The 115,343-nt window shown below is 58.7% G+C and carries 104 protein-coding genes (2 of these 104 only partly in view); 55 read left to right on the top strand and 49 right to left on the bottom strand.

The window, feature by feature from the left end:
• Both arsB and arsH read right to left on the bottom strand, forming a co-directional pair.
• Positions 1-281 carry the 5' portion of an ACR3 family arsenite efflux transporter gene (gene arsB, locus GJU83_RS07900; protein ID WP_069182195.1) on the bottom strand. 790 nt of this gene lie to the left of the window's left edge, so only the first 281 of its 1,071 coding nucleotides appear in the window; the start codon lies at positions 279-281; the stop codon falls past the left edge of the window.
• Between the two features lie 10 nt (positions 282-291).
• A complete protein-coding gene (gene arsH / locus GJU83_RS07895) occupies positions 292-1,014 on the bottom strand; it encodes an arsenical resistance protein ArsH (protein ID WP_069182194.1) in 723 nt (240 codons plus the stop codon).
• 91 nt (positions 1,015-1,105) lie between these two features.
• Here arsH and GJU83_RS07890 point away from each other — a divergent pair, with 91 nt between their 5' ends.
• Genes GJU83_RS07890 through GJU83_RS07875 form a run of 4 tightly spaced genes read left to right on the top strand, consistent with a single transcriptional unit; the run spans position 1,106 to position 4,959 of the window.
• Positions 1,106-1,870 (top strand): metalloregulator ArsR/SmtB family transcription factor, encoded by a 765-nt coding sequence (locus GJU83_RS07890; protein ID WP_069182193.1) that lies wholly within the window; start codon positions 1,106-1,108, stop codon positions 1,868-1,870.
• A 46-nt stretch (positions 1,871-1,916) separates the two neighbouring features.
• Positions 1,917-2,921: an ArsJ-associated glyceraldehyde-3-phosphate dehydrogenase gene (locus tag GJU83_RS07885; protein ID WP_069182192.1), complete on the top strand. Its 1,005-nt coding sequence runs from the start codon at positions 1,917-1,919 to the stop codon at positions 2,919-2,921.
• Between the two features lies 1 nt (position 2,922).
• The gene (gene arsJ, locus GJU83_RS07880; RefSeq protein ID WP_069182191.1) at positions 2,923-4,116 is read left to right on the top strand and encodes an organoarsenical effux MFS transporter ArsJ; all 1,194 of its coding nucleotides are present in this window, start codon (positions 2,923-2,925) and stop codon (positions 4,114-4,116) included.
• A 27-nt stretch (positions 4,117-4,143) separates the two neighbouring features.
• On the top strand, positions 4,144-4,959 hold the full coding sequence (locus tag GJU83_RS07875) for a formate/nitrite transporter family protein (RefSeq protein WP_069182190.1): 816 nt from the start codon (positions 4,144-4,146) through the stop codon (positions 4,957-4,959).
• Positions 4,960-5,043: 84 nt separating this feature from the next.
• Here GJU83_RS07875 and GJU83_RS07870 read toward each other — a convergent pair whose 3' ends face one another.
• On the bottom strand, positions 5,044-5,670 hold the full coding sequence (locus GJU83_RS07870; protein WP_153634017.1) for a hypothetical protein: 627 nt from the start codon (positions 5,668-5,670) through the stop codon (positions 5,044-5,046).
• A 96-nt stretch (positions 5,671-5,766) separates the two neighbouring features.
• Here GJU83_RS07870 and GJU83_RS07865 point away from each other — a divergent pair, with 96 nt between their 5' ends.
• The 6 genes from GJU83_RS07865 (at position 5,767) to GJU83_RS07840 (ending at position 14,264) form a co-directional block, all read left to right on the top strand.
• Positions 5,767-6,375: an ABC transporter ATP-binding protein gene (locus GJU83_RS07865; RefSeq protein WP_153634016.1), complete on the top strand. Its 609-nt coding sequence runs from the start codon at positions 5,767-5,769 to the stop codon at positions 6,373-6,375.
• A complete protein-coding gene (locus GJU83_RS07860; protein ID WP_153634015.1) occupies positions 6,362-7,159 on the top strand; it encodes an ABC transporter permease in 798 nt (265 codons plus the stop codon). Before GJU83_RS07865 ends, GJU83_RS07860 begins: the two co-directional genes overlap by 14 nt.
• A 98-nt stretch (positions 7,160-7,257) precedes the next feature.
• Complete coding sequence (locus GJU83_RS07855) at positions 7,258-8,442, top strand: MFS transporter (protein WP_153634014.1); 1,185 nt, start codon at positions 7,258-7,260, stop codon at positions 8,440-8,442.
• Positions 8,443-8,453: 11 nt separating this feature from the next.
• Positions 8,454-9,560, top strand: a complete 1,107-nt coding sequence (locus tag GJU83_RS07850; protein WP_153634013.1) for a tRNA-queuosine alpha-mannosyltransferase domain-containing protein — start codon at positions 8,454-8,456, stop codon at positions 9,558-9,560.
• A gap of 125 nt (positions 9,561-9,685) precedes the next feature.
• A complete protein-coding gene (nifJ, locus tag GJU83_RS07845; protein WP_153634012.1) occupies positions 9,686-13,279 on the top strand; it encodes a pyruvate:ferredoxin (flavodoxin) oxidoreductase in 3,594 nt (1,197 codons plus the stop codon).
• Positions 13,272-14,264, top strand: a complete 993-nt coding sequence (locus GJU83_RS07840; RefSeq protein WP_069182184.1) for a dihydroorotate dehydrogenase-like protein — start codon at positions 13,272-13,274, stop codon at positions 14,262-14,264. Before nifJ ends, GJU83_RS07840 begins: the two co-directional genes overlap by 8 nt.
• Positions 14,265-14,268: 4 nt before the next feature.
• On the opposite strand, the gene GJU83_RS07835 is transcribed toward GJU83_RS07840, so the two are convergent.
• A complete protein-coding gene (locus GJU83_RS07835; protein WP_069182183.1) occupies positions 14,269-14,673 on the bottom strand; it encodes an acyl-CoA thioesterase in 405 nt (134 codons plus the stop codon).
• A 197-nt stretch (positions 14,674-14,870) separates the two neighbouring features.
• Between GJU83_RS07835 and GJU83_RS07830 the strand changes: the two genes are divergently transcribed.
• From GJU83_RS07830 to phoU, 5 genes are all read left to right on the top strand, one after another.
• Positions 14,871-15,911, top strand: a complete 1,041-nt coding sequence (locus GJU83_RS07830) for a substrate-binding domain-containing protein (protein ID WP_370686074.1) — start codon at positions 14,871-14,873, stop codon at positions 15,909-15,911.
• 137 nt (positions 15,912-16,048) lie between these two features.
• A complete protein-coding gene (pstC, locus tag GJU83_RS07825; RefSeq protein ID WP_069182181.1) occupies positions 16,049-17,437 on the top strand; it encodes a phosphate ABC transporter permease subunit PstC in 1,389 nt (462 codons plus the stop codon).
• On the top strand, positions 17,430-18,704 hold the full coding sequence (gene pstA, locus GJU83_RS07820; protein WP_069182180.1) for a phosphate ABC transporter permease PstA: 1,275 nt from the start codon (positions 17,430-17,432) through the stop codon (positions 18,702-18,704). The genes pstC and pstA overlap by 8 nt, the downstream gene beginning before the upstream one ends.
• A gap of 11 nt (positions 18,705-18,715) precedes the next feature.
• Positions 18,716-19,603: a phosphate ABC transporter ATP-binding protein PstB gene (gene pstB / locus GJU83_RS07815; RefSeq protein WP_069182179.1), complete on the top strand. Its 888-nt coding sequence runs from the start codon at positions 18,716-18,718 to the stop codon at positions 19,601-19,603.
• Positions 19,604-19,636: 33 nt separating this feature from the next.
• Positions 19,637-20,359 (top strand): phosphate signaling complex protein PhoU, encoded by a 723-nt coding sequence (gene phoU / locus GJU83_RS07810; protein WP_069182178.1) that lies wholly within the window; start codon positions 19,637-19,639, stop codon positions 20,357-20,359.
• A gap of 175 nt (positions 20,360-20,534) precedes the next feature.
• On the opposite strand, the gene GJU83_RS07805 is transcribed toward phoU, so the two are convergent.
• The 5 genes from GJU83_RS07805 to mnmH all read right to left on the bottom strand — a co-directional run bounded on the left by GJU83_RS07805 (position 20,535) and on the right by mnmH (position 25,127).
• Positions 20,535-20,900, bottom strand: coding sequence for a histidine triad nucleotide-binding protein (locus tag GJU83_RS07805; RefSeq protein ID WP_136629860.1), 366 nt, complete (start codon positions 20,898-20,900; stop codon positions 20,535-20,537).
• Positions 20,901-20,941: 41 nt separating this feature from the next.
• Positions 20,942-22,237, bottom strand: coding sequence for an FAD-dependent monooxygenase (locus GJU83_RS07800; RefSeq protein WP_153634010.1), 1,296 nt, complete (start codon positions 22,235-22,237; stop codon positions 20,942-20,944).
• Positions 22,238-22,319: 82 nt separating this feature from the next.
• Positions 22,320-22,877 carry an aminoacyl-tRNA deacylase gene (locus tag GJU83_RS07795; protein ID WP_136629862.1) on the bottom strand — a complete coding sequence of 186 codons (558 nt, stop codon included), beginning with the start codon at positions 22,875-22,877 and terminating at the stop codon, positions 22,320-22,322.
• Between the two features lie 170 nt (positions 22,878-23,047).
• Complete coding sequence (locus GJU83_RS07790) at positions 23,048-23,881, bottom strand: mechanosensitive ion channel family protein (protein WP_069182174.1); 834 nt, start codon at positions 23,879-23,881, stop codon at positions 23,048-23,050.
• 142 nt (positions 23,882-24,023) lie between these two features.
• Positions 24,024-25,127, bottom strand: coding sequence for a tRNA 2-selenouridine(34) synthase MnmH (gene mnmH, locus GJU83_RS07785; protein WP_153634009.1), 1,104 nt, complete (start codon positions 25,125-25,127; stop codon positions 24,024-24,026).
• Between the two features lie 133 nt (positions 25,128-25,260).
• Here mnmH and GJU83_RS07780 point away from each other — a divergent pair, with 133 nt between their 5' ends.
• Positions 25,261-25,923, top strand: a complete 663-nt coding sequence (locus tag GJU83_RS07780) for a class I SAM-dependent methyltransferase (protein ID WP_153634008.1) — start codon at positions 25,261-25,263, stop codon at positions 25,921-25,923.
• Between the two features lie 437 nt (positions 25,924-26,360).
• On the opposite strand, the gene GJU83_RS07775 is transcribed toward GJU83_RS07780, so the two are convergent.
• Complete coding sequence (locus tag GJU83_RS07775; protein ID WP_069182171.1) at positions 26,361-26,765, bottom strand: VanZ family protein; 405 nt, start codon at positions 26,763-26,765, stop codon at positions 26,361-26,363.
• 97 nt (positions 26,766-26,862) lie between these two features.
• Between GJU83_RS07775 and cysZ the strand changes: the two genes are divergently transcribed.
• From cysZ to GJU83_RS07745, 6 genes are all read left to right on the top strand, one after another.
• Complete coding sequence (cysZ, locus tag GJU83_RS07770) at positions 26,863-27,612, top strand: sulfate transporter CysZ (protein WP_069182806.1); 750 nt, start codon at positions 26,863-26,865, stop codon at positions 27,610-27,612.
• 16 nt (positions 27,613-27,628) lie between these two features.
• On the top strand, positions 27,629-30,490 hold the full coding sequence (gene rapA, locus GJU83_RS07765; protein WP_153634007.1) for an RNA polymerase-associated protein RapA: 2,862 nt from the start codon (positions 27,629-27,631) through the stop codon (positions 30,488-30,490).
• A 130-nt stretch (positions 30,491-30,620) separates the two neighbouring features.
• Positions 30,621-33,071 carry an acyl-CoA dehydrogenase gene (locus GJU83_RS07760; protein ID WP_153634006.1) on the top strand — a complete coding sequence of 817 codons (2,451 nt, stop codon included), beginning with the start codon at positions 30,621-30,623 and terminating at the stop codon, positions 33,069-33,071.
• Between the two features lie 17 nt (positions 33,072-33,088).
• On the top strand, positions 33,089-33,469 hold the full coding sequence (gene crcB / locus GJU83_RS07755) for a fluoride efflux transporter CrcB (RefSeq protein ID WP_069182168.1): 381 nt from the start codon (positions 33,089-33,091) through the stop codon (positions 33,467-33,469).
• A gap of 239 nt (positions 33,470-33,708) precedes the next feature.
• The gene (locus GJU83_RS07750; RefSeq protein ID WP_008172950.1) at positions 33,709-33,915 is read left to right on the top strand and encodes a cold-shock protein; all 207 of its coding nucleotides are present in this window, start codon (positions 33,709-33,711) and stop codon (positions 33,913-33,915) included.
• A gap of 171 nt (positions 33,916-34,086) precedes the next feature.
• The gene (locus tag GJU83_RS07745; protein ID WP_136629868.1) at positions 34,087-34,782 is read left to right on the top strand and encodes a lysophospholipid acyltransferase family protein; all 696 of its coding nucleotides are present in this window, start codon (positions 34,087-34,089) and stop codon (positions 34,780-34,782) included.
• 51 nt (positions 34,783-34,833) lie between these two features.
• Here GJU83_RS07745 and GJU83_RS07740 read toward each other — a convergent pair whose 3' ends face one another.
• Entirely contained in the window at positions 34,834-35,637 is an 804-nt protein-coding gene (locus GJU83_RS07740; RefSeq protein WP_174805017.1) for a dienelactone hydrolase family protein, read from the bottom strand.
• Positions 35,638-35,794: 157 nt separating this feature from the next.
• On the opposite strand from GJU83_RS07740, the gene ald reads away from it, so the two are divergent.
• The 4 genes from ald to GJU83_RS07720 all read left to right on the top strand — a co-directional run bounded on the left by ald (position 35,795) and on the right by GJU83_RS07720 (position 40,248).
• Positions 35,795-36,913 carry an alanine dehydrogenase gene (gene ald, locus GJU83_RS07735; protein ID WP_153634005.1) on the top strand — a complete coding sequence of 373 codons (1,119 nt, stop codon included), beginning with the start codon at positions 35,795-35,797 and terminating at the stop codon, positions 36,911-36,913.
• A gap of 22 nt (positions 36,914-36,935) precedes the next feature.
• Positions 36,936-37,508: a glutathione S-transferase family protein gene (locus GJU83_RS07730; protein WP_153634004.1), complete on the top strand. Its 573-nt coding sequence runs from the start codon at positions 36,936-36,938 to the stop codon at positions 37,506-37,508.
• A 179-nt stretch (positions 37,509-37,687) separates the two neighbouring features.
• Positions 37,688-38,299, top strand: coding sequence for a Yip1 family protein (locus tag GJU83_RS07725; protein ID WP_069182163.1), 612 nt, complete (start codon positions 37,688-37,690; stop codon positions 38,297-38,299).
• A gap of 215 nt (positions 38,300-38,514) precedes the next feature.
• Positions 38,515-40,248: an alkaline phosphatase D family protein gene (locus GJU83_RS07720; RefSeq protein WP_153634003.1), complete on the top strand. Its 1,734-nt coding sequence runs from the start codon at positions 38,515-38,517 to the stop codon at positions 40,246-40,248.
• Here the strand turns inward: GJU83_RS07720 and GJU83_RS07715 are convergent.
• Positions 40,229-42,646, bottom strand: coding sequence for a phosphoketolase Xfp (locus GJU83_RS07715; protein ID WP_153634002.1), 2,418 nt, complete (start codon positions 42,644-42,646; stop codon positions 40,229-40,231). The two genes, GJU83_RS07720 and GJU83_RS07715, sit on opposite strands and share 20 nt — an antisense overlap.
• A gap of 178 nt (positions 42,647-42,824) precedes the next feature.
• Here GJU83_RS07715 and ilvD point away from each other — a divergent pair, with 178 nt between their 5' ends.
• The gene (gene ilvD, locus GJU83_RS07710) at positions 42,825-44,513 is read left to right on the top strand and encodes a dihydroxy-acid dehydratase (RefSeq protein ID WP_153634001.1); all 1,689 of its coding nucleotides are present in this window, start codon (positions 42,825-42,827) and stop codon (positions 44,511-44,513) included.
• Positions 44,514-44,525: 12 nt separating this feature from the next.
• On the opposite strand, the gene GJU83_RS07705 is transcribed toward ilvD, so the two are convergent.
• Positions 44,526-47,129 (bottom strand): EAL domain-containing protein, encoded by a 2,604-nt coding sequence (locus tag GJU83_RS07705; RefSeq protein WP_153634000.1) that lies wholly within the window; start codon positions 47,127-47,129, stop codon positions 44,526-44,528.
• 226 nt (positions 47,130-47,355) lie between these two features.
• Between GJU83_RS07705 and pbpG the strand changes: the two genes are divergently transcribed.
• Positions 47,356-48,306 carry a D-alanyl-D-alanine endopeptidase gene (pbpG, locus tag GJU83_RS07700; RefSeq protein WP_153633999.1) on the top strand — a complete coding sequence of 317 codons (951 nt, stop codon included), beginning with the start codon at positions 47,356-47,358 and terminating at the stop codon, positions 48,304-48,306.
• Positions 48,307-48,325: 19 nt separating this feature from the next.
• The gene (locus tag GJU83_RS07695) at positions 48,326-48,805 is read left to right on the top strand and encodes an asparaginase domain-containing protein (RefSeq protein ID WP_136629875.1); all 480 of its coding nucleotides are present in this window, start codon (positions 48,326-48,328) and stop codon (positions 48,803-48,805) included.
• Between the two features lie 3 nt (positions 48,806-48,808).
• Here GJU83_RS07695 and GJU83_RS07690 read toward each other — a convergent pair whose 3' ends face one another.
• The 3 genes from GJU83_RS07690 to GJU83_RS07680 form a co-directional block, all read right to left on the bottom strand.
• On the bottom strand, positions 48,809-49,501 hold the full coding sequence (locus GJU83_RS07690) for a pseudouridine synthase (protein WP_153634418.1): 693 nt from the start codon (positions 49,499-49,501) through the stop codon (positions 48,809-48,811).
• A 5-nt stretch (positions 49,502-49,506) separates the two neighbouring features.
• A complete protein-coding gene (locus GJU83_RS07685; protein ID WP_153633998.1) occupies positions 49,507-50,535 on the bottom strand; it encodes a metal-dependent hydrolase in 1,029 nt (342 codons plus the stop codon).
• Between the two features lie 62 nt (positions 50,536-50,597).
• Positions 50,598-51,848: a lytic murein transglycosylase gene (locus GJU83_RS07680; protein WP_069182156.1), complete on the bottom strand. Its 1,251-nt coding sequence runs from the start codon at positions 51,846-51,848 to the stop codon at positions 50,598-50,600.
• A 226-nt stretch (positions 51,849-52,074) separates the two neighbouring features.
• On the opposite strand from GJU83_RS07680, the gene GJU83_RS07675 reads away from it, so the two are divergent.
• A complete protein-coding gene (locus GJU83_RS07675) occupies positions 52,075-52,953 on the top strand; it encodes a response regulator (protein WP_153633997.1) in 879 nt (292 codons plus the stop codon).
• On the opposite strand, the gene phoR is transcribed toward GJU83_RS07675, so the two are convergent.
• The 5 genes from phoR to GJU83_RS07650 all read right to left on the bottom strand — a co-directional run bounded on the left by phoR (position 52,950) and on the right by GJU83_RS07650 (position 57,150).
• Positions 52,950-54,269, bottom strand: coding sequence for a phosphate regulon sensor histidine kinase PhoR (phoR, locus tag GJU83_RS07670; RefSeq protein WP_069182154.1), 1,320 nt, complete (start codon positions 54,267-54,269; stop codon positions 52,950-52,952). The genes GJU83_RS07675 and phoR overlap by 4 nt on opposite strands.
• 53 nt (positions 54,270-54,322) lie before the next feature.
• On the bottom strand, positions 54,323-55,015 hold the full coding sequence (gene phoB, locus GJU83_RS07665) for a phosphate regulon transcriptional regulator PhoB (protein ID WP_069182153.1): 693 nt from the start codon (positions 55,013-55,015) through the stop codon (positions 54,323-54,325).
• Positions 55,016-55,091: 76 nt separating this feature from the next.
• A complete protein-coding gene (ubiA, locus tag GJU83_RS07660; protein ID WP_153633996.1) occupies positions 55,092-55,979 on the bottom strand; it encodes a 4-hydroxybenzoate octaprenyltransferase in 888 nt (295 codons plus the stop codon).
• Positions 55,980-56,048: 69 nt separating this feature from the next.
• Positions 56,049-56,612 (bottom strand): chorismate--pyruvate lyase family protein, encoded by a 564-nt coding sequence (locus tag GJU83_RS07655; protein ID WP_153633995.1) that lies wholly within the window; start codon positions 56,610-56,612, stop codon positions 56,049-56,051.
• On the bottom strand, positions 56,593-57,150 hold the full coding sequence (locus tag GJU83_RS07650) for a hypoxanthine-guanine phosphoribosyltransferase (protein WP_069182150.1): 558 nt from the start codon (positions 57,148-57,150) through the stop codon (positions 56,593-56,595). The genes GJU83_RS07655 and GJU83_RS07650 overlap by 20 nt, the downstream gene beginning before the upstream one ends.
• Before the next feature lie 266 nt (positions 57,151-57,416).
• Between GJU83_RS07650 and GJU83_RS07645 the strand changes: the two genes are divergently transcribed.
• From GJU83_RS07645 to GJU83_RS07635, 3 genes are all read left to right on the top strand, one after another.
• Positions 57,417-57,584, top strand: coding sequence for a rubredoxin (locus tag GJU83_RS07645; RefSeq protein ID WP_008173532.1), 168 nt, complete (start codon positions 57,417-57,419; stop codon positions 57,582-57,584).
• Positions 57,585-57,644: 60 nt separating this feature from the next.
• Positions 57,645-58,799 (top strand): NAD(P)/FAD-dependent oxidoreductase, encoded by a 1,155-nt coding sequence (locus GJU83_RS07640; protein ID WP_069182149.1) that lies wholly within the window; start codon positions 57,645-57,647, stop codon positions 58,797-58,799.
• Positions 58,800-58,932: 133 nt separating this feature from the next.
• Complete coding sequence (locus tag GJU83_RS07635) at positions 58,933-59,790, top strand: acyl-CoA thioesterase (protein WP_069182148.1); 858 nt, start codon at positions 58,933-58,935, stop codon at positions 59,788-59,790.
• 4 nt (positions 59,791-59,794) lie between these two features.
• Here GJU83_RS07635 and GJU83_RS07630 read toward each other — a convergent pair whose 3' ends face one another.
• The 3 genes from GJU83_RS07630 to GJU83_RS07620 all read right to left on the bottom strand — a co-directional run bounded on the left by GJU83_RS07630 (position 59,795) and on the right by GJU83_RS07620 (position 64,085).
• The gene (locus GJU83_RS07630) at positions 59,795-62,353 is read right to left on the bottom strand and encodes an EAL domain-containing protein (RefSeq protein ID WP_153633994.1); all 2,559 of its coding nucleotides are present in this window, start codon (positions 62,351-62,353) and stop codon (positions 59,795-59,797) included.
• Between the two features lie 102 nt (positions 62,354-62,455).
• Positions 62,456-62,902 carry a flavodoxin gene (locus tag GJU83_RS07625; protein ID WP_069182146.1) on the bottom strand — a complete coding sequence of 149 codons (447 nt, stop codon included), beginning with the start codon at positions 62,900-62,902 and terminating at the stop codon, positions 62,456-62,458.
• A 79-nt stretch (positions 62,903-62,981) separates the two neighbouring features.
• A complete protein-coding gene (locus GJU83_RS07620; protein ID WP_069182145.1) occupies positions 62,982-64,085 on the bottom strand; it encodes a GGDEF domain-containing protein in 1,104 nt (367 codons plus the stop codon).
• 208 nt (positions 64,086-64,293) lie between these two features.
• On the opposite strand from GJU83_RS07620, the gene GJU83_RS07615 reads away from it, so the two are divergent.
• Both GJU83_RS07615 and GJU83_RS07610 read left to right on the top strand, forming a co-directional pair.
• Complete coding sequence (locus GJU83_RS07615; protein ID WP_069182144.1) at positions 64,294-65,853, top strand: inorganic phosphate transporter; 1,560 nt, start codon at positions 64,294-64,296, stop codon at positions 65,851-65,853.
• Positions 65,854-65,942: 89 nt separating this feature from the next.
• Complete coding sequence (locus GJU83_RS07610; protein WP_069182143.1) at positions 65,943-66,209, top strand: hypothetical protein; 267 nt, start codon at positions 65,943-65,945, stop codon at positions 66,207-66,209.
• A gap of 252 nt (positions 66,210-66,461) precedes the next feature.
• Here GJU83_RS07610 and panP read toward each other — a convergent pair whose 3' ends face one another.
• The 4 genes from panP to GJU83_RS07590 all read right to left on the bottom strand — a co-directional run bounded on the left by panP (position 66,462) and on the right by GJU83_RS07590 (position 71,159).
• Complete coding sequence (panP, locus tag GJU83_RS07605; RefSeq protein ID WP_069182142.1) at positions 66,462-68,138, bottom strand: pyridoxal-dependent aspartate 1-decarboxylase PanP; 1,677 nt, start codon at positions 68,136-68,138, stop codon at positions 66,462-66,464.
• 189 nt (positions 68,139-68,327) lie between these two features.
• Positions 68,328-68,672 (bottom strand): DUF503 domain-containing protein, encoded by a 345-nt coding sequence (locus GJU83_RS07600; protein WP_014578525.1) that lies wholly within the window; start codon positions 68,670-68,672, stop codon positions 68,328-68,330.
• A gap of 151 nt (positions 68,673-68,823) precedes the next feature.
• A complete protein-coding gene (locus tag GJU83_RS07595; protein ID WP_153633993.1) occupies positions 68,824-70,524 on the bottom strand; it encodes an isovaleryl-CoA dehydrogenase in 1,701 nt (566 codons plus the stop codon).
• A gap of 2 nt (positions 70,525-70,526) precedes the next feature.
• Complete coding sequence (locus GJU83_RS07590; protein ID WP_136629886.1) at positions 70,527-71,159, bottom strand: TetR/AcrR family transcriptional regulator; 633 nt, start codon at positions 71,157-71,159, stop codon at positions 70,527-70,529.
• Positions 71,160-71,431: 272 nt separating this feature from the next.
• Between GJU83_RS07590 and GJU83_RS07585 the strand changes: the two genes are divergently transcribed.
• The 5 genes from GJU83_RS07585 (at position 71,432) to GJU83_RS07565 (ending at position 77,498) form a co-directional block, all read left to right on the top strand.
• Positions 71,432-71,653, top strand: a complete 222-nt coding sequence (locus tag GJU83_RS07585; RefSeq protein WP_069182139.1) for a hypothetical protein — start codon at positions 71,432-71,434, stop codon at positions 71,651-71,653.
• Between the two features lie 226 nt (positions 71,654-71,879).
• A complete protein-coding gene (locus tag GJU83_RS07580; protein WP_228715157.1) occupies positions 71,880-72,833 on the top strand; it encodes a lipase secretion chaperone in 954 nt (317 codons plus the stop codon).
• A gap of 141 nt (positions 72,834-72,974) precedes the next feature.
• Positions 72,975-73,994 (top strand): porphobilinogen synthase, encoded by a 1,020-nt coding sequence (gene hemB, locus GJU83_RS07575; protein WP_153633991.1) that lies wholly within the window; start codon positions 72,975-72,977, stop codon positions 73,992-73,994.
• Positions 73,995-74,045: 51 nt separating this feature from the next.
• Complete coding sequence (gene ppk1 / locus GJU83_RS07570) at positions 74,046-76,187, top strand: polyphosphate kinase 1 (protein WP_153633990.1); 2,142 nt, start codon at positions 74,046-74,048, stop codon at positions 76,185-76,187.
• A gap of 21 nt (positions 76,188-76,208) precedes the next feature.
• Positions 76,209-77,498, top strand: coding sequence for a DUF945 family protein (locus GJU83_RS07565; protein ID WP_153633989.1), 1,290 nt, complete (start codon positions 76,209-76,211; stop codon positions 77,496-77,498).
• A 59-nt stretch (positions 77,499-77,557) separates the two neighbouring features.
• On the opposite strand, the gene coaD is transcribed toward GJU83_RS07565, so the two are convergent.
• From coaD to GJU83_RS07545, 4 genes are all read right to left on the bottom strand, one after another.
• Complete coding sequence (gene coaD / locus GJU83_RS07560) at positions 77,558-78,034, bottom strand: pantetheine-phosphate adenylyltransferase (protein ID WP_008173494.1); 477 nt, start codon at positions 78,032-78,034, stop codon at positions 77,558-77,560.
• A gap of 257 nt (positions 78,035-78,291) precedes the next feature.
• Positions 78,292-79,881 (bottom strand): GMC family oxidoreductase, encoded by a 1,590-nt coding sequence (locus GJU83_RS07555; RefSeq protein WP_153633988.1) that lies wholly within the window; start codon positions 79,879-79,881, stop codon positions 78,292-78,294.
• 28 nt (positions 79,882-79,909) lie between these two features.
• Positions 79,910-80,548, bottom strand: a complete 639-nt coding sequence (locus GJU83_RS07550; protein ID WP_153633987.1) for a hypothetical protein — start codon at positions 80,546-80,548, stop codon at positions 79,910-79,912.
• A gap of 170 nt (positions 80,549-80,718) precedes the next feature.
• A complete protein-coding gene (locus GJU83_RS07545; protein ID WP_153633986.1) occupies positions 80,719-82,164 on the bottom strand; it encodes a coniferyl aldehyde dehydrogenase in 1,446 nt (481 codons plus the stop codon).
• 192 nt (positions 82,165-82,356) lie between these two features.
• On the opposite strand from GJU83_RS07545, the gene GJU83_RS07540 reads away from it, so the two are divergent.
• Positions 82,357-83,007 (top strand): TetR/AcrR family transcriptional regulator, encoded by a 651-nt coding sequence (locus tag GJU83_RS07540; protein WP_069182131.1) that lies wholly within the window; start codon positions 82,357-82,359, stop codon positions 83,005-83,007.
• Between the two features lie 216 nt (positions 83,008-83,223).
• Here the strand turns inward: GJU83_RS07540 and yihA are convergent, their stop codons facing one another.
• Complete coding sequence (gene yihA / locus GJU83_RS07535; protein ID WP_153633985.1) at positions 83,224-83,871, bottom strand: ribosome biogenesis GTP-binding protein YihA/YsxC; 648 nt, start codon at positions 83,869-83,871, stop codon at positions 83,224-83,226.
• A 177-nt stretch (positions 83,872-84,048) separates the two neighbouring features.
• Between yihA and GJU83_RS07530 the strand changes: the two genes are divergently transcribed.
• From GJU83_RS07530 to GJU83_RS07520, 3 genes are all read left to right on the top strand, one after another.
• A complete protein-coding gene (locus GJU83_RS07530) occupies positions 84,049-84,657 on the top strand; it encodes a c-type cytochrome (RefSeq protein WP_069182126.1) in 609 nt (202 codons plus the stop codon).
• A 143-nt stretch (positions 84,658-84,800) separates the two neighbouring features.
• A complete protein-coding gene (locus GJU83_RS07525; RefSeq protein ID WP_136631154.1) occupies positions 84,801-85,436 on the top strand; it encodes a thiol:disulfide interchange protein DsbA/DsbL in 636 nt (211 codons plus the stop codon).
• Between the two features lie 60 nt (positions 85,437-85,496).
• Positions 85,497-86,357, top strand: a complete 861-nt coding sequence (locus tag GJU83_RS07520) for an endonuclease/exonuclease/phosphatase family protein (protein WP_069182124.1) — start codon at positions 85,497-85,499, stop codon at positions 86,355-86,357.
• Between the two features lie 66 nt (positions 86,358-86,423).
• On the opposite strand, the gene rpmG is transcribed toward GJU83_RS07520, so the two are convergent.
• From rpmG to radC, 3 genes are all read right to left on the bottom strand, one after another.
• A complete protein-coding gene (gene rpmG, locus GJU83_RS07515; protein WP_008173465.1) occupies positions 86,424-86,579 on the bottom strand; it encodes a 50S ribosomal protein L33 in 156 nt (51 codons plus the stop codon).
• Between the two features lie 11 nt (positions 86,580-86,590).
• The gene (gene rpmB, locus GJU83_RS07510; RefSeq protein WP_008173462.1) at positions 86,591-86,827 is read right to left on the bottom strand and encodes a 50S ribosomal protein L28; all 237 of its coding nucleotides are present in this window, start codon (positions 86,825-86,827) and stop codon (positions 86,591-86,593) included.
• Between the two features lie 228 nt (positions 86,828-87,055).
• Positions 87,056-87,730, bottom strand: a complete 675-nt coding sequence (radC, locus tag GJU83_RS07505; RefSeq protein WP_069182123.1) for a RadC family protein — start codon at positions 87,728-87,730, stop codon at positions 87,056-87,058.
• Positions 87,731-87,917: 187 nt separating this feature from the next.
• On the opposite strand from radC, the gene coaBC reads away from it, so the two are divergent.
• The 7 genes from coaBC to argA all read left to right on the top strand — a co-directional run bounded on the left by coaBC (position 87,918) and on the right by argA (position 97,282).
• Positions 87,918-89,117 carry a bifunctional phosphopantothenoylcysteine decarboxylase/phosphopantothenate--cysteine ligase CoaBC gene (gene coaBC / locus GJU83_RS07500; RefSeq protein ID WP_069182122.1) on the top strand — a complete coding sequence of 400 codons (1,200 nt, stop codon included), beginning with the start codon at positions 87,918-87,920 and terminating at the stop codon, positions 89,115-89,117.
• Between the two features lie 41 nt (positions 89,118-89,158).
• Entirely contained in the window at positions 89,159-89,620 is a 462-nt protein-coding gene (gene dut / locus GJU83_RS07495; RefSeq protein ID WP_069182121.1) for a dUTP diphosphatase, read from the top strand.
• A gap of 95 nt (positions 89,621-89,715) precedes the next feature.
• Positions 89,716-92,358 carry a phosphomannomutase/phosphoglucomutase gene (locus GJU83_RS19165; protein ID WP_069182120.1) on the top strand — a complete coding sequence of 881 codons (2,643 nt, stop codon included), beginning with the start codon at positions 89,716-89,718 and terminating at the stop codon, positions 92,356-92,358.
• Between the two features lie 60 nt (positions 92,359-92,418).
• On the top strand, positions 92,419-93,315 hold the full coding sequence (argB, locus tag GJU83_RS07485) for an acetylglutamate kinase (RefSeq protein ID WP_069182119.1): 897 nt from the start codon (positions 92,419-92,421) through the stop codon (positions 93,313-93,315).
• Between the two features lie 24 nt (positions 93,316-93,339).
• A complete protein-coding gene (locus GJU83_RS07480) occupies positions 93,340-94,590 on the top strand; it encodes an acetylornithine deacetylase (RefSeq protein WP_069182118.1) in 1,251 nt (416 codons plus the stop codon).
• 26 nt (positions 94,591-94,616) lie between these two features.
• Entirely contained in the window at positions 94,617-95,786 is a 1,170-nt protein-coding gene (gene argE / locus GJU83_RS07475) for an acetylornithine deacetylase (protein WP_069182117.1), read from the top strand.
• Between the two features lie 188 nt (positions 95,787-95,974).
• Positions 95,975-97,282 (top strand): amino-acid N-acetyltransferase, encoded by a 1,308-nt coding sequence (gene argA, locus GJU83_RS07470; protein WP_069182116.1) that lies wholly within the window; start codon positions 95,975-95,977, stop codon positions 97,280-97,282.
• On the opposite strand, the gene GJU83_RS07465 is transcribed toward argA, so the two are convergent.
• A complete protein-coding gene (locus GJU83_RS07465) occupies positions 97,256-98,326 on the bottom strand; it encodes an aminopeptidase (protein ID WP_069182115.1) in 1,071 nt (356 codons plus the stop codon). The genes argA and GJU83_RS07465 overlap by 27 nt on opposite strands.
• A gap of 171 nt (positions 98,327-98,497) precedes the next feature.
• Here GJU83_RS07465 and GJU83_RS07460 point away from each other — a divergent pair, with 171 nt between their 5' ends.
• Both GJU83_RS07460 and GJU83_RS07455 read left to right on the top strand, forming a co-directional pair.
• Positions 98,498-102,265, top strand: a complete 3,768-nt coding sequence (locus tag GJU83_RS07460) for a DUF1631 family protein (protein WP_069182114.1) — start codon at positions 98,498-98,500, stop codon at positions 102,263-102,265.
• A gap of 18 nt (positions 102,266-102,283) precedes the next feature.
• Entirely contained in the window at positions 102,284-103,150 is an 867-nt protein-coding gene (locus GJU83_RS07455) for a phosphoribulokinase (protein WP_069182113.1), read from the top strand.
• 4 nt (positions 103,151-103,154) lie between these two features.
• Here the strand turns inward: GJU83_RS07455 and GJU83_RS07450 are convergent, their stop codons facing one another.
• The 3 genes from GJU83_RS07450 to GJU83_RS07440 all read right to left on the bottom strand — a co-directional run bounded on the left by GJU83_RS07450 (position 103,155) and on the right by GJU83_RS07440 (position 105,604).
• Positions 103,155-104,003, bottom strand: coding sequence for a pirin family protein (locus tag GJU83_RS07450; protein WP_069182112.1), 849 nt, complete (start codon positions 104,001-104,003; stop codon positions 103,155-103,157).
• A 135-nt stretch (positions 104,004-104,138) separates the two neighbouring features.
• A complete protein-coding gene (gene speD / locus GJU83_RS07445; RefSeq protein WP_069182111.1) occupies positions 104,139-104,933 on the bottom strand; it encodes an adenosylmethionine decarboxylase in 795 nt (264 codons plus the stop codon).
• Positions 104,934-105,181: 248 nt separating this feature from the next.
• On the bottom strand, positions 105,182-105,604 hold the full coding sequence (locus GJU83_RS07440; protein WP_069182110.1) for an OsmC family protein: 423 nt from the start codon (positions 105,602-105,604) through the stop codon (positions 105,182-105,184).
• A 265-nt stretch (positions 105,605-105,869) separates the two neighbouring features.
• On the opposite strand from GJU83_RS07440, the gene crp reads away from it, so the two are divergent.
• Positions 105,870-106,511 carry a cAMP-activated global transcriptional regulator CRP gene (crp, locus tag GJU83_RS07435; RefSeq protein WP_007153756.1) on the top strand — a complete coding sequence of 214 codons (642 nt, stop codon included), beginning with the start codon at positions 105,870-105,872 and terminating at the stop codon, positions 106,509-106,511.
• A 98-nt stretch (positions 106,512-106,609) separates the two neighbouring features.
• Here crp and modC read toward each other — a convergent pair whose 3' ends face one another.
• The 6 genes from modC to GJU83_RS07405 form a co-directional block, all read right to left on the bottom strand.
• Complete coding sequence (gene modC, locus GJU83_RS07430; RefSeq protein WP_069182109.1) at positions 106,610-107,692, bottom strand: molybdenum ABC transporter ATP-binding protein; 1,083 nt, start codon at positions 107,690-107,692, stop codon at positions 106,610-106,612.
• The gene (gene modB, locus GJU83_RS07425; RefSeq protein WP_069182108.1) at positions 107,689-108,369 is read right to left on the bottom strand and encodes a molybdate ABC transporter permease subunit; all 681 of its coding nucleotides are present in this window, start codon (positions 108,367-108,369) and stop codon (positions 107,689-107,691) included. Before modB ends, modC begins: the two co-directional genes overlap by 4 nt.
• Positions 108,369-109,118 carry a molybdate ABC transporter substrate-binding protein gene (gene modA / locus GJU83_RS07420; protein ID WP_228715182.1) on the bottom strand — a complete coding sequence of 250 codons (750 nt, stop codon included), beginning with the start codon at positions 109,116-109,118 and terminating at the stop codon, positions 108,369-108,371. Before modA ends, modB begins: the two co-directional genes overlap by 1 nt.
• Before the next feature lie 45 nt (positions 109,119-109,163).
• Positions 109,164-110,129, bottom strand: a complete 966-nt coding sequence (locus GJU83_RS07415) for an alpha/beta hydrolase (RefSeq protein ID WP_227514421.1) — start codon at positions 110,127-110,129, stop codon at positions 109,164-109,166.
• Complete coding sequence (locus tag GJU83_RS07410) at positions 110,089-111,075, bottom strand: sterol desaturase family protein (RefSeq protein WP_069182107.1); 987 nt, start codon at positions 111,073-111,075, stop codon at positions 110,089-110,091. The genes GJU83_RS07415 and GJU83_RS07410 overlap by 41 nt, the downstream gene beginning before the upstream one ends.
• Before the next feature lie 108 nt (positions 111,076-111,183).
• Complete coding sequence (locus GJU83_RS07405; RefSeq protein WP_069182106.1) at positions 111,184-111,930, bottom strand: glutathione S-transferase family protein; 747 nt, start codon at positions 111,928-111,930, stop codon at positions 111,184-111,186.
• 139 nt (positions 111,931-112,069) lie between these two features.
• Between GJU83_RS07405 and GJU83_RS07400 the strand changes: the two genes are divergently transcribed.
• A complete protein-coding gene (locus GJU83_RS07400) occupies positions 112,070-113,044 on the top strand; it encodes an META domain-containing protein (RefSeq protein WP_227514420.1) in 975 nt (324 codons plus the stop codon).
• On the opposite strand, the gene GJU83_RS07395 is transcribed toward GJU83_RS07400, so the two are convergent.
• The 3 genes from GJU83_RS07395 to GJU83_RS07385 form a co-directional block, all read right to left on the bottom strand.
• A complete protein-coding gene (locus GJU83_RS07395; protein WP_069182104.1) occupies positions 113,020-113,862 on the bottom strand; it encodes a substrate-binding periplasmic protein in 843 nt (280 codons plus the stop codon). The genes GJU83_RS07400 and GJU83_RS07395 overlap by 25 nt on opposite strands.
• A gap of 71 nt (positions 113,863-113,933) precedes the next feature.
• On the bottom strand, positions 113,934-114,992 hold the full coding sequence (locus GJU83_RS07390; RefSeq protein ID WP_069182103.1) for a quaternary amine ABC transporter ATP-binding protein: 1,059 nt from the start codon (positions 114,990-114,992) through the stop codon (positions 113,934-113,936).
• A gap of 10 nt (positions 114,993-115,002) precedes the next feature.
• Positions 115,003-115,343, bottom strand: partial view of an ABC transporter permease gene (locus GJU83_RS07385; RefSeq protein WP_069182102.1) — the final stretch only. 694 nt of this gene lie beyond the right edge of the window; only the last 341 of its 1,035 coding nucleotides appear in the window; its start codon lies off the right edge, out of view — the gene reads right to left on this strand; its stop codon occupies positions 115,003-115,005.

Here is a 115,343-nt window from a genome sequence, read left to right as displayed (position 1 = left end):
GTGATCGCCAGGCCCTTCGGTTCTTTGCGTACCCCAACCACCGCACTGAAATCAATCTGCGCCATCATCGGGAAAATCATCGCCCAGATCAGAATGGCGATGGGAATGGAGACCTGAGCGTATTCAAAGCGGGACAGGGTTTCCGGTACCACAGGTGCGAGCTGACCCAGCGCCACGCCGGCGATGATGGCCAGCGCTACCCACACCGACAGGTACCTGCCGAACAGATCCATGCCTTCGCCGGAGCCTTCCGCCTGAGTGATTTCGGTATTGCTGCTCATTGCCTTTTCCTCACATGGACCGCTGGTTGACGCGTTTGGAGACTTCTTCGGCACTTTCCACCCGCTCCGAATACCGGTCGGTCAGGTAGTCACTCCGGTCCCGGATCAGTAGAGTGAATTTCACCAACTCCTCCATCACATCGACGATGCGATTGTAATAGGGCGAGTGTTTCATGCGGTCGTTATCGTCGAATTCCATAAACGCCTTGGGCACCGAGGACTGGTTGGGGATGGTCACCATCCGCATCCAGCGACCCAGCACCCGCAGCTGATTAACGGCATTGAAGGACTGGGAGCCACCACAGACCTGCATTACGGCCAGGGTCTTGCCCTGGGTGGGGCGCATTCCGCCGATTGACAGCGGGATCCAGTCAATCTGGGTTTTCATGATGCCGGTCATGGCGCCGTGACGCTCTGGCGAACACCACACCATGCCTTCCGACCACTGGGCCAGATCCCGCAATTCCTGAACCTTGGGGTGGGAGGCATCTTCGGCATCGGCCAGAGGCAGCCCTCGTGGATTGAATACCCGGGTTTCTGCGCCCATAGCTTCGAGCAGTCGGGCCGCCTCTTCAACGGCCAGTCGACTGAACGAGCGTTCCCGCAGGGAGCCATACAGCAACAGAATCCGTGGTGGATTTGACGACGGCTTTGCCTTGAAGAGCTGGTCCGTTGTTGGTGCGTTGAACAATTCCGGGTCTATGTTGGGGAGGTCCTGATCCTGGGTGCTCATTTTCTTGCCGGATTCCTTTACTCGTAGAGATGTTGGATCTATTATGCATAAAAATAGATATGCATAAAGTCGAATATACGGAAAAACAGATATGAAGCGCCGAGTTTTGTTCGTCTGCACCGCCAACAGTGCCCGTTCCCTGATGGCAGAAGCCTTGCTCCGGGACATGGCCGGGGACCGGTTTGAAGTGGCCAGCGCCGGCACCGAGCCAGCCGGGCCCCACCCGATGGCTCTGCATGTGCTGGAGGAAGCCGGCATTTCTACCGAAGGGTTACATAGCAAGCAGTTGGCCGAAGTGCAGGGGCAGTACTGGGATTACGTGATCACCCTGTGCGAGAAAGCTGCGAACGAGTGCGGTACGGTCTGCCAGCCCGCTCAGCAGATTGCCTGGGATTTTGCCGATCCGGTACCGGCAAACCGCCATTCCACCTTCGCCCTCACTCTCAAGGAAATCAAAGAGCGTATTGCGCTCTTTGCACTGGTGCACCAGAAAGAAACCGGAACCAAGCCGGTCAGTTACGATCCAGTGGCGGCGTTCAAGGCACTGGCCGACGACTTCCGGCTGGCAGCGTTGTTGCTGGTCCGAAGCGAGCAACAACTCTGTGTCTGCGAGCTGACCGAGGCCTTTGAAGTAACACAGCCAAAGGTCAGTCGGCACCTGGCTATTTTGCGGGATGCTGGCCTGCTGGCAACAGAGCGTCGCGGTCAGTGGATCTACTATTCCCTGAACCCGGGGATGCCACAGTGGCTGGCCCGGGTGCTGGATGAAACTGCCAGTCATAACACTGGATTGATAGAGAGCCCGCTGGCCCGGTTGCAGGCCATGGCAGACCGCCCGTCTGTCCAATGTTTGTAACCATCACAGGATTTAATGACGGAAGACACTCTCTCAGGAGCTCATCATGAGCAAGATCAAGGTAGGCATTAACGGGTTTGGCCGCATCGGTCGTCTGGCGCTGCGGGCTGCCTGGCAGTGGCCAGACATGGAGTTTGTGGCGATCAACGACCCGGGTGCCGATGCCGCCACACTGGCTCACCTGCTCAACTTTGACAGCATCCATGGTCGCTGGAGCGAAGAAGCCACTGCGGATGGGACGGAGATTGAGATCGGCGGGAAGCGCATCCGCGTGACCCACAACAAAACCATCGGTGAAACGGACTGGTCCGGCTGTGATCTGGTGATCGAGGCCAGTGGTGTTAACAAAAAGGTCAATGTGCTGCAGGCCTACCTGGATCAGGGCGTGAAGCGCGTCGTGGTTACGGCACCGGTGAAGGAAGCTGGCGCCAAGAACATTGTGGTTGGCGTGAACGATGATATTTTCGACCCGGCCAACGACCGCATTGTGACTGCCGCTTCATGCACCACCAACTGTCTGGCGCCGGTGGTGAAGGTGATTCATGAGAAATTGGGTATCAAACACGGCTCCATCACCACCATTCACAGCCTGACCAACACCCAGACCATCATCGATGCGCCCCACAAGGACCTCCGCCGGGCACGCGCCTGCGGCAGCTCACTGATCCCCACCAGCACCGGTTCAGCAACGGCAATTATCGAGATCTTCCCGGAATTGAAAGGTCGTCTGGACGGCCATGCGGTGCGAATTCCGCTTACTAACGCTTCACTGACCGATTGTGTATTTGAAGTGGAGAAGGTCACGGATCGTGAAACCGTAAACAAACTCCTCAAAGAAGCGGCCGAAGGCGAGCTGAAAGGCATTCTGGGCTATGAAGAGCGCCCGCTGGTCTCAATTGATTACAAGACCGACCCGCGTTCGTCCATCGTCGATGCCCTGTCCACCATGGTGGTCAACGGCACCCAGGTGAAAATCTACGCCTGGTACGACAACGAATGGGGCTACGCCAACCGCACCGCAGAACTGGCGCGCAGGGTAGGTCTGGCCTGATATGACGGCGGCTATACGACAGTATCTGGTCATTACAGGTAACTACTGGGCCTTCACGCTTACTGATGGTGCCCTACGGATGCTGGTGGTACTGCATTTCCACCAGCTGGGTTACTCGCCCCTGGAAATCGCCCTGCTGTTCATCTTTTACGAGTTCTTCGGGGTGGTGACCAACCTGGTGGGCGGTTACCTGGGCGCCCGCATGGGGCTGAACCGTACCATGAACATCGGTCTGTTCCTGCAGATTGTGGCGCTGGGCATGCTGGCGGTGCCGGCGGCCATGCTCACGGTGCCCTGGGTGATGGCGGCCCAGGCGCTTTCGGGGATTGCCAAGGACTTGAACAAGATGTCCGCCAAGAGCGGCATCAAGCTGCTGGTACCGGATGAACAGCAGGGCACACTCTACAAGTGGGTGGCGATACTTACCGGCTCCAAGAACACCCTCAAGGGTGTTGGTTTCTTTCTAGGTGGTGTCCTGCTGATGGCTGCAGGCTTTACCGGCGCCGTGGTGATTATGGTGGTTGCGCTCGGGGCCGTCTGGATCGCCAGTCTGTTTCTGCTGGGGCAGGATTTGGGCAAGAGCAAATCAAAGCCCAAATTCCGCGAAATCCTGTCCAAGAGCCGAGCCATCAACGTGCTCTCGGCCGCGCGAATGTTCTTGTTCGGGGCTCGGGATGTGTGGTTTGTGGTAGCCTTACCGGTATATCTCAGCACCGCTTTTGGATGGGACCACTGGAAAGTCGGCGGCTTTATGGCCAGTTGGATTATCGGCTACGGGTTCATCCAGACTATCGCGCCGAAGATTACCGGCAACATGGAAGGTATAAAGCCTGCTGCACTATGGGCGACGGCTCTGGCGCTGATTCCCATCGCCATTGCCGGAGGCCTGATGGCGGGCTGGTCACCGCAGGTTGTGATTTTGGGTGGCTTGTTTTTGTTCGGGGTGCTGTTTGCCATCAATTCCTCCCTGCATAGCTACCTTATTGTCAGCTATGCCCGGTCCAACGGTGTTTCTCTGGATGTGGGTTTCTATTATATGTCCAACGCTGCTGGCCGTTTGCTTGGCACCATTCTGTCTGGCTGGGTTTACCAGGCCTACGGAATTGAAGCCTGTCTGTTGATATCCGGCGGGCTGGTAATAACAGCGGCGCTGCTGTCTCTGATGCTGCCGGAGAAACGTCCTGTGATTGTCTGATGGACGCGCATTTGAGGATAAGAATATATGCCAGATCACACCGATTTTGATAGCGACGAAAACGAACAGGCTGATGAGTACGAGAGCGTTCCCTCGTCGGTTATCTTCGAGGCGATCCGGAGGGAAGGTGAACACGAGCTGTCGCGTTCGACGAGTGCGCTCTGGTGGTCCGGGGTCGCGGCCGGTCTGGCGATAAGCACCTCGGTTCTGTGCAAAGGGTTTCTTGCATCCATACTGCCAGATGCCGATTGGGCCGCGGGCATCTCAAATCTTGGCTACACCGTCGGGTTCCTGATCGTGATCCTTGGCCGGATGCAGTTGTTCACCGAGAACACAATCACGCCGATACTGCCGTTGTTCCTCAAGCCAACGCGCTCGACCTTTTACCAAACCGCGCGCCTGTGGGGCATCGTCTTTGCCGCCAATCTCGTGGGGTGCATGGCGGCGGCATTAGTGCTCGTCTATGGACACATCGTGCCGGAGGCCCGTTTCGAAGGTATTCATGCCATCTCACATCATTACGCTGAGGCAACCGGCCTTGAGCATTTCGCCTGGGGCATCCCGGCGGGGTTCCTGATCGCTGCGCTGGTCTGGATTCTGCCGCGCATGGAAAGCGCAGGCGAGGTATTGATGATCGTCATAGTGACGTACATGATCGGCGTCGGCGGTATGTCGCACGTGGTTGCCGGTTCGACCGAGCTGTTCATTCTCGTCGTTAAGGGCGAACTGGGCATTGCCGCCGTGGTATTCGAGGGCATCCTGCCTGCTTTAGCCGGGAACGTCCTAGGCGGCACGGGCATTTTCGCAGCGCTCACCTACGCGCAGGTGCGTGAGGAGATTTGAGAGGCTTACACATTCGCACCGGGCGGAATCACGTACTGCGATCACCAGGCGGAACAGATAAGGACTCTTGTCATAGCGCCGGGTTTAGAAACGAATGACCAGCCCGGCGCCAGCTTCCACCTGTAAGTAGCCGCTGCTGTCGAATCTGAGTTCGCATCCCCCTGAGCAGAAGGCCGAACCCCCAGAATTCAGGGCGGTGTAAACACCGCGCAGATCCAGTCTCAGGCGCAGTTGTTCAGTCAGGAAAAACTGGTAGCCGCCGCCAATGGACAGGGCGGCCCGGTGGTGGGTTTCATATCTCGAATCGTCCGGTTCCAGACGGGTAACCCCGAAAACACCCGAGACAAAGCCGCCGTGATTCTGGCCGCCGGGGAAATACAGTCCGCCAAACTGGAGTTGGTAGATGGTCAGGTCGATGGATTCCACACCCGGAGCGAACAGGCCATTGTCCAGTCTGGCCGAAGTGGTCTGCCGCCCGAAATACAGTTCTCCCTGCTTGCCGGGATCCGGCAGATCGAAATTGAACACCAGCCCCAGGCTGGGGGTATCCCGGAAGTCGATCTGGTCTGAGGTGCTGGCCCCGGCGGTCCTGATATCCACCGAACTGCTCATCCGATACCCCGCAAAGGGCGCCAGGCTGACTTCCGCTGCGACCGGAGCGGCGATCAGTGCAGATGCCAGTGTGAACGTGACAAGAGATCGAAGCTTCATACCTACCTGGCCTGAGCGACTGTCGACTGGTTGTTGGCGGAACACTGTGTAATGGTATAGCCGTTACGAACTTGGGCGAAACCTGGTGATGCTATCTTGACAGATCTGGTGCTGGAAAATCTCAGCGTTGGCACTTTGAGTAACGTGTCGTTACGGGTGCCAGGGGGCGAGGTTGTCTGCGTATCCGGGCCTTCGGGCAGCGGCAAAAGTCGTTTGCTCAGGGCTGTGGCAGACCTGGAACCCCATGATGGCAGGATTTCTCTGGGTGATACCGCACAGCTAGACGTTCCGGCACACCAGTGGCGAAGTCGGGTTGTCATGGTTCCGGCAGACAGTCAATGGTGGTTTGATGACGTGGGTGGTCACTTTCCCGATGAGGCGAAGGCAGGATTGCCGTCAGCGCTGGGGTTTTCGCCAGAGGTCATGGGCTGGTCAGTGAGTCGGCTGTCCTCCGGAGAACGGCAGCGGCTCGCAATCTGGCGTGCTCTGGCCCTTGAACCAGAGGCTCTGCTGTTGGACGAACCTACCGCCAATCTGGACAACGACAGCACCGAAGCCCTTGAAACCTGGCTGCTTGACGAGATCCGGAGGCGGCAGATTGCTGTGCTCTGGGTTGCCCATGATCCGGCGCAGATCCATCGGGTGGCGGATGCCCACTACCGGATTCATGGCACCACGCTGGAGCGCGTCGATGGAGGTCATTGATCTCGCCTGGTGGAAGCTGGGGCTCGCGGCCCTGTTGGTTCTGGCGCTGGCCGGCACCGGGTATCTGGCTCGACTTGGCATTACCCGAAGCCTGCTGATTGCGGCCCTGCGCACGATCATTCAGCTGGCCCTGATCGGACTGGTGCTGGAGGCCCTGTTCGCGTCTTCTGCGTTCTACTGGATTGCCCTGCTGGCACTGATCATGCTCCTGGTTGCAGGCCGTGAGGTTGTCGCGCGCCAGGGACGCCGGCTTCGGGGCTGGTGGGCATTCAGTATTGGCACCGGGGCGATGTTTGTGTCGTCCTTTGCGGTTACCGTTCTGGCCCTGACTGTGGTCATCGGCCCCGAGCCCTGGTACGCCCCGCAATACGCTATTCCGCTCCTGGGCATGATGCTCGGTAACACCATGACCGGCGTCAGTCTCGCGCTGGACCGTCTGAATGAATCGGTCTGGCGGCAGCGGGCGGTTATCGAAAACCGGCTAATGCTGGGCCAAACCTCGCAGCAGGCGCTGGAGGATATCCGTCGGGACGCCATGCGCAGCGGTATGATGCCGTCCATCAACGCGATGGCCGCCGCTGGTATTGTCAGCCTACCGGGTATGATGACTGGCCAGATTCTTGCGGGTAGCCCGCCGGCGGTGGCGGTCAAATACCAGATTCTGGTGATGCTGATTATTACCGTTGGCACCGGTTTCGGTGCGCTGATGGCGGTTTCGTGGGGTGGTCGCAGACTGTTCGATGACCGGGAACGCTTGCGGCTGGATCGACTGGTGAAGTCCTGAAACAGCGGTCCCAACCTCAACAAGACACCAAAGTAGCATGGGCGAGGCCAGCCCCTCGAGGCTAGGCTTGGTCCATCGCGTGGAAGAAGACAACAACAATGATCGACCTGCTACGACGCTATCCCCTCCCTGTGATTGTCCTGGCCCAGCTTTTTGGCACCTCGCTCTGGTTCAGTATCAACGGTGTCTGGCTGTCGCTGTCCGCGGAACTGGGCCTGTCGGAAACCGATCTGGGACGGCTGACGCTGGCGGTGCAGGCCGGGTTTATCGCCGGTACCCTGACCATTGCAGTGACCGGTCTGGCTGACCGGTTCGGCGCCAGTCGTATCTTTGCGCTGTCGAGTCTGGTTGGTGCACTGGTTAATGGAGGATTTATTTTCGCGGCCGGTGCACCGCCGCTCGATTTTCTTCTGCGGTTTGCCACGGGTCTGTGTCTGGCTGGAATCTACCCGCTGGGCATGAAAATGGTAATCGCCTGGACCCCGAAATACGCCGGCGCCGCCCTGGCCTGGCTAGTGGGCATGCTCACCCTCGGCACGGCCTTGCCACACCTGATGCGAGGAGCAACTCTGGGCATGCCCTGGGAGTGGCCGTTGATGGCCGCCTCCTGCCTTGCGGTGGCTGGGGGCCTTCTGGTGTATGTGTTGGGGGAGGGCCCGCACTTGCCCAAAAGCAGCGGGCGTTTGCCTCTGAGCCAGGGGCTGGCGGCGCTGCGTATCCCCAGATTCCGGTCCGTGGCCGGAGGTTACTTCGGCCATATGTGGGAGCTCTACGCATTCTGGACACTCACGCCGCTGCTCATCGGTCGGGAGCTGCAGCGATTAGGTCAGAGTGACGCGCTCATTCCCTGGTTGTCGTTTGCCGTTATCGGGATTGGCGCGGCGGGCTGCGTCGGTGGCGGCAGGCTCAGTCGCACCCTGGGCAGCGAGTGGGTAGCCCGCCGAGCACTGATGATTTCCGGTGCTTTCTGTCTTGTGTATCCCTGGCTGAATGGGCTCTCGCCGGTCGTTTTGATGGTGTTGCTGATTGTCTGGGGTATTGCCGTAGTGGCAGATTCCCCCCAGTTTTCCGCGCTGGCTTCTGCAGCGGCACCCAGGGAATCGGTGGGCTCCTCGCTGGCGGTGATGAATGCGGTCGGGTTTGGGCTGACCCTGCCGGCCATCTGGCTGACCAGTGGCTTATGGGGGCAGCTGGATGTCTGGGTGGTTCTGCTTCTGTTCCCGGGGCCGGTGCTTGGGTTGTGGTCACTGTCCAGGGCCCGGCCTGAGGTTCAGCCCGGCTAATGGTTGTGAGCATGACGAAGTCCGAGAAACCTGGCCCACTGGTTCTTTTGCTGTCCGGCTACGATGCCGCCAGTCACCGCCGCTGGCGCGAGCACCTGGAGGCCCTGTTACCCGAGTTCCATTGGCACACACTGGCACTGCCTCCCAGATTCTTCCGCTGGCGCATCCGCGGCAACCCGCTGAGCTGGCTGAAGGAGCCACTCCTGCAGGAACCCTGGGATCTGATAGTCGCCACATCCATGGTGGATCTGGCCACCCTGCGGGGCCTGCACCCGCGCCTCGCCCGCACGCCCTGCCTGCTGTACATGCACGAAAACCAGTTTGCGTTCCCGATCTCCAGCGGCCAGAACGCCAGTGCCGATCCGCAAATGGTCAACCTCTACAGCGCCCTCTGTGCCGACTGCGTGGTCTTCAACAGTGGCTGGAATCGGGACAGTTTTCTGGCCGGCGCCCGGGCGTTTCTTCAGAGATTGCCCGATGAGGTACCGGAAGGCCTGATCGAAACCTTGCGCGACCGGTCCCGTGTCATCCCGGTTCCGATTGAGGACCGGTTGTTTTTCGAGCGCCAGCCACTTTGGGGCCGGGCCTGTCCGCATCTGCTCTGGAACCATCGGTGGGAATACGACAAGGGGCCTGACCGGCTGCTGAATTTGCTGCAGGTACTGGAACAGCGCTCGGTGCCATTCCGGCTGAGCGTGGTGGGGGAACGATTCCGCAGCTATCCGCCGGCGTTTGACCGGATTCGTGAACAGTTCAGTCATCGAATCGAACACTGGGGCTTCCTGGACAGCCGTGACGACTACGATCATTTGCTGCGTCAGGCGGACCTGGTCGTCTCCACGGCACTTCACGATTTCCAGGGGCTGGCGATGCTGGAGGCCATGGCCTCAGGTTGTGTTCCGCTGGCCCCCGATCGACTGGCCTATCAGGAATATGTCCCGGAGCAGTGTCGTTATGACAGCCATGAACAGGATGCCAGGCGAGAGGCGGAAGCAGCCGCCGACTGCCTCGAAGCCCTGCTCAAAACAGACGTGCCAGCCTGTCCGCCCGAGGGTTGGCGGGCATCAAGACGGGCCGGAGACTACCAGGCTTTGTTTGATGAGCTGATTGAAACCTGAGCAGGCAAGCCCTGATCCTGTTTCTTCCCCAAACCTGTCTCAGATCAAACCCGCCCTCTTGCGGTTGTCACCGTCGATACTAGACTCAGAACTGTCTGTCGGCCTCACCACAGGGAGTCGTGGCCATGGAGTTCCATACCCTCGACGGCAATGAAGCGGTGTCCTCGGTGGCTTATCGCCTGAGCGAGACCATTGCCATCTATCCGATTACGCCCGCCTCGGTGATGGGCGAACACGCTGATGACTGGGCGGCCCTGGGCAAACCCAATCTCTGGGGGCAGGTGCCCAGCGTGGTGGAAATGCAGTCCGAGGCCGGTGCCGCCGGGGCCATGCACGGGGCGCTGCAGGCCGGTTCCCTGGTGACCACCTTTACCGCGTCCCAGGGCCTGCTGTTGATGCTGCCCAATCTGTACAAGATTGCCGGTGAACTGTCGCCCTTCTGCATGCATATTGCCGCCCGCAGCATCGCCACCCATGCCCTGTCGATCTTCTGCGATCATTCCGATGTGATGAGTGCCCGCGGTACCGGGTTCGCTCTGCTGGCGTCCGGTTCGGTCCAGGAAGCCCAGGATATGGCGGCGATCGGCCACGCCGTCACTCTGGAAAGCCGTGTCCCGGTGATGCACTTTTTCGATGGCTTTCGCACCTCCCATGAAATTTCCAAGATCGCCGCCCTGAGCGACGACGATCTGAGGGCTCTGGTACCCCATGAAGGACTGGAGGCACACCGGAGCCGCCGAATGACGCCGGACCGGCCGGTGGTTCGGGGCACATCCCAGAACCCCGACGCCTTCTTCCAGGCCCGGGAGGCCATCAACCCGTTCTATCAGGCATTTCCGGACAAGCTGGAAGCCGTGATGGACCGGTTTGCCGGTATCACCGGCCGTCAGTACCGGTTGTTTGATTATGTCGGCCACCCCGACGCCGACCGTGTGATTATCCTTATGGGATCCGGCGCCGAATGCGCCCACGAGACGGTCGAATGGCTGCTGGAGCAGGGCGAGAAAGTCGGTGTGCTCAAGGTGCGCCTGTTCCGGCCCTTTGCGACCGACCGTTTCCTGAATGCTCTGCCGGACACCGTCGAGCACCTGGCCGTGCTGGACCGAACCAAGGAACCCGGTGCCCAGGGCGAGCCACTGCTGTTGGAAGTCAGTGGCGCCCTGATGGAAGCCTGGAGCCGGGGCGAGCGCAAGGTGCTGCCCCGGGTGATCGGCGGTCGCTATGGTCTGTCTTCCCGGGAATTCACTCCGGCCATGGTGTGCGCCATTTTTGACGAACTGAAGGCCGAGGCGCCGAAAACCCGTTTCACCGTTGGCGTGCGGGACGATGTCAGCCATCTTTCGCTGAACGTGGACAGTGAGCTGGATATCGAGTCTCCGAAAACCCGTCGGGCGCTGTTCTTTGGTCTCGGCGCTGATGGCACTGTCAGCAGTAACAAGGCGAGCATCAAGATTCTGGGCGAGGGCACGGACCTCTTCGCCCAGGGGCATTTCGTCTATGATTCCAAGAAAAGCGGCGCGACCACGGTATCCCACCTGCGGTTCGGCCCGTTGCCCATCCGCTCCAGCTACCAGATCAACACGGCCCAGTTTGTGGCCATTCATGCGCCCCAGTTCCTGGAACGGTTTGAAGTGCTGGAACACGCCGCCGAGGGCGCTACGGTGCTGCTGAACGTGCCCTGGCCAGAAAACGAGGTCTGGGATCGGCTCTCGGTGGAGGTCCAGCGTGCGCTGGTCGAGCTCAAGGCCCGACTGTTTGTGATTGATGCCGCCGAGGTGGCAGAAAAAGCGGGGCTGGAACGGCGGATCAACACGGTGATGCAGGTCTGCTTCTTCGCCCTGGCCGATATCCTGCCCCGGGAAGAGGCCATTGCCCACATCAAGGAGTCCATCCGCAAGACCTGGGGACGGCGCGGGCCGGAAGTGGTGCGCCGAAATGTGGAGGCGGTGGACTCGGCGCTGGACAACCTGCATGAAGTAACGGTGCCGGATAAGGTAACGGCAACCCGCATCCGACCACCGAGAGTGCCAGAGGGTGCGCCGGACTTTGTGCAGAAAGTCACCCGCCTGCTATTGGAAGGGCAGGGGGACAAGCTGCCGGTCAGTGCGTTCCCGCCAGACGGAACCTGGCCAACCGGCACTAGTCAGTACGAGAAGCGAACCATCGCCCTGGAAATCCCGATCTGGGAGTCTGACCTCTGCGTTCAGTGCAACTTCTGCGCAATGATCTGCCCGCACACCGCGATCACCAGCAAGGTGTTCGAGCCCGAGGCGGCCAAGGGGGCGCCGGAGAGCTTCGAGGCCGTGCCGGAAACCCAGACCTCTGAACTGGAAGGCCTGGATTACCGAATTCAGGTGGCGCCGGATGACTGCACCGGTTGTGGTCTGTGTGTGGAGGTCTGTCCCGCCAAGGACCGGGCCCAGCCAAAGCGCAAAGCCATCAACATGCAGCCCATTGAGCAGCACCGTGAGGTGGAAGCGGAGAACCTGGCGTTCTTCCGGAGTATTCCGGATGTGCCCAGAGACCGCATCCCCCGCGACTTCAAAGCCCTGCCGCTGCTGATTCCGCTGTTCGAATATTCGGGCGCCTGTTCCGGCTGCGGTGAGACACCCTACATCCGTCTGCTGACCCAGCTTGTGGGCGATCGGCTGCTGATTGCGAACGCCACCGGTTGTTCCTCGATCTACGGTGGCAATCTGCCCACCACGCCCTACACGGTGAATGCCGACGGCCGGGGGCCCACCTGGAACAATTCGTTGTTCGAAGACGCGGCGGAACTGGGTCTGGGCATGCGCCTGGGGCTGGACAAGCTTGTCGGCCGGGCCCGGCAGTTGCTGGACGCAGTGCAGGGTCAGTTGCCCGGGGGGCTTTATGCGGACCTGACCTCTCCCTGCATGACAATCGATGAAGCCGCCATGGCGTCTCGGCGCGCAGCCATCGAGGATCTCCGTAGCTGGCTGACGGACCAGGAGGGGCAGGAGGCCCGGGAACTCGACAGCCTGGCCGACGAGCTCTGCCCGAAGAGCGTCTGGGTGATTGGCGGTGACGGCTGGGCCTACGATATTGGCTATGGCGGCCTGGACCACGCCCTGGCCTCGGGCCAGAACCTGAAACTGCTGGTGCTCGACACCGAGGTCTATTCCAACACCGGCGGGCAGCAGTCCAAGGCTACGCCCATAGGTGCCATTGCCAAGTTTGCTGCGGCCGGCAAGGCGACCCGCAAGAAGGACCTGGGCCTGCTGGCCATGAGCTACGGCCATGTATACGTGGCCCAGATCGCCATGCAGTCTCACAGTAACCACACCACCAAGGCCCTGCAGGAAGCCGAGAGCTTCGATGGCCCGGCACTGATCATTGCCCACAGCCCCTGCATTGCCCACGGCTACGATCTGGTGCACTCGCCGGCACAGCAGAAGCGGGCAGTGGACAGCTGGGCCTGGCCGCTGTACCGGTTTGATCCCCGTCGCACCCACGAGGGGCTGCCGCCACTGCAACTGGATTCCCCACGCCAGAAAATCACCATGAAAGCCTACATGCAGGAAGAGGCCCGTTTCCGGATGCTGGAGCTGAGGGATCCCCAACGCTACGAACAGCTGGTGGCTGCGGCGTCGGAGGCGGCCACCGAACAGCGCGAGCTCTACAAACAGCTGGCCGGGATCCACTTTGAGCCCCACGAAGCTTCCGGCGCAGATAACCAAGAGGGTGAACGTCATGACTGACCTGGCAACCCGTTGGCTGGGCCTCGAACTCCGCTCGCCCCTGGTGGTCGGCGCCAGTCCGCTGACCGACGACCTGGATGCACTGAAGGCCTGCGTCAAGGCCGGTGCCGGTGCGGTTGTCATGCACTCGCTGTTTGAGGAGCAGCTGGTCGAGGAGCAGATGGCGGCTCATCGATTTATTGATTCCCGGATCAATACGGACGCCGAAGCCCGCTCGTTTTTTCCGGAGTCGGAGCTTTTCGAGATGGGATCGGGCAGCTACCTCCAACGGCTGGAGCTGTTGCGTCGATCACTGGATGTGCCAGTGATTGCCTCGCTCAACGGTATTTCCACCGGAGGCTGGACCGGACACGCCCTTGAGCTGGAGGCCGCCGGTGCCCATGCCATTGAGCTCAACCTCTATGACCTGGCCACCGATCCCTCCGAGACAGCCGCCAGTCTGGAACAGCGTCAACTGGCGGTGGTGCGCTCGGTGGCCGAACAGGTCACCATTCCCGTCAGCGTCAAACTGTCGCCGTTCTATTCGGCCTTGCCGTCCTTTGTCTCCGGTGTTGAAGCGGCAGGAGCCCGGGGACTGGTGTTGTTCAACCGCTTCTATCAGCCGGAGATGGACCTTGATGAGCTGGAATTGAGCCGGGAAGTGGTGCTGTCTTCCAGTGCCGAGCTGCCACTGCGGCTACACGCGTCGGCCATGCTTTATGGCCAGACGTCTCTGGAGATGGCTATATCGGGTGGGGTTCACACCGGTGATGATGCGGCCAAGGCAATCCTGTCCGGTGCAGCCGCTGTTCAGGTGGTATCAGCGATCCTGGCGGACGGTCCCGATGCCCTGGGGCGAATACACCACGGTATGAGCCGGCGCTTGTCCGATATGGGCTATCGTGATCTGGCTGAGGCGCGAGGCGCGCTGTCAATGGACAAGGCGCCCAACAGTCGCACCTGGGAGCGCCTCAACTATGCCCGCCTGCTGCACGGCTGGAAGTGACAGCCTAGAGGTTCTGTTCGGGGACTTCCCGGATCCGTCCATGCTCATCGATGGCGACATAGACAAACAGACCCTCGGTCACCTTGCGCGGGTTCTTGGCCGTCCGGTCCAGGGTCCACACTTCCACGCTGATCTTCATGGAGCTGCGGCCAATATCGACAAGCTCGCAGTAGCAACCTACCTGTGATCCGACCCGCAACGGTGACAAAAACTCCATCCGATCCATAGCCACCGTGGCATTGCGACCCTGGGAAATACGCCCGGCCATGGTGGCGGCGGCGAGATCCATCTGTTTTACCAGCCAGCCGGCGAAGACATCGCCATTGGCATTGGTATCGGCGGGGAGAGGAATGACCTGGAGGGTAAGATCACCACGGGGCGTGGGTTTGTCGTCGTCTAACGCTGTCATAGTACTGCCTTCTTGCGAGCCTGGAATTGTTTTACCCCGCATGGTAACGGGCTGGAGCGCCGCTGCAAGCAAATTTGAACATTCCTGACTATATTTCAGAGGCTGTAACAAAGTTGTCACAGAGTGCCATTAGTCTGCATTCATCGGTAAAGCACATCCTACACAACGTCCAAACCGAATAATGGAGACTTGACGTGATGAAACTGAACAAAGCACTCGCGACTGTAGCGCTGGCAGGCTCTGTAGCCGCCATGTCTGCACCGGCCATGGCCCGTGACACCATCAGCATCGTGGGTTCTTCCACTGTTTATCCGTTCGCCACGGTTGTTGCCGAGCGTTTCGGCACCAAGACCGACTTCAGCACCCCCAAGCTGGAATCCACCGGTTCAGGCGGCGGTCTCAAATTGTTCTGTCAGGGTATTGGTACCCAGCACCCGGACATCACCAATGCGTCACGTCGCATGAAGACCTCCGAGTTCGAACTGTGCCAGAGCAACGGTGTCAAAGACATCACTGAATTCCGCATTGGTTCTGACGGCATCGTGATCGCCAGCTCCAAGGAAGCCGAGAACCTCGACATTACCCTGGAGCAGCTGTTCCTGGCCCTGGGTTCCAAGGTTCCCGTTAACGGCGAGTGGGTCGCCAACCCCAACAAGAACTGGAGCGACGTTGACGCCAGTCTGCCGAACAAGCCGATCCGTGTGATGGGGCCTCCTCCGACTTCCGGTACCCGTGACTCTTTCAACGAGCTGGCTCTTGCCGCTGGTTGCGATGAACTGCCTGAGGCCGCCGATCTGAGCAAGGACGAGCACGCTTCCATCTGTGAAAGCGTTCGTGAAGACGGCGCCTTCATCGAAGCCGGTGAGAACGACAACCTGATCGTGCAGAAGCTGATTGGCGATGAAGGCATGTACGGCGTATTCGGCTATAGCTTTATGGAAGAGAACTCCGACCGTCTGCAGGCGGCAACCCTGAATGGCAAGGTGCCGACCGCTGAAGCGATTGCTGCAGACGACTACCCGGTGGCCCGGTCACTGTTCTTCTACGTGAAGAAGGCACACGTTGGTGTAGTTCCCGGCATTCAGGAATATGTCAGCGAGTTCACCAGCAACGCCGCCATGGGCCAGAACGGCTACCTGAAAGATGTTGGTCTGATCGTGCCGCCCCGCGCTGCGCTGATGGATCTGATGGACAAGGCAGAGAATATGCCCAACCTGACCCTGGACGAGCTCAAATAAGACCGCAGTCCGGTCAGGAACAGAGGTGCGGGTCTCGATCGAGGCTCGCGCCTTTTGCACGTTTTGGTGATCCGGTGCCAGTGCAGGGCTGAGCCTGTAAACTGTGTGCCAATCCGAAGTCGAATACAGGAATTTTCATGCAACCGGCTAATCTTTTATTACTGACCCTGGTTATGGCCGTCGTGGCTTATGGTCTTGGATATGCTCGTTCCCGGTCATTAGCGATGCCTATGGGCGGGATTCGTCATCTGAAGTCCCTGCCTTTTTACTATGGCGCCCGGGCGGCTTTATGGAGCGTTATCCCTGCTCTGCTGGTACTGGGCTGTTGGATGGCTTTTCAAGGCAAAGTGATTCAGTTAATCGTGATTGGTGGCCTGCCTCAGGATATGGTTCCTGCTACCGATGGTGAAGCAAGTCTCTTGCTGAGCAAGATCAGTAACGTCGCCAGCGGAGCATTGCCGCCTGGATTTGTTGAAGCGCCCATTGTCGAGGCTGCGGAACGGTTAAAGGCACTGCGCTCCCAGAGCCAGTTTCTGATGTCTGCGTTGGTTGTCTCGGTTGCTGTATTGGCGGGCTTTCTGGGCTGGTTAAGAATCCGGCCGCATTTGAATGCCCGTGTCCAGGTTGAATCCATACTAAAATGGGTATTTTTCGCCTGCGCGGCTTTGGCCATATTGACCACTGTCGGAATCATTTTCTCGGTAGCGTTCGAGACATTCCGGTTTTTCGGCAAAGTCCCGTTCACCGAGTTTTTCTTTGGCAGCCACTGGAGTCCCCAGACCGCCCTTCGGGCCGATCAGGTAGCATCCGAGGGTGCTTTCGGCATGATCCCCCTGTTCACCGGCACCCTGCTGATCTCAGCCATCGCCATGACTGTGGCAGTTCCGGTCGGGTTGCTTTCGGCGATTTACCTGTCCGAATATGCCGGCAAGAAGGTTCGCGGCGTGGTCAAGCCGTTACTGGAAATGCTGGCGGGTATTCCGACTGTGGTCTATGGCTTCTTCGCCGCTTTGACCGTGGCACCGTTTATCAGTGACCTTGCTGCCTCGATTGGTATTGAGGCGTCGTCCCAGAGTGCCCTGGCAGCAGGTGCCGTTATGGGCATCATGATTATTCCGTTCGTTTCGTCCCTTTCGGATGACGTTATCAATGCAGTGCCCCAGGCCATGAGGGATGGTTCCCTAGCGTTGGGCGCGACGCAGTCGGAAACCATGAAGAAGGTGATTTTCCCGGCTGCGCTGCCCGGCATCATGGGCGGTATTCTGCTGGCAGTCTCCCGGGCTATCGGCGAGACCATGATTGTGGTCATGGCGGCGGGCCTGGCGGCCAACCTGACTGCCAATCCGCTGGAAACCGTCACCACCGTTACTGTCCAGATCGTGACTCTGCTTACCGGTGACCAGGAATTCGACAGCGCCAAGACGCTGGCTGCCTTCGCATTGGGCGCCATGCTCTTCCTGGCAACCCTGTTGCTCAACGTCATTGCACTGAAAATCGTACGCAAATATCGGGAACAGTATGACTGATCAACGTTCACAGGCGGAAATTGTCCGCCAGTCGCTCAAGCGCCGCTACCGTAAGGAACGCCGTTTCCGCGCCTACGGCGTCATGGCCATTGCCATTGCATTGGGGGCCCTGATAATCCTGTTCACCGATATCATCGGCAAGGGTTACACCGGCTTCGTCAAAACCACCATCACCATGGATGTAAACCTGGATGGTGAAATGATGTACCTGGATGATCCCACGGACGAGCGTCAGATCAAGATGGCTGATTTTGTCGAGCCGCTGGTTCAGGCGTTGATCAAGGAGATACCTGGTGCAACGGAGGATGACCGGAAAAACGTTCGCGAACTGATAAACCCCTACGCATCGGTGACGCTCCGGGATGCACTGAAGGCCAATCCGGAATGGCTGGGTACCACCCAATCCATGACATTCCTCACGCACACCGACGTGGATGTCTACGTAAAGCACGCAGGGGATGACGCCTACTCGATCAAGCTGAATGATCAGCAAAAAGCCTGGGTGGATGAGCTTTTGGAGCGGGATGTCATCGAAACATCGTTCAATGATGTGTTTTTCAGTGGTGGCGATTCCCGTGATCCATCCAAGGCAGGTATTCTCGGCGCAATTGTCGGTTCGTTGCTGACCATGTTCGTTACCCTGATCCTGTCGTTCCCGATTGGTGTTGCCGCAGCGATCTATCTGGAAGAGTTTGCGCCTCAGAACAAGTTTACCGACTTCATTGAGGTCAATATCAACAACCTGGCGGCGGTGCCATCCATTATTTTTGGTCTGCTGGGCCTGGCCGTGTTCATCAATCTTTTCGGGATGCCGCGTTCGGTTCCGGTGGTTGGTGGCCTGGTGCTGACACTGATGACGCTGCCAACCATCATCATCTCCAGCCGGGCCGCAATCAAAAGCGTTCCGCCCTCGATCCGCGAGGCCGCCGAAGGTATCGGCGCCTCCAAGATGCAGGTGGTTCTGCATCATGTGCTGCCGCTGGCCATGCCTGGAATGCTTACCGGTTCCATCATCGGGATGGCCCAGGCTCTGGGTGAAACCGCACCGTTGCTGCTGATCGGCATGGTGGCCTTTATTGTGGATGTGCCCGACGGCTTCTTTGATTCGGCCACCGTTCTGCCCGTACAAGTCTTCCTGTGGGCCGGCAGCCCGGAACTAGCCTTTATTGAACGTGCGTCGGCAGCCATCATGGTGCTGTTGACCTTCCTGATCAGCATGAATGCATTGGCCATCTGGATGCGCAAACGCCTTGAGCGCCGGTGGTAAGGAGAATCAAGATGAATAGTGTGAATACAACCATTGCCAGTGAAGTTTCCCAACCGGATGAGGTCGCCGTGCCAGTTCAGGAATCCAAACCCGCTGAAACCATCATTGAGGAAGGGAAAACCGTCGGGAAGCCGTTCTCGGACGACCCAAAGTTCAAGCTTCGGGATGTCGAGGTATTCTACGGCGATTCTCCCGCCATCAAAAAAATCAGCCTCGACATTGGCCGTAACGAGGTCATTGCCTTTATCGGTCCGTCGGGTTGCGGTAAATCCACCTTCCTGCGGTGCCTGAACCGAATGAACGACAGTATCGATATCTGTCGTGTAAAGGGCTCCCTGAAACTGGACGACCACGACATCTACGATCCCAAACGGGATGTTGTTGAGCTGCGGGCCCGGGTCGGCATGGTTTTCCAGAAGCCCAACCCGTTCCCCAAGTCCATCTACGACAACGTGGCATACGGCCCCCGAATTCACGGTCTGGCCAATCGCAAATCCGATCTGGACGAAATTGTGGAAACCAGCCTGCGCAAGGCCGGCCTTTGGGATGAGGTAAAGGATCGCCTGGACGCCAACGCAACCGGCATGTCCGGCGGTCAGCAGCAGCGTCTGTGCATTGCGCGCGCCATTGCTGTCAGCCCGGAAGTGGTTCTGATGGATGAGCCCTGTTCGGCGCTGGACCCTATTGCCACGGCGAAAGTGGAAGAATTGATTGCCGAGCTGTCTGAGAGCTACACGATCGTTATCGTTACCCACTCGATGCAGCAGGCGGCCCGGGTATCCCACCGTACAGCCTATTTCCACCTGGGGCACCTGGTGGAAGTGAACGAGACCAACAAGGTATTCACCTCCCCGGAACACGAACTGACCGAGTCCTACATCACCGGCCGTTTCGGCTGATTCCGGACCTGAGGAATTTTGGAGAAGAACAGTATGCCTACGAAGAAGGACGACGTTTACGGGGATCACATCTCCCACAAGTTCAACAACGAACTGATGGAGCTCAAGACCGAGTTCCTGAAAATGGGTGGGATGGTAGAAGCCCAGGTCGAGAATGCCATTCAGGCATTGGTGGATGGTGACGGTCACATGGCCGACGAAATCCGCGCCAACGACAAGAAAGTCGACAAAATGGAAGTGGAGATCGACGAGGAAGCCACCCTGATCATCGCCCGTCGGCAGCCGACGGCACGGGATCTGCGACTGGTGATCTCGGTCATCAAGATGGTTGCCGACCTGGAGCGCGTTGGCGATGAGGCCAAGAAGATCGCCAAGCTGGCCATCAAGCTGCAGGAAGAAGGCCAGGCGCCGCGCGGCTACGTGGAAGTGCGCCACATCGGCACCCACGTGCTCAGCATGCTCCACGATGCCCTGGATGCCTTTGCTCGCCTGGATTCTGAGCAGGCGCTGCGGATCATGAAGGAAGACAAGCGCGTTGACGAGGAATATCAGGCTGCGGCCCGCACCCTGCTGACCTTCATGATGGAAGATACCCGCAACATTTCACGGTGCATGTCCGTGATGTGGGTGCTCCGTGCCCTGGAGCGGGTAGGTGACCACGCGTGCAACATCGCCGAGAACGTGATCTTCATGGTTAAAGGCGAGGACGTTCGTCATACGCCTGTGGAGGAAGCTGAGAAGGTAGTCGGCCGCTGATTTATCCGGCTTGGGAGGAGGGCCGCCGTGCGGTGCGGCTTTCCGGGACACGCTCGAGCCGTCCCTGGTCGCTTGGCTTTCGCCATCCATGGCGAAAGCTAAGCGCGCATGGATGCCTTGAGCGTGTCCCAAACAGCATTACCGGACCGCTTGCCGGCACCCAAGCTTAAAGCAATCAGCCCTGCTTCATCTTATCGGTATACGGAGGCCAGCCCAGCGGCTTGCCGGCAAGTACGTGCAGATGGATGTGGAACACCGTCTGTCCGGAGTTTTCCCCGCAGTTCATGACAACCCGGTAGCCATCGTCGGCAAACCCCTTCTCCTTGGCAATCTTCGCTGCCACCAGATAAAGATGCCCCACCAGTTCCCGATCGTCTTCGGTGATGTCGTTGATGGTGGCGATGGCTTTCTTGGGGATGACCAGAAAATGGACCGGCGCCTGCGGGTTGATGTCACTGAACGCGAGGGCGAGGTCGTCTTCGTAGAGGATATCCGCAGGGATCTCGCGGTTGATGATCTTGGTGAAAATCGTCTCTGACATGGTGACTCCTTCTGGATTGTCCTTGGGATTGTTGTTCGGTGTTAAAGCTGGTTCAGTCCCGGAATCCGGGAAGTTATCTGCCTGACCACGGCCGGCAGTTCCTCGTCGATGCCCATGGCGTAACGGGCCACGCGGTTGCGGGCGAAGGGCAGGGCGCGGGCGGCGCCCAGGCCCAGGTTGCGCAGCAGATGGACCGGCGGAATCCGATTGCTGAACAGATGGTAGAACAGATCCATGGTCAGCATCATTCGGCGGTTCGCCGGCCGGCGTTTTTGTTCATACAGGGTAAGCCACTTCGGGTCCGCCAGATCATCGCCCGCCCGCTTGGCTTCCTTGAGGGCGAACTGCAGGGCTTGGGCATCCTGGAAGCCCAGGTTCACGCCCTGGCCGGCCAGGGGGTTGATGGTGTGGGCGGAATCGCCGGCCAGAACCACGCGCCCGGAATGGTATTGTTTGGCATGTTGCCGGGCGATGGGGAACGAGGCCTTGCTGTCGATGTGGGTCAGCAGTGGCAGGCTCGCGGGAAATGATGACTGGATTTCGCTCATCAGGGTGCTGTCGTCCAGCGATTTCAGGCGAGCGAGTTCCTCGGGTGAATCGTACCAGACCAGGGAACCCCAGCTTTCGCCGGCATGCTCCGGGCCGGCACTGTGCAATGGCAGGAAGGCTCGGGGCCCCGAGGGATGAAAGCCCTGCCAGGTAATGTCTTCAACCGGCCCCTGATAACGCACGGAGATGACCATGGCCTGCTGGTCATACTGGTTCCGGGTGGTCCCGATGCCGGCGACGTCCCGGATTCGGGATTGGGCGCCATCGCAACCGACTACCAGACTTGCGAGTAGCTCGCGGCCATCGTCCAGAGTAACAGTCGCCGTATCACCGGACTGTGCCAGGGAGGCAACACCATGGCCGTGGAACAACGTCACATGGGGGCAAGCGTCGGCGGTTTGCCAGAGTGCCTGCTGGGTGACCGAGTTCTCGACGATGTGTCCCAGGTGGTGTGCGCCCAGTTCGGTGGCGTCGAATTGGACTTCGGCCAGTTTCCGGGGCACGAGATTCTGTAGCGGAAAGCGGGTTTCATCCCAGACGGCCAGTCGCTTGTAAGGCGTTGCGCGCATTCCAAGGATGTGGTCCCAGGCGCCGAGGCTCTGAAGATAGCGCTCGCTGCCGGCGCTAAGCGCAGAAACCCGGATGTCCGGGGCGGTGTCTGGACTAAAGGCGGGCGGCGGAGACCGATCAATGAGTGCAACACTGAAACCATTCTGGCCGAGGCCAGTGGCCAGTGCGGCACCGACCATACCGGCGCCAACTACCACAATATCAAAGGCTTGAGTCATATAGGTTTCCTGTCTGATGCCCCAAGTTTACGCGATGGCGGCAGCCAGACAAGAGACCGGGATCAAGCCGGCAGAAAAAGCCTCAATACCCGACCATGCCTGATACCCGCTGCTTGTCAGCCTCCTCTGGCCGGCGACGGCCTTTGACCAGCCAGGCGGGCTTCTGGGCCCCCGGTTTATTGAAGCCCTGGTTCAGTACCATCGGTTGCACAAGGTTAATAAAATCGGCAGTTTTCATGTGGACCGATTCGCTGTGGCTGCCAGCGGCAAAGGCCAGTTCCGGCTGTTCGGTCAGGGCTTCGGCGCAGTACACGGTCATACCGAACAGGTTGCCAAAGGGCGGCATGGCGCCCACTTCGCAATCCGGGAAGCGGTCTTTGAATTCCTGTTCGTCCGCAAGATCAATAAAGTCGGTGTCCAGAATACGGGATAGCCTGTCCCAGCGGATTCGCCAGGTCGCCGGCATCACCAGCATCGCCATTTTGCCATCAAGCTCGATGATGACCGTTTTAACGACGCGGTCGCCGGCGATTTTTACGTGGTGGGCCAGTTCCTGGGCGGTATACGCAGGGGGGTGAGAGAGGCACATGTACTCGACACCTGCCTCATCGAGGAATTCCTTCAACTGCTGTACCGGCATAGTGACAACCTCCTACCAGCAATGACAGCGTTCCGGAGCCCGTGTGGATCAGATTGCCTGGCCCCGATGGCCTGGCGGGGTCGCTAAACCCCGCCATTAATGGTCAGCTTAGTCGAGGTTACGCAGTTTGCGAGTAACCGGATGTATCAATGAGAAACCGATCGCGAATCTCAGTCGGATTTGATCATATGCACATCGCGCTGAGGGAACGGAATGCTGATGCCCTCGGCGTCGAACGCTTTCTTCACTTTCTCGTGCATGTCCCAGTAGAACGGCCACAGATCAGCGGACTTGGTCCAGGCCCGAACCGTCAGGTCGACGGAGCTTTCGCCAAGGGCGCCCACCACGATGAGGGGTGCTGGGTCTTTCAGTGCCCGCTCGTCTTCTTCGATGAGGCGCTTGCAGACGGCCTTGGCCTTGTCGATGTCATCGCCGTAGCCAATGCCGAAGCTCATGTCGCAACGACGGGTTTCATAGGCGCTCAGGTTGGTCAGGCTGGCGTTGGCCAGTTGCCCATTCGGGATCACGATCCGGCGGTTATCGAAGGTATCGACAATGGTGTAAAGGATGGAGATTTCCCGGACGGAGCCAAGGTAGCCCTGAGCATCAATCGTATCGCCAACCTTGAAAGGCTTGAAGATAAGGATCAGCACGCCGCCAGCGAAATTGGCGAGGCTGCCCTGCAGCGCAAGACCGACGGCGAGACCGGCAGCACCAATGATGGCAATGAACGATGTTGTGGCAATGCCAACCATGGAGGCGACAGAGATCAGCAGTAGAATCTTGAGAATTGCGCCGATCAGTCCGCAGAGAAACTTGTTCAGGGTGGGGTCTTTCTTGCCCAGCTTGTTGTCGAGAACTCCGACAAAGCGGTTGATCAGCCACATGCCCACGATCAATGTGACAATGGCCAGCACGACTTTTGGTGCGTAAGTCATCACCAGGGAGACGGCTTGATTCATGAGTTCCGAGGCGCCTCCCTCAGCGCCGAAGAGATCTTCCATAATGGACTCCTTGTTCGTTGGTATTTTTCATAAGTATTGGATTAACGGACAAAATCTTGCAACAACGTGATTCGTCTACTTCTGTATATAGCAGACAAATGTCAGAGATGTGTGTCGCAGGAAAAAATGTTCATTCAGTCGCTTACGCAATTGAGCGCTCGCTGGCCCACTGGAGAATGGTTTTTGGGCCCCCGCGGACCAGAATCCGGCCTTCCTTTTGGCCCATTTGGTAGTCGTACATGGGGTCGTAATAGTCCTTCAGCAGTGCCTCAATCCAGGCGTCATGGGTGCCAGTCCGTCCGGTGGTTTCCTGCTGCAGCAGCGCCTCTTCCATCAGACCTCGCAGTTGCCTGTGACGTTCACCACCCAGGCGCTTGCGGATGCGATCGATGGCGCTCAGCAGATAGTCCCGGAAGTTCAGCCAGCCAGCTTCGGTTCCGTCGCGGTTCACGTAATCCGCAAACATGCCCTCGACATAGTCCTCCCGGATGATGCCAATGCGCTCTTCCATGGGTTGTTCGAGAATCAGTAGTGGCGACTCCGCCATGCGGTTTTTAAGGGATTCGGGCAGGGCGCATCGCCCCACCAGCCGGCTCTCATCTTCCAGGTAGATCGGGCCGCCCTTGAGGTGGTGGGCCTTGAGCATGGCCACGGCCAGCCTGTTTTCGAAATCGATCTGTGAAGGTTGGGGGGTCACCTGGCGCCCGAAACTGGACCCCCGGTGGTTGGCCAGGCCTTCTAGATCCACCGGGTTCGGCAGCTGTTGTAGAACCCGCGTCTTGCCGGTGCCGGTGCGACCACTGAGAATCCGGAATTCACCAGATTTGACCTGCGCTTCCAGGCTGTCAATCAGAAACCGGCGCAGCGCCTTGTAGCCGCCTTTGACCAGCGGGTAGTCAATGCCAGCGTCCCGTATCCACTGTTGGGTAAGCCGGGACCGCAGGCCGCCCCGGAAACAGAACAGATAACCTTCGGGATGCCGGGCAACAAAGCGTTTCCAGGCTTCGATGCGTTGGGCCTTGCTGTCACCGGACACCAACTGATGGCCGAGCTCAATGGCCTTGTCCTGGCCTTTTTCCTTGTAACAGATGCCGACCCGGTGGCGCTCCTCATCGTTCATCAGGGGCGCGTTCTCCGTGTTCGGAAAACTGCCACGGCTGAACTCCACCGGTGCCCGGACGTCCATCAGTGGTACGTCATTCAGGAACAGGGAAAGGTAGTCGTCGGTGTCGGGTCTGCTTGCCATTTCAGCGGTAAACCAGTTGTCAGATGGAGGCGGCAGTATAGCGGAAATGGGGGTTTTCTGCTTGTCGCGCCCTGTTTCCCGTCCCTGTCATGGGTACAATGTCGCCTTCTTGAAACCTGAGGTTGGATAGCCCATGTCAGCCGACTGTCTGAATGCGCATCTTCGCAAAACGCTGGCCCGTGGCCGGGTTGCCGTTTCCCGTCCCGCTGGCTGTGAGCGCGTCGCGCTTTATCTGTTTGACCCGACCGTTCTTGAGGGGCCCCTGTCCCACGAAGAAGCCCAGGCAGTGGTTGCCGAACCTGCCTACTGGTCGTTTTGCTGGGCCAGTGGTCAGGTGCTCGCCAGCTGGATTCTGGACAACCCCGGGTTGGTCGAAGGCAAACGGGTTCTCGATTTTGGTTCCGGTTCCGGGATAGTGGCCGTGGCTGCGGCGATGGCTGGCGCCCGTGAAGCCATCGCCTGTGATATTGATCCGGCAGCGCTGGAGGCAGCCAGTGCCAATGCGGCTCTTAACGGCGTTTCCGTTGGCCTCTGCCAGGACTGGGCAGATCGCCCGGATGAGCTCGATGTCGTAACAGCGGCGGATGTGCTCTACGACCCGGAAAACCGACCGTTGCTCGGCGTTTTTCGAGAGGCGGCACCTAGAGTGCTTCTGGCGGATTCACGAATGAAAGTGTTGGGTGACAGTGCCTATCGCAGGCAGACAACGATTGAGGCCCGGACCTGGCCAGATCTTCACGAATTCGAGGAGTTCAATAAGGTGCGCATCTATCTGGCCGAAGGCGTCGCCAGATAACGGGGATGCAGCAGGAAGCGTATAAAAAATAAAGGGCAACCAGTCGGTTACCCTTTCTCGGAACAGGTCGGCGCATCCGTGCGCATTGGGCAACAGCCGTGTTGCGAGATCCTTGAGCCACTCCGTGGTGCCGGCATCCGAGCCGGCTATCCGAATAGTTATCCCTCAAGCGAGGCGTCCTTGAGTCCCTGCCTCTCCCTGCATTCCTTGCCGGGGTGCATCCAGTGCGTCGTCCTTTTCCCTGTCATCCTTGATGTAAACACTATACCAATTGAATTCTGACAAACGCGTGAACTCTGCATGGGGTGCGGGCGAGCTCAGCGAGGTCGTATCCAATAAAATATGGTTATCAACGGGTTAGGTTTTTACTAAGGGCATATTCGCACCACTGCGCACGTGATATCACTGCAAGATCTCACGCTCTTGTGAGAAATCTCTTACAAAGATCCTGGCGAATTTCGCAAATCCGGTTTTCCCAGCCTGCGAAGACCCGGCCAGGGGAGGAGTCCAAGTGCGATGCCTGCGCCATCGGCAGCCAGGTCTGCCAGAGAAAATTCGCGGTAGGGCAGATTTGCCTGGATGATTTCGATGCCCAGACCAAAGCCGAGGAGCGCCGGTACAAACCAGATTGCCCGCAGTTCCGGCCAGGCCAGTCGTGTCAGGATGGTCAACTCAAGGAAGGCGACCAGGTGGTTTATCTTGTCGCTTGAAGAGGAGGGAATGGGGTAAGGGTTGTCGGTTGTTGCAAGAAACCCGATGGCGAGCACGGAAATCACAAAGGCTGCCCGCCAAAGGGGCCGGTACTGCAGCAGACTGGTGAGTTGTTGTTTCAGTGTATCCATCGCGGAAGTCCCTGAGTGCTCTCGGGCTGTGGGAATGTTGTCAACATGATATGCTTTGCGGCCCGTCATTGTCATGGAAGCGGAGGTCCTGCCAGCGATGCTCAAGGGTAATTTTTTTCGTGGATTGGGCTACCTGGGGGAAGGTTTCCGCCTGATTCGTCAGCCCGGTCTGCGGCTGTTCGTCATTATTCCACTGGTTATTAATATTCTGCTCTTCGGATTGCTCTTCTTCTTTATGGGAGAGCTTTTTGCCGGGCTGATTGCCGCCGCCATGGCCTGGCTGCCGGACTGGGCGTGGCTACAGGCGCTGGACTGGCTGTTCTGGATTCTTTACGGCGCAGTCATCGTGCTTATGCTCGCCTACGGCTTTGTGATTGTTGCCAATTTGATTGGTTCCCCTTTCTACGGCTATCTGGCTGAGCTGACGGAAAAGCACCTGACCGGTCAGGAAGTGAATACCGACGACAGCTGGGCGGCCATCATCAAGGATATCCCCCGTGCGCTCTGGCGTGAGGTTCAGAAAATCCTGTATTACCTGCCGAGGGCTATCGGCCTGCTGATTATCGGTCTGATACCCGTCGTCAATCTGGTTGCGGCTGTTCTCTGGTTTCTCTTCAACAGCTGGATGATGGCGCTGCAATACGTGGACTACCCGGCAGACAACCACAAGGTCAGTTTCCCCGCCCTGCGCCGGTTGCTCGGTGATACCCGCTTGTCTGCTTTCGGCTTCGGAGTGCCAGTGGCATTGGCTGCCATGGTGCCTGTACTGAACCTGTTCGTGGTGCCTGCGGCGGTTTGCGGGGCAACGGCTTACTGGGTGCGTGAGAACGGCGCCACAAGAACGTAATTGGTCTGGAGGTTTCTTGGATACATCGGAATTTGTTATTGGTCAGCGTTGGGTCAGCCACAGTGATACCGGCCTGGGGTTAGGCATTGTCACGGATATCTCCGGGCGTCGGGTAACCCTGGGGTTTCCTGCCGCCGATGAGGAACGCACCTACGCGATTGATAACGCACCTTTGTCCCGCATCATCTATCAGCTGGGCGAGGAGATTGAGACCTTTGACGGCGAGCGGTACATCGTTCGAGCGGTCGAGGATATTGGTGGCGTGCTCATGTACCACGCCGACGATGGCACTGACCTGCATGAGATTTCAGAGGTCAAACTTGCGGGCTCGGTGAACTTTTCAGCGCCACACCAGCGGCTTTTCGCGGGCCAGTTCGATCGCAACGGCGCTTTTCGTCTGAGGTATGCGACCCTTCAACATATGAACCGCCTGAGGGCGTCTGCTGCCCAGGGGCTGATTGGTGCACGCACCCAGCACCTGCCGCACCAGATCTATATTGCCCATGAGGTTGCCCGGCGCCATGCGCCACGGGTGCTTCTGGCCGATGAAGTCGGCCTTGGCAAAACCATCGAGGCGGGGCTTATCCTGCATTATCAGCTGCACACCGGGCGGGCGAAACGCGCCCTTATCGTGGTTCCGGATTCCCTCACCCATCAATGGCTGGTTGAAATGCTTCGGCGCTTCAATCTGCGGTTCTCGATCGTGGATCAGGGTCGCTACGATGCCCTGAAAGAGCAGGAAAGCGATGTCGACGCCCTGGTTAACCACATTTTTGGCGACGAAGACGCGGTCAATCCCTTCGAGAGCGAGCAACTGGTGCTCTGCAGTCTCGATTTCCTGAAGCAAAGCCAGAAGGCGCAGGACGATGCCCGCAAGGCTGAGTGGGATCTGATGATCGTGGACGAGGCTCATCACCTGGCATGGAGCCCGGATGAAGTCAGCCCGGAATACCGGATTGTTGAGGAGTTGTCGGCGATCAGCCGGGGCTTGCTGTTGCTGACGGCGACGCCGGAGCAGGTGGGTGTCGCCAGTCATTTCGCCCGGTTGCGGCTGTTGGATCCGGCCCGTTTCCATGATCTGGAAGCCTTTCGGAAAGAGGAGCAGCAGTACGAGACGATCAACGCGGTGGTCCGCCGGCTTCTGGACGAAGAATCCGCAATCAGCGCCGAAGACCAGAAGTTGCTGCGGGAATGGCTGGGAGAAGAGCTGGACCACCTGCTGACCGGAGACCATCCACGGCAAGCGGTCATTGATGCCCTGCTGGATCGCCATGGTACCGGGCGGGTGCTGTTCCGGAACACCCGGGCGGCCATCCAGGGATTCCCCGAACGCCGTCCCAACCCGGAGCCTCTGCCATGCCCGGCCATGTACGAAGGGCAGGCTTCAGGTCTTCAGGGGCTGACCCCCGAGCAACTGGTGCCCGAGGAGCAATGGCTGTCGGACGATCCCCGGGTGGCGTGGCTCGAGAAAAAGCTGGTCAGCCTGCGTCCCGCAAAGGTCGTCGTTATCTGCGCCAGCGCTGAGACCGCCATGGCCCTGGAGCACTATCTCCAGCTGCGCGCCGGTATCCGCAGTGCGGCGTTTCATGAACACCTGAGCCTGATCGAGCGAGACCGGGCTGCCGCCTACTTCGCCGACACCGAACAGGGAGCCCAGGCCCTGATCTGTTCTGAGATCGGCAGCGAAGGCCGCAATTTCCAGTTTGCCCACCAGCTGGTGCTGTTCGATCTGCCGGGCAACCCGGATCTGCTTGAACAGCGCATCGGTCGGCTGGACCGGATTGGTCAGACCGAAACCATCGATATTCATCTTCCCTACCTGCGTGATACCAGCCAGGAGGTCCAGTTCCGATGGTTCCACGAGGGGCTGAACGCTTTTGCCGAGAGTTGCGCCGTAGGCGTTGCGGTTCAGGAAGCGGTCCAGTCCCTATGGCAGCGGGCCATTGATGGCGATGCGAGCATTGCGAACGAGCTGGTTAAAGCCTCCGCCAAAGAGGCGGAGCGCCTGAAAACCCTGCTGCAAAACGGTCGGGATGCCTTGATTGAACTGAATTCCTGCCGCCCGGACGTGGCGGACGACCTGATTGCCGCCATTGAAGAAGAGGAATCTGAGGAGCAGGTTCGGGACTACATGATGGAAGCCTTCGATATTCTCGGGGTCGATGTCGAAGACCATGCCGAACACTCCGATATCCTGCGGCCGGGCGAACAGTACCGGGCCGGCCATGTCGCCGAATTGCCCGAAGATGGCATGACCGTGACCTGGGATCGCAGGAATGCCCTGGAGCGGGAAGATCTGGCGTTTATGAGCTGGGAGCACCCGATGGTCACCGGGGTGATGGACTCGGTGACCAGCTCCGGTCTGGGCAAAGCCGCACTCGCCAGCCTGTCGGTCAAGGCCCTGCCTCCGGGAACGTTGCTGATGGAAGCGCTGTTTACCGTGCACTGCCCGGCGCCAGACGCTCTGCAACTGACCCGCTACCTGCCGGTTTCGCCGTTGCGCCTGCTGGTGGACGTGAATGGCAAGGAGCTGTCGGCGGCTTTGCCCCACAACCGGCTGAACGAGATGTGCTCGAACATCCGCCGGCGCACGGCCCAGGCTATCGTGCCCCAGATTCGGCCCCAGGTCGAAACCATGGTGGATCACGTCGAGCGCCTGTCAGAGCCTCATCTGGAGCCCCTGAAAGCCCGGGCGCTTGAACAGCTCGCTGCCAGTTTCGAGCCGGAAATCCGGCGACTGGAAGCGTTGCAGAAAGTGAATCCTGCCATCCGCGAGGAGGAGATCGACTTTTTCCGGAACCAGTTCGAAGCGGCGAGGGACGCCATAGGCCATGCCAGCCTGGCTCTGGAAGGTATTCGTGTGATCGTGACCTCATAAATCGGGGTGGGACGGCTGTAACTGGCTGACTGAGCGGCATTTGCTGGTCAGCCCTCATCTGATGCGGTACCGTAAACGTAACGGTTTATAGTCTTCGACATTCCCGAACCATGGATGACAGAGAGAACCTATGATGACTTTCATACTGTTTATTGTGGCGCTGGCTGGCCTGCTGATAGTGATGCGGCGCGAGTCCGGTGCAATGTCCGCGATTGGCGTCATGGCTATCACCGGCCTGCTGTCGCTGATTTTTGCCTCTGGTTGGCTGGCCCTTGTTCTGTTTATTGGTGCCGCCGTCACCGCTGCCGCCGGCCTGCCCGGGTTCCGCCAGGGCTGGCTGACACCCCGCATTTTCGCGATGTTCAAGAAAGTCGCACCGAAAGTTTCCGATACCGAGAAAGTGGCCCTGGAAGCCGGTACCGTAGGCTGGGATGGCGAGCTGTTTACCGGTCGCCCCGACTGGCACAACCTGTTGATTAATCGCAACACAGGCCTGAGCGAGGAAGAACAGGCCTTCGTGGACAACCAATGCACCCAGGCAATCTCCATGTGCAACGCCTGGGATGTCGCCGTCGAGCGGGCGGATCTGCCGAAAGAGCTGTGGGATTTCCTGAAGAAAGAGAAGTTCTTCGGCATGATTATCCCGAAGGAATACGGTGGCCTGGAGTTTTCCGCCAAAGCCCAGACTGCGGTGCTGCAGAAACTGGCTGCCAATGAATCATTGATGGTATCTGTTGGTGTGCCCAACTCGCTCGGCCCGGGTGAGTTGCTGGTCAAATATGGTACCGAAGAACAGAAAAACCACTATCTGCCGCGGTTGGCGGATGGCCGCGAGATCCCCTGCTTCGGCCTGACCGGTCCTCGCGCAGGCTCTGATGCAACGTCGCTGCCGGACACCGGTATCGTGTGTAAACAGAAAGTGGATGGCAAGGAAGTGGTCGGTATCCGACTCAACTTCGAGAAGCGCTGGATTACCCTGGCACCCATCGCCACCGTCGTCGGCCTGGCCTTCCGTATGTTCGATCCGGACGGGCTGCTGGGTGACACCGAAGACTACGGCATTACCTGCGCGCTGATTCCCCGGGATACCAAGGGCATGGAAATCGGCCGTCGCCACTGCCCGATTGGCAGTCCGTTCCTGAACGGACCGATCAAGGGTAAAGACGTCTTTATCCCCCTGGATTACATCATCGGTGGTGTGGATATGGCCGGCCAGGGTTGGCGCATGCTGGTTGAATGCCTGTCTGTTGGCCGTTGCATTACGCTGCCCTCAGGCGCTGCAGGGGCAGCCGCTTACTCAGTCGGCACCGCCGGCGGGTTTACCCGTATCCGTCGCCAGTTCAACACCCCGGTTGCAGACATGGAGGGCGTGCAGGAGCCGCTGGCCCGGATTGGCGCCAAGACCTATATTGCCCAGGCGGCTGTTAACCACACCGCTAACATGATCGACAAGGGCGAAAAGCCGGCTGTGCCGTCGGCCATCCTTAAATACCATCTCACCGAGTTCCAGCGCGGTGTCCTGACCGATGCGATGGATGTTCACGGTGGCAAGACAGTGACCCTTGGCCCGCGCAACTACCTGGGCATTGGCTACAGCGGTGCGGCCGTTTCGATCACTGTTGAGGGCGCCAACATCATGACCCGAAGCCTGATGATCTTCGGTCAGGGTGCGATTCGCTGCCATCCATACGTGCTGAAAGAGCTGGCGGCCAAGGATAACGACGATATCAAGGCGTTTGACGATGCCTTCTTCGGCCATGCCGGCCTGATCTTTGGCAATGCGGCCCGCGCCTTTACCCAGGCTCTGGGGCTTGGTCGGGCCGATGTGCCGTTTGACAGCGCCAGCCGCAGGTACGCCCAGGCGGTTGCCCGTTTCAGTGCCGCCTTTGGTCTGTGTTCGGATGCGGCGATGACCACTCTCGGCAGCGAGCTGAAGATGCGTGAACTGATCTCCGCACGTTTGGGGGATATGCTGTCTAACCTCTACCTCGCCTCGATGGTGCTGAAGAACTGGCACGAGACCCAGCCGGTGGAAGGTGAAAAGGAAGTGATGGAATACAGCATGAGCCTGCTGCTGCATCGCACCGAAAACGCACTGGATGAGTTCCTGCAAAATCTGCCGAACCGCGCTGTTGCGATGGTTCTGCGTGGTGTGACCATGCCACTGGGTCGCCGTTGGGACAGCCCCCAAGACGATTTGGCCCGCAAGCTTGCCCGTGCGATCTCCACTGACACACCGATCCGCAACAAGCTGATTGCCAGTGTGTGGACGACCGACAGCGAAGGAACCGTGGAGAATCCGGTCGCCCGCTATAACGGGTTGCTGAAGGATTACGACAAGGCGGAGCAGCTTTACCGGAAGGTGACCAAGGCCTACGCCAAGGGCGAGCTGCCGATGACGGCATTGCATCCGGAAGAACGTTTCGAGGCCGCGCTTGAGGCCGGTGTTTACACCAAGGAAGAGGCCGATTTCATGCGCCAGTACGAGACTGTGGTACTGGAAATGCTGACGGTCGATGACTTTGCCTTTGATGCCTTTGCCCAGAACAAGGAGTCTGTGATTGATCACAACCCCTCCTGACAGGGATCTGTCCTGAAATGTGGTTGTCTTTTGTAGCAGTCAGCGTTGGCGCCGTGATCGGCGCCAACCTGCGTTGGGCCCTCGGTTTGTGGCTTAACACCACCTACCATGCCGTGCCTTACGGAACCCTGGTTGCCAATCTCAGCGGCGGCTGGCTGATCGGCTTGCTGATTGGCTACTTCAGCCATGGCAGCGCGCTGGCACCGGAATGGCGACTGTTTGCAATCACCGGCCTGTGTGGCGCATTGACCACTTTTTCCACCTTCTCGCTCGAGATGTTTGCCGCAATCCAGGAGGGCAAATGGGCGATGGCGATTACCGGCATCCTGGCGCACGTGATCGGCTCCATCCTCATGACAGCGTTGGGAATTTACACCTTCGGTCTGTTGAAGGGATGATGGGTACCACTACCTACATAAATTCTCGAAAATACCCTTGGCAAGCTTCTGATTCAGGAGTACAGTGAAGGGCGTAGGAAAGATTCAGCAAAGCATTTCATGAATAAGACGTACCTCCGCAGTTAGTAGTGACCGTCCTGTTTTTGATTCCGCGAGTTCTGTATTTCCGCAAAACGCCGACCTGACACCATGCAGGTGCGAGGCGGCAGATAATATGATTGATTTCAGGAAGTTTAAGTATGTCTACTACTACCGGTACTGTTAAGTTCTTCAACGAAGCAAAAGGCTTTGGCTTTATCACTCGTGAAGGCGGCCCGGACGTTTTTGTTCACTACAGCGCTATTCAGGGCAGCGGTTTCAAGACCCTGGCAGAAGGCCAGCAGGTTGAGTTCACCGTTACCCAGGGCCAGAAAGGTCCTCAGGCGGAGAACGTTGTTGCCCTGTAATCCCTGACGGATTCGGCAATAACCGCTAAAAAGGCAGCTTCGGCTGCCTTTTTTAATGTCTGAAGAAGGACATTGGGTCATGCCTCGCTTTTGTCATTATCCCTTCTTCGTGTAATCTTTACGGGCCTGCTGCTCGTTTAAGCGGAAGTCGAGATCTCCAGGAATCGTTACATGCTCCGAGTGCTAAAAGCTGCCTGGATCCTGTTCTGGGCCATACTGCTGACCCTGATTCTGTTTTTTCCGATTGTGATTGCCGCCCTGGTGGGAAAGCGGGGGGATGCAGCCTTCCATGGCACCCAGGTTTATGCCTGGATCATCCTGAAAGTCTGCGGTATTCGGCTCAGAGTGCGTGGTAAGGAAAACATTGAGCCGGGCCAGCGCTACGTGATTCTAAGCAATCATGCATCCTACTTTGACCCGCCCGCGCTGGTGCTTGCGCTCGGCCTGCAGTACCGATGGGTGATCAAGAAGGAGCTGCGCAAGGTACCCCTGTTCGGATTGGCCCTGGAAACTTCCCGGAACCTGTTTATCGACCGCTCCAAAGGCAGCGATGCATTGGAGAGCATCAAGCGTGGGGTTGGCCAGCTTCCGGATGGCACCAGCATACTGATCTTTCCGGAAGGTACCCGTTCGTGGGATGGCAAATTGCTGCCCTTCAAGAAAGGTGGCTTTGTTATTGCCCAGGACGGCCAGCTTCCGATCCTTCCGATCACCATCTGCGGATCTCACCAGCGTTTACCCAAGGGCTCTGCGGCATTCAGCAGCGGTGAGATTGAAATCGTCATCCATCCCCCGATGGCCTCCGGGGCGTTGCCGCTGGATGACCTTATGACGGACGTTCGCAACAGCATTGCGTCTTCCCTTTAAAAACCAAAACCCGGCGGTCAGGCCGGGTTTTGGTTTTCAGAGCCCACTGTGTTACCGGGCGAAAATCTCCTCATAGAAACGCATGGTGCCGTTCCAGGAGCGGTTCGCGGCTTCTTCGTCATAGCCAATCGGCATACCGAACTCCTCGGCGACCTTGTCAGCACCGGGATTGGTAAATGAGTGCAGGACTCCCGGGAAACTGACCAGCGTGAGGTCGACTTCCGCGTCCTGCATCTCTTTTACCAGACCGGCGACCTGCTCGGAGGGAACCATCTTGTCGGCGCCACCGGTATATACCTGAACCCTGGCTGTCACGGTTCCAGCTTCCGCGGTGATTGGACTTCCAAGGGCGCCGTGGTAGCTGACGACGCCGTCCAGGTCCACGCCCATACGGGCCATGTTCAGGACCACCGCCCCGCCAAAGCAGTAGCCTTGTGCGGCAATACGGGAAGCATCAACGCTTTCATGATTCTGCAGGATTTCCATCGCCTTCAGGAAACGCGCCTTTACCTGGTCTATATCCTTGGTCGCTTCCTGCATGAACTTCTGGGCGGTATCGGGATGGTCTGCCAGCTTGCCGGAGCCATACATATCCAGGGCAAACGCCGTGTAGCCAGATGCTGCAAGCCGCTCTGCCTGGTCCCGGGCGAATTCATTGTGGCCCCACCACTCGTGAACCACCAGAACGCCCGGGCGCTTCTCCTCGAACTCGTCATCCCAGGCCATGTAGCCGGTGAAGGTGGTCTCACCGATCCTGTATTCGACGGTCTTGGTTTGCATTTCTGCCAGTACCTGCGTGCTTGCCAGAGTAAGTGAGAGGGTTGCCACTGCCGCTGTTGCTTTCAGGGTTCTCATGATCAGTCCTGCTCCTTTTGGGTCGGATTGTCTTTTTGTCCGGAGATCTACGCCCGGAACGGGTAAACCGATGCAATCAGTTGCCAACCCAGTATAGGACCTTTTGACTACACTACATTCAGACACTGGTGAATCCCGATTGTTTTGGAGGTTGTGTATGAAAATCGGCGTGCCGAGGGAGATCAAGAACCGCGAATACCGTGTAGGCATGACGCCGGCGGCCGTTCACGAGCTGTGTGGCCACAATCATGAGGTGTTTGTGGAAACCGGGGCAGGCGTTGCCATCGGGTTTTCCGATGACGATTATCGTCAGGCGGGGGCCAGTATTCTTGATACCGCGAGGGAGGTTTTCGACACCGCCGGGCTTATCGTCAAGGTCAAGGAGCCACAGGCCGAGGAACGGGCGCTGCTGAAACCGGAACACACACTCTTCACCTATCTGCATCTTGCTCCGGACAAGGCTCAGACCGATGACCTGGTGAAGTCTGGCGCCACCTGTATAGCCTACGAAACGGTCACCGACCGCGGGGGCCATTTGCCCCTGTTGGCACCGATGTCGGAAGTGGCGGGGCGTATGTCAATCCAGGCAGGCGCCCATTGTCTTGAGAAGGCCATGGGTGGGCGAGGCGTCCTCCTGGGCGGTGTGCCCGGTGTCAGCTCCGCTCGGGTCGCGGTGATTGGCGGTGGTGTTGTTGGCCAGAATGCCGTTGCCATGGCGGTGGGTCTCGGCGCGCAGGTGACGGTGCTGGACCGGAATATGGATGTGCTCCGACAACTGGACCACCTGTATGGCAACCGCATCACCACACTGTTTTCCACGGCCCAGACTCTGGATCAGGCCGTAACGGAATCGGATCTGGTCGTTGGCAGTGTGCTCATTCCCGGCGCTTCTGCGCCCAAGCTGATTACCCGTGACATGATCCGTCGCATGCCGGAGGGTAGCGTTATCGTGGATGTCGCCATTGATCAGGGCGGCTGTACTGAAACCTCGCGGGCAACCACCCACGACGATCCCACGTATATTGTCGACGGTGTGGTACATTACTGCGTGGCGAACATGCCGGGTGCCGTCGCGCGCACGTCCACACTGGCGCTGAATAACGTCACCTTGCCCTTTGTGGCAGCCCTGGCTAACAAGGGCCCGGACCGGGCGATGAAGGAAGATCCGCATCTCAGGGCCGGGCTGAACGTGGCCGCTGGCAAGGTGACTTACAGGGAAGTGGCAGAGGCGACCGGGCACCCATACACAAACCCTGAATCCCTGTTGGGATCCTGAGTGTGAAACCCTCGGAGAAACCATGAAACTGATCGGATCCACTACTTCACCCTACGTTCGGCGCATTCGTATCCTGCTGGATGAAGAGCCCTATGAATTCGTCAATCTCAATATCTATGGTGAAGGTCGGGATGAACTGCGGCGCAACAATCCGACACTGAAAATTCCGGTGCTCGAAGACGGCGGTCAGGAAATCTATGATTCCCGGATTATCGCCCGTTACATCAGTGCCAAGCAGGGCCGTGATCCGCTGACCTGGGACCAGGAAAACCAGCTCACCATGATTGACGGCGCCAATGATTCTGCGGTCACCATGCTGCTTTCGGAAAAATCCGGTATCGACACTAGCGCAGATCTGATGTTCTACAACCTCCAGCGTGAGAGGATCATGACCACCTTACGTACGCTGGCGGCGATGGTGGAGGACGGTCAGTTCGAAACCTGGAATTACCCAGCTATCTGCCTTTACTGCCTGGTGGACTGGCTCGAATTCAGGGACCTGGTGGACTTCTCGGGCGTGGAAAGCCTGTTGTCCTACCGTGACAGCCGCATGGATTACCCCTGGGTTGCAGAAACTGATCCCCGCAACGCCTGATTTCAGGCGGCCGGCCACTGCCGGCCGCCCCTCAGCCCATGTCAGGGCATTTTTTGAGCACTCTGCCTTTCCCATCCGCCATTCTTGACTATAGTTAAGAGTAAGGAGTGGTTGCTGATCTGACAGTTTCCGCATCCCGTATTTCACAATACCAACAACAGCGAAGAAGGGGGTTGTCCATGCTCCTGTCACATGCGTTCGGTCTCTTCACCCATCCTGATGAAGAGTGGGCTTCCATACGAAAAGAACATGAAACACCGCGCCGGGTCTACGTGGCCTATGTCCTGATTCTTGCGGCCATTGCACCGGTTTGCGCCTACATTTCGACGGCCTATTTTGGCTGGACGGTCGGCAACGAGCGGCTGATCAAGTTAACCGAGATCAGTGCGATGCAGCTCAGTGTGCTCACCTATCTGGCGATGCTGGTCGGCGTCTTTGCACTCGGCTACGCCATTAACTGGATGGCGAAAACCTATGGTGCCAAGGAAGAACACGTGCCCTCCAACGGCATTGCCCTGGCAGCGTACTCCTGCACGCCCCTGTTCCTGGCGGGTTTTGCCCTGCTGTATCCGGTGCCCTGGTTCAACGCTATCGTTTTCCTGGTTGCGGCCTGTTACGGGGCTTACCTCATGTATGACGGTCTGCCGATTGTCATGGGTATCGAGAAGGAACGGGCCGTCATGTACGCCGGTGCGTTGTTGACTGTTGCCCTGGTGATTCTGGTATCGACACGGGTCGGCTCAGTCATTCTCTGGAACTTTGGCGTAGGGCCGGTTTTCATCAGCGGATAGGCCGGATCTGAACGGAATGCCAAGGGGGAGCCTCGAGCTCCCCTTTTTTATGAATTCTGGCAGTTAGCGCAGGCCTGTCGTGATTTGCCATCCCCCTGTCGCAATTTGGCAATGCGTTCTTAACGAAGCCCGACTAGGTTCTTCAGTTGGAGTAGTACCGGCAAGGATCGCAGGATGCCGGGCTATGAAGGATGAATGCAGGGGAAGACATAACAATGAAACGACTGACACGACGGGATTTTCTGAAGGCATCAGCCATGGGTATGGGGGCCGTGGTGGTCTCTACCGGCCTGGCAGGCTGTGTGCTGGACAGCTCGGATGAGCGCACAATCACCTTCACTCACGGTGTGGCCAGTGGCGATCCGCTTGCCGATGGTGTCATGCTCTGGACCCGGGCGGCGCCTGCGAATGGCAGCGCCCCGGTGGGCGTGGCCTGGGAGGTGTCCACGGACGAGGATTTCGAGAACCTGGTGCATTCGGGCACGGTGGAGGCTGCTGAAGCCCATGATTTCACCGTCAAGGTGGATGTGCGCGGTCTGGCGCCCGGGCAAACCTACTATTATCGCTTCCAGACGACCGATCGCCAGTCACCGGTGGGCGTAACCCGGACATTGCCGGAGGGCAGTATCGACTCGGTGCGTCTGGCCGTGGTGTCCTGTTCGAATTACCCGGCCGGTTACTTCAACGTCTACCGGGAAATCAGTAAACAGACTGATCTGGATGCCGTGGTGCATCTGGGCGATTACATCTACGAATACAGCTCTGACAGCAGCAGCTATGCGGCTCAGGATGCCCAGGACCTGGGCCGGACCTTCCCCGAGAACAACAACCTTGAGCTGATTGAACTGGCGGATTATCGCAGGCGTTACGCTGCGTACCGGTCAGACCCGGATCTTCAGTCTCTCCATGCCAGAGTGCCGTTTATCGTGGTGTGGGACGACCATGAAGTGGCCAACGACACCTGGGAGGAGGGCGCCGAAAACCATAATGACGGAGAAGGGGATTTCACCGAACGCAAACTCAATGCCCTCAAGGCCTATTTCGAGTGGATGCCGATCCGGCCGGTGATCGAAGGCAGCGACGAAGCTATCTTCCGGACCTTCCGGTTCGGCAATCTGGTGGATCTTCACATGCTGGATACCCGCATCATCGGGCGCGACCAGCAACTGGACTATATGGACTACTTCACAGGCGAAGGCCTGGATGCGGCCCGTTTTACTGCGGATGTCGGCAGTCAGAACCGCACCCTGCTGGGCGCGGAGCAGTTGCTGTGGCTGCAGTCTTCCCTGAACTATTCCACAGCCACGTGGCAGGTGTTGGGGCAACAGGTACTGATGGGCCGTATGAATCTGCCCGCGGAACTGCTGGTAGCAATTGCTACCGAGCAGTTTGAAGGCCTGCCACAAAACCTGGCCGAACTGGCGCAGCTCAAAGGTCGCGCCCTCCAGGGGGATCCTTCTCTGACCCAAGAGGAATTGGCCCGCATCAACACGGTTGCCCCCTACAACCTGGACGCCTGGGATGGCTACCAGTACGAGCGGGAGGTGGTTCTGGGGACTGCCAAGGCGCTGAACAAGAATCTGGTCGTGCTGGCCGGAGATACCCACAATGCCTGGGCCAACAATCTGAAGGACATCAATGGGGACCAGATTGGCGTGGAGTTCGCCACCGCTTCGGTGACTTCGCCCGGCCTGGAGGAGTACCTGGGCATTCCGGATGAGATGATTCAGGGTGCGGAACAGGCGATCAGTCTGCTGGTCGATGATCTGGATTACCTGAATGTGAATCAGCGGGGATACATGCTGGTTACCTTCACTCCGGAAGAAGCAAAAGCGGACTGGTACTTCGTGGACACCATCAAGTCCCGGGAATACCAGATCGATGCGGGCCGAACAGCTTCTCGACGGGTATTGGCGGGTCAGCGCGTACTCATGGCAGACCCCGTGTAATTACGGCCGGGTCGCCCCGGCCCTCAACCGCTGCCAGCTCGGCGCTGGACAGCCACTCCCCCGGTGGCTTGTCCATAACACCCGCGCAGGCAGCCAGGGCATGGCCCCAGGAGCAGCCGTTGGCAAACAGCATGCCGGCCTCGTTCAGTGTGCCCCCGCGGTTGATGTAGCCCAGAACCCGGGATTGGGACGGGTCAGGGAACAACGGGTAGAGGTGGCCCCGAAACACCTCAGGGCGCATGTGAGTCAGGGCTACCCGCCGGTGAATGCGATGGGGGAACAGGCGCTCCCTCTCGAATTCCGACAGGCATACCTCTGCTTCCATCGTGTCCCTTGGCTGGCGGAACCTGCCCGGCTCCTGGATATAGACCAGCCGGAATGGGGTGCCGGTTTCACGCAATCGTTCACACGCCCGGATGGCCTCGGACAACTGATAGGCACCATTGGCCATGAGCAGCAACGGTTCGCCACCGGCGGTGTCCTCATCGACCACCAGGGCACCATGTCTGGCCAGCAGTTCCGCTTCCCGTCTGTCAAACACACAGGGGCGTTCACGTTTCGGGATGACCATGCACGTGATCCTGCCTCTTTCACTGAACACCGAGGGCAGCGTCGCCAGGGTGCTGTTGTAGTCTGCCGGAAACAGGACCCGGGACACGTCATTCATCTCCGCGAGCATGCTCTCGCAGAAGGTGGTGTCCTGGTGGGATTGCTCGTTCTTTCCGTTTTCCCAGGTATGTGAGGTGGCAATAACCGGCAGTCCGAGCCAGCGTGCCGGTCGACCCACTTCCTTCTGGTGCCGGGCAAAGATCAGCTCCTGGCGGATGGCGCCCAGCATCTTCACGCAGAACGCCTCATAGCTGGCCACCAGGTTCACTCCCGCCTTGTTGGCCAGACAAGCCGATACCACGGCTTCTTCGTTCAGGGCCGTGATGATCTTGCCATGAACCGATTCCTGATCGTTCTCGGGTTCGTTTACCCGGTGTTTCAGATCTTCAAGGACACCCTCAAGCCGGTTGCTTGCCAGTTCGTCCGGATTACCCACTCGCGCCCTGAGCCCCGGGTTGTTAGCCACCAAAGCCCGGAAAAAATCATCCACGGCCTTCATGGGCGAGGTGGGGGCGGGATTGGCCGGTAGTCTCGGGATCACGGGATCCGGTGGGTTGCGAACTGCGAGGGCATGGTCCCGTTCCAGGGCGCGTGATTGCCCGGCGTGCTGGTTCAGCTGAGCAATACAGCTGTGCAGTTCGTCAGGAGCCACCCACAATCTGGCTGCATGTTCGTTAAACAGCTGTCTGGCCCGGGCGTCCATGCGCGGGTTGCCGGGCAACGGCAGGTTGTGCGCAGCGTTGCTGCTGGCACCATAGAATCCGTAACCCTTGTTGGTTTCCGCTATGCCATAGGGCACCCGCACGGGATAGCTGCTTTCGCCCCTCAGAGCGGCCTCGCCATTGGTAGCCAGAGCCTGCTCCATCTCATACAGGGCACAGACAAACGCGGCAGGATCCCGGCCATCAAAACGGAAGGGCACGAAGCCCCGGTGCTCAAGATGTGCTTCAAAACGTTCGAGGCCCTCGCGGGTACCGAGTTCGGTGCGCTGTTCGATGCGCCGGCCGTTGGCAATCATGACCGGCATCACGGCGCCACAGTCCTCGGCGCGCCACCAGCGGGGGATCCAGTCACTACCGCGCTGTTCCTCGGCAGCGCCGTCCGAGAGGAAGGCCACCAGGGACTCTCCCGGCAAGGGCATATGGGCATACTGGAGTTCGGCAAAACCCAGGTAACCACCTTCGAGAATGCCACCGGCGGTGTGCGGATTGACATGGCTGCCAAGAGGGGCTGCCATGCTGCCATCCGGCTTCTGCCGGTAGCTGTAGAAATCGGCTACCAGGGTGGAAAGCCCGTCGGGCCCGCGATAACGTTCTGCCTGTTCCGGGTGCAGGTTTCCGGTGAGGACATTTAGGGCATCCACCGCGGCCACGCAATGTCCCTGGCCCATCAACCAGCTCCGCGTCCGTCCGGTCAGGTTGTTCAGGGCGAGATAGCCGGCATAGGCCGGTACCATATTCAGTGCACCGCCAGTGTGACCTTCCGGATTGGTTTTGAAGTCCTGGGGTGCCAGGGGTTGACCGGAGACATCGACCCGGCGGGCATAGGTCATGTGCACCACCAGCCACAGCCCGGCACTGGTCAGCCGGTCCAGATCGGCGAGTTTGCGATAGACCGTGGCAGCATCGGGCTGGTGGCCGGCAGCAACCAGGTGCTCGGCCAGTGCGCTGACCTGATGTTGCGTGGCTTCATTGTGCTGGATGACGCCATAACCATCGCACCAGCGCCGGAAATCCGGGCAGTCCGAAGCGGCGTGATTAACCGCTGCTGTTTGAATGGGCAATGGCATGGGATGCCTCCATGGCGTCAGTGTGTCCCGGAATTCTAAGCCCACCGCTGTTAGCTGCCATTGATGCAGGTCAGTCGAAATTGCATCTTTCTGCGGGCAGGCTTGCTCGCCCGCCCGTTGCCGAATGCGATGGTTTCTGAGAGTCTGGTCGGACAAGGCATCTGAAAAGGAGACTCCCATGACGCAAGACAAGAATCAGGACAAGCGCCGTAAATATTCGGCTCCGGTGGTTGATGGCATTGGCAAATCCGCCAGCCGAGCCATGCTTCGGGCCGTCGGGTTTACCGATGAGGATTTCAAAAAGCCCCAGATCGGTATTGCGTCTACATGGAGTAACCTCACGCCCTGCAACATGCACATCAATCAGCTGGCGGAAGAGTCGGCTGCCGGCGCCGATGAGGCAGGCGGCAAGTCGCTGATCTTCAATACCATCACGATATCGGACGGCATTGCCAACGGTACCGAGGGTATGAAGTATTCCCTGGTGTCCCGGGAGGTGATCGCCGATTCCATCGAGACGGTGGCAGGTTGCGAGGGCTTCGATGGCCTGGTGGCTATCGGTGGATGTGACAAGAACATGCCCGGTTGCATGATGGGGTTGGCGCGCCTGAACCGGCCATCGGTGTTTGTCTACGGCGGCACGATCATGCCCGGCGAGAACCATACCGATATCATCTCCGTGTTTGAGGCCGTGGGTTCTCACGCCCGGGGCGACCTGGATCTGATCGAGGTCAAGCAGATCGAGGAAACCGCGATACCGGGGCCAGGCTCCTGTGGTGGCATGTACACCGCCAACACCATGGCATCGGCCATCGAGGCCATGGGCATGAGCCTGCCGGGAAGTTCGGCGCAGAATGCCGTATCAGATACAAAGGCGGCGGATTGTCGAGGTGCCGGTACCGCAGTGCTGAATCTGCTGGAGAAAGACATCAAACCCAGCGACATCATGACCCGCAAAGCCTTCGAAAACGCCATCACCGTGGTGATTGCCCTGGGCGGTTCCACCAATGCGGTGCTGCACCTGCTGGCCATGGCCAGTACGATCGGTGTGGATCTGGAACTGGAGGATTTTGTCGAGATTGGCAAGCGGGTGCCGGTGCTGGCGGATCTTCGCCCGAGTGGCCACTACATGATGTCGGAGCTGGTGGCCATTGGCGGCATTCAGCCGCTTATGAAGATGCTGCTCGATCATGGGCTGCTGCATGGGGACTGCCTGACTGTAACCGGCCAGACCATTGCGGAAAACCTGGCCGACGTGGCGCCCTATCCGGAGGGACAGGACATCATTCATGCCTTTGATAATCCGATCAAGGCGGACAGCCATTTACGTATCCTGTTCGGAAACCTGGCGCCAACCGGGGCAGTGGCGAAGATTACCGGCAAGGAAGGTACTCACTTTACCGGCCGTGCCCGGGTATTCCATTCGGAAGAAGAGGCCCAGGAGCGGATTCTCGACGGCACGGTGGTGGCCGGCGATGTGTTGGTTATCCGTTATGAGGGCCCCAAAGGTGGACCGGGCATGCGGGAGATGCTGAGCCCAACCTCCGCCATCATGGGCAAGGGCCTGGGTAGCGACGTGGCGTTGATAACCGATGGCCGTTTCTCCGGCGGCAGCCATGGCTTTGTGGTTGGTCATATCACGCCGGAAGCGGCTGAAGGCGGTCCCATCGCACTGGTTGAGGATGGCGACACCGTTACCATTGATGCCGTCAGCAACCGGATTGAGCTGGACGTCTCCGGTGAAGAGCTGGAACGCCGGCGCCAGGCCTGGCAGGCGCCGCCTCCGCGATTTACTCGAGGCACACTGGCGAAGTATTCGCGAACAGTAAGTTCGGCCTCAAAAGGGGCGGTGACCGATCTGCCGTGATATAACTGGAGCTCAGCTCTTCAACGGTTCTGGCTTACCCCAGTAGTATCCCTGGCCGTAAAGGCCGGGGAACTGCTGCAGCCAGGCGGCGATAGCTTCCTCCTCCACGCCTTCGATTACGACATCCAGCTCCAGGGCCTCACCCAGGTCCAGCGCCGCCCGGAATATTCGTTGTCGGGCCGGTTGGGTGAGTATGCCACTGAGAAAGCTACGATCGATTTTCAACTCGTCCAGCTCGAATGTGGCAAGGGTTCCCAGCGAAGAGTGTCCCGTCCCAAAATCATCGACGGCAATTCTGAACCCGCTGTGGCTGAGGGTCCGAATGACTTCCTGTGCCAGGACTGTGTCGGCCATCATCGCTGTTTCGGTAATCTCCAGAATCAGGTCGGAGGGGTGTGCTCCATGGCGCTGAACAATCCCCTTCACCTTTTCAAGAAAGTCCGGATAGGTGAGATCGTTTGCAGAAATATTGACCGCAACTGCAATGTGGTCTCCGTGGCGAGACTTCAGGGCGCTCATATCTTCACAGACACGGTCGACCACCCAGAGCGTAACATGGTGAATCATCCCGACCTGTTCGGCTAACGGGATCCATCGATCCGGGGCAACTGTCCCGAAATCCGGATGTTGCCAGCGGATCAGGGCTTCCAATGACGCGATACTTGCATCCTCTATACGCACTGTCGGTTGGTATTCCAGCCATATGCAGCCGTTGCCCAGCGCCTCTTCGATATCCAGCATCAGCATTTGCTGCTGGTACTGCAAGTCTGCGATAGCCGGGTCGTAAACCGTCAGGGACTGATGCGTGTTCAGGGCAGCAAAGCCGGCAGATGACAGGATTGCTGACGCGTCGACTCCATGTTCCGGCGCATGAGCAATACCCACGGAAGGGCTCCAGGATAGCGAAAATCGGCCCTCGCGGAAGTTCTCTCCCAACCAGTTCACGATGGTTTTCAGTTTTTCCGTATCAGTGCCTGCAGTATCGCTCTGGTAAAAGGCGAAGGCATGGTTGCTGGTATCAATGCTGGCGAGCGCATAGCCGTCAACCATGATCAGCCGATCCCCCATGATCCGTTTGAGAAATCCGTCCAGCTCCCACAGATAGCTTCTGAGCAGATCCTCTGCCGTCCGATAGCCAAGCGCCTGCTCGATTTCGTTAAAGCGGGTCAATTGAATCATGGCGACGGTGTAGGGCCGCTGTTGGCTATCAAACTGGTCCAATGACTCCTCGAGCATGGCCCGATTGGGTTTGCCGGTTACGCTATGGGTTTTGAGGAGTTTTTTATAATTCTGCTCAACGTGAGATCGCAGCTTTCGTTCCTGGCGGGCGCGAATATCGGAATTCAGCCTTTTTTTACGCTCTTCCAGTATTTGACGGCCAATGCCACTGGTCAGAATGAGAGACGCGGCCGCCGCGCCGATAAAGAATGCCGAGTCGGTAAAACTGTTCACCGGGACCCAGCCGACAGTCCGGGCTGCCGATATCACTGTGCCCAGGAGAATACAGAGCAGTGATAGAGCAAAGTAGCGGGCATACACCTCGTGCCGGGCCTGTTTGAGAGCCAGGGCCAGAATCATTGAACCACCGGTCAGGGCCAGTATCAGAAAGGAGTCCTGCCCGATTAACGGTAGCTGTAATGCCATGGCCAGCAGGTGCAACAGGCCGAGCGCACTCGTCGCATTCAGTAGCAGCCTCGGGAGTCTAGAGACCTGGATGAAGTTTGGCGTGATTTGGCAAAGTGAGATGAGGCAAAGACACAGGCTGATGTTCAGTAGTGCGTTTACTTCCGGTAAGTTTGGCCAGATTAACCAGAGTCCAAAGCCCTCCATGACCAACTGCACGTGAATAACGGATAGCGTGAGAACGCCCAGCCAGGCCAGTCCCGGAAGCCTGAACTTCATCATGAAACTGAGGTTCAGCAACAATGCAAAGACGAGGAGGCCGGTAATGAATGCCTTCCAGGCCATGGTGCCTGCGATGCTGCTCACGACGTTGTTCGGTTCCATAATGGTAATGGGCAGCAACGTGGGGCCTGTATTCTGAACCTCGAACAGGAGTGTGGACGTGCCCGTTGGTAATGAAACTGGCCAGATCCATGGTGGTAGCGAGACCAGCCGGTTACCGAACGGGTAGATGTCTCCCATTTCGCGAAGCCTCTGGAAAACGCCGTTTTCATCGAGAATGGCGGGCCTGAGCCGGTCGATGTAAGGTGCGGATACCAGTGCCCACTGTTCGACGTCTTCGGTTCCGGGGTTTTCCACGGTCACCTTGAAGGTGACGGGGCCGTCGTAGTAGCCAATGCCGGAGCTCTCTGAAGGGGCTGCTTGCCAGTTTTGCCGGCGCCAGTTTTCGTTGTCTATTACTTGCTCCAGAGGTGCAACCAGATAGTCGATCTGCACAATGCGAGGGGACTGAGGTGCTGAGGCGGGAGCGTCAACATGCGGCAGCGGCGAAAGCGGGTTTGCAGGTTGATGGAGCAAGGCTGCCAGAAGGCCGTAGGCCATGGCAGCGAAAAGAAACAGAAAGGGCAGCCAGCGTCGGAATGGTGTCAGCCCTGATTGGGCTCGGAGTTCTGACAGCACGGCCTTTTCAGTCTGTTGTGTGCCGTCGTCCATATGAAGTGCAATTCCCGCTGAGTGGTGTTTTCTAACTCAATGAATCAGGCAGAATTTTAATGGATTCTAAACGCACGTGCATTCGCTGTGTGAAATTGGCGCAAGAAACTTTTCACCTGATCAAACAAGGTATTCGCTGTTATAGTTAGACCTGACCGCCATATCTGTAGAAGTCTGTTTCTGGACCGATAGTGTTACGCATGAATAAATCACAGGATCTGTACAAATGAGACTTGCCGGCTTTTCTCCTATCGTGATCTTGATGCTGCTCTGGCTGCCCGGGGTGCTTGTGGCACATCAAACGGGGGGCGAATCCCAGGAGCGGGAGGCGGAAACAGAAAATGGCCCCAGGCTCGCTTCGGTGAATGCGGCGGTCGCGGTGGCCGGCGATAACGAACTCATTTTCGGCAAGAATGCGGACCGATCCGTACCCATTGCCTCGGTCACCAAGGTCATGACCGCCCTGATTGTCCTGGAATCCGGAGAGCCGCTAGATGAGTGGCTGGTTTTCCGGGAGCGGCACACGCCCGCCGCCGCGAATGCTTACAGTCGGATCCGTATCGACTCGGAGATGCGTCGTAAAGATGTATTGCGCATAGCACTGATGTCCTCTGAAAATTTTGCCGCCTACACCCTGGCCCGCAGCCACCCCGGTGGATTCGATGCCTTTATCGAGGCGATGAACGCCAAGGCCGTGGCCCTGGGCATGACCGGCACCCGGTTTGTCGATCCGACCGGACTGTCGTCCGAGAATCTTTCAACCGCTGCGGACCTTGTGAAGCTGGTAAACGCCGCGGCTGAATATCCGGAAATCCGGGAATACTCCACCACCGGTTACTTCCGTGGCCAGTTCCGCCAGCCCCGTTACAGCCTGTCGTTTGGTAACACCAACGCCCTGGTGCATCGCGACAGCTGGGGTGTGGGATTGAGCAAGACTGGCTACCTCTCCGAGGCCGGGCGTTGTCTGGTGATGATCTCGAAGATGAACGGGAAAGAGGTTGTGACCGTTTTGCTGGATTCGTTGGGTACGCGCTCGCCCATGGGCGATGCCGGGCGCATCAAGCGCTGGCTCGATACCGGAGCCCGGGGTTCGGTGGCTGCGGCAGCCAGACGCTATGAACAGGAAAAGAACGCGGCCTATGCGACCGCAGGTAACAGCACGGTCAGTGTGAACTGATCCTGAAAGGAACTCCGCCATGATCCAGATCTTCACGACCGGTGGCACCATCGACAAGGTGTACTTCGATGCCAACAGTGAGTTCGAGGTGGGGCACAGCATGCTGCCGGAGCTGCTGTCGGAATCCAACATCCACGAGGGCTATCGCCTGCGGGAACTGCTGCGCAAGGACAGCCTGGAAATGACCGATGAGGACCGCCAACTGGTGCTGGCGGCGGCGACGGAATGTGACTGTGACCGGATCGTGATCACCCACGGCACGGATACCATGGCCGATACGGCCGCAGTGTTGGCCCGCCTCAAGGACAAGACCATTGTATTGACCGGCGCCATGCAGCCGGCCCGCATGCGTCGAACCGATGCCGTATTCAATATCGGGTTTGCCTGGGCCGCAGTGCAGTTGTTGCCACCGGGAGTCTATATCGCGATGAATGGCGAGGTGTTCGAGGCCGGAGCCGTGCGCAAGAACCTGAAGGCGCAGCGTTTCGAGCGCACCTGAATGTCACGCCAGGCTGTCTTTTTCCTCTGGGGTCAGTTCCCGGTATTCACCCGGTCTTAACGCTGTATCCAGTTCAACCTTCCCGATCCTCAGTCGATGCAGCGCGTCGACGTGGTTGCCAACAGCTGCCAGCATACGCTTGACCTGATGGTAGCGCCCTTCCGAAATCGTGAGCTCGATGATTCGTTCTTCCAGAACCTTTACCCCGGCCGGTCGCGTTGGCTTCGGGTCGTTGTGCAACTCCACCCCACGCTCCAGTTGTTGGGCCGCTGCGTCGGTCAGCGGTTCGCTCAGCGTTACCCGGTAGGTTTTGGGGCAATCGGTTCGTGGTGAGGTGACCCGATGGGACCACTTGCCATCAGTGGTCAGCAGCAGCAAGCCGGTGGTGTCTGCGTCCAGGCGGCCGGCGATGTGCAGGTTCCGGGTGATATCTGAAGGTAACAGGTCGAGTGCCGTTGGGTGGTCACTGTCGGTTGTTGCGCTCACCACCCCTGCTGGCTTGTTCATCATCAGGTAGCGCTCTCCCGGCAGGTTCAGGAGTTTGCCGAACAATGCCACCCGTTCATGGCCCGCCAACCGGGTATTGGCGCCCTTACAGATCTGTTCATTGACAGTTACCTCACCTCGGCTAATAGCCCGTTTGGCGTCTTTTCGGGAGAGTTCGGTACTGGTGGCAATAAACTGGTCGAGTCGCATGCGATTCAACAGCGCTGTCCCGGTGCTGGCGAGCTCAGGCTGGCCAGGCAAAGCACCGGGGTTTCTCCCGTCATCCGCGACCAGAGCAGCCCCAGGGCTTCGGTGTTCACATCGGGTCGGGGAGTCCGGAAGCTTGCCGTCGGGTCGATACCGCTGCCATTCCGGGTTGCCAGAACAAAGGTAAAGGGGTGCGCGCCGGGAATTCCCAGCCGGATGTCGGTGGCCATAATGCGGTCACCAACCTGGTCGTAATCCAGGAAGCCACGGGTGAACCATTCCAGGCGCTGGGCCTCGGGCAGATCCGACACTGCCTCCTGCAGATCCGTGCGGCGCGGAAAATATTCAAGATTCAGAGGGGTATCGCCGTCCAGAAAGCCGGTAACAATCTCTACCCGCTGGTCACCCTGCAGAGCCGTGGCGCGCCACAACAGGGTGTTGAAAGGCATGGGTTGAACCAGCAGGTCGGGGTCGTCCAGCCCGGCTTCCGCGAGCGCGGGTTGCACCCTTTGGGTAATGACCTGTTGCGCAATCAGGCTCCAGCCAAGGTAGAGGGTGGAGACGGCCAGCCCCGCGATGACCGCCGATTTGGCAGGCGGCCGGGCCAGGAAAAACAGACAGCCGGCCAGCAGGGGCAGGGTATAGAGCGGGTCGATGATAAAAATGCTGCTGATGGCCACCGGAGGGCCGATGGGCCAGAACAGCTGGGTGCCGTAGGTGGTAAAGGAGTCCAGCAGTGGGTGCGTGATCAGGATCAGGCCAGTCAGCGCTAGCCATCGCTGGAAACTCAGTTGCGGTTTCCAGCGCCAGAGCAGCCAGGCAAGTACCACCGCCAGAGGGGCGAGAATGAAGAGAGAGTGGCTGAACCCCCGATGCTGGGTGAAGTTAGCCACCGCTGTTCCGTAGTCGATGACCACATCCAGATCCGGCAGGGTGCCCAGCACGGCGCCCGTCAGCAAAACCGAGCGGCCAAGGGTCTTGCCGGCTACGGCGCCGGCCAGGGAGGCGCCCAGGGCAGCCTGCGTTATGGAGTCCATATCAGATCAGTCTCGCGTCAAGAAAGGTACCTGCAGTAGTAGGCCCAAGGCTCTCCCGTGGATCACTGGCCTGCCGGTATTCCCAGCTGCGCCAGAACCGCTTCTCCCGGATAGCCATCGGCCACCAGGTTGTTAGCGGCCTGAAACTGCCGGATCGCAGACCTGGTTGCCGGGCCCATGATCCCATCGGGCTTGCCGGGCTCATAGCCCTTTTGCTGAAGGGCTTTCTGCAGGCTGATGATGTTGTCGCGGGACAGTGCTGGAGCATCCACGGGCGGAGGGTTCTGCAACTTGCCGGCACCGGCAATCCGGTCCGCCAGATGACCAACGGCTATGGCGTAGAACTCGGAGCGGTTCCAGCCCATGATCACGCGGAAGTTGTCATAGGCAAGGAAGGCCGGACCGCGGTGTCCTGCGGGTACCACCAGGGCGGCATCAATCGGTTCACGGGCCAGCGCATTGCCAAAGGCATCGGTGATCCCCATTTCTCGCCATTCTTTCAGTGGCAGGCGACGCCCATCTGCCAGGGAATAGTCGAAATTCTCTGGCAGCAGCACCTCACGACCCCAACGATAGTCGCCATTCCAGTTCATCGATTCCAGGAACCTGCCGGCCGACATCATGGCGTCCGGCAGGCTGTTCCAGAGATCCCTCCGGCCATCGCCGTCGGCATCCACCGCGTGTTTCAGGAAGACGGTGGGCATGAACTGGACATGGCCCATGGCGCCGGCCCAGGAGCCTTCCATCTGGTCGGCCGGAATGGCGCCCTCGTCGATAATGCGCAGGGCGGCGATCAGCTGCTCGGTGAAGAAGGTGCTGCGGCGCGGATCGCAGGCCAGTGTTGTCAGGGAGCTGGGCACCGGCATCTTGCCGAAATAGCTGCCAAAATTGGTTTCCAGGCCCCAGAAGGCTACGAGATAGGGCGCAGGCACGCCGGTTTCCCGCGTGACTCTGGCCAGAAGCTCCTGGTGTTCCTTCAGAAGCTCACGGCCTTTGCTGACCCGGGCGTCGTTCACGCGCCGGTTCAGGTAATCGGCAAATGTGGTGGTGAACTCCGGTTGACGCCGATCCAGCTCGATCACCCGGGCAAGGTGCCTGACCTCGGACATCACCTCGCTGGCGGTCTTGCTGCTGACGCCGGCAGTAATGGCCTGCTCCTGGAGCCGTGCTTTGCATTCAGCAAAGCCTGCCGGCTCGGAATAAGCCCCGTCCTGGGCGAGAACAGGCAGTGACAGGAAAGAGAGAAAACCGGAAAACAACAAGCCGCTGGTCAGGCAGCCCTGGCGAAGAATCCTTGCAGGTCTGGTCAGCACACAAAACCTCTATCAGGCTGATGGTGGAATGATCCTGAGCCCATGTTAGCGCGTTTTCCAGCCGGAGAAACACTGTCCGGGGCCCGGTGGAGTGACAATTCTTTAACCTGCGGGTTCCCGGACTCTGTTGATTGTCGTCTTTTTGTTGCCGGCAGGTTTCTGGCGCGAGTCTTTGTTCTATAGTTGGACCATAGATTCGGGTTGTAGCTAGGGGAAGGTCTGAACCATGGCAATGCTGAAAGCGCTGGTCGTTGATGATGCCAGCTTTGTACGTGATCTGGTTAAACGAACCGTGCGCCAGCGTTTTCCGGTGATTGAGACAACCGATGCCCAGAATGGCCGTCGGGCCCAGTCGCTGATGTCGCGGACGGCGTTTGACCTGATCCTGTGCGATTGGGAGATGCCGGAAATGTCGGGACTGGAGTTGTTGCAGTGGATGCGCCAGCAGCCGCAATACGAAAACGTCCCGTTTATCATGATCACCAGTCGCGGCGACAAGGATCACGTAATTGAAGCGGTCAAGGGGGGCGTTTCCGAATACCTGGGCAAGCCGTTCAGTCCCGAGGGCTTGAGCAAAAAGATCATCAAGGTGATGGGCCGCAAACTGAAAGACGCCATGGATCGCAGTGGCAAGTCCATGGCCAGTCCGGCCGACGCGTTCAAGGAGTCGGCCAATCTGCTCACCCGCAAGCCGGACACCGTGGCGGATAGCCAAGCTGCTGCATCTCCTTCGTCACCTGCGCAGGCAGCCCCTGCCGCAACGCCCAAACAGACCCCGTCCCGCGGTCCCATGAGCATGGCGTCGGTACGCTTTGCGGAAAGCACCCTGAAGTCGGTGGTCAAGGATATCAACCTGACCGAGGTGCGGGTGATTGCCAAGCGGGATCAGGTGTTTCCGGGCATTCTCGATCAGGCGGTGGTCGATATCGAGACCGGCGAAGGCCAGATGGCCCGCCTCAATGGTTACGTGCACCAGTTGCAGGCGGTGGATAAACGCCAGGACACGGATTTTGTCAGCGTCACCATCCGTTTTGTCGATGAAGACCCGAAAAAGCTTGAGGACTTATCGAGGTTTGTCGCCCGTTTCCGTGCGGGTATGCGCTAGCCTTCCGCACTCTCCGGGATGCGTTCGACCAGTCGTTCCCGGGGGAAGTGGCAGATAAATTCACTGCCCTCGCCAATCCGGCTGCGAATTTCCAGGTTGCCATCGTGGTTGAGCAATACGTGTTTGACGATTGCCAGGCCAAGGCCAGTGCCGCCGGTATCCTTATGACGGCTGGGATCGGCCCGGTAGAAGCGTTCCGTCAGGCGAGGTATGTGAACCGGATCAATGCCGATGCCGGTGTCCTTCACGGACAGGTGAGCGCCTTCCCGGTTTGTCGACCAGGATACGCTGATCTGGCCGTTTGCAGGCGTGTACTTCACGGCATTGAAAATCAGATTCGAAAACGCACTGCGTAGCTGGCTTTCATCGCCTTTGAGCAACCGGTGGTCGCCGATATGCACGGAAATCTCGTGCTGTTTTTCGCCACTGAGTGCCCGGGCGTCATGGCAGATCTGAGTCAGCAGTTGGTCCACGTCCGTGAGCGTGTCGTTCACCGTCTGTTCCCCGGTTTCGATCCGCGATAGCAGGATCAGGTCGGTTATCAGGGCTTCCATTCGGGATGACTGGGCGGCCATGGTGTTGATGGCGCGGCGCCACTTCGGGGGCAGGTCTTCAGCGTTGTCCACCAGGGTTTCCAGGTAACCGCTGATGACGGTCAGAGGCGTGCGCATCTCGTGGGAAACGTTACCGACGAAGTCCCGGCGCATCTGTTCGAGCTGGTACAGGCGGGTTACATCCTTGGCGACGATCAGGCGATCGTCATCACCGAACAGGCTGATCTGAATTTGCAGGTGGATGTGAGGCTTGGCCGGCGAATGTATTTCCAGGGGGTCCCGGTAATCCCGCGAATCGAAGTAGGTCTTGAACGCTGGCGTGCGGATCAGATTATGGATGTACTGCCCCTGGTCGGTATTTCGCCTAAAGCCCAGCAGGTATTCCGCGGAGCCGTTCCACCATTCCATGGCTCCCCGGGAGTCAGTCATGATCACACCATCGCGCATGGCGTTGGTGGACTCCTGCACCCGGTTAATCTGGGCTCTTAACCGGTCCTGGGTTCTCAGGTGGGTCTGATGCAGTTTGTGGAGATTGTCGAAGATGTCGCCCCAGAGCCCGATACTCTGGGGTGCTTCGTCGGTGGCGCTGGGGTTGGTCAGCCACTGGTAAAGGCGCCGGGCCTGAAGCAGCGTCCACCACAGGTAGACAATCAGACCAAAGGTCAGGCCGTAGACAGGCTCTCCGAAGTAAAGGCCAACCAGGGTAGAGCCAATCAGGCCACCGATAATGTAGCGCAGGTATCGCGACCAGTTGTGCTGCATCAAAAACTGCCTTGTGTCCGTTCCGGGGCCGATGCTCAGCTGGCCGGAGTTACTTACGCGGCTCTGGTCGAGAAACGATAGCCGGTTCCCCGTACCGTCTGGATCAGGTGGTCGTACTTGTCGCCGAGCGCCTTGCGGAGCCGGCGGATGTGTACATCGACTGTCCGTTCCTCAACGTAGACGTTGCCACCCCAGACCTGGTCCAGAAGCTGGGAGCGAGTATATACCCGTTCCTGGTGGGTCATGAAGAACTGTAGCAGTCTGTATTCGGTGGGGCCCATGGTAAGGGCACCCTCCTGGGTGGTGACGCGATGACCGACCGGGTCCAGGGTCAGGCCTTCCACTTCAATCGGACTGTCTACGCCCGGTGGCGTTGCACGACGCAGGACCGCTTTCAAACGGGCAACTAACTCCCGTGGGCTGAAGGGTTTGGTGATGTAGTCGTCGGCACCCACTTCCAGGCCCTGGATCTTGTTGTCTTCCTCAACCTTGGCGGTGAGCATGATAATGGGAATGTCGGCCGTCGCTTCCTCTTTCTTCAGGCGACGTGCCAGTTCCACACCACTGGTGCCGGGTAGCATCCAGTCGAGGAGCACGAGATCCGGTTGTTTGTCGACAATCAGGGCATGGGCTTCCCGGGCATCCTCTGCCTCCAGATAGTCATAATCTGCCATTTCGAGGGCCACGGCGATCATCTCGCGAATCGGTGCCTCGTCATCGACGATCAGGACAGTTTTTCCATTCATGGGCGTTAACCTGTGTCAGACCTTGATTTGTTGCTGCCTCATTACAACGCTCAAGTGTTACAAGTATATGACAGGTTCAGTTGACCATGAGATCAATCACCAGGCCCACAAAAACCGCAAAGCCGGCCCAGTTATTATTGAGAAACGCCTTGAAGCAACCCTCACGTTCCCGTTCCCGCGCCAGGTACTGGTGGTACACGAACAGGCAGGCCATGGCCACAACACCCAGGTAATAGAAAGTGCCCAGTTCAGCGCGGTGGCCTACCATGATCAGTATCAGCACCACCATGCCCTGAAGCATGGCAATGATCGCTTTATCGGCATCGCCAAACAGGATGGCCGTGGATTTGATGCCCACTTTCAGGTCGTCGTCACGGTCCACCATGGCATAGAGCGTGTCGTAGGCCACGGTCCAGAGCACGTTGGCCGTGAACAACAGCCAGGTGAGCTGGCTCAGCTCCCCCGCTTCCGCCGCCCAGGCCATGGGGATGGCCCATGAAAAAGCTGCGCCGAGGAACAGCTGGGGAAAATGGGTGTAGCGCTTCATGAACGGGTAGATGAACGCCAGCAGCGCACCGCCGAAGGAGAGATACAGAGTCAGCGGGTTGGTGAACAGAACCACCATCAGGAAGGAAACCAGGCACAAGCCGGCGAACAGCGCCACCGCTTCCCAGGGTTTGACCCGGCCAGCGGTCAGAGGACGATCCTTTGTGCGTTTGACGTGCTTGTCCCAGTCGCGGTCGGCGAAATCGTTGATGGCGCAGCCGGCCGCACGCATGAAGAAGACGCCCAGGGTGAACACAATAACGTTGCCAAGCCCGGGGCTACCATCACCGGCCAGCCAGAGGGCCCAGTAGGTTGGCCACAGCAGGAGCAGGGTGCCGATCGGGCGGTCGATTCTCAGCAGGCTGGCATAATCGGCCAACCGGCGCTGGATAGGTTCTGGCACAACATCAGGCAGCATGGCGGGCGTCCGTCTGGTGTTCTGGGAATTGAATGAGAACAGCGATTATAGCCAGTCGCAGGAGGCCGGTTAAAGCGTGCTCCGCTGAAACAGGGCTGGCAGCAGGTATTCACCAACCAGCAGGGAGCTGTTGTGGCCGCTGAACAGGGAGCGACGGGCCAGTTCCGGCTGCCCGGGCAGTGCCGGGTTGCAGAGCCCGGTTTCCAGTGGTCCCCGTCGCCAATGGGGGCTTGTGAACAGGTAGGCGCCCAACGGCCGGTTTCCCAGGTGCAGCAGTCGTCGGCCCTCACCTTCCAGGCAGTTCAGGGGAATGACCGTTCTGGCCAAAACCCAGGGCTGGTTATCACCACACAGGCTGACTTCCCGTATCCATGCGAACTGCCGGTGTGGAATGCCAAGATGTCTGGCCTCTTCCTGTGTGGGCGTTGCAAAACCCTCGCGGCGGACCTCAACGTGAAAGGAGCGGCTGCATTGTTTCTGCAGGGCCCGGGTAAATGAGCCCTCAACCTGCAGCCAGTACCGGGCGGGCCCATGCACTTTCGGATTTCGGAGGCCGGCAGCCGTCAGCGATTGGTACCAGTCCGTCGGAGGTATGGTCAGGCGGCTGTCGATGTCAGAGTCCCTTGACAGCATAGATGCCGGGCGCGTTACGCCAGTAGCCCTTGTAGTCCATGCCGTAGCCGAACAGGAAGCGGTCTTCCACTTCCAGACCGGTGAAATCGGCTTTCAGATCCGGGCGGGCTTTGCGGTCGTGTTGCTTGTCGACAAGAACCGCCGTCAGCACTTCACGGGCGCCGTGGGCGCGGCAGTAGTCGGCGATGGCGCACAGGGTGGTGCCCTCATCAAGAATGTCATCGACAATCAGGATGGTACGGCCGTTCATGTCGGCCTCGGGCTGTAACTTCCACTCAAGGATGCCGCCTGTGGTTTCCTGACGATAACGGGTGGCGTGCAGGTATTCGGCCTGGACCGGAAACCGGAGTCTGGGAAGCAGTTGTCCGGTAAGGATAAGTCCGCCATTCATCACACAGAATAGCAGGGGGTTGCTGTCTTTCAGGCGGGCGGTAATATCGTCGGCCAGGTTGCCGATTGCAGTCTGTACCTGCTGTTCATCGACCAGGCAGTCGGCCTCGGCCATTACCTGGTTCATTTCGGCGACGGTATCGGTCATATCGGTCGGTCCTGTCGTAAAACCGGCGATTATACCGGAGAGGGGCGGCAGAAGGGAGGGGCGGCTTCTGTTGTCAGATCTGTAATTGTGGCTATTGGCAGAAAACCCCCGGCGGGGCCGTCGGTATTGGCATTGGTCAATTCCGGAGCGATGGGTATGATGGCCTGATTCGACAGTTGTTCGTATCTGTTATGCGAACTAAACACTTGCGTGCATGATTGTCCGACAATTATTATTGCGCCCGACTGATTTTTTGGAGAAAACCTATGAAGAAGTGGCAGTGCGTGGTTTGTGGCCTGATTTACGATGAGGCCGAGGGCTGGCCCGAGGACGGCATTGAGCCTGGTACCAAGTGGGAAGATGTACCGGAAGACTGGGTCTGTCCCGATTGCGGTGTCGGTAAGGAAGACTTCGAGATGATCGAGATCGGCTGATCTTGACCGGCGCGCGGCAGGTGAAATCTGCCAGGGTTCGTTAAATACAGGAATGCGGTTATGACTGAACAGGCCCCCATCATCATCGTTGGTACCGGGTTGTCCGGCTATTCGCTGGCACGGGAAATCCGCAAGCAGGACAAGGAGTCACCGGTTCTGATGGTGACCGCCGACGATGGCGTGAGTTATTCAAAGCCCATGTTGTCCACCGGCTTTACCAAGGGGAAGGATGCCGACGGGCTGGCCCAGGGCGCGACCGACGCCATGGCAGAGCAGTTGAACGTCCGGATCCGCACCTTTGCCACGGTTACCGGCATTGATACCGACGCCCACGAACTGATTCTCGGTGATGAACGCCTTGCCTACAGCAAGCTGGTCCTCGCCTGGGGTGCCGATGTAATCCGGCTTAGCCTCGACGGGGATGCTCAGGAGCATGTGTTCTCTATCAATGACCTGATGGATTATCGCGCCTTCCGGGAAGCCCTGGGCGAGGGCAAGCGGGTGGCGATCATGGGGGCCGGTCTGATCGGTTGTGAGTTTGCCAACGACCTTCGCAACGGCGGTTATGACGTTGAGGTAATTGCACCCTCCGAGGAGGTGATGCCCGGATTGCTACCGGAGGCTGCGGCCAGCGCTGTCCAGCAGGAGCTGGAGAATCTGGGGGTTGGCTTTCACCTGGGTACCGTGGTTGAACGGGTGGACCGCCAGGGTAATGGTGTCAGTCTTACCCTGGCCAATGGCGAAGTTCTCGAGGCAGATCTGGTACTGTCCGCTGTCGGCCTGCGTCCCAGGACCGATCTGGCCCGGGCTGCCGGGCTCGAGACGTCCCGTGGCATCGTCGTCAATCGCGCTCTGGAGACCTCGGCACCGGATGTCTACGCACTCGGCGACTGCGCCGAAGTGGACGGACACGTCCTGCTGTATGTGTTGCCGCTGATGGCCTGTTCCCGGGCGCTTGCCAAAACGCTGCTGGGTGAGCGCACTGAAGTGAGCTACGGCACCATGCCGGTGATGATCAAAACCCCCTGTTGTCCCACGGCGGTTTGCCCGCCACCCTCGGAGGCCGAGGGCAGCTGGGAGGTGGAGCAGGATGGCACCAGCGTCAAGGCACTGTTCAAGAGCCCCGGTGGCGATGTCCTTGGATTTGCGGTGACCGGCAGCTTTGCCATGGAAAAGCAGGCCCTCTCGAAGGAAGTGCCACCGATACACGGCTGACTCTCCCGTTCCATGCGACAGCCCCGTTCCCACGGGGCTGTTTTATAATGACCGATCACGGCTTTCCGTTGCGAAATTTCGCCGCTTGCGGTAGAAAACTCCTTCGTGTGCTAACGAAATCACAGGAGCAGGCATGCTTGAGGTAACCAAGAGACTGGTGGAGTTGCTGGATCTCTCGCCCATCGGTGACGATCATTTCCAGGGTGACAGTGAGGATCTGGGCTTTCCCAACGTGTTTGGCGGCCAGGTGCTCGGCCAGGCGTTGATGGCGGCCAGCCGGACGGTCGAAGGTCGCCTGTGTCACTCCCTCCATGCCTATTTTCTGCGCCCTGGTAACCAGAGCATGCCCATCGACTACGAGGTCCAGCGCGTCCGCGATGGTGGCAGTTTCTCGGTACGTCGGGTTATTGCCCGTCAGGATGGCAAGGAAATCCTGACCGGGTCGATGTCGTTTCAGGTGGCCGAGGAGGGTTTCGAGCATCAGCTGACCATGCCGGATGCGCCGGACCCGGAAACACTGCGCTCGGAACAGGAGTGGGGCGAACTGCTGGCCCCCCAGGTGCCGGAAAAAATGCGGCCGATCCTGACCCGCGACCGCCCAATCGAGATTCGGCCGGTGAACCCGGTCAACCCCCTGAAGCCGGAGAAGCGCCCGCCCCATAAACAGAGCTGGTTCCGCGCACAGGGGCATCTTCCCGACGATCCCGTGCTGCACCGCTGCCTGCTGACCTATGCATCGGATTTCCAGTTTCTCGGCACTTCACTGAACCCACACGGCCTGACCTTCATGAGTAAGGGGCTGCAGGTGGCCAGCCTGGATCACGCGATCTGGTTCCACCGGGATTTCCGCATGGACGAATGGCTGCTGTACGACAAGGACAGCCCCAGCGCGTCGGCCGGGCGGGGTTTCAATCGCGGTAATTTCTTCAATCAGGAGGGGGTGCTGGTGGCATCCACCACCCAGGAAGCGCTGATCCGGCAGAGGTCCTAGCCAGTCACCCCAGCTTGCGCCGCTCGGGCTGTTGTTGACTGCGCTCCAGCCACTCCAACAGTTCATCAAACGGCAGCGACGGCGTCAGCAGGTAGCCCTGGATCATGTCGCAGCCCATGTCCCGGAGCAGATTGGCTGTGACGTCATCCTCCACGCCTTCTGCCACCACCTGGTAGCCCAGGCTGTGGCACATTTCAATGGTGGTCTGGACAATCACACGGTCTTCCGCCTCGGTGGTGAGCTCGGTAACCAGTGAACGATCGATCTTGATCTCGCTTGCGGGCAACTGCTTGATATAGGACAGGGAGGAATACCCGGAGCCGAAGTCATCGATTGATACCGGGATACCCGTGGCGCTCAGAGAGTTGAGGGCTTTCAGAGAGTTGCCCGGGTCCTGCATCATGGAGGTTTCGGTTACTTCGAAAATAATGGCGCCCTGATGGCTGTGATAGCTGTTCATCAAACGTTGAACGAAAATGGGAAAGTCCGGTTCCCGCAGGTTGTTGGGCGAGATGTTGATGGATATGTTCATAGGCCAGCCACGATCCAGCAACCGTGAACGCAGCTCCAGTGATTGCTCGAGTACCCACCGGGTCAGCGGTTTGATCAGGCCCGTCTGTTCCGCAAGGGTAATTATCTCATCGGCGCGGATCGGTTTCGCCCGGCCAGGCCACCGAATCAGAACTTCAATTCCGACAATCCGACCTGTCTTCAGGCTCTGCTTGGGCTGCATGAACAGGACAAGCTCGTTGGTGTTCAGGGCGTGTCGCAGCTCCGACACCATGGTCAGCCGGTCGGCACTGTAAGAGTCTTTTTTGGACTTGTAATAGGCAATACCGCGCTCTAACGCGGAATCCGAGCCTTCGGCGATGACGGCACGGCGTATCAGGGTGTTTGCATCCGTGCCGTGTTCAGGAAAGATGGCCACCCCAAGCCTTGGGTCCAGGGGAATCTGCATGCCCAGATAGTCTATCGGGTAGCGTATGCCTTCCAGAGCCTTGAGAATGGCCCTGGGCACGGCGCCTGTGGCATCGGCGTCGACAATGAACGCAAAGGTCTGAGGATCCAGTGATGCCAGGTAAAAATTGCGCTGGTCACTCTGTTCCACCGGCAGGGTGCCCGGAAGCTCCCGCGCCACGGCATTGTAATGCTTGGATGCCAGTTCCAGAATCCGGTCACTGTTGCGATGCCCCAGGGTTTTGGTAACCGACTGCAAGTTGTTCAGGTGGATGACCGCAATGCCATAGCGTCGCTCCGGGCTGCGAATCATCAGATCATTCAGCATCATCTCCAGACTGCCCCGGTTGGGAAGGCCGGTGAGGGGGTTGTGCAATGCATGATCCATCAGCTTCAGCTCTGCTGACCGCCGTGCCGCCAGAGCCTTCAGTTCCGCTTCCCGCGCCTCGACCTTGTCCTGCCGTTCCTGATAAAGCCGTGCCGCCAGAGCCAGGGTTAGCAGAATGGCTTCCAGTGCCGATCCGATCTGCATACCGTAAGTGGTCACAAAATTGTTGGGCAGCAAACCGTATTTGTTAGCCGCCGTAATCGCGCTGCCCAGAGTCAATGCGGCCCAGGCCACGGTGTAATAGCCGGCCTGCGGGTTTCCCTTCCACCATTGCACCGGCCCCAGTACAGTGAGCAGCAGACAACTGGGTATTGCCAGGGCTACGGTCAGGCGACTGCCGGTGCTGTAGTCCAGGAAGAATGTCATAAGCCCAACTACTGCATTCACGGAAACCATGAACACTACGAGCCGGTTCAGAACGGGGCCGGTGGCTTCAAGCTTCAGGAACGAACGGGAAAAAATGAGCGTGAACAGCAGAGAGAAGGGCACCGTCAGCAACATGATCTGATTCTGTAGGGCGGGGCTGTGGGGCCAGAGAAACTGAAAGGTAGTCCCGTTCAGGCTGCCAATCAGCAGGAGGTAGCCCAGTGTTGAAAGAACGTAGAGAAGGTATACCGGCTCTCGTAGAGCGGCAAAAATAAACAGATTGAAGAAAATGACGGTGATCAGGATGCCGTAATAGACCGCATGCATCTGGTCTTCCGTGGATGAGTGCTCGAAAAACGCCTGGGCGTTCCAGAGTCGCACCGGAATCTGCATGGCACCGTCTGTGCGCACCTCAAGCAATATCTCATACTCGCTGGCAATGCTCTGTTCAAAAGGGAACAGGAAATGGCGGTGCAGTATCGGGCGCTGGTCAAAGGGAACGTGATCGCCGGTTTCCACGCGCTGTGCGATCCGATCGTTCTCAAGCAGGAAAAAGGTCAGCTCGTCCAGTTGTGAGTAACGAACTTCCAGCAGATTGATCGTCGCAGGGTGGCCCACCGGAAACCGGAGCCAGACGATGTCCTGGATATAGCCAAAATTCGGGCTTTCTTCCTCGAGCGTTTGCCAGTCGTCGGAAGCCAGGGCTTCACTGGCTGTGAGCTTGTTATCGGTGGCGGTGCGCAGATACTCGATCTGCGGAACATAGGAAACCTCAGCCCCGAGGGATGGGGCGGCCAGACCCGATAACAGCAGAAGCGTTATCAGTAAACGAAGCCAGTAAATGGATGCCACGTCGTACCGTTTAATTGTCGTTGTCCAGACGAGTATGGCGTGTCGCCTTTGGCGGCTCAAGTCACCGGCGGGTCCTGTTTGGCAAATTTTTGTAGCTGTGGCTCATACCTGCTCCAGCCATGACCGGACCCAGGGCAGTGCTTCGGTTTCCGGTTCCATGGTTTCGAGTGCATCAATCCGAAGCGTGTCTCCAACCTTGCGGGCGGCAGTCTCGTACAGAGCTTCCTCAATCAGGTCGCCGGCGCCACAGAAGGTATCACCGTAAGAGCTGTCGCCCAGCACGATAATGCCAAACGGCCGGCCTGGCTGCTGGGGCAGTTGATCCCGAAGGTCCAGGTAGAAGGGCAACAGGTTCGCCGGCAGTTCGCCCTGCCCGGTTGTGGAGGTGCACACCAGAAGTGGATCATCGTTCGAGGTGATGTCATCCAGCGCCGGATTTTCCAGCACGGTCACGTGGTGCCCCTCTTTTTCCAGCTCCTTTTTGATGGTTCTGGCCGTCAGGAGTGCGCCACCGTAGACGCTGCCCACCAGGATTCTGAGTGATGTCATAGGTTACCTGTTCGCTGCCATGGAAATGACGTTACGGTTGTTCAGTGGCGCACGATCATAGCGGTAGTAATTTGCTGCCTCAAGGCGAGAGACTGGCGGAGGTCCCGCTTTCCTGGCTTCGAACCCGCGGTGCTATCTGGTTGCGCCCGGCTTCCTTGGCGTTATAGAGGTTCAGGTCGGCCTGCTTGAGCAGATCGTCGAGGGAGCGGGCCTTGGCAATGGAGCAGACACCGGCACTGATGGTCACCGGCAAGGCCTGATCACTGAACCGGAACGGATGGCGGGCAACCTGGGACCGTAATCGCTCAGCCAGCGTGAGGGCCTGGAGCAGGGAAGTGTCCGGCAACAAGACCAGAAACTCTTCACCTCCCCATCGGGCCGCGACATCCGCCTGGCGAATCACGGTTCGCATCAATGCGGCGAACTCCCGCAGGACATGGTCGCCAGCGTCGTGTCCGAATCGGTCGTTGATCTGTTTGAAAAGGTCCAGATCGATCAGGGCAATGGAAAAATGGTGGCCGGAACGCTGGTAACGGGAAAACTCCATGTTGAGGCGGTTCTGCATTTCACGGCGATTGGCCAGCCCGGTGAGCTCATCGGTGCGGGCGGCGTGCTCGTGGGTTTCGGCAAGGATCAGAAGTTCGTTGCGTGCTTTCAGTCGGCTGGCTTCAAGGACAAAACAGAAAATCGATTCGAAGGTCAGGGCTGCAAAAAAACGGATCTTGAAATCCATACTGTATTCCGCGGAGACCAGGGGCAACCCCGGAAACTGGAATACCACGACGGCAATCAGGTAACAGAACAGCAGAACGGCCGTGCCGGTTTTGAGATCGGTCAGATAAAACAGCAGAGGAGGGAAGACATAAAACCAGAGTGGCCCGGTGTTGCTCTCACCGCCGGAGGCGATCAGGTAGGTGAACAGCAGCCCCACAATCACGATCATCCCGGCTTTCTGGCGCGCACGGTTTCCGGTGCTGGCGAAGTACAGCATATTCAGCGCGATCAGGCCGATGAATGACCAGAGCACCCAGGCATGGGTCAAGTGCCCGGCAAACCAGGCCTTGGTTCCGATGCCAATAAGAAAAACGATAGCGGTTGCCGAGAGCCAGGTAAGCAGTCGCGAAACCTGGCCGTCTTCCCGCTCGCCGGCAGCCAGCTGTCCGGAGGAGGGTGAATGGGGCATGGGGACCTTATTCTGCTGTTTTTGTAATTTTGACGCTTATTTTTGGAATTATGAGTCAATTTAATGGGTTTTTGCACTCCAGTCTGTGATGTGTTTAGTCTGTGCGAATTGTGACCGTTTTATTTCATTTTCATGTCAAAAATTTTATAGTTGCCGCGCGACTGAGGTCGCCCCCAATCCTCACAGACTAAACGAGACCTGATCTGTTATGGCCCGTTCGAGCGGATACCTGGATACCCTTCTTACCAGCCCTACCACGGAACGATACAGGGTCGGCATCAGCCTGCTTTTCTTACTTGGCGTATGGTTGACTGTCGGATCATTCAGTCAGGGAATGCCCAACAGTATGCTGCTGATGGCCGCTGCGGTCATTGGCGGATACATGGCGATCAATATCGGCGCCAATGACGTTGCCAATAATGTGGGCCCTGCCGTGGGCTCCGGGGCCTTGTCCCTGGGCGCGGCTGTTGTTATCGCCGCAATTTTTGAAGCCGGTGGTGCGATTATCGCCGGCGGTGACGTGGTGTCCACCATCAAGGGCGGCATCATCGATCCTTCCAATCTGGAAGACAGTCGGGCTTTTGTCTGGCTGATGACAGCCGCCTTGCTGGCGGGCGCGCTCTGGCTGAACCTGGCCACCTGGATGGGTGCACCGGTGTCCACCACTCACTCCATCGTTGGCGGCGTTCTGGGCGCCGGTATTGCCGCCGGTGGCTGGGGGATCGCTGACTGGGCGGTGATGGGCAAGATTGCCGCCAGCTGGGTGATTTCCCCGGTTCTTGGTGGTGCTCTGGCGGCCCTCTTCCTGTTCGCGATCAAGAAGACCGTGCTTTATCGCAAGGAAGTCATTCCGGCCGCCCGCACGTTCGTGCCCTGGCTGGTCGCAATTATGGCGTGGGCTTTTGGCACCTATCTGATGATCAAGGGCGTCAAGAAGATCGTGAAAGTCGATTTTCTTGAGGCTACGCTCATCGGCCTTGCCGCGGCTGCCGTGGTCTTTTTCATCATGCGTACCCTGGTGGGGCGCATGGCATCGACCATGGAGAACAGTTCAGCAGGCGTGAATACCCTCTTCACTTGGCCTTTGATTTTTGCTGCGGCATTGCTGAGCTTTGCCCATGGCGCCAACGACGTTGCCAATGCCATTGGTCCGCTGGCGGCGATCAACGATGCCCTGTCCGCGAATTCTGTGGTGACTTCCGCCAGTATCCCGATGTGGGTGATGATGGTAGGCGCCCTGGGTCTGGCCGTTGGCCTGATGCTGTTTGGGCCGCGACTGATCAAGACCGTTGGCAGTGAGATCACCGAACTGGATAAGACCCGGGCCTTCTGTATTGCCCTGTCGGCGGCACTCACGGTGATTCTTGCGTCCCAGTTGGGCCTGCCGGTCAGCTCCACCCATATCGCAATCGGTGGCGTGTTCGGCGTTGGCTTCCTTCGCGAGTACCTGAAGTCCAACTATGCAACCCAGTTGCACAAGATCATGGAGCACCATGATCCGGCAGAGCAGGAGCGTCTCAAGCCTTTCCTGGATGATTTTCGCAATGCCTCGGTTGAGGAGATGGAGAATCTGCTGAAACAGGCGAAGAAGAAAAAGCAGGTACCCCTGTCCAAGTCGGAGCGCAAGCGCCTGAAGAAGATTTACCGCGAAGAGATGGTCAAGCGTTCGCACCTTGTGCGAATTGCCGCAGCCTGGATCATTACGGTGCCTGCATCTGCCATCATGGCGGCGACGCTGTTCTTTACGCTCCGGGGCTTGTTGATCTGACCGGGCTGGTTGTATAAACCGAGTTTGGTCATACTATCTTTAAAAAGGGGTGTTTCACCCCGCAAGCCTATTTGTCCATGGAGTGAAGTATGAGTTCATCCGTTGAGAGCCGTCAGGCGAAGATGATTGATGAGCTGAGGACCTTTATCAAGAAGGTTCTGAGCGATCCGACTATTGCCGTAAAATCCATGGAAATCGCTCGCAAGCATCGCGGTCAGCCGAATGCCGAGGAGCTGATTGCACAGGAGATCAGTGCCAGCACCAACATCCGGATTCCGGAGAACTGGAGTGAAGCGGACAAGATGTTCCTGGATATCATCCACGATGTGCTGGATGATGAAGAGGCGCTTTACTGATCTAATCCAGGCTCTTGGCCTGAAAGCTCGGGGAGGAGTCGGCTGGCGGGACGTTTCAAAAACACGCTGTGAATCCCCCTGCGGGGTCCAGCCAGCAATCCTAGATTGCTGTCGTTCAGCTATCGCATGAAGCTTCGCTTCATCAGCGCTCTGCTTCACCCCTGTACGCTTGGCTCCGCCATCCCTGGCTCCGCACAGTTTTTGAAACGTCCCCCCAGCCGACTCTTCAGGCTCCAGTGTTTCCCGCCGTACTCAAGCCTGTTTGGCGTTTGGCGTTGCCTGCTTCAATACCGCATCCGCCATCTGGTGCAGGATGCTGATCTCATCCTCGATACCCTCATCCCGGGACAACTCTCTCTGTTCCGAAAGGATGTCCGCCAGGATTTCTTTGGTGGTCAGCGGGTTGGCCAGTACCACCCGGAACACGATGCACGGGAAGTTGAAGTAACGGGCCGGTTCCAGGCGCGTCCGTGACACGAATGCCTTGCCCCGTTCCCGCTGGGTTTTCTGGATGAACTTGGTGATCCGGTTCAGGCAGGTGTTGAGCTTTTCCGCCTGTAGGGGGTCGGCAATGGCCAGGGCTTCCTGGACGTTTTCCGGGCAGTAGCGGTAGGTCAGGATGTTCAGTTCGGGCCTGGTGACCAGTTCGAAATCCGATTCGGCTTCGATCATGTCCGCGAAGGTCTTGGCTTTGTCGATGCCCTGATCGATCAGGATCTCGTAGCCTTCCCGGGCCAGGATTTTCAGGCCGGAGTGGATCAGCATGGACATGCCCGGCCGCGAGCCCTCAAGGGTGGTGCTGCCGAGATCCCGGGAGCCTTTCCGGATGATGTACTGGGCGTGGTGTTCCACGGCGCTGGCCAAGCTGGGGTCTCGGAAGACCACGAGGCCTACGCCCATGGGGACATAGAGCTGTTTGTGGGCGTCGAAAGTGACGGAGTCTGCCTTTTCGATGCCGCGCAGCAGGTGTTTGTAGGTGCGGGAGAACAGGGTGGGCCCGCCCCAGGCGGCATCCACGTGGAAGTGGGCGCCGAATTCCCGGGCGATGTCGGCCATGGCGTCCAGAGGGTCGACGTTGCCGGTTTCGGTGGTGCCGGCCACGCCGCAGATGGCCATGACTTTGATCTTCTGACGCTGCAGTTCCAGGCATTTGTCCCGCAGGGCATCGGTATTGATGCGGTTTTCGTCGTCGGTATCCACCGGTATCAGGGACTCGCGGCCCAGTCCGAGCACGTCGGCAGCCTTGCGCAGGGAGTAGTGTCCGCGGCGGGAGACGACGATGGCGGCGCCTTCGTAGCCGTAGTATTTCAGCGCGCGGAACAGGCCTTCCTGGTGCAGACCCCGGAAGCTGCCTTCTGCGGGGAACGCCCGGTTGCGGGCAACCCACAGGGCGGTGAGGTTGGCGACGGTGCCGCCCGAGCACATGGCCCCCAGGGCGTAACGGGGGTCGTGCATCCACTTTCGGTAGAAAGCGCCGTCTTCCTGGTATACCAGTCGGTGGATCATGCCCAGTACCTGGCGCTCCATGGGCGTGAAGGCCTTGGAGGTTTCGGTTTTGACCAGGTTCTGGTTCAGGGCAATCATGATTTTCGACAGCGGCAGCATGAAGTACGGCAGCGCTGAGGTCATGTGCCCGATAAAGGCCGGCGACGCAGTGTGAACGGAGTTGGCCACCAGTTTGTCGAGCAGGAACTGGGCCTGTTCAGACACGAAGACAGGCTTCTCGGGGATGCTGTAATCGGAGAAGTCTTTCTCCACATCCGAGAGATCCCGCTCAACCGCTACGATGTGCTCCTGCAGAAAGCCTGCAAGATTGCTGGAGATGTTCTGGTCAATCCGGCTCAGCGTCGATTCCGGCGCCTCAGGCACCGTGAATACGCGATACATGGCCTCTACCGAAGCCTGGGCGGATTTTTTCTTTCCGGTCATAGGTGCCACTCACACTCAGTGGTCATCCGAAGGGCCGGTTCCGGATGCCCTGCGGATACGGCCGGCATTCATGTCCGGCATTGGTTTCTGGTCACCCGCCGCTGGCAGGCGCACTGGCATCCCTGAGGGGGCGTAGTATACGGCCTGACAACGGGTTACGCCACACGGCTGCTGCCCGGGATTTTCCGGTCAGAGTATCTCCCGGTGTATATCCAGTATGGCAGCATCCACGCGTTCTTCGATGGCTTTTTCGATCTGGTCGAGGCGTTGGGTGATCTGCTGGGATGAGGTGCCAAGGGCCGCAATGGTCCAGGTGGCGCAGTCGAGGGCCTCCTGGTCGGCGGTTTCGGCGACGGCCAGGTCGGGTTCTTTGCCCCAGACGGCCTTCAGGGCGGTGAAGACTTTGCGCTTGGCTTTGAGGTCGTCGCAGCCGTAAAGCTGGAAGTGCAGGGTCAGCACGCCCACGTGGGGGGTGATGACTGGCTGCTGGGGAGCGTGGCCTTCCCGCAGGAGTTTTCTGAGTGCTTCAGACATAGACTTGGGTGCAGGAACCGGCGGGGAACTCCTTTCCAAAACACGCTGTGAATACGTCCTTGTACGCTCTGCTCCGCCATCCATGGCTCCGCAAGGTTTTGGAAAGGAGTTCCCCGCCGGTTCTCGATCTCTCAGTTGGATTCTGTTGTGTCTAGCCTACTACAGGCGTCGCCCGTTTGATAATGGATGCCGGATCGGTGCCCGAGGGCAGGTTGCCGTAGTTCATCCCGCCATTGGACTGCAGGCGAGAGGCGCAGAAGGCGTCGGCGACGGCGGCATCCGAGTGTCGCAGCAGCAGGGAGCCCTGCAGGGCCAGGGCCATGCGGTCGACGAGGTTTCGGGCGCGGTACTGGAAATCGCTGATGTCGGCGAAGTCGTGTTGTAGCTGGGCCAGGAACTGGTCGAAGCGGCGGTCGGCGCCTTTGGCTTCGGCGGTTTCCTTGAAGAATGCGTCGAGGGTGTCGGGCTCTTTTTGCAGGGCGCGCAGGGTGTCGAGGCACTGGACGTTGCCGCTGCCTTCCCAGATGGCGTTGACCGGCGATTCCCGGAACAGCCGGGGCATGATGCAGTCTTCCATCACGCCGCTGCCGCCGATGCATTCCATGGCCTCGTAGGCATGGTTCGGTGTGCGCTTGCAGATCCAGTATTTGCCGACGGGGGTGGCCAGGCGCGCCAGCAGACGTTCGTGTTCCTTGTCCTGGTTGTCCAGGGCGCGGGCGATGCGCATGGTGTAGGCCAGCGCCGCTTCGCTTTCCAGGGCCAGGTCGGCCAGGACGTTCTGCATCAGGGGCTGGTCGACCAGGCGGGCGCCAAAGGCGCTGCGGTGTCGGCAGTGGTGGCTGGCCTGGGCGATGGCCTGGCGCATGCCGGCGGAGCTGCCGATCATGCAGTCGAAGCGGGTCATGGCGACCATTTCAATGATGGTGGGTACACCACGGCCTTCCTCGCCAACCATCCAGGCCAGTGCGCCGCGCAGTTCGGCTTCGCTGGAGGCGTTGGCGACGTTGCCCATCTTGTTCTTCAGACGCTGGACCTGCCAGGGATTCTTGGTGCCGTCCGGGCGCCAGCGGGGCATCAGGAAGCAGGACAGGCCTCCCTGTGTCTGGGCCAGCACCAGAAAGGCGTCGCACATCGGGGCAGAAACGAACCATTTGTGGCCCACCAGCTCATAGGCCTGGCCGGGGCCGCCAGTGCCGATCGGGTAGGCTCTGGTGCTGTTGGCGCGAACGTCGCTGCCGCCCTGCTTCTCGGTCATGGCCATGCCAATGGTAACCGAGGATTTCTGGCTGTCCGGCCGGTTGCGGGGATCATAGCTGTCGGCCAGTATCCGGGCTTCCCAGTCCGCCGCCAGCTCCGGTTGTTTCCGGATCGACGGAATGGCGGCGAAGGTCATGGTCACGGGGCAGCAGTGGGCGGCCTCTACCTGGGAGTGCATGTAGTACTTGGCAGCGCGGGCAACATGTGCACCCTGTCCTGGATGGCTCCAGGGGCTGCTGTGCAGGCCGTTGTCGAAGGCGATGCGCATCAGCTCGTGGTAGGCCGGATGGAAGTCCACTTCATCAATGCGGTGGCCGTAGCGGTCGTGGGTATTGAACACCGGTTTGTTGGCGTTGGCGCGAAACCCCAGGTCGATGGTTTCCGCTGCTCCGGCCAGAGCCCCGAATGCCTTGAGATCCTCGGCTGCCTTGCCGGCCCCTTCACGGAGGGCTGCTTCCTGCAGGGCGATATCCTGCTCGAACAGGTTGTAGTTCTCCAGAGCCGGAGGCTGGTTGAAGACCTCGTGGGTGCTGGCCAGATAGCGATCTTCCTGGTCTTTTAATGGCATCTCTGGCTGGGGCTGCCGCGCGTTCATAGCTACCTCCTGGTGCCGGTCAACCCCTGCATACAAAAGCGAATGATGGAATTGACCAGCGGGTCATTGTTGTCTTCTTTTGCGCTGTTCGCCTGGCTGGTTTGTGTGGGTGACAGTGGGCCAACCAGGCTTTCCGCGATGGCGCCGACCAGGCATGTACTGCTCTGGAGAGCGTCCTGATCCGGGATGCATCCTTCTTCAATGCCTTCGCGGATCGCTTTCTCAAACAGGTTGGCGTAGGCCTTGCGATACGCCAGCCTTTCTTCCTCGACTTTCGGGTCCACCGGCTCGGCAATCAGCGACCAGGCCATTTGCGGGCCTTTCAGTGCCCGCTCGGCGAATTGTCTGAGTGCCCGTTCCAGTCGTTCAGCTGCGTTCCCGGGGGAGCCAAGGGCCTCGGCAACCTTGTCGACTTCCCGCTGGGTTGCCAACCGGAAAATTTCCGCGAACAGGTCCTCTCTGGACTCGAAATGCCGGTAAATAGTTCCTGTGGCAACGCCGGCCAAACCGGCTATCCGGGTAATGCGGGCGCTTCTGAAGCCGCCCTCGGCCACGCACTGATAAGTGCACTCCACGATTCGTTTTCGCGCCTCGGCTTTACGCTGGCGCATTTTCTCTGTTTCTCGATAGGCCATTCCGGCTCCCTAAAAGTAGTGAATCATTATTCATTCTTTGTGTCAATTTTTTTGATCTACTGACGAATGTAAAATTTCCGCATGCAATTCAATTGGTTGTCAATGCTTACAAAAAATTACAAAAAAGACGTTGCCAAGAAATAGCGTGGTCACCAAAAGCAGATTATAAAGACGCCAAGGCGAGGCCGCAGGCGGACTTCGTCGATACGGAGTGAGGTCCCCTGCGGGGTCGCAGCACTCGACCATCTGTTTTCGTTGATGGAGAAAAGATCATGAGTGAATTCGACGAAAGCAACCTGGAGCAGTCCGGAGGCTGGACCAGCGACAGTGACGACAACCATTCCATAGCCGGCCGTGCACGTGTTCGTGCACAGTTGCAGGCAGACATCGAAGCCTTCCTGAGCCAGGGCGGAAAAATTCAGGAGGTGGATACCTCCTTCCGCTCTGACACGCCGCGAAAGGTGGATGTGGGTTTTAACAACCGCTCCCTCTGAACGCTGGCACGGCAGTCCGGGGCGCTCCGCCCCGGCTCCATTTTTGATCCCTGTCTCGGTATGACTGGCCAGCCTCGTTTATCCTCATTCTCTGTGGTTTTGCGCCGGTAACCTGGGCAAGCCGTCAGTCACCCGAAGACCCGGAATTCCTGTGGCAATGAAGTCCCATTTCCGTCTTTTGCTTGTTTTGCTACTGATAATAGCAGCTGTTGTCAGCTTCTGGTTGATGAGAGCAGATCTTGCCAGCCATGGCGACTCGAATGCGCCGCAGACCACCGGGGAACCGCCGATATCAGTGGCCCGGGAGGATGTTACTGCCGCACCATCGAAGTTGGTGAACAACGCGTCCTCGGTTCCTGTTCCTGAGCAGTTACCAGCCTCGCTGGCGGGTACGTCAGTGCCGGACGGTTGGGCCCGAACGGACCGGCTGGGCAATCTCATACCAACCCCGCAACTGCGACAGCTGTTTGAGTATTTTCTCTCTGCCCTGGGCGAGGAATCCCTGCCGCAGTTGGTGGCTCGCATACAGAGGGCCCTGTCGGTTCTCGATGAGCCGGCGAGAGCCCAGGCCCTGGTAACCCTTGGCGCCTATCTGGACTACAAGCTGGCAGTTTCGGAACTGGAACAGAGCTACGGAGAGGTTTCCGGGCTCGGGGCCGGGGAGCTGCAGCGCAGGATGGCAGAGATCCAGGCTCTGCGCCGTACCTGGCTGGACGCCGACACGGCCAACGCTTTTTTTGCCGACGATGAAGCGGTGGATCGTTTCCAGGTCGAGAAACTCAGGATTGCAAGCGATGACAGTCTGACCGACGAGCAGAAAGCCGAAGCCCTGCGCCAGGCTGAGTCCTCCCTTCCGGAACCCCTCCGCAAGGCCCGGGAGGAAACACGCCGGTTTGCGGACTATGAGCAGGTTCGTCAGGAGCTGTCGGATGACCCCAGGGCTCTTGAGGCCTGGCGCCGGGAAGCTTTTGGTGATGCAGCAGCGGAAAGGCTGGCCCGGCTTGAGGCGGAACAACAGGATTGGGACCGCCGCTGGCAGGCCTATGCCGGGGAGCGGGACCGGTTGTTGTCCTCCGGGCTGGCCGAACCGGAACGCAGGGAAGCGCTGGAGCGACTCAGAGCCAGCCACTTCAATGAAACCGAACGGATCCGTGCCCGGGCGTTGGATTCGATCCGGTAATCAGCCTGTCATTTAATCGCCTTATCCTGCTGAGGGAGTCTGCAACCAGCGGCGCTGGCCGTGTATGATGACGCAAAGGGCGCCCGGCCGATGCCGCGCTGGCCCATCAGATTATTTGTTCAGCCATTCAGGAGGTTGTCAGTGCCGATTCCGACTCCCCGTGCGTTTCCCGCCACCCGCCTGCGCCGTAACCGGGCCAGCGACTTTTCCCGTCGCCTGGTTCGGGAAAACCAGCTCACGCCGGACAACCTGATCTATCCGGTGTTTGTGCTGGAGGGCGAGGGACAGCGGGAACAGGTACCTTCCATGCCAGGGGTGGAGCGCCTGAGTATTGATCTGCTGGTTGAGCAGGCGGCGGAGCTGGTGGAATTGGGTATCCCGGCGATTGCGCTGTTCCCTGTTGTTCCGTCCGAAAACAAGAATCTGTCCGGCTCCGGGGCCTGGGATTCTGAGGGGCTGGCGCAGAGGGCGGTTCGCGCCCTGAAGGCAGCGCATCCGGAACTCGGTGTGATTACCGATGTAGCCTTGGACCCTTTCACCACCCATGGCCAGGACGGCATCATCGACAACGACGGCTATGTGCTGAATGACGTCACCGTCGAGGCGCTGGTCAATCAGGCGCTTTCCCATGCCGACGCCGGTGCCGATGTGGTGGCACCGTCAGACATGATGGATGGGCGGATAGGTGCCATTCGCGAAGCCCTGGAAAACGGCGGTCATGTGAATACGAAAATCCTGGCCTATTCTGCCAAATACGCCTCGAGTTATTACGGACCTTTCCGGGATGCGGTGGGGTCTGCGGCCAATCTCGGCAAGGGCAACAAGTCCACCTATCAGATGGATCCTGCCAACGGCGATGAGGCATTGCATGAGGTTGCCATGGATTTGGCCGAAGGCGCGGATATGGTGATGATCAAGCCCGGCATGCCGTATCTCGATATCGTGCATCGGGTGAAGACGGAATTGCGGGTGCCGACATTTGTCTATCAGGTCAGCGGTGAGTATGCCATGCACATGGCGGCAGCCCAGAACGGCTGGCTGGATGGCGATGCGGTAATGATGGAGAGCCTGATGGCCATGCGAAGGGCAGGGGCCGATGGAATCCTGACCTACTTTGCGGTGCGCGCGGCCCGACTGATGCGGGATCGAAAACACGGATAGGTCAAGCAAGTCATTCGCCGGTAGCGGCGAGCAAACTGGAATCGAGGAATCATGACAACGGATACGGCGAAGAATCAGACGGCAGGGGATGAGCGGAGTGTGCCTGCTCCGGTGAACGTGCCCCCGGTTGGTGAGGAAATCAACCTGGACGCCAACGAAAACTACTTCAACCGTGAACTGAGCCAGCTCCAGTTTAATTACCGGGTTCTCAAGCAGGCACTGGATACGACCCACCCACTGATCAACCGTCTGATTTTCTGCTGCATCTTCAGCAGCAACATGGACGAGTTCTTCGAGATCCGTGTTGCCGGCCTGCGGCAGCAGATGAAGTACGGCCGGGAAACCGTTGGTGCCGACGGCATGATGCCCGAGCAGGCGCTGGCGGAAATCAGCCGTGTTGCCCACGAGTACATTCGCGAACAGTACGACATCCTCAACAATGTTCTGATTCCGGAAATGGAACAGGAGAACATTCATTTTGTCCGTCGCCGGGAGTGGACGCCGGAGCAGGCGGAGTGGGTGCGCACTTACTTCGAAGAGGAGATCCTTCCGGTGGTCAGCCCCATCGGGCTGGATCCGTCGCACCCGTTTCCACGCCTGGTCAACAAAAGCCTGAACTTTATTGTGGAGCTGGACGGCAAGGATGCCTTCGGCCGGGAAACCGGTATGGCGATCGTGCCTGCACCCCGTTCGCTTCCACGTCTGGTCCGGCTTCCTGATGATGTCTGTAACGGTGGCGACAACCTGGTGTTCCTGTCGTCCATGATCCACGCCCATGCCGATGAGCTCTTTCCCGGAATGGAGGTGAAAGGCTGCTATCAGTTCCGGCTGACCCGAAACGCTGACCTTGAGCTGGAGGATGACCTGGAAGACCTGGCCTCGGCCCTTCGTGGTGAGCTGCTCAGCCGCCGGTTCGGTGATGGTGTGCGTCTTGAGGTTGCCGACAACTGCCCGGAAGAGCTGGTTCAGTTCCTGCTCAAGGAGTTTGGTCTGACCGAGCGGGATCTGTATCAGGTGCATGGCCCGGTCAACCTGACGCGGCTCATGGCAGTCGGTGGGCTGGTAGACCGTCAGGATCTGACCTATTCCGGGTTTTCACCGTCCATTCCCAGGCAGATTCGCAGCAAGGAATCAATGTTCGACGCCATCCGCAAGCGTCCAATCCTGCTGCTGCATCCCTATGAGAATTTCAGCCCGGTAGTGGATCTGCTGCGCCAGGCCGCCAAGGACCCCCAGGTTCTGGCGATTCGACAAACTCTCTACCGCACCGGCGCCGATTCAGAAATTGTTGAAGCCCTGGCGGACGCCGCGCGTCGTGGCAAAGAGGTTACCGCTGTTATCGAGCTGCGGGCCCGTTTCAGTGAGGCGGAGAACCTGGAGCTGGCCAGCCGGCTGCAGGAGGCCGGGGTGATCGTGGTGTACGGTGTGGTCGGCTACAAGACCCACGCCAAGATGATCCTGATTGTCCGTCGCGAAGAGGGGCGCCTGCGTCGTTATGTTCACCTGGGCACCGGTAACTATCACGCCGGCAATGCCCGCCTGTATACTGATTACAGCTTCATGACCTGTGACGAGTCTATCGGTGACGACGTCAACAAGCTGTTCCAGCAGCTCACGGGCATGGGCAAGGCCCTGAAGATCAAGAAGCTGTTCCACTCGCCATTCACACTGCACTCGCGCCTGCTCAGCCTGATCGAGCGCGAAGCCGGCTATGGCGAGAAAGGCCGGATTATCTTCAAGTTCAATGCGCTCACGGAAATCCAGCTGATCAAGGCGCTTTACCGCGCCTCCCAGGCCGGTGTGAAGATCGATCTGATTATCCGCGGTATCTGCTGCCTGCGCCCAGAGGTGCCAGGGCTTTCCGAGAATATTCGGGTCAGGTCCATCATCGGACGTTTCCTTGAGCATACCCGGGTGTACTACTTCGGCAACAACGGCCGCCCGGATGTCTATTGTTCCAGCGCCGACGGCATGGAGCGTAATCTGCTCAGCCGGGTGGAAACCGCCTTCCCGCTGGATGATCCCGAGCTGGTCGCCAGAGTCAGGGAAGATCTGGACACCTACCTCGCCGACAATTGCCAGTCCTGGGTGCTGCAACCGGACGGCAGCTATATCCAGAACCAGCCTGGCGAGGACGAAGAGCGCCTGGCCTCCCAACTGGTACTGCTGGAACGGCTGACCGGAAAAACCTGATTCCCGAACTGGAGAAAACCTTTGAATGCAAAATGGATGATTGCTGGTGCCGGTGTACTGGCTGTAGCCGGTGGCCTGCCCTGGGTCGTGGGGTACGTGACTGAACAGCAGTGGCAGCAGGCAACGGCGGAGGTGAACAGTGCCCAACCGTTCCTTCGCATGGAAACCGATAACTACGACCGAGGTATTCTCGGTGCCCGGTTCACTGGTTCGATCAACCTCACGAACCCGGAAACCGGAGAGTCCCAGCAGTTCTCCTATCGTGCCGATGTAACTCACGGGGTAACCGGCAGCCTGATGGATTTCGAACCCGAAGGAGGTTGGTCATCAGGAGGCACGGACTGGTTTTCTGGCGAGGAGCCGAGGCTGACCCTGGAAACCCGGCTCTGGGGCACCGCAGTGATTGAGCTCGAAGCGCCCCAGATGAGCGTAACTGATGCGAGCACCGGCGAGACCGTTGCCTCCAGCGGCGGGTTGGCAAGAATCGAAATCAGCGATTCGGGCTCGCAGGCGGATGCTTTGATGGTCTGGCCGGCTCTGACTCTGTCTGGCCCGGACCTGGATATTCGGGTCAGCGACTTCCACCTGGAGCAGACAATGACCCATCTGTCTGGTGAGGTCTGGACCGGCTCTGGCGAAGTGATGGTGGACTCGGTTGCGGTGACACCGGTTGCGGAAGCGCCCGTCAGGCTCGAGGAGATTTCGATCCGCAGCAGCAGTGAGCCGGTGAGTGATGGCGAGCGTCTGGATTCGCGGATGGCTTTCGAGGTTGCCAGAGTTGCAACGGCCGATGAGACGTATGGCCCCCAGCGGCTGGTGTTCGAACTGTCAGGGCTGGACGTGGCGGCCTGGAGCGGGCTGACGGAAAGCCTGTCATCACTGCAGGCCCTTGCGCTTAACCAGGCTTCCGGTGGTCCTCAGCAGTTCGAGCAGCAGATGAATGCCATGCAGGAGGTAAACACAGCCCTGCGTGACCTTGCAGCTGCCGGCTTCTCCGTTGGTTTTCCGGAACTGACCGTAACCACGCCGGAAGGTGTGGTGGAGGGCAGCGCCAGTATTTCCCATCCGGAGCTGACAGCCGATAAGAAAGGCGAGATGCTGATGGTGATGCAGAAACTGACCGGGGAAATGGATCTGAGTCTGCCGGTTGCGCTCGCGGAGGAATATCCGGAGTTCCGGTTGCAGCTGGCACCCCTTATCAAACAAGGGTTGCTGGTCCAGCAAGACGATCGACTGGTGCTTGATGCCAGTATGAGAGACCTCATGCTCGAGGTGAACGGGGTGGAGATCCCTTTGCCGCCGTTGCTCTGAGGCCTGGTTCCCTGTCGTAAAAAAGCCCCGTTGATCGGGGCTTTTTTACGGCTTCAAATTCAGCTGAATTTCTTTTTGAGTGCAGCCTCTACCGCCGGATCGACAAATTCCGATACATCGCCGCCCAGGGAGGCAATTTCCCGGATCAGGGTGGAGGAGATGTAGGACAGGTGATTGGCGGGTGTCAGGAAAACGCTTTCCACTTCCGGAGCCAGACGGCGGTTCATGTCGGCCAGCTGGAATTCGTATTCGAAATCCGATACCGCCCGGAGTCCCCGGAGGATCACGGTGGCGCCCTGTTCACGGACAAAATCGGCCAGCAGGTTGCTGAAGCCGGTGACGCTGACATTGGGGAGATGCGCAGTTGCCTGGCGGACCAGTTCGCAGCGTTCTTCGAGGTCGAGAAGTGGCTGTTTCTTGGGGTTGTAGGCGATGGCGACGACGATTTCATCAAACATTCGGCCGGCACGTTCGATAAGGTCGGTGTGGCCGTTGGTGATGGGATCGAAGGTGCCCGGGTAGATGACTTTGGACATGCACAGCTCCTTTCTTTGCAAGGGCCTAGGATAGCAGCATTTTTTGGCTACCTGTAGTTGGCGGCCGGGACAATGGAGGATGCATGTCGGCTATGCGGTAGTGCCAGCTGGAAGGGCTGATCCGGGAAACGCTACGAGCACATCCATGTGCGCTTGAGCGAAGCCATCCCTGGCTTCTCACATTCCCGGATCAGCCCTTCCAGCCGGCCCTGTTATCCCCGTGCGAGTCTCCCCGATGGGCAGTGTTAGCCCACTGATCAAGACAGTCTTTGTGCAAGTCTGGTGCTGTTTCTGGCCGCTAAAGCATAAACCGACAGCTGCGGGTTGGCCCCAATGCTGGTGGGGAAAATCGAGGCATCGTGCACGCTGAGGTTGCTGACGTGGTGGTGCTCGCCGAAGCCGTTGACAACCGAGGTTGCCGGGTCCGCGCCCATGGCGCAGCCGCCCATCTGGTGGGCGGTGAACAGGCGGACGCGGTGGGGTGCCATGGGGAGTTGGTCGATGGCGGCTTTTGCGTCGGTCCAGTTGGTGTACCAGTCGGAATCCAGGTGCATGAGGCGGACTTTTTCGGCGCCGGCGGCGAACTGGATTTCGGCCATGGTGTGGAAGGCCTTGCGGAGGCCCTCCCAGAGGTAGTCGGTGACCGGGTAATCCAGTACCGGGCTGCCGTCGTCGCGTAGGGATACTGTGCCGCCGGGGCTTTCGGGGTGGAAGCCGTCCCGGAGCAGGGCGATGACGGACTGCATGTGGGGCAGACCGGCCATGTTGTTGATCTGGGTTTCGCCGTGGCCGGGGATCACGCCGCTGGACATGCCGGGATGCAAGGGCGGTACTTCGAGCTTGTAGCCAACCGGGCCGTCGACGCCGTCGCGGAAGTTGAATTCGTCGGAGTAGATGGATTGGGGCGCGCCGTAATACGGGTCGACGCGCTGAGGCATCTGGGCGACTGTGGCGTTGACCGGATGGATGAATGAGCGCTTGCCGATGCGCTGGTTCGGGTCCGGGATGTCGGAGCGGAGCAGCAGGCCGGGGCTGCCGATGGCGCTGGCGGCGACCACGAAGTGTCGGGCTTTGAGCTTGACCTTGATCCCGGTCGGGGTGACACCATCATCCGCAAAGGCAGAGGCTTCCAGGTGGTCGATCTTGTCCTGGTTCATGACCAGGCGGTCGGCGCGCAGGCTGTGGAACAGGCGGGCGTTGTTGTCGAGTGCACCGGGGATGGTGGTCATGAGAGCGCCCTGCTTGGCGTTGGTCGGGCAGCCGATGCCGCAATAACCCAGGTTCCAGCAACCTTTGACGTTGCGGGGAATGATCTGCCAACTGTAGCCCAATTTCTCACAGCCCTGGCGCAGGATGTCATTGTTGACGTTGGGGGCTACCTGCCAGGGCGACATGGAATGCCGTTCTTCCCGCCCGTCGAACCAGGGCGCCATGGCCTCCGGGCGGAGGTCTTTCAGTCCAAACTGGTCGGCCCAATAGTTCAGGGTCGGCTCTGGTGTACGGAAACTGCTGGTCCAGTTCACCGTGGTGGAACCGCCAACACAGCGGCCCTGAAGAATGGCGATCGCTCCGTCCCGGGTAACCCGGCTCATGCCTTCCTGATAGAGGTTGGCATAGGAGGTCTGCTCGTCCATCTTGAAGTCTTTCTGGTAATACAGCCGGCCTTCTTCAACGAGGATTACGGACAATCCGCTGCGAGCGAGAATCTCGGCGGTGGTGCCACCACCGGCGCCGGTTCCGATAACAACAACGTCGGCTTCCGTGGTCAGGTTTTCCGTCAGTCGAGCACCATCGGTGACTTTCCAGCCCGATTCCAGGCCCCGGGCAATACGATCGGTTAATGACATGCTTTTGCTCCGTCAGATCAGCTGGCAATCAGGCGTTTTGGAATTGTGGTAGTGCGTCGACAGCATACTGGGGCGGTCCGGGGTAGCCGGACAGGTGCCAGAAATCGCGATAGCCATAAAACGCCACGTTGCTGATCTTGGTCAGCGCTATGTAGCCATTGTTGAACAGCCCGATACGGCTGGTGCGCCAGCGTTCCAGAAACGCATCCGCTTCCTCTGTGGTTACATTCGGCCAACTGGACCAGACCCGGGCAACGGTCACGCGGGTGAGCCCGAAGTTCAACAGATCAAACAGTCGCCGCAGTTCCTTCTGGTTGGCCGGTCCGAACTTGTGGATGCCGGCGTCAATTCGCTCGATCGTCCCGGCAATTGCCATGTTTCTGGCCTGGGGCTGCTCTGGCAAACCCGGACCAACCATGGCGGGCAGCAGGGCCTCGAACAGCGCTATGTCATCCTCGGTCAAAAACCGGAACTGGTAACTGGCATCCATACGGGTGCCAACGGCACTGAGTCTGCCCGCTGGCTGCGTCGCGCAACCGCTCAGCCCGGCGGTGACACTGACGGTACCAAGAAAAAGAGCGCCGCCCAGTCCGGTTTTGAGAAAGCTTCGGCGGTTGAGATCGTTAAATTGAGGGTGTCCTGACGGATCAGGGATCTGTTTCTGCATGGGCGGGTTCTCGTTATTGTTTTATTTAAGGCACTGACGTTGTCTGATCGTCGAGGGCCAGTTCTGCCTTCCAAAACTGTGCAAAACAGGGATGTTTTGCTCAAGCCTACACGGACGTATTCACGGCGTGTTTTGGAAGGGGCTACCAGCCCTCGACAGACTCCGCGTTCTCAGCGGATAAAGAACTTGTAAACCATCTTGTGCGCCGTCGTCCCGTGGGGCGCATAGACAAATTTGCCGCTGTTGAATTTCTGCTTGGTGAAAATGGCGCGGTGATGAGAGAAGGTCAGGAACCCTTCGCGGCCATGGTAGTGCCCCATGCCGGAATCGCCGATGCCACCAAACGGCAGGTCGTCCTGGGCAACGTGCATCAGTGAATCGTTGATGCACATGCCACCAGAGTGGGTGTTGTCTACCACATGCTGCTGCTGAGTCTTGTCGTATCCGAAGAAGTACAGGGCAAGGGGCCGTGGACGGTCATTGATGTAATGGATGGCTTCATCCAGCCCACCATAGCTGACGACCGGCAGAATCGGACCAAAGATCTCATCCTGCATCACCTTCATGTCCGGCGTGGTTTTCAGGACCAGTGTCAGAGGAATTTTGCGGGTGCCATCCTTGAGATTTTCCCGGGCCGGATTGATTTCCACCAGCTCGGCGCCTTTCTCCCGGGCGTCCTCCAGGTAGCTTTGCAGGCGATCGTACTGCCGCTCATTGATGATGGCGGTGAAATCGTCGTTGTCCCGCAGGCTCGGGTACATCTCGGAAAAGCGGGCCCGGAATTCGTCGACAAACGACTGCACCCGGTCGGCGGGACAAAGCACGTAGTCTGGCGCCACGCAGGTCTGCCCTGCGTTGAACGCCTTGCCAAAGGCAATACGCTGCGCAGCGTCTTCCATCGGTACATCCGGCGAGACCACGGCCGGGGATTTGCCACCCAGCTCCAGGGTAACCGGCGTCAGGTTCTCAGCCGCTGCCTTCATGACCAGCTTGCCTACTGACGTGGAGCCGGTGAACAGCAGGTGATCAAACGGGCGCGACGAGAAGTCCGCAGCCACGTCAGCCTCCCCGGTAATCACCGAGACAAGGTCTTCCGGGAAGCTGGCTTCGATCAGTTCCTTGAACAGGGCCGAGGTATGGGGTGTGTATTCCGACATCTTGATCATGGTCCGGTTACCTGCGGCCAGGGATGCGATCAGAGGACCCACCGCCAGATACAGGGGATAGTTCCAGGGCACGATCACACCTACCACGCCCTTGGGCTGGTAGTGGACCTTGTTGCTGGCAGGCTGGAACAGCACGGATACGTGGCGTTTGGATGGCTTCATCCAGCCACTGAGGTTCCTGAGCGTGTAGTTGATGCCCTGGATTGACGGCATGACCTCGGCAATCAGGGATTCGTCCTTCGAGCGGCAACTGAAATCCCGGTCAATGGCATCCAGTAGTCGGTCCTGGTTACTCAGCAGTACCCGTTTCAGGCGCTTCAGGTTCTCCTGCCGCTCCGCCAGGGAAGGCATGGGGTTGTTACGGAACGCCTTTTTCTGATCTTCGAACACCCGGTGGGTGTGCTGGATCTGTTTCTTGCTCTCGGTGAGCTGAACGACAGTGGCTCCCATGATGCTTGCTCCTCTGTGGCGGCAACCAGAGTTGGTTCGCGGCCTGGCATTTCGGATACTGAACGATTGGCGAAAAAGTGTTCAGTTTGCGTCTGGGGGTATTATTAGAGTATATACTCTAGTGAGTCAAGCGGGGCCGGATGGCGAATCAGGCCATCTGTGAGCTGTACAACACCAAACGCCGACGGGTCTATGAAGACAAGAGACAAAATACTGCTCTCCAGCCTGGAGCTGTTCAACGAACGGGGCGAGCGCAACGTCACCACGAATCACATTGCAGCGCACCTGGCCATTTCGCCGGGCAACCTCTATTACCACTTTCGCAACAAGTCGGACATCATTTACGAGATCTTCCTGGAATACGAAAAGCTGGTGGATTTCTACCTGGATATTCCGGAAGACAGGGCCATGACCCTGGACGACATGACCTTTTATCTGGAGTCGGTCTTTGACGGTCTCTGGAGTTACCGATTCTTCCACCGGGATCTGGAATACCTTCTGGACAGCGATCAGAGGTTGCGGCAGGACTATCGCGATTTTACCAACCGCTGCCTGGCATCCATCAGTCGCATCTTCGAGAAACTGGCGGAAGCCGGCATTATTGAGCCCCAGGAGGAGGACCTGCGGTCGGCGATGTCGCTCAATGTGTGGCTGGTGATTACCAACTGGATGGCGTTCCTGAAAACAGCCCATGCAGCCGAGGAATCCGCCTGCCTTACCCTCACCGAGTTGAAGCAGGGCATCTATCAGGTGCTGACACTCGAAATTCCCTATCTGACACCGGCGTATCGGGAGCGCGTGATGGCCCTGAGAGAAAAATACCGCCCTGCATTGCACGACTGAGATGTTCCGGGTTCCGCAGTGTGTAAGTGAAACCCGAAAAGCTGGTCAAAAAATGATCTAACCTGGAACTTTGCGCGAAGATCAGAGTCAGAAGGGTGACGTTGGGAATTCGGACATTCCTTGCGTCTCCTGAGTGCGATCTCAGGTTTTAGCACGTCGCAAACCCTGACGTTTCACCGGTCTGCTTTTCGGTAGGCCGGTTTTTTTTTTATGTCATCAGAGGCTGGCGCCTTCGTCCCCGGGATGGCATTCCAGCCAGTCGATCAACGCCTCCCGACACTCCTCCACGCCCCGTTTTGACGTTGCAGAGAACATGATCAGGTGTTCCACGCAGGTGTACGCTTTCAGATCCTTTGCGATGCCGAGCATGGCCGTTTTGGCCTGGCCGAACTTCAGTTTGTCGGCTTTGGTGGCCAGAATCATCAGCGGCAGGTTGTTATGCTCGCACCATTCCACCATCATTTGGTCGAAATCGGTCAGCGGATGACGAATGTCCATCACCAGAACCAGGCCACGCAGACAGCGCCGGTCATTCAGGTAGTGACCGAGGTGTTGCTGCCAGTCGTCTTTCATGTCCCTGGATACTTTGGCGTAGCCGTATCCGGGAAGATCGACCATTCGGCAGTTCTCGCGGTTGAGAGAGAAGAAGTTGATGAGCCGGGTACGCCCGGGAGTCTTACTGGTCCGGGCCAGCTTGCCGTTGGCGGTGATTGCGTTCAGGGCGCTGGATTTTCCGGCGTTGGAGCGGCCGGCGAAGGCGACCTCGGCACCGAAATCCGGCGGGCACTCATCCAGACGGGAAGCGCTGATGAGAAATCGGGCGCTGTTGAAAGAGAGGCTTTTTTGAGTCAGATCAGGGTCCACAGCGGTTGGCTTTCCTTTGGATTTCAGTTATCAGGGATTAATGTATAATGCTACACCAATTCCGGGCGGCGCGCTGCGCGCGACCGCTGTCAGCCCCGGTTTTGAGCCTGAACTGGTCAGCGCCTACCGGCTGCATAGCGAAGAATACCCTTAAAAGATGAGAGAAGCGGAGCGAGCATGAAAAAACTGATCGCAGGAGTAGTTCTCGGTGTTGGCCTCACGGCGATGGCGCACGGGGCGGGAGATCCTCAAGCAGGCGAACAGAACGCAGCGGTATGTGCCGGTTGTCACGGCCAGAATGGTGCCAAGCCCATTATGGGGTCTTATCCCAAGCTGTCCGGTCTGGGCGAAAAATACCTGTATCGCCAACTGGTGTTGATCAAGGACAAAGAGCGGAATATCGCGGAAATGACCGGTATTCTGGACAACATGAACGACCAGGATCTGCAGGACCTGGCTGCCTACTTCAACGCCCAGGACATGGTGGTTGGTCAGGCTGATCCGGATCTGGTCGATCAGGGTGCGGCACTTTACCGTGGCGGTAACATGGCAACGGGCGTACCGGCCTGTGCAGGCTGTCACAACCCGCAAGGTGTTGGCAACGAGCCGGCCGGTTACCCGGCTCTCGGTGGTCAGAACGCAGAGTATCTGATCAAGCAGCTGAATGCCTATCGCGATGGTTCCCGGGATGCCGGCACGAACGCATCGATCATGATGGATGTCGCCTCGAAGCTGACCGATGCCGAGATCGAAGCGGTTTCCAGCTACATCTCCGGCCTGAACTGAAATCGCCGGACTGTACCGAAAACCCCGCCTGGTGCGGGGTTTTTTGTTGCCTTTCGTTTCTGTAACTGCCGACCTGTGGAACTTTTCAGGTACGCTGGGTCATAATCCTCCCAAAACGATATTCAAATAACCGGAGATGTTTCATGTTTCGATCCTTCAGAATGGTTTTCCTGCTCCTGTTGGCACTGTCGGTTTCTGGCCTGGCCAACGCCGCAGAGTGGAAAGAAGGGACTCATTACAATCGTCTGGATAACCCGGTAAGAACCGATAGCGATTCTGGTGTCGAAGTAGCCGAAGTCTTCTGGTATGGCTGTCCCCATTGCTACAACTTCAAGCCCCTGGTTGAGGCCTGGGCGGCCGATGCACCGGATTACGTCAACTATGTGAAGATTCCTGCGGCGCTCGGCAGAAACTGGGAGCCCCATGCCTACGCCTTTTACGCCCTGGAAGCCATGGGTGAGTTGGACAAGGTCCATGATGCGCTGTTCGATGCGCTTGCTGGCGAGCGCCGCCCCCTGAATTCGCCGGAAGCCCTGGCGGACTTCGTTGCAGATTATGGCGTGGATCCGGATGAATTTGTCAGCACCTATAAAAGCTTCGGTGTGAATGCCCGCATGCAGAAAGCCCAGTCGAAAATCCGTGGCGCGCGGATCACCGGAACTCCGACTATGCTGGTTAATGGCAAGTACACTGTCAGTGCATCCATGGCCGGCAGCCACGAGGCCGTTCTGGAAGTGGTGGACTACCTTGTCGCCAAAGAGCGGGGCGAGGTGGAGTAAGGGAGCGCCAAAGAGCCACAACCGAGTTCAACAAGCAGCCGGCCGGTTGAGACCGCCACTATGTACAAGCATATAAGAAAGCAGTTGAATGGCATCCTGAAGCCGGCCGGCGGGCCGAGGGGTGCCTGCTCAGGGACCGAGCATGTCCCCGAGTTCGAGCCGCAAAGACACATTCGCCTGCTCACCTTCAACATTCAGGTGGGTATCAATACCTCTTCCTACCGTCACTATCTCACGCGAAGCTGGCAGCACATACTGCCCCATCGCAATCGCATCGAGAATCTGGACCGGATTGCCTCCCTGCTGCGCAGCTACGACGTGGTGGCCTTGCAGGAGTGCGACGGCGGCAGTTTGCGCAGCGGCTACATCAACCAGGTGCAATACCTGGCCGAAGCGGCCGGCATTCCCTATTGGTACCAGCAGCTGAACCGGAATCTTGGTCAGATCGCCCAGCACAGCAATGGTCTGTTAAGCCGGTACCGGCCCCTTGATGTTACCGAGCATAAATTGCCGGGTCTGATTCCGGGGCGGGGTGCCATCATTGCACGATACGGAACCGAGCATGATCCGCTGGTGCTGGTACTGATGCATCTTTCCCTGAGCAAGACGGCCCAGCAACGCCAGTTAGGCTACATCCGGGAGTTGATCGCTGATTACCAGCATGTGGTTCTGATGGGAGACATGAACGCTCATGCGGAGCAGCTGCTTACCCAGACACCCCTCAAGGAAACCGATCTGGTGCCCTTGCCAGACACAGCCCACAGTTTTCCAAGCTGGCGGCCCGAGAAGGCCCTCGACCATATTCTGGTGAGTCCCTCATTGGAGATCCGACGTTCAGAAGTGGTCAGCTATCCGATGTCAGATCACCTTCCTATTGCCATGGACGTGGCGTTACCCGAGGGTTACCTGGAGAAGTTCTGAGTGTCAGAGAGCCACAAAAAAGCCCGGCGCATTGGCCGGGCTTTTATGTGGATGCCGGATCAGGAATTACTTGATCTTGGCTTCCTTGTAGGCAACATGCTTACGGACAACCGGATCGTACTTTTTGATCTCGATTTTTTCCGGAGTGTTACGCTTGTTCTTCTTGGTCGTGTAGAAGTGACCAGTACCTGCTGATGAAACCAGCTTGATTTTCTCGCGCATGATGCGGCTCCTTAAAATTTCTCGCCGCGGGCACGAAGATCGGCCAGCACAGCGTCAATGCCTTTTTTATCGATGATGCGCATGCCCTTGGTGGAAACGCGCAGCTTCACGAAACGCTTCTCGGACTCAACCCAGAAACGGTGGTTCTGCAGATTCGGCAGAAAACGACGACGAGTGTGGTTCATCGCGTGGGAAACGTTGTTACCGGATACCGGACGCTTACCGGTAACCTGACAAACTCTGGACATACTTGCCTCCGACCTGAGCAATGGTCTTAATAATACGAATTCGTTTTTAATGCGTCTCTGGTTGCAAAGGAGCCATCACGCCCCCGTTCGCGCCTCTAAACTGAACGCTGCTCGCCAGACGCCGCCAGAAAGGGACGCTTTTATACCAGAACTCGCACCCCAACGCAAAAAATTGTTGGGAATTTGGCCAGTTTTCCGGCATTGACGTTCACCATCGTAAAGACGGTTTTACAGCAGACCCCGTTCAGCGAGGGATATTACCTCACCATGGCCAACAACCATATGGTCAAGAACCCTGATATCCACCAGACCCAGCGCCTCTTTCAGCCGACGGGTCAGTGAAATGTCGGCCTGGCTGGGCTCTGCCACGCCCGAGGGATGGTTATGTGCGAAGATCACTGCCGCGGCATTGTCTTCCAGGGCCTGTCGCACCACTTCTCTTGGGTAGACGGCCGCGCCGTCAATGGTGCCCCGGAACAACTCACGGTACTGGATGACGCGATGACGATTGTCCAGGAACAGGCCTGCGAACACCTCGTGGGGATAGGTGCCCAGCCGGCTGGTGAGGAAACGCCGGGTATCCTCGGGAGATCGCAGGGGGTCCCCCTGGCGTAGTGGTTCCTCCATGACCCGGCGTGCCATTTCCATGGCCGCCTGAACCTGGGCGTATTTGGCGGTTCCCAGGCCTTTGACATTGCAGAACTGGCGCTGGGAGGCGGTCAGTAGCCCCCGGAGCCCCGAAAATTCCTCAATCAGGTGGCGCGCCAGTGCCATCACCGGCATGCCAGTGGTGCCCGTGCGCAGGAATATGGCGAGCAGTTCTGCGTCGGAGAGGGTTGGCGCCCCGTGGGCGAGCAGGCGTTCCCGCGGACGTTCGTCCGTGGGCCAGGTGGAATCTGTCATCTTGGCTTCCTTGCGATGGTCAAGTCCGGCCCCGGGCACTTCCTGCGCCGCGACGGGCCTCTCAGGGTTACAAAGGTTACTTCAAAAAGTAACAATCGGTAAACGTATGCCTGGCCTGGCAGGCTGTCGCTGTGGCCTGAGCATGCTATCTTATAAGCCTTTCATTTTATGCGGAAACGGAGCCCCTATGGCCGCCAGACGAATCCTGTTGGGAGTGACCGGTGGTATTGCAGCTTATAAAAGCGCCGAACTTGTGCGTCAGCTGAAAAAGGCCGGCCATGAGGTGCGGGTTGTGATGACCCGTGGAGCAGAAGCTTTTGTGGCACCACTGACCTTTCAGGCTCTCAGTGGCGAGCCAGTTCGGACCTCCTTGCTGGACCCGGAGGCGGAAGCGGGCATGGGGCATATCGAGTTGGCCAAATGGGCCGATCAGGTGGTGATAGCGCCGGCGTCGGCGGATTTCATCGCCCGTCTGGCCCAGGGGATGGCAGACGATCTGCTAACCACTGTCTGCTGTGCAACCGAGGCGCCCATCGCCGCGGTGCCGGCCATGAATCAGGCCATGTGGAGCAACGCCCGTACCCAGAGAAATATCCGGCTTTTGGAAGAAGATCCCCAAATCGAATTGTGGGGGCCCGACCAGGGCGCCCAGGCCTGTGGTGATACCGGTCCCGGGAGAATGCTGGAGCCAGAGGCCATTTTCGGTCTTATTGATCGGGGTAGCGAGGGGGTGCTCTCCGGTAAGACCGTGGTGATTACGGCAGGTCCGACCCGAGAGCCCATCGACCCGGTCCGCTATATCAGTAACCACAGTTCCGGGAAAATGGGCTACGCCCTGGCCAGTGCAGCGAGCAAGGCGGGCGCCCGGGTGATTCTTGTCAGCGGACCAGTGGCCCTGGCGCCTCCGATCGGTGTTGAAGTGCGCCAGGTTCTAACGGCCGAGGACATGTTGCGAGAAGCCTCGAATGCCGTGGATGAGGGTTGCGATCTTTTTATTGCGACGGCGGCGGTGGCGGATTACCGTCCGGAAACCTGCGCCGGAGACAAGATCAAGAAATCCAGTGAGGCCATGGCACTCTCGCTGGTGCGCAACCCGGATACGCTGGCAACCATTGCCGGGCGTGACGACGCGCCCTTTACAGTGGGGTTCGCAGCGGAGACCACTGACGTGGCCAGCTATGCCATCGACAAAATGCAGCGCAAGAAGCTGAACATGATCGTGGCCAACGACGTATCGGCGCCGGGCCTTGGTTTCAACAGCGACAATAATGCGGTAACCGTGTTCTGGCCAGGTGGTCAGACGTCTATCGGCCCGAACAGCAAAACGAACATTGCCCGGGAGCTAGTGGCAATGATAAGCGAACATCTCGACCAGGCCGCCCGCTAATTCAGCGAAGCGTTCCGGTACCACAATCGACAGGACACCTCATGAGCAGGAAAAATCTTCAGGTACGTATTCTGGATGACCGTATCGGTAACCAGATTCCCTTTCCCGAATATGCCACCGAAGGCTCCGCCGGCCTTGATCTGAGAGCCTGCCTGGATGAGCCGCTGACCCTGGAACCGGGCGATACCCAACTGATCCGGACCGGCTTGTCGATCCACATTGCAGATCCTTCCCTGGCGGCCATGATCCTGCCCAGAAGCGGGCTCGGCCACAAACACGGCATTGTCCTTGGCAATCTGGTGGGGTTGATCGATTCGGATTACCAGGGCGAGTTGATGGTGTCCTGCTGGAACCGTGGGCGCACCAGCTTTACCGTGGATGTAGGCGAACGCCTGGCCCAGTTGGTACTGGTGCCGGTCGTCCAGGCGGATTTTGAGGTGGTTTCGGAATTTGACGCCAGTGTCCGTGGTGACGGCGGCTTTGGCTCCACCGGCACGCGGTGACCAGGAGGCCGGCCACGCAGAACCACGCGCCGGCGTCTATACTTTGCGGGTAAGTGCTTGTCCAGGACGATAAAATTACAACTGCAGGATGGACTATGAAGCTGGGTAAAAAGAAAGATGCCGACGCGTCCGTTGATGAAAAACCGTCGAAGAAGGCGGTAAAAAAGGAAAAGGCCAGTGCCTCGGGCCCCAAGCTCAAGCGGCTGAATACCGTGGCAGTAAACCAGTCACTGGTCGTGGTTCTGGCGAGCGTAATTGCCGTTGCATTGCTTCATTTTCTGGTGGTCCAGCCTTCGGCAACGGAACGATTTGGCTCGTTGAAAGCGCTCGAGGCCGATGCCGCAGCGCTTCGACTGAACCAGTATTTCGACCAGGTCCAGAAAAGCGTCAATGGTCTTGCCACTCAGCCGCATGTGGTTCAGGCGCTGGGCAGCCCGAACGAGATACCGCCAACCGAAGTGCAGCTGGCGGATTCACTGCCCGGTATAGAGGCAGTCCATCTGTTTCCCTACCGTGACATTCCCCGTACTTCAAGCAATGAGGGACTGTTGGGGTTCTCAGGCCTTGAACTGGCCCGGCGCGCTGAAACCGGCCAGCGGCTCTTCCCGGATGCCTTCCCAAGGGATGATCGCTGGTTTTTCCAGATGGCCACCCCAGTGCGCAACCCGACAAGCAATGCGGTCATCGGAAGCCTGCTGATCATCTTCGACTCCGCCCAGATCCAACCGTTGCTGCAGGTAGTCAATTCCAGTCTCGGCGGCCAGTTGGCGCTGGTCCAGACGGTGTCAGGTTCGTCCCGCACCGTAGTCAGCAATGGCAACGGATCCGGAAGCGCCGAATCCCGGAAGCTCGGCAATCCTGACTGGACGGTAACCTATACCCCCGCCAGATCCTCCGCAGCGCCGGTGGATACGTTGATGATCGCTATTCTGGTTGGGGTTCCCGCGCTGATCGCAGCCATTATTGTCTGGGTCCTGCTGGGCGGAGCCCAGAAAGGTCTGCGCCAGGATGTGACCGCTCTGATCCAGTGGGCTCACAAGGTTTTTGGCGGAGAGCGGGTGAAGTTGCCGACCTTCCGCTGGGATATGGTGGCGTCAACCGGTGAGGTGCTGTACCGGTTGTCGCAGGTTGTCGATAAGCGGGTCGCCAAAGCTGGCGAAGCGGCGAAGCCAAAGCAGGCTGCTGCCGGGAAGGCCGGTGCAGGTACCGCCAAGGGCAGCGATGAACCCCTGTTCCAGGAAAAGGACATGCTCGATATCGACATGCTTGATGGCGATGAGGACGTTCTCGGTTTCGGCAGTGGCGAAGATACCGTCTTTGGTTCGGGCGACACCCCGGATGTAGAAGAGGTGGCACTGCCTCAGGTAGAGCTGTCCCAGGATATTTTCCGGGCCTATGACATTCGAGGCATTGTCGGCGAAACCCTGACTGCCGAGGGCGTTGAGGTGATCGGCCGGGCCATTGGTTCCGAAGCCCTGGAGCGTGGTGTCGACAGCCTCTGCATTGGTTATGACGGTCGCCATTCGAGCCCGGATCTTGCGGATGCCCTTGCTCGTGGAGTGATGGCCACCGGGTGCAACGTGATTCATGTGGGCGCCGTGCCCACACCGGTACTCTATTTTGCCACCCACGAACTCCAGACTGGCTCTGGTGTCATGGTCACCGGCAGTCATAACCCCTCCAATTACAATGGCCTGAAAATCATGCTGGGCGGGGAAACCCTCTCGGGGGAAGCCATCCAGAAACTGTATCAGCGAATTCAGACCGGCGATTTTGCCAGTGGTCGGGGCGGTCAGAGTACCGAGGATGTCCGCCGTGCCTATCTGGACCGGATTGTTGGCGATGTTGCGGTAGCGGCACCGCTGAAGGTTGTCGTTGATGCCGGCAATGGCATTGCCGGCGAACTCGCACCCATGCTCATTGAAGAATTGGGCTGTGAGGTGATTCCGTTGTACTGCGAGGTGGATGGTGACTTCCCGAACCATCATCCGGATCCCGGCAAACCGGCAAACCTTGCGGATCTGATTGCCCGTGTCGAATCGGAAGGTGCTGACATCGGGCTGGCTTTCGACGGCGATGGCGATCGACTCGGCGTGGTCACCAATTCCGGCAAGATCATCTGGCCAGATCGCCTGATGATGTTGTTCGCCCGGGATGTGGTGTCCCGCAATCCGGGTGCTGACGTTCTCTATGACGTGAAGTGCAGCCGCAGGCTGGCCGGTGTGATATCCGAAGCGGGCGGCCGGCCCATCATGTGGAAAACCGGTCATTCACTGATGAAAGCAAAAATGAAAGAGACTGGCGCGCTCCTGGCCGGGGAAATGAGCGGTCATATCTTCTTTGGTGAGCGGTGGTACGGTTTTGATGATGGCCTTTATTCCGCCGCCCGCCTGCTGGAAATCCTGGGCATTGAAGACCGGCACAGCGATGAGGTCTTCGAGGATTTCCCGGACGATATCAGCACCCCGGAGCTGAATGTCGAAGTGACCGAAAGCTCCAAGTTCGACATCATAAAACGGCTCGGCGAGGACGGTGACTTTGGTGACGGCAACATCAGCACAATTGATGGCATCCGGGTGGACTACGCCGACGGCTGGGGGCTGTGTCGGGCATCCAATACCACGCCAGTGCTGGTGCTACGCTTCGAGGCGGAGACAGAGGAGGCACTGGAACGAATCAAGTCTGTGTTCCGGGACCAGCTGCAGAAGGCAGCGCCGGATCTGGTGGCAGAGTTTTGATTTGAAAGCCCACTGACGATTTGCAGATCGATAACAACTCAGGATTAACAAGGCGAAAACATGGCGCTGGATCGTGAAACAGCAATGCAGGTGGCTTCGGTACTGAGCCGGGGCCTGCCCTATATTCAAAGGTTTACCGACAAGACCGTGGTCATCAAATATGGCGGTAACGCCATGGAAAACGAAGACCTGAAGAGCAGTTTTGCCCGTGATGTGGTGTTGATGAAACTGGTAGGTATCAACCCGATCGTTGTCCACGGTGGTGGGCCCCAGATCGGAGAGTTGCTGGAACGATTGAATATCCAGTCCCGGTTCGTCAATGGCATGCGGGTCACCGATTCTGAAACCATGGACGTGGTGGAGATGGTGCTGGGCGGCCAGGTCAACAAGGAAATTGTTTCCCTGATCAATTCCCACGGTGGCATGGCGGTGGGGCTCACCGGGAAGGATGCGAACCTGATCCGGGCCCGCAAGCTGGAGGTGGTCAACCGTTCTCCCGAACTGGAGCGGCCCGAAATCATCGACATCGGCCATGTTGGTGAGGTTGCCAGTGTGAACGTGGATGTTATCGACATGCTTACCCGCAGCAACCTGATTCCGGTGATTGCACCGATTGGTGTGGGGCCCGATGGCGCTTCCTACAACATCAACGCTGACCTGGTGGCAGGCAAGGTGGCCGAGGCCATGAAAGCCGAAAAGCTGATCCTGCTGACCAATGTGGCCGGACTCAAGAGCAAGGACGACAAGGTGCTTACCGGGCTCACGGCCAAGCAGGTTAACGAGCTTATCGAAGACGGTACGATTCATGGCGGCATGCTGCCGAAGATCCGGTGCGCCCTCAGTGCGGTGGAGAATGGTGTACGCACGTCCCATATCATCGACGGCAGGGTCGCTCATGCGTGCTTGTTGGAGATCTTTACCGATGAGGGTGTCGGCACCCTGATTTCACGTAACTGACGGCACCCGACAAGGAGTCTCCGGATGAAACGCCTGCTTGCGACGCTGGTAGTACTGGTTCTGATCGGCTTTGCCGCGTTCAAGGCAGGTGTCTGGTGGCTGGCAGACCAGCGCATGGCTGAAGCAAGACAGGCGCTGGAATCCTACGGTGTGCTGCATCGAGGCAGCATCAGTTCCGGTATTGAGGGCCGACTGGTTCTCAACAATGCCAGTTGGCAGGATTTCGAGCTTACCCAGCCGCTGGATATCGCCCGGGCGGAGTTTGATACTGGTTCACCCGTTGACCTGCTGTCTGCTCTCGCCGATCCGACCAGTCTGCCGGCCCAGTGGACCCTGAGACTAGATGGCCTTGGCCTGACTCTGGACCCGACCATGCTCCGGAACTGGGTCACCGCAGAGGGCGTTAACAGTGAGGGAGATCCGGCGCTGTTTGTCCTGTCATGTGCGCCAGATCCGCGGCAGCAACTGGGGAGCGGCGATCTGATCCGCATGGGCATCACCGCGTTGGCCGGCGATGGTTTCGTGCGCCAGACCCAAGGCAATCTCCACGCGGAGCTGAATACCATCAGCACCGGTAGTCTCGAACTGGACTGGACTGATGCCCGAATCCGGGTTCAGGATTCCGAACTGTCCGTTTTGGACGGTGACGAGCCTATGCGTTTGACCCTGCGCGATGGCGGCCTGATGCGCCGAATCGCCGCCTACTGTGCCCGCGAAGCCGGCATTGAAACCGGCGAATGGGCCGGGCGGGCGGTGGCCGCGCTGGTTGCTGGACTCGAAGCCCGGGGGTTGGCCGCCAGCGATCAGCTGAAGGCGCTTTACCGGCAGTGGCTGCTTGAGGGCGGTGAGCTTACCGTGAACCTGCAACCGGATCAGTCCATGTTTGGTGTTCCTGTCAGAGTAGATGACAACGGTGGCCAGGGCCCAAGCTGGCAAGTTCGCTACAATGGTGCCGGCGTACCGGACGTCTTTCTGACCGAGGCCGAGCCTGTTGTTCAGGAAACACCAGAAGTGGCGGTTGAGCCAGTGGTGCCAAGAGAAGATCCTGAGACCGAAAGCTGGTACCCGGCGGAACTGGAGAGCGCCGAACAATGGATTGACCGGCAGGTTCGGGTAACCCTGTCCAACGATAATGTTGTGGAGGGTCGTCTGGTGAGCGTCAGCGAGCGTGAGCTGGAAGTGGCCCGCGTGGTTGCCGGTGGTGAAGTCGCCTATCCGATGTTGACCAGGGCGATCGTCAACTTTGAAGTCTGGCGTCGTGGCCGTGCACAATGATTCCAGTGGGAATCTGAGAGGAAACTATGTCGCAGTCCGATAGCAAATCCGCAACGGTGCCGGGCATTCGTGACATGCTTGCCCGCCTGATATCGCTGCCTTCCATCAGCAGCGCGTCGGCGAAGTGGGATCACAGCAATGAGCCCGTGGTGCGAACGCTGGCCGAATGGCTCGAGGCTCTCGGGTTTTCTGTGGAAATCCTGGAAGTGCCGGGGATGCCCGGAAAGTACAACCTGATCGGAACCCTCGGCAGCGGCCCGGGTGGTCTGGTGCTGTCCGGCCACACCGACACAGTGCCCTTTGATGACAAACGCTGGCAGAGCGATCCCTTTACCCTGACCGAGCGGGACAACCGCTGGTACGGGCTGGGCACCTGTGACATGAAAGGTTTTTTTCCGTTGGCCATCGAGGCGGCCAGGGCCTTTGTGAACGAAGATCTCAAGCAGCCCTTGATCATACTGGCCACGGCCGACGAAGAGAGTTCGATGGATGGCGCCCGGGCCCTGGCCGAAGCCGGCAAGCCCAAGGCCCGCTACGCGGTCATCGGCGAGCCCACCAGCCTGAAACCGGTGCGCATGCACAAGGGCATCATGATGGAGCGCCTGAAATTCGAGGGCCAGTCCGGCCACTCCTCCAACCCGGCCCTCGGCCGCAATGCCATGGAAGGAATGCACGAAGCGCTCACAGAATTGCTGGCACTCCGGTCAGGCTGGCAGGAAAAGTACCGGAACCCGAACTTTGAAGTGCAGTTTCCAACCCTGAACCTGGGCTGCATCCACGGCGGTGACAACCCCAACCGCATCTGCGCCCAGTGCGAGCTGCACTTTGACTTGCGTCCACTGCCGGGCATGAACATGGAAACGCTGCGCCAGACCATCCTGAGCAAGGTCCAGCCGATTGCGGAGCGTCGGGAGCTGTCGCTGGAATTCGAGCCACTCTTCGACGGCGTGCCACCCTTCGAAACCCCGGCCGATGCGGCCCTGGTCAAAGCCTGTGAAAAGCTCACCGGTCACACGGCCCACGCAGTCGCTTTCGCCACAGAAGCGCCCTGGTTACAGAAACTCGGCCTGGAAACCCTGGTCATGGGCCCCGGATCCATCGATCAGGCGCACCAACCGGATGAATTTATAGAGCTGTCCCAGCTGGAGCCAACCGTTAAAGTACTGCGAGGGCTTATCCGACAGTTTTGCCTTTAAGACGGAGTCCGGGTCAAATAGGGGGCTGAACACTGTCGGGAGCCCTCTCCAAAACACGCCCGTAAATACGTCCCTGTAGGGCTCGGTCGCGCCATCCCTGGCGCTCCACGGTTTTGGAGAGGGCTCCCGACAGTGTTCGTCAAACTGAATTGCAGGCCGCGTAAAGAAAAAAGCTTGGAGTATTCGAATTGAAATCAAACGACTGGCTGCATGGATTCCGCCATTCATCCCCTTACATCAACGCCCACCGCGGGCGTACGGTTGTGCTGACCATACCGGGGGATGCGATTGAACACGGGAATTTTATCAACATCATTCATGACATCGCGCTGCTGAGCAGCCTTGGCGTGCGGCTGGTCGTTGCCTTCGGTGCCCGCCCGCAAATCCAGGCGCGGCTGGATGGCGCCGGGGTGGAATCGTCGTTTGCCAAAGGGCTGCGGATTACACCGCAAGAGCACCTTGGCATGGTGATGGAGGCCATCGGTGGCCTGAGAGCTTACCTGGAAAGCCACCTTTCCATGGGGCTGGTGAATTCGCCGATGCACAATGCCCGTATTCGGGTGAGTGGGGGTAATTATGTGGCCGCCAAGCCGGTGGGTGTGCTGGATGGTATTGATTTTGGCCACACCGGCAAGGTGCGCCGGGTGGATGTGGCCGGCATCGAGAAACTGCTGGAGTTGGGGCACATTGTTCTATTACCGCCGATGGGTTATTCGCCCACCGGGGACGCCTTTAATCTCTCCTACGAGGATGTTGGTAGTCAGGTAGCGGCGGCGCTGCAGGCCGAAAAGCTGATGGTGTTTATTGATGATCCCGGCTTGCAGGAAGAGGACGGCAGCCTGATCAGGGAGCTGTCAGCGCGTCAGGCGTCCGAACGTCTGGCTTCCGGTGCGGTAACCGGTCACGATGCGGATCTGCTCAGGGCGGCCTGTGATGCCTGTGTGAAGGGCGTACGGCGTGCTCACATCATTAGCTATGTGGACGACGGGGCGTTGCTGAAAGAACTGTTCACTCGGGACGGTGCCGGCACGCTGGTGAGCGGCGATCACTACGAACAGTTCCGCCAGGCCAGGGTTGAGGATATTGGCGGGATTCTGGAACTGATTCAGCCATTGGAGGAGCAGGGCATTCTTGTGCGCCGTTCCCGGGAGATGCTGGAAACCGAAATTGACCGGTTTGTCGTGGCAGAGCGAGACGGGACCATCGTGGGCTGTGCCGCTCTTTACAGTTACCCCGAGGAAGGTGCCGGCGAGCTGTCCTGTTTTGCCGTGGATCCAAACTATCGCCGCGCCGGGCGGGGTGACGAGATTCTGGCGATGGTGGAGAAGCTGGCCAGGGGGCAGGGCATCCAGAAGCTGTTTGTGCTCACCACCCAGACGGAGCACTGGTTCCGGGAGCGGGGCTTCCAGCCTTCCACCGTGCAGGCCCTGCCCGGGCCGAAGCTGGCCTCCTACAATACCCAGCGGAACTCAAAGGTGTTCTTCAAACCGCTGTGACAGGGCCGCCAGGTGTTCAGACCTCTGGGGTTCCGGTTGCTCCGACAGCGTCTCGACGGCCTTGTAAAAGCTCGCAAAGTCGTAGTCTGCATTTCGAAGCATCTGCCGGAATGCCGGTACATGCTGGTTGTACTGGCGAAACAGCGCAACATTGGCATTGTTCAGACTGACCGGTGCGGGTCCGAAAGGGCCCGGCTCGGGCCAGTCTGCGGAAAGCTCCTGATAGGCTAGCGCCAGGTCTTCGAAAATGGCCGTTTTCCGGTTTCGCAGTTGGTCATCTGGCAAGCTGTCCTGCTCGGCGTACAGTGTCTGCAGGCGGGCGCTGAAGTCCTCCACCAGGGTCAGTGTCTGGTTGCGGCGGGTAAGACGGTCCAGGGCTTGCCGGAACTGACCGGGGTTGCCCTGCTCCGAGAGCCAGAGTCTCAGACCCTCCAGCTCTACGGCGGTGGCGAAGCTTTCGTTAAAGGCCGTGTCATCGGCAATGTAGACCACCCGGTGGGCCAGTTCATGGAACATCAGCGCGACCATGCGGTCCGCCGCCAATCGGGTAAAGCCGGTGTGCAGAGGGTCATCAAACCAGCCAAGGGTGGAATAGGCCGTCACACCACCAATGAAGGTGTCGAAGCCGTTGTCCTGGAATTGCGCCTCCTCGGTACGGGCATCTTCCAGATTGAAGTACCCCCGGTAGGCCTGGCAGCCGAGAACGGGGTAGCACCAGCGGTGTGGCTCCAGCGAGAATTCGGGCACGGCCACCAGATTGACCACCACCCAGGGTCTGTTGAGCTCCACGTAGTCGCTGAAGGCGTCTCCCACCGGCAGGGCCAGTCGTTGGGCGGCGAAGTGCCGGGCCTGCTGTGTCAGCGAGAGTTTTCCTCGCAACTCCAGTGGGGTTTCATTATTTGTGAGGATCTTCTCCACCGGTTCCCCGGCCATCATCAAGGATAGATGCCCACTGACAGCTTGCGAATAGTAGCCAATGGTCGAACAGCCGTTAAGCATTGTTACCAGTAGCAAAAGTAGATAGATCTGACTAAGCTGTTTCATGGGTCAGGATGTTATAGTGGATTGGTTTGCCTGTGGGGGCCAGGCCGCTATAGTACAATCATGGTCTCTATAGTAGCAGCCGGTGGCATCCGCCATCGTTTCAGGGACGTGAGTCGGTACCGGGCAGTGTCTCTGGTGACTGTTCCGGCTTTGCGAGATATCAGGTAGTTCATGGATCCGAGAGAACGTCGTAGCAGCCCCCGCCAACCTATCAAGCTTGCCGCTCAGATTGATTTGGGAACCGGAGAGGCGTGGCCGTGCCAGATCGCCGATTTTTGTGCAGAGGGCCTTTTCGTTCGCTATTCGAGTGAAACCTCGAAGAAGCTGGATCGGGCGTTTGCGTCCGGCACGCCGCCGGAACTGGTGGTACGTTTTCGTGGCCTGGATGGCGCCCGCCGCCATGAACTGCACGTCAGTATTGTCCGGCGGATTGATGGCGCCATGGGGGTCAATTTCAGCCGCCCGAACCCGGAAGCGGTTGATGCCATGCTGCAGCAATGCGGCGGCTCCCGCCGTCAGGATCGTTCCTCTCTCCGGGCGCCCAGCGACCGGATCCAGTTTGTTCTGCATCAGTCTGCCAAGGCGGTGATCCATTTCATCGAGCCGTTGATGGACGCCTGTTTTGTGCAGATGGTGGAGGGCCTGAAACAGGCGGCCCAGAAAGCCTCAAACGATCAGCAGGCGAATGAATACATGGATGCCTCGGGGCAGATCCAGGCCCGGCAACGGGTCATCTGGCACCAGATGGCGCGAAGCCTGGAATCGCCCTTGAAGCCCGCCCCCAAAGGCTTTCCCGGCTCCGAACTCTCGGTGGTGGACAAAGGCGAGTTCGAGGACTGGCTGACCATCCGGGTGATGGTGACCAAGGCGGATACCCAGTACCGCGGCGACCTTCTGCAGCTCAAGCTCCGGCTGGACAAACTTGGCATCGCTAATGCCACGGGCCACCACAACCCCCTCGGACCATCCCTGGTCTGTGAAGCCTTCCACAATGGACTCAATCAGCTCAAGGCTTCCCGGGAGGTGGAGAAAGTCTGCCTGCGGGTCTTCGAGCAGACCGTGCTGCAGCAGTTGGGGCCTCTTTACAAGGAGCTCAACGATATCCTGATTCGACACGGCGTTTTGCCGGACCTGGATCTCAGCAAGTATCTGAGCGAGCAGGCCGGGGCGAAGCCGGAGCAAAAGAAGGAGACGGTTCAGCCAGAGCCGGTTTCGGCGGAGAGTGCTCCTGACGCATCGGAACCAGCCCCAAAGGCGGAGCAGGACAGCGACATATCGGCGCAACCTCGCCGCAAACCCGGAATGCTGGGTGGCGAATTCCGGGGCTATGCCCAGGCCGCGCAGACTGCATTCGCAACTGTACGCAATCTTCTCAATACCCTGAGTGCGAGCCGTGTGGCCCGGGGCGATCCGGAACCCATGCCGTTCCAGCCAAACGCCAGACCACTGTCGTCCGGAGAGCTCCAGCGAGAACTCCAGCAGTTGCAGTCACAGGCCGTCGAAGCCGGGGAGGAGCTCGCGCCGTTAAAAGACCGGGTGGTAGAGAAGGTCAAGGCGAGCGGTGACAACAGGCTGGATGAAGAACAGCAGGATACGGTTGATGTGGTCGACCGCTTTTTCAAGTCGGTGGTGGAAAGCCCCAAACTCAGTGAATATGCCCAGCAGCGCATGCGGCAGCTGGAAGTGCCCGTTCTGAAAGTGGTCATGAGGGACCCCGCGTTCTTTGATGACCAGGACAGCCCGGTACGAGGAGTGATGAACCGCCTGGCCCAATTGGGGGTCAAGGGTGGGCGTATTAATCCGGTTGTTCAGCGACGGGTTGATGAGCTGGTACAGCGGATCACCACCGACTTCGAGCAGGACACCGGGGTTTTTGAGAGCACAGTCCAGGAGCTGGATGTCCTGATCGATCGCCAGAATCTCGTCTATCGCAGGAATGTCGAGCGGGTAACCGCAGCCGCGGAGGGCGCTCAGAAGGTAGCCGAGTCCAAGAAGGCTGTGGCCGACGTGCTGGACCAGAAGCTGGGCGGGCGTAAGGTGCCCAAGGCGGTGCTGAGCCTGTTGGACGGCGGATGGCGTGATCTGCTCTCGCTGACCTGGATCCGACAGGGGCCTGACAGCCAGCTCTGGCAGGATTACCTGGCGGTGATTGATTCCCTGCTGTCGTTCGCCGACGATCCCAACAGTACGATTAACCTGCCGGAATTGCTGCGGGTCATTCAGGATGGCCTGGCTTCCATTTCCAGTAACCATATGCCGTCATCCCAGATCCGTGACGAGCTCAAGCAGTTCCTGGTTCGCAGCCCGGAAAAAAGCCCCGAGCTGGTTGAGGTACCGCAGGCCAAGCCGGAGCAGCCGGACACGAAAAAACTGTCCGATCGTGAACAGCGCAGCCTTCAGCGCTGGATCAATCGGGCCCAGCAACTGCGCACCGGTGACTGGCTGCGGGACCAGGAAAACCCCAAGGAGCCCCAGTATATCCGTCTGGTCTGGATTGCCCGTGGCTTCAGCCGGTTCGTTTTTGTGAACCATCAGGGCATGCGGGTGGTGGAGCTCGAGCTTGAGGCCCTGGCCCGTCAGATGCGCAAGGGGATTATCGTCCCCGATAGTCAGTACGAGCGACCACTGGTGGATGAAAGCATCGACCGCATGGTTCGCAAGGTCTACGACCAGCTGTCCTGGGCTTCCACCCATGATGAGCTAACGGGACTTCTGGGGCGCCGGGAGTTCGAACGGATGCTGGATCAGCAACTGGCCCGTCGGGAAGACGAGCGCTCCCTGGTGCGTCTGGATCTCCGCCGTTTCCGCCTGCTGAACGATACTGCCGGCTACCAGGCCGGCGACGAGACCCTCAAACGGGTGGCGGATATTCTGCGCAGTCACGTGGGGGATGGTATGCCTGTGGCCAGGCTGGCGGGCAATGAGTTTGCCATGCTGGTGCCCTCCGAGAGTGCCAGTGATGCCGCCAGGGATCTGGTCAAGGCAGTGGAGGCCGCCGAGTTCAGATTTGGCGGCAGGGATTACCGGCTTTCTGCCAGCGCCGGCGTCGTTCCCACCTTGCCGGCACTGGTCAGTGCCGAACGCTGGTTGCGGGCTTCTGAAGAGGCCCTGGCAGCTTCCCGGCAGCAGGGTCATGGAAAGGTGTCGGAGTATGCGCTTGATGCCGGGGATCAGGCCCGCCAGGAACAGATTGCCGCCAAGGTTGCCAGTCTCAGTGATTTGAATGAGGAACGCATGTTGCTGCGTTGCCAGAAGATCATACCTCTGCACGCCAAAGCCTCCATGGCGGCGCAGTACGAGGTGCTGATCAGCATGTACGATGACGACGGCAACCTCATTACCGGTCGGGACTTTGTTCGGATGGCCGAGCGTTATGACCGTATGCAGGCGGTGGATCGCTGGGTGGTCGGCCACATGCTGGACTGGCTCAGGGAGCAGGCACCGGACCCACGGCATTTTGGTGGTGTCTGCATCAACCTGTCCGGTTACTCCATGAACGATCAATCGCTGCTGGAGTTCATCTACGAGAAGCTGAGTGAGAAGGATGCGCCCATAGAGCGGTTGTGGTTCGAGCTGACCGAAGCCTCGGCGATCAACGACGTCCAGTCAGTCGCGGATTTCATTATCGAGATGAAAGAACTCGGATGCCGGTTCTGTCTGGGCAACTTCGGTAGTGGCCCAAGCTCGTTCGAGTTCATGCGTTCCCTGCCCGTGGATCTGATCAAGATTGACAGTGCCTTTACCGGCCAGCTGGCAACCAGCGAGACCGATCGGGCAATGGTGCGCTCTATGGTGGATATGGCCCATTACATGCGTCGGGAAGTGATTGCTTCCCAGGTTGAGTCCCGGGACGTCCTGGACATGCTCAGGCAGCTGGGTGTCGACTATGCCCAGGGCTTCGTGGTCGAGAAGCCCCGTTTACTCGACAGTCTTACCTGATTCCGGCAATCTGCCCCTATGTCAAAACGCCATCCGATCATAGCGGTAACCGGTTCATCCGGTGCGGGAACCACCACCACCGGCCAGATTTTCAGCCGGATGTTCGCCAGTGAAGGGCTGAACGCCGCCATGGTCAGCGGGGACAGCTTCCACCGTTACAACCGTGAACAGATGGCCAGGCTCGCTGCGAAGGGCCAGTTCGGTGAACGTAACCACTTTGCGCTGGCGGCCAATCACATCGACAAGCTCGAAGCCCTTTTCTACGATTATGGTCACACCGGTAACGGCCGTTACAGGCAATATGTCCACGACGAGGACCGACGGCTGGTGGAAGCCGGACACAAGCCCGGAACCTTCACGCCCTGGGGGCCCTTACCCCCGGACACGGATTTGCTGTTTTACGAGGGGCTGCATGGCGGCGTCGTCAGCGAAACCTGCAATATTGCCCAGTACGTGGACCTGTTGATCGGAGTGGTGCCCATTGTGAACCTCGAATGGATCCAGAAGATCCACCGGGACACCCACAAGCGGGGATACAGCCAGGAAGCGGTGGTGGAAACCATCATCAACCGCATGGATGACTATGTTCACGATATCGTTCCCCAGTTTTCTCATACCCACATCAACTTCCAGCGCATTCCACTGGTGGACACGTCCAATCCCTTTGTTGTCCGGGACGTTCCGACCGAGGACGAGAGCATGCTGGTTATCCGGTTCCGCGATCAATCTGAAGTGGATTTTCCTTACCTGCTGCAGGTGATCTCTGGCAGCAGCCTTTCCCGACACGACACCCTCGTGATTCCGGGCACAAAAATGCCGCTGGCCATGGACCTGATTGTCAGGCCCATGGTGCAGCGGCTGATGGCAAGAAAGCCATTCGCCTGATCCGTCAGGCCGTCAGTCGGCCGTCCCGGTAATCCCGAAGCGTCTGCTCAATTTCCTCCCGGGTATTCATCACGAACGGGCCGTACTGGACCACAGGTTCACCAATGGGCTTGCCGGCGATCAGCAGCAGGCGCGTCCCAGATTCTCCGGCAGTGAGAGCAATCCGGTCTCCGTTGTCACCCAGAATGTTGGCAGCGCTGCGTTGAAGTGCGCGATCGGCCAGGTTGGCGGTGCCCTCGTACAGGTACAGCATGGCATTGTGACCCTCCGGAACCGGCAGCGTCACACTTGCACCCGATTCGAGGTGGATGTCAGCGTAGATTGGCTGGGTGCTTCGATCCGCTACTGAGCCCTCGTGAAGCTGGCCCTCGATCTCCATGTTGCCGGCGATGAGCTTCACCTTGCCGCCTTCAAAGACGATCTCAGGGATCTCTTCCGGCTGGATATCGCGGTAACCCGCTTCTGTCATTTTCTCTGCCGCGGGCAGATTCAGCCAGAGCTGGAAACCCCGCATCACGCCTTCTTCCTGCTGCGGCATTTCCGAGTGAATGATCCCACGGCCGGCGGTCATCCACTGAACGCCGCCATTGCGCAGGTCGCCGCGGTTCCCCAGGTGATCCTCGTGCAGCATGTGCCCCTCGATCATATAGGTCACCGTCTCGAAACCCCGGTGAGGGTGCGATGGAAAACCGGCGATATAGTCGGCGGCCTCGGCGGAGCCGAACTCGTCCAGCATCAGGAACGGATCCAGGCGGATATTCTGTTGCTGGCCGATGGAGCGCTTGATGCGCACGCCGGCACCGTCGGAAGTTTCCAGGGCTGGAATAATCTGTTTCAGGGAGCGCAGGGTCATGGTGTCCTCCTCTCGTTAGCTCATGACTCCATTAAAACGGCAGACGAGGGGAGAATAAAACGCAGAATTCTGGCGGGTGACATCAAAAAAACTGAAGGACCCGTGACGCCCCGGGCGGAGCGTCACGGGAGGCGATCATTCGACGTTGCGGGAATAGAAAATCTCAAGCATTTCACGGCGCAGGCGGTCTTCGATGGACTGTGCTTCCGCCGGGTCGAGATCACTGGCGTTTACCCCGAAGACATAGTTATCGAGATTGAAGTTTTTCAGCATCATCTTGGTGTGGAACAGGTTTTCCTGGTACACGTTCACATCGATCATCTGATACGCGTTCTGGGTATCCTCGGTCAGATAGTTCTGGATCGAATTGATGTCGTGATCAATGTAGTGTTTGGTACCGTCCACATCGCGGGTAAAGCCGCGAACCCGGTAGTCCACAGTGACGACATCAGAATCGAAGCTGTGGATCAGGTAGTTCAGCACTTTCAGCGGTGAGATCAGACCACAGGTGGAGACATCGATGTCAGCCCGGAAGGTGCTTACGCCATCATGGGGGTGGCTTTCCGGGTAGGTGTGCACGGTGACGTGGCTCTTGTCCAGGTGCGCAACGATGGTATCCGGCAGCGGCCCCGGGGATTCCTCGTTGTCCGGTTCTTCGCCATTGGTCAGTTCATGCTCGGCAATCAGCATGGTGACCGAAGCGCCGTGTGGCTCGTAATCCTGGCGCGCAATGTTCAGGACGTTGGCGCCAATGATTTTGACCACGTCGGTCAGAATCTGGGTGAGACGCTCGGCGTTGTACATCTCATCGATGTAGTCAATGTAGGCCTTGCGTTGCTCTTCGGTCTGCGCATAACAGATGTCGTAGATGTTAAAGCTCAGGGATTTGGTCAGGTTGTTAAAACCATGCAGCTGGAGTTTTGATTCCATGCTCAGCCCCTCCGGATCGTGGAGATGAATGACTGCAGAGCTGCATTGCTGCGCTCTGCCGAGGCCGCCACCGACTACTGACCGGGTTGTTCACCTTTTGCGCAGACCGGCGGAGAGGGTGCGTATTATGCACACCGCAAGTGACGTTGAATAGTATTTGCAATGACATTTTAGCATCCGTGATTTCAGCTGCATTCGACCCACGGAATCTGGCCCATGGATGGTGTCGAAGCGCCTTGTCAGGCCTGCTATTCTGCCTCATGCACCTCATAGGTGTGACTGATCTCAACGCCCGCCTTTTCCAGCATGATGGAAGCTGAGCAATATTTTTCCGCCGACAGGCTGACGGCCCGCTTGACCAGGTTCTCCTTGAGGTTTTTGCCGGTTACCACGAAATGCAGGTGAATGCGGGTAAACACGGCGGGCACCGCGTCGGCACGCTCTGCCTCAAGTTCGGCATGGCAGGTGGTCACGTCCTGGCGGCTTTTCTTCAGGATGCTCATGACATCAAACGCAGAGCAGCCTCCCAGACCCATCAGCAGCATTTCCATTGGGCGCGGACCCAGGTTCTGGCCGCCGTGGTCCGGTGGACCATCCAGCTGGACACTGTGGCCGCTGCCGCTGGTGGCTTTAAAACTGGCGTTGCCGGTCCAGTCAATGGTTGCTTTCATGGGACGACTCTCCGTTGTAATAAGACGGGACCAACACTTGCGGTGGCCCGGATGAAAATGATCTGTGACGGGATGCTAGCACAACCGGCCTCGCCAGGCAGGCTGATCCCGGATACATGTTGTATACTCTTTCCGGTTGCCCGCAACAGACCTTCTTGTTATAAGTTGCGCAGTTTTGCAGTAAAAAAGAACGAACCCGCAAGGAAAGCCGGGTGCATAAAAAACATTGGGACCCGCCAGTATCTGAGGAGGCACGACTCGCATTATGGCCACTATCGTCAAGCCGGTTGAGCAGAAAACCAAGCATCTCGACTATTTCCTTTCGCAGTGTCATCGTCGTCGTTACCCAGCCAAGAGCACGATTATCTATGCCGGTGACAAGAGCGATTCACTGTTCTACATCGTCAAGGGATCAGTAACCGTCATCATTGAGGATGATGATGGTCGCGAGATGATCATGGCCTATCTGAACGCCGGCGACTTCTTCGGTGAGATGGGCCTGTTTGACAACATGGATTCCCGCAGTGCCTGGGTGAAGGCGAAAACCGAGTGCGAGGTGGCGGAGATCAGCTACACCAAATTCCGGGAAATCGCCCAGCAGGATCCAAGGGTCCTGTACTTCATTGGCGAACAGATGGCCTCGCGACTGCGCCAGACTACCCGTAAGGTCGGCGACCTGGCGTTCCTGGATGTCACCGGCCGTGTTGCCCGTACACTGCTGGACCTGTGCAAGGAACCGGATGCCATGACTCACCCGGATGGAATGCAGATCAAGATCACGCGCCAGGAAATCGGGCGGATCGTCGGCTGTTCCCGGGAGATGGTTGGTCGGGTGCTGAAAACGCTGGAGGATCAGGGACTGGTGCGCGTCAAGGGCAAGACCATGGTGGTCTACGGCACGCGCTGAGCGTTATTGCTGTTCATCCTGTTTTTGAAAAGACCGCTATCAACAGCGGTCTTTTTGCGTTTGGCAGCCACCATCCTGGCCGGCTGTGACCGCCAGCGCTACCCTATCACGGCAACGGATTTGATCTGCAACCAGACGTTCATGCCTGGCTCAAGACCGAGCTGGGCGACGGCCCTGGAGGTCAGTCTGGACAATATTGGCGTCGGTCCTGCCAGAAGTCGCACCAGGCTGATGCCAGGAGCAATATCCGGGTCGATCTGGTCGATGACCGCAGGCACCAGGTTCTGGATGCTCTGGTCGGAATTTTCGCTCAGGGCCAGACTGACGTCCCGGGCCAACACTCGAACCCGAACGCGGTCTCCGGGCTTTACGCGATGCTCACACCGTAACCAGAGCTGGCCGCCCTCGAACCGGAACAGTGCCAGGTGCCAGTGATCGTCAAGTTCGATAATCTGGCCTTCCAGCAAGGCACCAGCGTCGTCCTGAACGCGAAAAGGATTATCGATGCCTGCCAGTGTTTCCCGCAGTGGCCCCTGGGCAACCACACGACCTTCCTCCAGCATCACAATATGATCCGCCAACCGGGCAACTTCTTCGGTTGAATGGGAAACGTAGATGATCGGAATGGCCAGCGTATCGTGCAGTCGTTCAAGATACGGGAGAATTTCCTGTTTGCTGTTGAGGTCCAGGGCGGACAACGGCTCATCCATCAGCAACAGCCGGGGACTGGTCAGCAGAGCCCTGGCGATTGCCACCCGCTGGCGTTCACCTCCAGAGAGGCCGACAGGCATGCGGTCCAGGTGTGATTCCAGGCCAAGCCAACGTACTGCCTCGTCGAACCCGATCTGCCGGTCGCCAGCCGGGATGCGCCGGTACCCGAATTCCAGGTTCCTGCGCACGTTCAGGTGAGGGAACAGGTGGGTTTCCTGGAATACATAAGCCAGAGGCCGTTTATGGACTGGTCGAACGAACGTCTCGGTTTGCCAGGGTTCGCCGAGAACGGTCATGGAACCCGGGGCACTTTGCAGGCCCGCCATGCACCGTAGCAGGGTGGTTTTGCCACACCCGGAGTGCCCGAACAGCGCGGAGATGCCTGTGCCTGGCAGGGTTATGTCAACGTCCAGGCTGAAGCCGGGGAACGTGCATTGGAAGCGGGCGTCGATGGTGCTGGAGGCGGTCATCTGATCGCTCCGGAGCGGGCTTTGCCGTTCAGCGCATAGAGCGTTACCAGAACCACGAATGAAAACACCACCATGCCGGCGGACAGCCAATGGGCCTCGGTGTATTCCAGCGACTCCACATGGTCGTAGATGGCAACCGACAGTACCTTGGTTTCACCCGGAATGTTGCCGCCGATCATCAGGATCACCCCGAACTCGCCAATGGTATGGGCGAAGGTTAATACGGCGGCGGTCAGGAAGCCGTTCCGGGCCAGGGGCACGGCAACGAACAGAAACCGGTCCCAGGGCGCTGCGCGGAGAGTGGAAGCGACCTCCAGGAAACCCTCCCCGACGGCCTCGAACGCGTTCTGAAGGGGCTGGACGGTGAAGGGCAGGGAATAGATGACCGACGCGACCACCAGACCCTCGAAGGTAAACGGCAGCAGACCGATACCCAACGACTGGGTCAGTTGGCCAACCCAGCCTTCCGGCCCCATGACCAGTAACAGATAGAACCCCAGCACAGTGGGCGGAAGAACCAGGGGCAGTGCTACGACGGCCGCAATCGGTTGACGAAGCCAGTGTCGGGTTCGCGCCAGCCACCAGGCAATGGGGGTGCCGATCAGTAAAAGCAGCAGGGTTGTCGTCGTGGCCAGCCTGAGTGTCAGCCAGACCGGGTCCCAGTAGGTTTCAAGCATCAGTTGGCCGTGTCGTACCCGTAGTTTCGGATGATGGTGGTTGCGGTGTCTGATTTCAGGAAATCCATCCAGGCCTTGGCCGCGGCTTTGTCTGCACCGTGTTGCAACAGGATGGCCTGTTGGTCAATGGGCTGATAATAGGCCTGGGGTATGTGCCACAGTGTGCCATCATCTTCGTGCCAGGCCTTGATTTGGGACAGGGCCACGAAGCCTGCCTGGGCGTTGCGGATGACCACAAACTGGAAAGTCTGGGCGATGGAGTCCCCCCGGACCAGTTTGTGTTGCAGGGCCTCCCAGTGATTCAGGTGCTCCAGAACCTGTTGTGCAGCAAGACCGTAGGGAGCGGTTTTCGGGTTGGCAATGGCCAGCCGCGAAAACGGCTGGCGGGCAAGATAGTCTTCGGCATTGTCAAAGGCGGCGACCGTGGGGCTCCACAGAGCCAGTTTGCCCCGGGCGTAGGTGAAGCGGGTGCCAGGAACGCCCGCCTGTTCTTCCTCAATCAGTGCCGGTCGTAGAGCGTCTGCGGCCATGAAAACATCAAACGGGGCGCCGTTTTTGATCTGGGCGTAAAGCTTGCCCGTGGAGCCGTAGCTTGCTGAAACGGTATGACCGGTTTCGGTTTCAAAGCGCTTGGCCAGTTCCCGGGTGGTGTCGGTAAAGTTGGCGGCGACGCCGAGACTGACCTCGCCCGCCACTGCTCCGGCAATCGCGGAGCCGGACACCACAAACAGTATTAGGGTACGGAAGATCCTGCGGCCTCGAGGATAACCCACACAACATCCTTATTCGTTCAATCATTGATGGCAAGTGTCCGGGAGTGACATCCCTGGTTGCTCTGACGTCCACGGCGACTCCGAGGTCAGGCACAGGGACCGGAGATACTCCCAGACCTCCTCCCGGTTGGTTTCGTTGAGCATCTCATGACGCCCGCCTTCAAACAATCGCAGGGTCACATGCTCCACCCCCGCTTCGCGGATTGTCTGGAAATGTCGGCGTACGCCACGCCCCATCTCACCAACCGCATCTGCGGTGCCGGAAAACAGGTGCACGGGAAGATCTTTCCGGAAGGCAGACGGCGCAAGCGCTAGCATACCACCAATAAAGTCCCACCAGAGGCCAACCGTGCAATCGAATCCGCACAGAGGGTCGGCAACGTAGAGGTCCACCTGGTCCGGATCGCGGCTGAGCCAGTCGGCCCCGGTTCGGTTCGGGCGGAACTTGCGATTGAACTGCTCAAAGGTCATTCGGGCCACCAGACCGCTGCGGTGCCGCTTGCCACGAACCAGTCGAATCAGGCCGATCAGGGTCCTGGACGCCACTAGATGGCCCCGGTCAATCCGGTTGGTGGCGCTGAGAATCAGGGCGTCCAGCTGGTCGCCATGGGTCTGGGCATAGGCCTGGGCGATAAAGGAACCCATGCTGTGGCCCAGCAGGTTGACTGGCAGCCGCGGGAATTGCGCGCGGGCGTGTTGAACAACCAGGTGCAGGTCGGCAAGCACACAGGCCCAGCCACCCTGGTCGGAATAGTGTCCCAGGCTCTCGGGAGGGCAACTCCGACCATGGCCGCGGTGGTGGTAGGTGATGACCGCAATGCCGTTTTCGCCAAGCCAGTGGGCCAGTGGTTGGTAACGGTCGCCGTGTTCGGCCATGCCATGGCTGATGATGAGAATGGCGCTTAGTGTCGCCGGGGTAAAGACTGTGCCGGTTATCGTGTGGTCATCACCGGCGTTCAGCGTCAGGGGATGTTCGTTGATTGTCACGGCCCGTTTCCTTGTTATTTTTCACTGTGGCCGGGCGTTGCCACTCCGGCGGTTTCCATAGGTGGGTGAGGCGAGACAATAATCCGCCTGGCTGTGCCATGTCGCGGAACAGGTCCACGTATTCGTGGGTCCAGAGCACAATCAGGTTGTTGGAGCGGACGGGCCGAGTGATGCCATACTCGGGCGGATGCTGGGCGTCTTCGTCAACAAAGGTGCCGAACAACCTGTCCCACAGGATCAGGGTGCCGCCGTAATTCCGGTCGATGTAGCCGGGGTTGCGGCCATGATGAACCCGGTGGTGACTCGGGGTGTTGAAAACAAGTTCAAGCCAGCGGGGCAGCTTCCCGACCAGTGTGGTGTGAATGAAGAACTGGTACACCAGTGACAGTGCATAGGCCACACCGATCCAGACAGGGTTGAGCCCCAGCAGTGCCAGGGGTAGATAGAAAATCCACATGCCGTTGAAAATGTTGGTGGCATTCTGGCGCATGGCGGTGGAGAAGTTCATCCGCTCGGAGGAGTGGTGCACCACATGGGCGGCCCAGAACCAGCGTACCCTGTGACTGGCCCGGTGCATCCAGTAGAAACAGAAATCCACGCCCACAAAGGTCAGCAGGACCGTGAACCCGTTCAGCTCCAGGTCAAATAGCCGATAGTGATAGCACAGGGCGTAGACAGGAAACGCAATCAGCCCGGCGAAGAGCAGCTCGGTAACCTGATAGCCGGCACCCAGGGCGAAGTTCCGAATCGCTTCACGGCTATCCATCAGCCGCGGATCGTGGCGAATCTTCAGGTATTCCCAAAGTGTAACGGCCACGAAGACGGGGGTGGCGATCACAAAGATCAGCTGCCGTTCATCCAGCGCCAGCCAGGGAGAGGTCGCCTTCCAGAGGGCAAGCAGGCCGCTTTCTTCCAGTACGGCCAGCATCATGTCGGTCAGAGCCATCGAATTCCTGCCGGGTTCCATTGGTAACAGGACCATTCTCGCACGCAGCTGGGCCAACGGAATGTCGGTTCACGCCAGATTGGCTGGCGATTTCCGACAGGATCCGATTCAGTCTGGCCGGCGATTATCACTGTAGACTTTCTCCAGGGCCCGGATCTGAGGTTGCCACTGGTCCAGCCAGGTCTTGATGTCTTTGGGAATCCGGGCAGGTTTCGGCCAGGGAACCGGGTACTGCGCTGGCTGGAACATGGGTGCAAACAGGGCGGCGGCCGTGAGGTCGGCGCGGGTGAACTGATTGCCAACCAGGAACGGGCGCTCGGCATAGATCGCTGCCAGCTCAGTGAGAAGATCCTCCATGACCTGCCTGGATTTTTCTGAAGTTTTCTCGTTGATCTTCATCCACTGACGCATCACTTCATCAACCCGGCTGAAGGCCAGGCTGAGCAGAATCCTGTTATAGAAGGGCGTGCCGGCAGCCAGCATGGGCACTACGATTTTGGGTCGCTGCAGGAAGTGGTGGTAGGAGTAGCAGCGAATGGCGGGGCCCGCTTCTTCGTCCAGTCGCCGTTCACAGGCCAGCGCCTGCTCGCGAAGGTCCGGATCCTCCGGTGTCAGGGAATGCTCGGGAAAGGCCTGATCCAGGTAATCCAGGATGGCCGCCGAGCCCTGGACCACCTGACCATCGTGCTCCAGCACCGGGACCGAAGAAGCCTGGCCGGTCAGCTTCCGGATGGTTTTTACATGCTGTCCGGGCAGCAGGTTTACCGTTTCGTAGTTCAGCCCCTTGTATTCCAGGGCCCAGCGAATTTTCTCGCAGTAGTGGGAAATGGCAAATTGGTACAGTTTCAGTGCCATGGGCTTGTCTCCTCGGTTCAGCGTTCTAGCATACTGTCGGTGAGGCGCGAGAAGAAGCCTCGTCGAATACTCGCGGTGGCCTCGCCAGTCGTTGGGTTCTAGAATGTAGCCCGAAAACATGCCTACAAGGGAACTGACCATGCACTCACGACGAGTATTGATGTTGTCCGTCGTTACGGCCTCGGGCCTTGCTCTTTCCGCCTGCTCTTCTCTACCCGAAACCAGTCAGCCGGTTTCCGGAAGCTATGCCTGCGGGCAACTTGATATCGCGGTATCCGGGAGCGAGAACAGCGATCTGATCAGTGTGGACTATCTGGATCGGCGGATTTTGCTCAAGCCGGAAGTGAGCGCGTCGGGGGCCTTGTATGTTGCCCCGGGTGATGACCAGACCCGTTTCTGGAACAAAGGTGAAAAAGCGACCCTGACCATACGTGGGCAGACTTACCCGGAGTGCCTGCAGCCAGGTGATCTGGAAATGCCATTCGAGGCGCGGGGCAATGAGCCTTTCTGGCACGCGACGATTGAGGGCAGCGAGCTCTTGTTAACACGCCCGTTCGAGGAACAGCGCACCCGTCGTGTTCCGGTTGGAGTGAAAACAGCCAACCGCCACGGACGGGAATTTGCGGCGACACTGGATGACCTGCCCATCACGCTCACGGTGGCCCGGCAGCTTTGCGAAGACAGTATGTCCGGAGCGCAATACCCGGCACAGGTGCGCCTGACGGTCGGCGATGATGAATACACCGGGTGTGGTGGGGATCGGCAACGGCTCTTGCGCGGTGCGGTCTGGGTTGTCGAGGACCTAGCTGGTGCCGGCATCATCGATCGGTCGCGGATCACCATTGAGTTTCTTGAGGACAACCGTATGGCCGGTCGAGCCTCGTGCAACGGGTACACCGGCAGCTACCAGCTCAGGGGCGAGGGCATCGTAGTCGGACCCGTCGCATCGACCCGCATGGCCTGCGCGCCCTCGCTGATGAACCAGGAGGATCGGTTCCTCAGCCTGCTGGATCAGGTGAGTTCAGTGCGTATTGGGCAACATGGTGAGCTGCTTCTGTCGACGGCCGACGGCAAGACAATCAAGGCGTTTCAGTCTGACCACGATACGCCGTAACGAGCCAGGATCTCTGATACCCGCCCGCTCCTTTGCAGTGCTCTTGCTCCTTCAGACAGGAGTGTTGCGAGCTGGGTGGAATCACGGCCGACCGGTGAAAACGCCACGTAGATCGGTGACTCGTGGATTACCGCAGCCATTCTCAGGCTCTCGGTGTCGCCTTCCTGCTGCAACTGCCAGTTCATTACGTACCGATCCTCCGGGAATACGTCAGACCGCTGCTGATGCAGGAGTTCAATCGCCCTGCTGAGTGGCGCCGGGCCCGACAGTATCCAGACCCGTTCCGGGTCATCCTGGTGGCGCTCGATATATCGGTTCAATACCGGCGAATAGGCATAGCCATTGATTGCAAGCAGTGTGAGCTCGCTGAGCGACTCTATGCCACCGTACTGCCAATCGTTGTCCGGGTGGGTGTAAAGCGCAATCGTTGAGTAGCCGGTTGCGGCGTCCGGGAATACAAAGTCCGGTGCGTCCCCCGGAAGGGCCCCGACAACAGCATCAATATAGCCGTCCCGGGCCTGTTGCAGGGCCCGAGCCCAACTCATGTTGACATACTCCACATCGATACCTGCCAGGCTGAACGCTTCCCTGGCGATATCGATCATGTAGCCTTCGTGCTCGGAACCGGCCTCACAATTATGGGGGCACCACGGATCGGCGGCGATGACAACGCGCTGGCGCGGATTTGAGGGTGCCGGTGCCGCGGGAGCGTTCTTCGTTGCCTTTGCTGCTGTTTCAGGAACCAGTGGTGGCGGGTCCTCTGGCTGCGAGCAGGCGACAAGAAAGAACGCAATGAAAAGAGCCAGGGTTTTTGCCATGGTAATAAAACCGGGATGCCGATACCGTCGGCTTTCCCTGAAGCATAGACCCTGGATGTCATTTTGTAATGCTAGGCCGCGGTTTTGTCCCGTTCGGCAGATGCCGCGGTTGGCACGAGCGCCTTGGCCAGATCCTTCATGTGCAGGGTGCCAACGTGCTGTCCGTCCCGCACAACCCGGAAATTCAGGGACATGTCACCATCCGATTTCAGCAGAATCGACTCAAGATTGTCTTTTTCCGAGATATCGCCGGCAAACTCTGAGTCAGCGTCGTCCGGCGGGCTCATCACAGAACGAACCCTGAGCACCCGCGCCCGGTTGATATCGCTGATGAAGTCGACAATGTAGGGGTCGCCGGGATTGAGCAGAATCTCCTGGGGATCGCCCTGTTGTACCACCTCACCGTCTTTCAGAATGACCAGATGGTCCGCCAGCTTCAGGGCTTCATCCAGATCGTGGGTGATAAATACGATGGTTTTCTGCAACTCTTCCTGCAGCTCCAGTAACAGATCCTGCATGTCGGAGCGAATCAGCGGGTCCAGTGCCGAGAAGGCTTCGTCCATCAGCATGATCGGGGCATCGGACACCAGGGCCCGGGCGATACCCACGCGCTGCTGCATGCCACCGGACAACTGGTGAGGATACTGGTATTCATTGCCTTCCAGGCCAACCCGCGCGAGCCATTTCCGGGCATCGGCCTCAAAATCCGCGGTTGTGTAGCCGCGAATGTCCTTGGCCATGCCGGCGTTCTCGAGCACGGTTTTGTGGGGCAGCAGTGCAAACTTCTGGAATACCATCGACATCCGCTCACGACGCAGCTTTCGAAGCTGCTCCTCGGTGTAGCTCATGATGTCTTCACCGTCGACATGGATTTCGCCAGCGGTGGGGTCGATCAGCCGGTTCAGGTGGCGGATCAGAGTGGATTTTCCGGAGCCGGACAGGCCCATGATTACGGTGATCTCGCCATCATGCATGTCGACGTTGATATCCCGAAGGCCAAGGACGTGTCGCTGCTGTTCCAGCAACTCGGCTTTGCCCATGCCCTTGCGAACGTGCTCCAGGGCAACATCCGGGGTCGGGCCGAAGATCTTGTAAAGGTTTCGGATCGAAATCTTGATGTCTTTTGCCATGGGGCGTTCCTCACTGCTTCTGGGAGACGTTGATTCGTGCCAGGGACGCCTTGGTTACCCGGTCGAGAATAACCGCCAGGATAACGATGCCAAGGCCGGATACCAGGCCAACACCCAGCTCCAGGTTGCGGATACCCCGAAGTACCAGAACGCCAAGCCCGGGCGCCGATACCAGGGATGCGATGACGACCATGGCAAGACTCATCATGATGGTCTGGTTGACCCCGGCCATGATGTTGGGGAGCGCCAACGGGATCTGTACCTTGTAGAGTTTCTGTCGGGGCGTCATGCCAAAGGCGTCTGCAGCCTCAATCACGTCTTTGTCCACCAGGCGGATGCCCAGATTCGTCA

Source organism: Marinobacter salsuginis (genome assembly GCF_009617755.1).
GTDB lineage: Bacteria > Pseudomonadota > Gammaproteobacteria > Pseudomonadales > Oleiphilaceae > Marinobacter > Marinobacter salsuginis.
The sequence above is the reverse complement of the archived record's forward strand: the minus strand, read 5'-3'. Positions and strand labels throughout refer to the sequence as shown.

Coding starts and splice junctions, on each gene's coding strand:
- arsH (WP_069182194.1), bottom strand. CDS start 1,014: ATGAGCACCCAGGATCAGGACCTCCCCAACATAGACCCGGAATTGTTC.
- GJU83_RS07890 (WP_069182193.1), top strand. CDS start 1,106: ATGAAGCGCCGAGTTTTGTTCGTCTGCACCGCCAACAGTGCCCGTTCC.
- GJU83_RS07885 (WP_069182192.1), top strand. CDS start 1,917: ATGAGCAAGATCAAGGTAGGCATTAACGGGTTTGGCCGCATCGGTCGT.
- arsJ (WP_069182191.1), top strand. CDS start 2,923: ATGACGGCGGCTATACGACAGTATCTGGTCATTACAGGTAACTACTGG.
- GJU83_RS07875 (WP_069182190.1), top strand. CDS start 4,144: ATGCCAGATCACACCGATTTTGATAGCGACGAAAACGAACAGGCTGAT.
- GJU83_RS07870 (WP_153634017.1), bottom strand. CDS start 5,670: ATGAAGCTTCGATCTCTTGTCACGTTCACACTGGCATCTGCACTGATC.
- GJU83_RS07860 (WP_153634015.1), top strand. CDS start 6,362: ATGGAGGTCATTGATCTCGCCTGGTGGAAGCTGGGGCTCGCGGCCCTG.
- GJU83_RS07855 (WP_153634014.1), top strand. CDS start 7,258: ATGATCGACCTGCTACGACGCTATCCCCTCCCTGTGATTGTCCTGGCC.
- GJU83_RS07850 (WP_153634013.1), top strand. CDS start 8,454: ATGACGAAGTCCGAGAAACCTGGCCCACTGGTTCTTTTGCTGTCCGGC.
- nifJ (WP_153634012.1), top strand. CDS start 9,686: ATGGAGTTCCATACCCTCGACGGCAATGAAGCGGTGTCCTCGGTGGCT.
- GJU83_RS07840 (WP_069182184.1), top strand. CDS start 13,272: ATGACTGACCTGGCAACCCGTTGGCTGGGCCTCGAACTCCGCTCGCCC.
- GJU83_RS07835 (WP_069182183.1), bottom strand. CDS start 14,673: ATGACAGCGTTAGACGACGACAAACCCACGCCCCGTGGTGATCTTACC.
- GJU83_RS07830 (WP_370686074.1), top strand. CDS start 14,871: ATGAAACTGAACAAAGCACTCGCGACTGTAGCGCTGGCAGGCTCTGTA.
- pstC (WP_069182181.1), top strand. CDS start 16,049: ATGCAACCGGCTAATCTTTTATTACTGACCCTGGTTATGGCCGTCGTG.
- pstA (WP_069182180.1), top strand. CDS start 17,430: ATGACTGATCAACGTTCACAGGCGGAAATTGTCCGCCAGTCGCTCAAG.
- pstB (WP_069182179.1), top strand. CDS start 18,716: ATGAATAGTGTGAATACAACCATTGCCAGTGAAGTTTCCCAACCGGAT.
- phoU (WP_069182178.1), top strand. CDS start 19,637: ATGCCTACGAAGAAGGACGACGTTTACGGGGATCACATCTCCCACAAG.
- GJU83_RS07805 (WP_136629860.1), bottom strand. CDS start 20,900: ATGTCAGAGACGATTTTCACCAAGATCATCAACCGCGAGATCCCTGCG.
- GJU83_RS07800 (WP_153634010.1), bottom strand. CDS start 22,237: ATGACTCAAGCCTTTGATATTGTGGTAGTTGGCGCCGGTATGGTCGGT.
- GJU83_RS07795 (WP_136629862.1), bottom strand. CDS start 22,877: ATGCCGGTACAGCAGTTGAAGGAATTCCTCGATGAGGCAGGTGTCGAG.
- GJU83_RS07790 (WP_069182174.1), bottom strand. CDS start 23,881: ATGGAAGATCTCTTCGGCGCTGAGGGAGGCGCCTCGGAACTCATGAAT.
- mnmH (WP_153634009.1), bottom strand. CDS start 25,127: ATGGCAAGCAGACCCGACACCGACGACTACCTTTCCCTGTTCCTGAAT.
- GJU83_RS07780 (WP_153634008.1), top strand. CDS start 25,261: ATGTCAGCCGACTGTCTGAATGCGCATCTTCGCAAAACGCTGGCCCGT.
- GJU83_RS07775 (WP_069182171.1), bottom strand. CDS start 26,765: ATGGATACACTGAAACAACAACTCACCAGTCTGCTGCAGTACCGGCCC.
- cysZ (WP_069182806.1), top strand. CDS start 26,863: ATGCTCAAGGGTAATTTTTTTCGTGGATTGGGCTACCTGGGGGAAGGT.
- GJU83_RS07760 (WP_153634006.1), top strand. CDS start 30,621: ATGATGACTTTCATACTGTTTATTGTGGCGCTGGCTGGCCTGCTGATA.
- crcB (WP_069182168.1), top strand. CDS start 33,089: ATGTGGTTGTCTTTTGTAGCAGTCAGCGTTGGCGCCGTGATCGGCGCC.
- GJU83_RS07750 (WP_008172950.1), top strand. CDS start 33,709: ATGTCTACTACTACCGGTACTGTTAAGTTCTTCAACGAAGCAAAAGGC.
- GJU83_RS07745 (WP_136629868.1), top strand. CDS start 34,087: ATGCTCCGAGTGCTAAAAGCTGCCTGGATCCTGTTCTGGGCCATACTG.
- GJU83_RS07740 (WP_174805017.1), bottom strand. CDS start 35,637: ATGAGAACCCTGAAAGCAACAGCGGCAGTGGCAACCCTCTCACTTACT.
- ald (WP_153634005.1), top strand. CDS start 35,795: ATGAAAATCGGCGTGCCGAGGGAGATCAAGAACCGCGAATACCGTGTA.
- GJU83_RS07730 (WP_153634004.1), top strand. CDS start 36,936: ATGAAACTGATCGGATCCACTACTTCACCCTACGTTCGGCGCATTCGT.
- GJU83_RS07725 (WP_069182163.1), top strand. CDS start 37,688: ATGCTCCTGTCACATGCGTTCGGTCTCTTCACCCATCCTGATGAAGAG.
- GJU83_RS07720 (WP_153634003.1), top strand. CDS start 38,515: ATGAAACGACTGACACGACGGGATTTTCTGAAGGCATCAGCCATGGGT.
- GJU83_RS07715 (WP_153634002.1), bottom strand. CDS start 42,646: ATGCCATTGCCCATTCAAACAGCAGCGGTTAATCACGCCGCTTCGGAC.
- ilvD (WP_153634001.1), top strand. CDS start 42,825: ATGACGCAAGACAAGAATCAGGACAAGCGCCGTAAATATTCGGCTCCG.
- GJU83_RS07705 (WP_153634000.1), bottom strand. CDS start 47,129: ATGGACGACGGCACACAACAGACTGAAAAGGCCGTGCTGTCAGAACTC.
- pbpG (WP_153633999.1), top strand. CDS start 47,356: ATGAGACTTGCCGGCTTTTCTCCTATCGTGATCTTGATGCTGCTCTGG.
- GJU83_RS07695 (WP_136629875.1), top strand. CDS start 48,326: ATGATCCAGATCTTCACGACCGGTGGCACCATCGACAAGGTGTACTTC.
- GJU83_RS07690 (WP_153634418.1), bottom strand. CDS start 49,501: ATGCGACTCGACCAGTTTATTGCCACCAGTACCGAACTCTCCCGAAAA.
- GJU83_RS07685 (WP_153633998.1), bottom strand. CDS start 50,535: ATGGACTCCATAACGCAGGCTGCCCTGGGCGCCTCCCTGGCCGGCGCC.
- GJU83_RS07675 (WP_153633997.1), top strand. CDS start 52,075: ATGGCAATGCTGAAAGCGCTGGTCGTTGATGATGCCAGCTTTGTACGT.
- phoR (WP_069182154.1), bottom strand. CDS start 54,269: ATGCAGCACAACTGGTCGCGATACCTGCGCTACATTATCGGTGGCCTG.
- phoB (WP_069182153.1), bottom strand. CDS start 55,015: ATGAATGGAAAAACTGTCCTGATCGTCGATGACGAGGCACCGATTCGC.
- ubiA (WP_153633996.1), bottom strand. CDS start 55,979: ATGCTGCCTGATGTTGTGCCAGAACCTATCCAGCGCCGGTTGGCCGAT.
- GJU83_RS07655 (WP_153633995.1), bottom strand. CDS start 56,612: ATGCTGTCAAGGGACTCTGACATCGACAGCCGCCTGACCATACCTCCG.
- GJU83_RS07650 (WP_069182150.1), bottom strand. CDS start 57,150: ATGACCGATACCGTCGCCGAAATGAACCAGGTAATGGCCGAGGCCGAC.
- GJU83_RS07645 (WP_008173532.1), top strand. CDS start 57,417: ATGAAGAAGTGGCAGTGCGTGGTTTGTGGCCTGATTTACGATGAGGCC.
- GJU83_RS07640 (WP_069182149.1), top strand. CDS start 57,645: ATGACTGAACAGGCCCCCATCATCATCGTTGGTACCGGGTTGTCCGGC.
- GJU83_RS07635 (WP_069182148.1), top strand. CDS start 58,933: ATGCTTGAGGTAACCAAGAGACTGGTGGAGTTGCTGGATCTCTCGCCC.
- GJU83_RS07625 (WP_069182146.1), bottom strand. CDS start 62,902: ATGACATCACTCAGAATCCTGGTGGGCAGCGTCTACGGTGGCGCACTC.
- GJU83_RS07620 (WP_069182145.1), bottom strand. CDS start 64,085: ATGCCCCATTCACCCTCCTCCGGACAGCTGGCTGCCGGCGAGCGGGAA.
- GJU83_RS07615 (WP_069182144.1), top strand. CDS start 64,294: ATGGCCCGTTCGAGCGGATACCTGGATACCCTTCTTACCAGCCCTACC.
- GJU83_RS07610 (WP_069182143.1), top strand. CDS start 65,943: ATGAGTTCATCCGTTGAGAGCCGTCAGGCGAAGATGATTGATGAGCTG.
- panP (WP_069182142.1), bottom strand. CDS start 68,138: ATGACCGGAAAGAAAAAATCCGCCCAGGCTTCGGTAGAGGCCATGTAT.
- GJU83_RS07600 (WP_014578525.1), bottom strand. CDS start 68,672: ATGTCTGAAGCACTCAGAAAACTCCTGCGGGAAGGCCACGCTCCCCAG.
- GJU83_RS07595 (WP_153633993.1), bottom strand. CDS start 70,524: ATGAACGCGCGGCAGCCCCAGCCAGAGATGCCATTAAAAGACCAGGAA.
- GJU83_RS07590 (WP_136629886.1), bottom strand. CDS start 71,159: ATGGCCTATCGAGAAACAGAGAAAATGCGCCAGCGTAAAGCCGAGGCG.
- GJU83_RS07585 (WP_069182139.1), top strand. CDS start 71,432: ATGAGTGAATTCGACGAAAGCAACCTGGAGCAGTCCGGAGGCTGGACC.
- GJU83_RS07580 (WP_228715157.1), top strand. CDS start 71,880: ATGAGAGCAGATCTTGCCAGCCATGGCGACTCGAATGCGCCGCAGACC.
- ppk1 (WP_153633990.1), top strand. CDS start 74,046: ATGACAACGGATACGGCGAAGAATCAGACGGCAGGGGATGAGCGGAGT.
- coaD (WP_008173494.1), bottom strand. CDS start 78,034: ATGTCCAAAGTCATCTACCCGGGCACCTTCGATCCCATCACCAACGGC.
- GJU83_RS07555 (WP_153633988.1), bottom strand. CDS start 79,881: ATGTCATTAACCGATCGTATTGCCCGGGGCCTGGAATCGGGCTGGAAA.
- GJU83_RS07550 (WP_153633987.1), bottom strand. CDS start 80,548: ATGCAGAAACAGATCCCTGATCCGTCAGGACACCCTCAATTTAACGAT.
- GJU83_RS07545 (WP_153633986.1), bottom strand. CDS start 82,164: ATGGGAGCCACTGTCGTTCAGCTCACCGAGAGCAAGAAACAGATCCAG.
- GJU83_RS07540 (WP_069182131.1), top strand. CDS start 82,357: ATGAAGACAAGAGACAAAATACTGCTCTCCAGCCTGGAGCTGTTCAAC.
- GJU83_RS07530 (WP_069182126.1), top strand. CDS start 84,049: ATGAAAAAACTGATCGCAGGAGTAGTTCTCGGTGTTGGCCTCACGGCG.
- GJU83_RS07525 (WP_136631154.1), top strand. CDS start 84,801: ATGTTTCGATCCTTCAGAATGGTTTTCCTGCTCCTGTTGGCACTGTCG.
- GJU83_RS07520 (WP_069182124.1), top strand. CDS start 85,497: ATGTACAAGCATATAAGAAAGCAGTTGAATGGCATCCTGAAGCCGGCC.
- rpmG (WP_008173465.1), bottom strand. CDS start 86,579: ATGCGCGAGAAAATCAAGCTGGTTTCATCAGCAGGTACTGGTCACTTC.
- rpmB (WP_008173462.1), bottom strand. CDS start 86,827: ATGTCCAGAGTTTGTCAGGTTACCGGTAAGCGTCCGGTATCCGGTAAC.
- radC (WP_069182123.1), bottom strand. CDS start 87,730: ATGACAGATTCCACCTGGCCCACGGACGAACGTCCGCGGGAACGCCTG.
- coaBC (WP_069182122.1), top strand. CDS start 87,918: ATGGCCGCCAGACGAATCCTGTTGGGAGTGACCGGTGGTATTGCAGCT.
- dut (WP_069182121.1), top strand. CDS start 89,159: ATGAGCAGGAAAAATCTTCAGGTACGTATTCTGGATGACCGTATCGGT.
- GJU83_RS19165 (WP_069182120.1), top strand. CDS start 89,716: ATGAAGCTGGGTAAAAAGAAAGATGCCGACGCGTCCGTTGATGAAAAA.
- argB (WP_069182119.1), top strand. CDS start 92,419: ATGGCGCTGGATCGTGAAACAGCAATGCAGGTGGCTTCGGTACTGAGC.
- GJU83_RS07480 (WP_069182118.1), top strand. CDS start 93,340: ATGAAACGCCTGCTTGCGACGCTGGTAGTACTGGTTCTGATCGGCTTT.
- argE (WP_069182117.1), top strand. CDS start 94,617: ATGTCGCAGTCCGATAGCAAATCCGCAACGGTGCCGGGCATTCGTGAC.
- GJU83_RS07465 (WP_069182115.1), bottom strand. CDS start 98,326: ATGAAACAGCTTAGTCAGATCTATCTACTTTTGCTACTGGTAACAATG.
- GJU83_RS07460 (WP_069182114.1), top strand. CDS start 98,498: ATGGATCCGAGAGAACGTCGTAGCAGCCCCCGCCAACCTATCAAGCTT.
- GJU83_RS07455 (WP_069182113.1), top strand. CDS start 102,284: ATGTCAAAACGCCATCCGATCATAGCGGTAACCGGTTCATCCGGTGCG.
- GJU83_RS07450 (WP_069182112.1), bottom strand. CDS start 104,003: ATGACCCTGCGCTCCCTGAAACAGATTATTCCAGCCCTGGAAACTTCC.
- speD (WP_069182111.1), bottom strand. CDS start 104,933: ATGGAATCAAAACTCCAGCTGCATGGTTTTAACAACCTGACCAAATCC.
- GJU83_RS07440 (WP_069182110.1), bottom strand. CDS start 105,604: ATGAAAGCAACCATTGACTGGACCGGCAACGCCAGTTTTAAAGCCACC.
- crp (WP_007153756.1), top strand. CDS start 105,870: ATGGCCACTATCGTCAAGCCGGTTGAGCAGAAAACCAAGCATCTCGAC.
- modC (WP_069182109.1), bottom strand. CDS start 107,692: ATGACCGCCTCCAGCACCATCGACGCCCGCTTCCAATGCACGTTCCCC.
- modB (WP_069182108.1), bottom strand. CDS start 108,369: ATGCTTGAAACCTACTGGGACCCGGTCTGGCTGACACTCAGGCTGGCC.
- GJU83_RS07410 (WP_069182107.1), bottom strand. CDS start 111,075: ATGGCTCTGACCGACATGATGCTGGCCGTACTGGAAGAAAGCGGCCTG.
- GJU83_RS07405 (WP_069182106.1), bottom strand. CDS start 111,930: ATGGCACTGAAACTGTACCAATTTGCCATTTCCCACTACTGCGAGAAA.
- GJU83_RS07400 (WP_227514420.1), top strand. CDS start 112,070: ATGCACTCACGACGAGTATTGATGTTGTCCGTCGTTACGGCCTCGGGC.
- GJU83_RS07395 (WP_069182104.1), bottom strand. CDS start 113,862: ATGGCAAAAACCCTGGCTCTTTTCATTGCGTTCTTTCTTGTCGCCTGC.
- GJU83_RS07390 (WP_069182103.1), bottom strand. CDS start 114,992: ATGGCAAAAGACATCAAGATTTCGATCCGAAACCTTTACAAGATCTTC.